Annotated in this window: 107 protein-coding genes, 1 tRNA gene, 3 pseudogenes and 1 riboswitch (2 of these 112 only partly in view); of the genes and pseudogenes, 55 read left to right on the forward strand and 56 right to left on the reverse strand. The window is 70.1% G+C overall.

What is annotated here, in order from left to right:
• The 3 genes from fabG to ABLE88_RS12605 form a co-directional block, all read left to right on the forward strand.
• A protein-coding gene (gene fabG, locus ABLE88_RS12595) for a 3-oxoacyl-ACP reductase FabG (protein WP_348832032.1) crosses the window boundary here: on the forward strand, positions 1 to 470 show its 3' portion. It extends 304 nt beyond the left edge of the window; the window shows 470 of its 774 coding nt (coding positions 305-774); the start codon falls outside the window, past its left edge; it ends in the stop codon at positions 468 to 470.
• A 135-nt stretch (positions 471 to 605) separates the two neighbouring features.
• Positions 606 to 1430 (forward strand): VHL beta domain-containing protein, encoded by an 825-nt coding sequence (locus ABLE88_RS12600; protein WP_348832033.1) that lies wholly within the window; start codon positions 606 to 608, stop codon positions 1428 to 1430.
• A 33-nt stretch (positions 1431 to 1463) separates the two neighbouring features.
• Positions 1464 to 1970 carry a hypothetical protein gene (locus ABLE88_RS12605; protein ID WP_348832034.1) on the forward strand — a complete coding sequence of 169 codons (507 nt, stop codon included), beginning with the start codon at positions 1464 to 1466 and terminating at the stop codon, positions 1968 to 1970.
• A gap of 306 nt (positions 1971 to 2276) precedes the next feature.
• Here the strand turns inward: ABLE88_RS12605 and ABLE88_RS12610 are convergent, their stop codons facing one another.
• Both ABLE88_RS12610 and ABLE88_RS12615 read right to left on the reverse strand, forming a co-directional pair.
• Positions 2277 to 2441 (reverse strand): DUF3309 family protein, encoded by a 165-nt coding sequence (locus ABLE88_RS12610; RefSeq protein ID WP_348832035.1) that lies wholly within the window; start codon positions 2439 to 2441, stop codon positions 2277 to 2279.
• A gap of 106 nt (positions 2442 to 2547) precedes the next feature.
• Positions 2548 to 2694 carry a hypothetical protein gene (locus tag ABLE88_RS12615; protein ID WP_348832036.1) on the reverse strand — a complete coding sequence of 49 codons (147 nt, stop codon included), beginning with the start codon at positions 2692 to 2694 and terminating at the stop codon, positions 2548 to 2550.
• Positions 2695 to 3205: 511 nt separating this feature from the next.
• On the opposite strand from ABLE88_RS12615, the gene ABLE88_RS12620 reads away from it, so the two are divergent.
• Together ABLE88_RS12620 and ABLE88_RS12625 are read left to right on the forward strand one after the other, a co-directional pair.
• Positions 3206 to 4336: an SbmA/BacA-like family transporter gene (locus ABLE88_RS12620; protein ID WP_348832037.1), complete on the forward strand. Its 1131-nt coding sequence runs from the start codon at positions 3206 to 3208 to the stop codon at positions 4334 to 4336.
• A 440-nt stretch (positions 4337 to 4776) separates the two neighbouring features.
• Positions 4777 to 5553, forward strand: coding sequence for a hypothetical protein (locus ABLE88_RS12625; protein ID WP_348832038.1), 777 nt, complete (start codon positions 4777 to 4779; stop codon positions 5551 to 5553).
• 127 nt (positions 5554 to 5680) lie between these two features.
• Here the strand turns inward: ABLE88_RS12625 and hypE are convergent, their stop codons facing one another.
• The 17 genes and pseudogenes from hypE to ABLE88_RS23825 form a co-directional block, all read right to left on the reverse strand.
• Positions 5681 to 6781 carry a hydrogenase expression/formation protein HypE gene (gene hypE / locus ABLE88_RS12630; RefSeq protein WP_348832039.1) on the reverse strand — a complete coding sequence of 367 codons (1101 nt, stop codon included), beginning with the start codon at positions 6779 to 6781 and terminating at the stop codon, positions 5681 to 5683.
• On the reverse strand, positions 6778 to 7902 hold the full coding sequence (hypD, locus tag ABLE88_RS12635) for a hydrogenase formation protein HypD (RefSeq protein ID WP_348832040.1): 1125 nt from the start codon (positions 7900 to 7902) through the stop codon (positions 6778 to 6780). Before hypD ends, hypE begins: the two co-directional genes overlap by 4 nt.
• A 12-nt stretch (positions 7903 to 7914) precedes the next feature.
• Complete coding sequence (locus ABLE88_RS12640) at positions 7915 to 8208, reverse strand: HypC/HybG/HupF family hydrogenase formation chaperone (protein WP_348832041.1); 294 nt, start codon at positions 8206 to 8208, stop codon at positions 7915 to 7917.
• A gap of 80 nt (positions 8209 to 8288) precedes the next feature.
• Complete coding sequence (locus tag ABLE88_RS12645) at positions 8289 to 9773, reverse strand: sigma-54-dependent transcriptional regulator (RefSeq protein WP_348832042.1); 1485 nt, start codon at positions 9771 to 9773, stop codon at positions 8289 to 8291.
• A complete protein-coding gene (gene hypB, locus ABLE88_RS12650; protein WP_348832043.1) occupies positions 9770 to 10807 on the reverse strand; it encodes a hydrogenase nickel incorporation protein HypB in 1038 nt (345 codons plus the stop codon). Before hypB ends, ABLE88_RS12645 begins: the two co-directional genes overlap by 4 nt.
• Complete coding sequence (locus ABLE88_RS12655; protein ID WP_348832044.1) at positions 10807 to 11148, reverse strand: hydrogenase maturation nickel metallochaperone HypA/HybF; 342 nt, start codon at positions 11146 to 11148, stop codon at positions 10807 to 10809. Before ABLE88_RS12655 ends, hypB begins: the two co-directional genes overlap by 1 nt.
• Entirely contained in the window at positions 11141 to 12178 is a 1038-nt protein-coding gene (locus ABLE88_RS12660) for a hypothetical protein (RefSeq protein WP_348832045.1), read from the reverse strand. Before ABLE88_RS12660 ends, ABLE88_RS12655 begins: the two co-directional genes overlap by 8 nt.
• The gene (locus ABLE88_RS12665) at positions 12175 to 13059 is read right to left on the reverse strand and encodes a [NiFe]-hydrogenase assembly chaperone HybE (RefSeq protein ID WP_348832046.1); all 885 of its coding nucleotides are present in this window, start codon (positions 13057 to 13059) and stop codon (positions 12175 to 12177) included. The genes ABLE88_RS12660 and ABLE88_RS12665 overlap by 4 nt, the downstream gene beginning before the upstream one ends.
• An 8-nt stretch (positions 13060 to 13067) precedes the next feature.
• Positions 13068 to 13913, reverse strand: coding sequence for a hydrogenase expression/formation protein (locus tag ABLE88_RS12670; RefSeq protein WP_348832047.1), 846 nt, complete (start codon positions 13911 to 13913; stop codon positions 13068 to 13070).
• A gap of 10 nt (positions 13914 to 13923) precedes the next feature.
• On the reverse strand, positions 13924 to 14358 hold the full coding sequence (locus tag ABLE88_RS12675; RefSeq protein ID WP_348832048.1) for a thioredoxin domain-containing protein: 435 nt from the start codon (positions 14356 to 14358) through the stop codon (positions 13924 to 13926).
• Positions 14358 to 14693 (reverse strand): HypC/HybG/HupF family hydrogenase formation chaperone, encoded by a 336-nt coding sequence (locus ABLE88_RS12680; RefSeq protein WP_348832049.1) that lies wholly within the window; start codon positions 14691 to 14693, stop codon positions 14358 to 14360. The genes ABLE88_RS12675 and ABLE88_RS12680 overlap by 1 nt, the downstream gene beginning before the upstream one ends.
• A gap of 7 nt (positions 14694 to 14700) precedes the next feature.
• Positions 14701 to 15321, reverse strand: a complete 621-nt coding sequence (locus ABLE88_RS12685) for a HyaD/HybD family hydrogenase maturation endopeptidase (protein ID WP_348832050.1) — start codon at positions 15319 to 15321, stop codon at positions 14701 to 14703.
• 393 nt (positions 15322 to 15714) lie between these two features.
• The gene (locus tag ABLE88_RS12690; protein ID WP_348832051.1) at positions 15715 to 17232 is read right to left on the reverse strand and encodes a PepSY-associated TM helix domain-containing protein; all 1518 of its coding nucleotides are present in this window, start codon (positions 17230 to 17232) and stop codon (positions 15715 to 15717) included.
• A complete protein-coding gene (locus ABLE88_RS12695; RefSeq protein ID WP_348832052.1) occupies positions 17232 to 17816 on the reverse strand; it encodes a hypothetical protein in 585 nt (194 codons plus the stop codon). Before ABLE88_RS12695 ends, ABLE88_RS12690 begins: the two co-directional genes overlap by 1 nt.
• A 28-nt stretch (positions 17817 to 17844) precedes the next feature.
• Complete coding sequence (locus ABLE88_RS12700) at positions 17845 to 20211, reverse strand: TonB-dependent siderophore receptor (protein WP_348832053.1); 2367 nt, start codon at positions 20209 to 20211, stop codon at positions 17845 to 17847.
• Positions 20212 to 20588: 377 nt separating this feature from the next.
• Positions 20589 to 21014, reverse strand: coding sequence for a tripartite tricarboxylate transporter substrate-binding protein (locus ABLE88_RS12705; RefSeq protein ID WP_348832054.1), 426 nt, complete (start codon positions 21012 to 21014; stop codon positions 20589 to 20591).
• A gap of 264 nt (positions 21015 to 21278) precedes the next feature.
• A pseudogene (locus ABLE88_RS23825) lies at positions 21279 to 21668 on the reverse strand (DUF1330 domain-containing protein); the annotation flags it as partial.
• A gap of 40 nt (positions 21669 to 21708) precedes the next feature.
• On the opposite strand from ABLE88_RS23825, the pseudogene ABLE88_RS12710 reads away from it, so the two are divergent.
• Together ABLE88_RS12710 and ABLE88_RS12715 are read left to right on the forward strand one after the other, a co-directional pair.
• Positions 21709 to 21960 (forward strand): annotated as a pseudogene (locus ABLE88_RS12710) (iron-containing alcohol dehydrogenase); the annotation flags it as partial.
• Positions 21961 to 22085: 125 nt separating this feature from the next.
• Positions 22086 to 22259, forward strand: coding sequence for a hypothetical protein (locus ABLE88_RS12715; RefSeq protein ID WP_348832194.1), 174 nt, complete (start codon positions 22086 to 22088; stop codon positions 22257 to 22259).
• A 57-nt stretch (positions 22260 to 22316) separates the two neighbouring features.
• Here ABLE88_RS12715 and cybH read toward each other — a convergent pair whose 3' ends face one another.
• Genes cybH through ABLE88_RS12730 form a run of 3 tightly spaced genes read right to left on the reverse strand, consistent with a single transcriptional unit; the run spans position 22317 to position 26017 of the window.
• On the reverse strand, positions 22317 to 23087 hold the full coding sequence (gene cybH / locus ABLE88_RS12720; RefSeq protein ID WP_348832055.1) for a Ni/Fe-hydrogenase, b-type cytochrome subunit: 771 nt from the start codon (positions 23085 to 23087) through the stop codon (positions 22317 to 22319).
• Between the two features lie 12 nt (positions 23088 to 23099).
• Positions 23100 to 24917, reverse strand: a complete 1818-nt coding sequence (locus tag ABLE88_RS12725; protein ID WP_348832056.1) for a nickel-dependent hydrogenase large subunit — start codon at positions 24915 to 24917, stop codon at positions 23100 to 23102.
• Positions 24914 to 26017: a hydrogenase small subunit gene (locus ABLE88_RS12730; protein WP_348832057.1), complete on the reverse strand. Its 1104-nt coding sequence runs from the start codon at positions 26015 to 26017 to the stop codon at positions 24914 to 24916. The genes ABLE88_RS12725 and ABLE88_RS12730 overlap by 4 nt, the downstream gene beginning before the upstream one ends.
• Positions 26018 to 26168: 151 nt before the next feature.
• Between ABLE88_RS12730 and ABLE88_RS12735 the strand changes: the two genes are divergently transcribed.
• Positions 26169 to 26915, forward strand: a complete 747-nt coding sequence (locus ABLE88_RS12735; RefSeq protein WP_348832058.1) for a hypothetical protein — start codon at positions 26169 to 26171, stop codon at positions 26913 to 26915.
• Positions 26916 to 28046: 1131 nt separating this feature from the next.
• On the opposite strand, the gene ABLE88_RS12740 is transcribed toward ABLE88_RS12735, so the two are convergent.
• Positions 28047 to 28343, reverse strand: coding sequence for a GIY-YIG nuclease family protein (locus ABLE88_RS12740; protein WP_348832059.1), 297 nt, complete (start codon positions 28341 to 28343; stop codon positions 28047 to 28049).
• Between the two features lie 131 nt (positions 28344 to 28474).
• Complete coding sequence (gene ligA, locus ABLE88_RS12745; protein ID WP_348832060.1) at positions 28475 to 30619, reverse strand: NAD-dependent DNA ligase LigA; 2145 nt, start codon at positions 30617 to 30619, stop codon at positions 28475 to 28477.
• A 203-nt stretch (positions 30620 to 30822) separates the two neighbouring features.
• Here ligA and ABLE88_RS12750 point away from each other — a divergent pair, with 203 nt between their 5' ends.
• Positions 30823 to 32802, forward strand: a complete 1980-nt coding sequence (locus ABLE88_RS12750) for a c-type cytochrome (RefSeq protein ID WP_348832061.1) — start codon at positions 30823 to 30825, stop codon at positions 32800 to 32802.
• Between the two features lie 356 nt (positions 32803 to 33158).
• On the opposite strand, the gene ku (ABLE88_RS12755) is transcribed toward ABLE88_RS12750, so the two are convergent.
• The 7 genes from ku (ABLE88_RS12755) to gcvT all read right to left on the reverse strand — a co-directional run bounded on the left by ku (ABLE88_RS12755) (position 33159) and on the right by gcvT (position 39350).
• On the reverse strand, positions 33159 to 33992 hold the full coding sequence (gene ku / locus ABLE88_RS12755; RefSeq protein WP_348832062.1) for a non-homologous end joining protein Ku: 834 nt from the start codon (positions 33990 to 33992) through the stop codon (positions 33159 to 33161).
• 75 nt (positions 33993 to 34067) lie between these two features.
• Entirely contained in the window at positions 34068 to 34286 is a 219-nt protein-coding gene (locus tag ABLE88_RS12760) for a Trm112 family protein (protein ID WP_348832063.1), read from the reverse strand.
• Between the two features lie 115 nt (positions 34287 to 34401).
• A complete protein-coding gene (gene gcvPB / locus ABLE88_RS12765) occupies positions 34402 to 35973 on the reverse strand; it encodes an aminomethyl-transferring glycine dehydrogenase subunit GcvPB (RefSeq protein WP_348832064.1) in 1572 nt (523 codons plus the stop codon).
• Positions 35970 to 37313, reverse strand: a complete 1344-nt coding sequence (gene gcvPA / locus ABLE88_RS12770) for an aminomethyl-transferring glycine dehydrogenase subunit GcvPA (RefSeq protein ID WP_348832065.1) — start codon at positions 37311 to 37313, stop codon at positions 35970 to 35972. The genes gcvPB and gcvPA overlap by 4 nt, the downstream gene beginning before the upstream one ends.
• 15 nt (positions 37314 to 37328) lie before the next feature.
• Positions 37329 to 37802 carry an OsmC family protein gene (locus ABLE88_RS12775; RefSeq protein ID WP_348832066.1) on the reverse strand — a complete coding sequence of 158 codons (474 nt, stop codon included), beginning with the start codon at positions 37800 to 37802 and terminating at the stop codon, positions 37329 to 37331.
• Positions 37803 to 37809: 7 nt separating this feature from the next.
• Positions 37810 to 38187, reverse strand: coding sequence for a glycine cleavage system protein GcvH (gene gcvH / locus ABLE88_RS12780; RefSeq protein WP_348832067.1), 378 nt, complete (start codon positions 38185 to 38187; stop codon positions 37810 to 37812).
• A 17-nt stretch (positions 38188 to 38204) separates the two neighbouring features.
• The gene (gcvT, locus tag ABLE88_RS12785) at positions 38205 to 39350 is read right to left on the reverse strand and encodes a glycine cleavage system aminomethyltransferase GcvT (protein ID WP_348832068.1); all 1146 of its coding nucleotides are present in this window, start codon (positions 39348 to 39350) and stop codon (positions 38205 to 38207) included.
• A gap of 173 nt (positions 39351 to 39523) precedes the next feature.
• Positions 39524 to 39645, reverse strand: a riboswitch (glycine riboswitch).
• A gap of 355 nt (positions 39646 to 40000) precedes the next feature.
• Here gcvT and ABLE88_RS12790 point away from each other — a divergent pair.
• The 3 genes from ABLE88_RS12790 to ABLE88_RS12800 all read left to right on the forward strand — a co-directional run bounded on the left by ABLE88_RS12790 (position 40001) and on the right by ABLE88_RS12800 (position 42301).
• The gene (locus ABLE88_RS12790; RefSeq protein WP_348832187.1) at positions 40001 to 40135 is read left to right on the forward strand and encodes a hypothetical protein; all 135 of its coding nucleotides are present in this window, start codon (positions 40001 to 40003) and stop codon (positions 40133 to 40135) included.
• A 376-nt stretch (positions 40136 to 40511) separates the two neighbouring features.
• On the forward strand, positions 40512 to 41210 hold the full coding sequence (locus ABLE88_RS12795; RefSeq protein WP_348832069.1) for an orotate phosphoribosyltransferase: 699 nt from the start codon (positions 40512 to 40514) through the stop codon (positions 41208 to 41210).
• 11 nt (positions 41211 to 41221) lie between these two features.
• Positions 41222 to 42301 carry a quinone-dependent dihydroorotate dehydrogenase gene (locus ABLE88_RS12800; protein WP_348832070.1) on the forward strand — a complete coding sequence of 360 codons (1080 nt, stop codon included), beginning with the start codon at positions 41222 to 41224 and terminating at the stop codon, positions 42299 to 42301.
• Here ABLE88_RS12800 and mscL read toward each other — a convergent pair.
• Complete coding sequence (gene mscL, locus ABLE88_RS12805; protein ID WP_348832188.1) at positions 42266 to 42727, reverse strand: large conductance mechanosensitive channel protein MscL; 462 nt, start codon at positions 42725 to 42727, stop codon at positions 42266 to 42268. The two genes, ABLE88_RS12800 and mscL, sit on opposite strands and share 36 nt — an antisense overlap.
• 265 nt (positions 42728 to 42992) lie before the next feature.
• On the opposite strand from mscL, the gene fabA reads away from it, so the two are divergent.
• From fabA to ABLE88_RS12830, 5 genes are all read left to right on the forward strand, one after another.
• A complete protein-coding gene (gene fabA, locus ABLE88_RS12810) occupies positions 42993 to 43526 on the forward strand; it encodes a 3-hydroxyacyl-[acyl-carrier-protein] dehydratase FabA (protein WP_348832071.1) in 534 nt (177 codons plus the stop codon).
• A gap of 58 nt (positions 43527 to 43584) precedes the next feature.
• Positions 43585 to 44802, forward strand: a complete 1218-nt coding sequence (fabB, locus tag ABLE88_RS12815; protein ID WP_348832072.1) for a beta-ketoacyl-ACP synthase I — start codon at positions 43585 to 43587, stop codon at positions 44800 to 44802.
• Between the two features lie 93 nt (positions 44803 to 44895).
• On the forward strand, positions 44896 to 45744 hold the full coding sequence (gene fabI / locus ABLE88_RS12820) for an enoyl-ACP reductase FabI (protein WP_348832073.1): 849 nt from the start codon (positions 44896 to 44898) through the stop codon (positions 45742 to 45744).
• 20 nt (positions 45745 to 45764) lie between these two features.
• Complete coding sequence (locus ABLE88_RS12825) at positions 45765 to 46415, forward strand: DsbA family protein (protein WP_348832074.1); 651 nt, start codon at positions 45765 to 45767, stop codon at positions 46413 to 46415.
• 76 nt (positions 46416 to 46491) lie between these two features.
• Positions 46492 to 47250, forward strand: coding sequence for a bestrophin-like domain (locus ABLE88_RS12830; RefSeq protein ID WP_348832075.1), 759 nt, complete (start codon positions 46492 to 46494; stop codon positions 47248 to 47250).
• Positions 47251 to 47262: 12 nt separating this feature from the next.
• Here the strand turns inward: ABLE88_RS12830 and ligD are convergent, their stop codons facing one another.
• The 6 genes from ligD to ABLE88_RS12860 all read right to left on the reverse strand — a co-directional run bounded on the left by ligD (position 47263) and on the right by ABLE88_RS12860 (position 54579).
• A complete protein-coding gene (gene ligD, locus ABLE88_RS12835; protein WP_348832076.1) occupies positions 47263 to 49986 on the reverse strand; it encodes a DNA ligase D in 2724 nt (907 codons plus the stop codon).
• A gap of 3 nt (positions 49987 to 49989) precedes the next feature.
• The gene (gene ku / locus ABLE88_RS12840; RefSeq protein WP_348832077.1) at positions 49990 to 50889 is read right to left on the reverse strand and encodes a non-homologous end joining protein Ku; all 900 of its coding nucleotides are present in this window, start codon (positions 50887 to 50889) and stop codon (positions 49990 to 49992) included.
• A 57-nt stretch (positions 50890 to 50946) separates the two neighbouring features.
• Positions 50947 to 52311 (reverse strand): ABC1 kinase family protein, encoded by a 1365-nt coding sequence (locus ABLE88_RS12845; protein WP_348832078.1) that lies wholly within the window; start codon positions 52309 to 52311, stop codon positions 50947 to 50949.
• A 25-nt stretch (positions 52312 to 52336) separates the two neighbouring features.
• On the reverse strand, positions 52337 to 52834 hold the full coding sequence (locus tag ABLE88_RS12850; RefSeq protein WP_348832079.1) for a DUF6790 family protein: 498 nt from the start codon (positions 52832 to 52834) through the stop codon (positions 52337 to 52339).
• Between the two features lie 66 nt (positions 52835 to 52900).
• A complete protein-coding gene (locus ABLE88_RS12855) occupies positions 52901 to 53842 on the reverse strand; it encodes a hypothetical protein (RefSeq protein WP_348832080.1) in 942 nt (313 codons plus the stop codon).
• A 110-nt stretch (positions 53843 to 53952) separates the two neighbouring features.
• Positions 53953 to 54579, reverse strand: a complete 627-nt coding sequence (locus ABLE88_RS12860) for an alpha-ketoglutarate-dependent dioxygenase AlkB family protein (RefSeq protein WP_348832081.1) — start codon at positions 54577 to 54579, stop codon at positions 53953 to 53955.
• Positions 54580 to 54734: 155 nt separating this feature from the next.
• On the opposite strand from ABLE88_RS12860, the gene ABLE88_RS12865 reads away from it, so the two are divergent.
• Positions 54735 to 55115, forward strand: a complete 381-nt coding sequence (locus ABLE88_RS12865) for a VOC family protein (protein WP_348832082.1) — start codon at positions 54735 to 54737, stop codon at positions 55113 to 55115.
• 17 nt (positions 55116 to 55132) lie between these two features.
• Here the strand turns inward: ABLE88_RS12865 and pncA are convergent, their stop codons facing one another.
• Positions 55133 to 55792 carry a bifunctional nicotinamidase/pyrazinamidase gene (gene pncA / locus ABLE88_RS12870; protein ID WP_348832083.1) on the reverse strand — a complete coding sequence of 220 codons (660 nt, stop codon included), beginning with the start codon at positions 55790 to 55792 and terminating at the stop codon, positions 55133 to 55135.
• A 64-nt stretch (positions 55793 to 55856) separates the two neighbouring features.
• Here pncA and dnaK point away from each other — a divergent pair, with 64 nt between their 5' ends.
• Together dnaK and dnaJ are read left to right on the forward strand one after the other, a co-directional pair.
• Positions 55857 to 57902, forward strand: a complete 2046-nt coding sequence (gene dnaK / locus ABLE88_RS12875; RefSeq protein ID WP_348832084.1) for a molecular chaperone DnaK — start codon at positions 55857 to 55859, stop codon at positions 57900 to 57902.
• A gap of 246 nt (positions 57903 to 58148) precedes the next feature.
• Positions 58149 to 59294 (forward strand): molecular chaperone DnaJ, encoded by a 1146-nt coding sequence (dnaJ, locus tag ABLE88_RS12880; RefSeq protein WP_348832085.1) that lies wholly within the window; start codon positions 58149 to 58151, stop codon positions 59292 to 59294.
• A gap of 4 nt (positions 59295 to 59298) precedes the next feature.
• Here the strand turns inward: dnaJ and ABLE88_RS12885 are convergent, their stop codons facing one another.
• Entirely contained in the window at positions 59299 to 60333 is a 1035-nt protein-coding gene (locus ABLE88_RS12885) for an NAD-dependent epimerase/dehydratase family protein (protein ID WP_348832086.1), read from the reverse strand.
• Positions 60334 to 60415: 82 nt separating this feature from the next.
• Between ABLE88_RS12885 and ABLE88_RS12890 the strand changes: the two genes are divergently transcribed.
• From ABLE88_RS12890 to sciP, 8 genes are all read left to right on the forward strand, one after another.
• Positions 60416 to 61039 (forward strand): TetR/AcrR family transcriptional regulator, encoded by a 624-nt coding sequence (locus ABLE88_RS12890; protein WP_348832087.1) that lies wholly within the window; start codon positions 60416 to 60418, stop codon positions 61037 to 61039.
• 59 nt (positions 61040 to 61098) lie between these two features.
• Positions 61099 to 61716 carry a class I SAM-dependent methyltransferase gene (locus ABLE88_RS12895; protein ID WP_348832088.1) on the forward strand — a complete coding sequence of 206 codons (618 nt, stop codon included), beginning with the start codon at positions 61099 to 61101 and terminating at the stop codon, positions 61714 to 61716.
• Between the two features lie 49 nt (positions 61717 to 61765).
• The gene (locus tag ABLE88_RS12900; protein ID WP_348832089.1) at positions 61766 to 62341 is read left to right on the forward strand and encodes a histidine phosphatase family protein; all 576 of its coding nucleotides are present in this window, start codon (positions 61766 to 61768) and stop codon (positions 62339 to 62341) included.
• On the forward strand, positions 62338 to 63042 hold the full coding sequence (gene pyrF / locus ABLE88_RS12905; RefSeq protein ID WP_348832090.1) for an orotidine-5'-phosphate decarboxylase: 705 nt from the start codon (positions 62338 to 62340) through the stop codon (positions 63040 to 63042). Before ABLE88_RS12900 ends, pyrF begins: the two co-directional genes overlap by 4 nt.
• Positions 63043 to 63061: 19 nt before the next feature.
• Positions 63062 to 63706: a DUF1330 domain-containing protein gene (locus tag ABLE88_RS23830; protein WP_510182890.1), complete on the forward strand. Its 645-nt coding sequence runs from the start codon at positions 63062 to 63064 to the stop codon at positions 63704 to 63706.
• A gap of 50 nt (positions 63707 to 63756) precedes the next feature.
• Positions 63757 to 64569, forward strand: a complete 813-nt coding sequence (gene dapB / locus ABLE88_RS12920; RefSeq protein ID WP_348832091.1) for a 4-hydroxy-tetrahydrodipicolinate reductase — start codon at positions 63757 to 63759, stop codon at positions 64567 to 64569.
• A gap of 12 nt (positions 64570 to 64581) precedes the next feature.
• Positions 64582 to 65205 carry a 2,3-bisphosphoglycerate-dependent phosphoglycerate mutase gene (locus ABLE88_RS12925; RefSeq protein ID WP_348832092.1) on the forward strand — a complete coding sequence of 208 codons (624 nt, stop codon included), beginning with the start codon at positions 64582 to 64584 and terminating at the stop codon, positions 65203 to 65205.
• 364 nt (positions 65206 to 65569) lie between these two features.
• Entirely contained in the window at positions 65570 to 65845 is a 276-nt protein-coding gene (gene sciP, locus ABLE88_RS12930; protein WP_138397733.1) for a CtrA inhibitor SciP, read from the forward strand.
• A gap of 44 nt (positions 65846 to 65889) precedes the next feature.
• On the opposite strand, the gene phnN is transcribed toward sciP, so the two are convergent.
• The 8 genes and pseudogenes from phnN to phnG form a co-directional block, all read right to left on the reverse strand.
• Positions 65890 to 66474 (reverse strand): phosphonate metabolism protein/1,5-bisphosphokinase (PRPP-forming) PhnN, encoded by a 585-nt coding sequence (gene phnN, locus ABLE88_RS12935; RefSeq protein ID WP_348832093.1) that lies wholly within the window; start codon positions 66472 to 66474, stop codon positions 65890 to 65892.
• Entirely contained in the window at positions 66471 to 67610 is a 1140-nt protein-coding gene (locus tag ABLE88_RS12940; RefSeq protein WP_348832094.1) for an alpha-D-ribose 1-methylphosphonate 5-triphosphate diphosphatase, read from the reverse strand. Before ABLE88_RS12940 ends, phnN begins: the two co-directional genes overlap by 4 nt.
• Positions 67607 to 68392 (reverse strand): phosphonate C-P lyase system protein PhnL, encoded by a 786-nt coding sequence (gene phnL / locus ABLE88_RS12945; protein ID WP_348832095.1) that lies wholly within the window; start codon positions 68390 to 68392, stop codon positions 67607 to 67609. The genes ABLE88_RS12940 and phnL overlap by 4 nt, the downstream gene beginning before the upstream one ends.
• Positions 68393 to 68403: 11 nt before the next feature.
• Entirely contained in the window at positions 68404 to 69183 is a 780-nt protein-coding gene (gene phnK, locus ABLE88_RS12950; protein WP_348832096.1) for a phosphonate C-P lyase system protein PhnK, read from the reverse strand.
• A 212-nt stretch (positions 69184 to 69395) separates the two neighbouring features.
• A pseudogene (locus ABLE88_RS12955) lies at positions 69396 to 70253 on the reverse strand (alpha-D-ribose 1-methylphosphonate 5-phosphate C-P-lyase PhnJ); the annotation flags it as partial.
• A 2-nt stretch (positions 70254 to 70255) separates the two neighbouring features.
• Entirely contained in the window at positions 70256 to 71491 is a 1236-nt protein-coding gene (locus ABLE88_RS12960) for a carbon-phosphorus lyase complex subunit (RefSeq protein ID WP_348832097.1), read from the reverse strand.
• On the reverse strand, positions 71491 to 72105 hold the full coding sequence (phnH, locus tag ABLE88_RS12965) for a phosphonate C-P lyase system protein PhnH (RefSeq protein WP_348832098.1): 615 nt from the start codon (positions 72103 to 72105) through the stop codon (positions 71491 to 71493). Before phnH ends, ABLE88_RS12960 begins: the two co-directional genes overlap by 1 nt.
• Positions 72105 to 72593 carry a phosphonate C-P lyase system protein PhnG gene (phnG, locus tag ABLE88_RS12970; protein ID WP_348832099.1) on the reverse strand — a complete coding sequence of 163 codons (489 nt, stop codon included), beginning with the start codon at positions 72591 to 72593 and terminating at the stop codon, positions 72105 to 72107. Before phnG ends, phnH begins: the two co-directional genes overlap by 1 nt.
• A gap of 103 nt (positions 72594 to 72696) precedes the next feature.
• Between phnG and phnF the strand changes: the two genes are divergently transcribed.
• The 3 genes from phnF to ABLE88_RS12985 all read left to right on the forward strand — a co-directional run bounded on the left by phnF (position 72697) and on the right by ABLE88_RS12985 (position 76197).
• On the forward strand, positions 72697 to 73479 hold the full coding sequence (gene phnF, locus ABLE88_RS12975) for a phosphonate metabolism transcriptional regulator PhnF (RefSeq protein WP_348832100.1): 783 nt from the start codon (positions 72697 to 72699) through the stop codon (positions 73477 to 73479).
• Between the two features lie 84 nt (positions 73480 to 73563).
• Entirely contained in the window at positions 73564 to 75192 is a 1629-nt protein-coding gene (locus ABLE88_RS12980; protein ID WP_348832101.1) for a gamma-glutamyltransferase family protein, read from the forward strand.
• 108 nt (positions 75193 to 75300) lie between these two features.
• Entirely contained in the window at positions 75301 to 76197 is an 897-nt protein-coding gene (locus tag ABLE88_RS12985) for a glutaminyl-peptide cyclotransferase (protein WP_348832102.1), read from the forward strand.
• 195 nt (positions 76198 to 76392) lie between these two features.
• On the opposite strand, the gene ABLE88_RS12990 is transcribed toward ABLE88_RS12985, so the two are convergent.
• Both ABLE88_RS12990 and ABLE88_RS12995 read right to left on the reverse strand, forming a co-directional pair.
• Complete coding sequence (locus tag ABLE88_RS12990) at positions 76393 to 76584, reverse strand: hypothetical protein (RefSeq protein WP_348832103.1); 192 nt, start codon at positions 76582 to 76584, stop codon at positions 76393 to 76395.
• A 173-nt stretch (positions 76585 to 76757) separates the two neighbouring features.
• Positions 76758 to 77345 (reverse strand): CarD family transcriptional regulator, encoded by a 588-nt coding sequence (locus tag ABLE88_RS12995; RefSeq protein ID WP_348832104.1) that lies wholly within the window; start codon positions 77343 to 77345, stop codon positions 76758 to 76760.
• A gap of 558 nt (positions 77346 to 77903) precedes the next feature.
• Between ABLE88_RS12995 and ahcY the strand changes: the two genes are divergently transcribed.
• The 3 genes from ahcY to ABLE88_RS13010 all read left to right on the forward strand — a co-directional run bounded on the left by ahcY (position 77904) and on the right by ABLE88_RS13010 (position 83065).
• Complete coding sequence (gene ahcY / locus ABLE88_RS13000; protein ID WP_348832105.1) at positions 77904 to 79301, forward strand: adenosylhomocysteinase; 1398 nt, start codon at positions 77904 to 77906, stop codon at positions 79299 to 79301.
• Between the two features lie 550 nt (positions 79302 to 79851).
• The gene (locus ABLE88_RS13005; protein WP_348832106.1) at positions 79852 to 81738 is read left to right on the forward strand and encodes a potassium transporter Kup; all 1887 of its coding nucleotides are present in this window, start codon (positions 79852 to 79854) and stop codon (positions 81736 to 81738) included.
• A gap of 235 nt (positions 81739 to 81973) precedes the next feature.
• Positions 81974 to 83065: a putative bifunctional lysylphosphatidylglycerol flippase/synthetase gene (locus ABLE88_RS13010; protein WP_348832107.1), complete on the forward strand. Its 1092-nt coding sequence runs from the start codon at positions 81974 to 81976 to the stop codon at positions 83063 to 83065.
• Positions 83066 to 83123: 58 nt separating this feature from the next.
• Here ABLE88_RS13010 and ABLE88_RS13015 read toward each other — a convergent pair whose 3' ends face one another.
• A complete protein-coding gene (locus ABLE88_RS13015; protein ID WP_348832108.1) occupies positions 83124 to 83786 on the reverse strand; it encodes a hypothetical protein in 663 nt (220 codons plus the stop codon).
• 388 nt (positions 83787 to 84174) lie between these two features.
• On the opposite strand from ABLE88_RS13015, the gene ABLE88_RS13020 reads away from it, so the two are divergent.
• The 7 genes from ABLE88_RS13020 to phoB all read left to right on the forward strand — a co-directional run bounded on the left by ABLE88_RS13020 (position 84175) and on the right by phoB (position 91136).
• On the forward strand, positions 84175 to 85512 hold the full coding sequence (locus ABLE88_RS13020; protein WP_348832109.1) for an ATP-binding protein: 1338 nt from the start codon (positions 84175 to 84177) through the stop codon (positions 85510 to 85512).
• A gap of 126 nt (positions 85513 to 85638) precedes the next feature.
• Complete coding sequence (gene pstS, locus ABLE88_RS13025; RefSeq protein WP_348832110.1) at positions 85639 to 86676, forward strand: phosphate ABC transporter substrate-binding protein PstS; 1038 nt, start codon at positions 85639 to 85641, stop codon at positions 86674 to 86676.
• 150 nt (positions 86677 to 86826) lie between these two features.
• Complete coding sequence (pstC, locus tag ABLE88_RS13030) at positions 86827 to 87819, forward strand: phosphate ABC transporter permease subunit PstC (RefSeq protein WP_348832111.1); 993 nt, start codon at positions 86827 to 86829, stop codon at positions 87817 to 87819.
• Between the two features lie 13 nt (positions 87820 to 87832).
• The gene (gene pstA / locus ABLE88_RS13035) at positions 87833 to 88666 is read left to right on the forward strand and encodes a phosphate ABC transporter permease PstA (RefSeq protein ID WP_348832112.1); all 834 of its coding nucleotides are present in this window, start codon (positions 87833 to 87835) and stop codon (positions 88664 to 88666) included.
• An 85-nt stretch (positions 88667 to 88751) separates the two neighbouring features.
• Positions 88752 to 89576: a phosphate ABC transporter ATP-binding protein PstB gene (gene pstB / locus ABLE88_RS13040; protein WP_348832113.1), complete on the forward strand. Its 825-nt coding sequence runs from the start codon at positions 88752 to 88754 to the stop codon at positions 89574 to 89576.
• 20 nt (positions 89577 to 89596) lie between these two features.
• A complete protein-coding gene (gene phoU / locus ABLE88_RS13045; RefSeq protein WP_348832114.1) occupies positions 89597 to 90325 on the forward strand; it encodes a phosphate signaling complex protein PhoU in 729 nt (242 codons plus the stop codon).
• Positions 90326 to 90434: 109 nt separating this feature from the next.
• Positions 90435 to 91136, forward strand: a complete 702-nt coding sequence (gene phoB, locus ABLE88_RS13050) for a phosphate regulon transcriptional regulator PhoB (RefSeq protein WP_348832115.1) — start codon at positions 90435 to 90437, stop codon at positions 91134 to 91136.
• A gap of 140 nt (positions 91137 to 91276) precedes the next feature.
• Here phoB and ABLE88_RS13055 read toward each other — a convergent pair whose 3' ends face one another.
• Positions 91277 to 91795 (reverse strand): GcrA family cell cycle regulator, encoded by a 519-nt coding sequence (locus tag ABLE88_RS13055; protein WP_348832116.1) that lies wholly within the window; start codon positions 91793 to 91795, stop codon positions 91277 to 91279.
• A 521-nt stretch (positions 91796 to 92316) separates the two neighbouring features.
• On the opposite strand from ABLE88_RS13055, the gene ABLE88_RS13060 reads away from it, so the two are divergent.
• The 4 genes from ABLE88_RS13060 (at position 92317) to ABLE88_RS13075 (ending at position 98043) form a co-directional block, all read left to right on the forward strand.
• The gene (locus ABLE88_RS13060) at positions 92317 to 93519 is read left to right on the forward strand and encodes an aspartate aminotransferase family protein (protein WP_348832117.1); all 1203 of its coding nucleotides are present in this window, start codon (positions 92317 to 92319) and stop codon (positions 93517 to 93519) included.
• Between the two features lie 47 nt (positions 93520 to 93566).
• On the forward strand, positions 93567 to 94541 hold the full coding sequence (gene argF, locus ABLE88_RS13065; RefSeq protein WP_348832190.1) for an ornithine carbamoyltransferase: 975 nt from the start codon (positions 93567 to 93569) through the stop codon (positions 94539 to 94541).
• 16 nt (positions 94542 to 94557) lie between these two features.
• On the forward strand, positions 94558 to 95550 hold the full coding sequence (locus tag ABLE88_RS13070; protein ID WP_348832118.1) for an Hsp33 family molecular chaperone: 993 nt from the start codon (positions 94558 to 94560) through the stop codon (positions 95548 to 95550).
• A 132-nt stretch (positions 95551 to 95682) separates the two neighbouring features.
• Complete coding sequence (locus ABLE88_RS13075) at positions 95683 to 98043, forward strand: putative bifunctional diguanylate cyclase/phosphodiesterase (RefSeq protein WP_348832119.1); 2361 nt, start codon at positions 95683 to 95685, stop codon at positions 98041 to 98043.
• Between the two features lie 75 nt (positions 98044 to 98118).
• On the opposite strand, the gene ABLE88_RS13080 is transcribed toward ABLE88_RS13075, so the two are convergent.
• Both ABLE88_RS13080 and ABLE88_RS13085 read right to left on the reverse strand, forming a co-directional pair.
• Entirely contained in the window at positions 98119 to 98814 is a 696-nt protein-coding gene (locus tag ABLE88_RS13080) for an alpha/beta hydrolase (protein ID WP_348832120.1), read from the reverse strand.
• Between the two features lie 79 nt (positions 98815 to 98893).
• Positions 98894 to 99277 (reverse strand): MarR family winged helix-turn-helix transcriptional regulator, encoded by a 384-nt coding sequence (locus ABLE88_RS13085; protein WP_348832191.1) that lies wholly within the window; start codon positions 99275 to 99277, stop codon positions 98894 to 98896.
• A gap of 347 nt (positions 99278 to 99624) precedes the next feature.
• Between ABLE88_RS13085 and ABLE88_RS13090 the strand changes: the two genes are divergently transcribed.
• The 9 genes from ABLE88_RS13090 (at position 99625) to ABLE88_RS13130 (ending at position 108447) form a co-directional block, all read left to right on the forward strand.
• Entirely contained in the window at positions 99625 to 100053 is a 429-nt protein-coding gene (locus ABLE88_RS13090; RefSeq protein ID WP_348832121.1) for an organic hydroperoxide resistance protein, read from the forward strand.
• Positions 100054 to 100250: 197 nt separating this feature from the next.
• Positions 100251 to 100898: a GntR family transcriptional regulator gene (locus ABLE88_RS13095; protein WP_348832122.1), complete on the forward strand. Its 648-nt coding sequence runs from the start codon at positions 100251 to 100253 to the stop codon at positions 100896 to 100898.
• Complete coding sequence (locus tag ABLE88_RS13100) at positions 100895 to 102031, forward strand: DSD1 family PLP-dependent enzyme (protein ID WP_348832123.1); 1137 nt, start codon at positions 100895 to 100897, stop codon at positions 102029 to 102031. Before ABLE88_RS13095 ends, ABLE88_RS13100 begins: the two co-directional genes overlap by 4 nt.
• Before the next feature lie 404 nt (positions 102032 to 102435).
• Positions 102436 to 103131, forward strand: a complete 696-nt coding sequence (locus ABLE88_RS13105) for an outer membrane protein (protein WP_348832124.1) — start codon at positions 102436 to 102438, stop codon at positions 103129 to 103131.
• Between the two features lie 183 nt (positions 103132 to 103314).
• Positions 103315 to 103956, forward strand: coding sequence for an outer membrane protein (locus ABLE88_RS13110; protein WP_348832125.1), 642 nt, complete (start codon positions 103315 to 103317; stop codon positions 103954 to 103956).
• A gap of 119 nt (positions 103957 to 104075) precedes the next feature.
• Entirely contained in the window at positions 104076 to 105590 is a 1515-nt protein-coding gene (murJ, locus tag ABLE88_RS13115; RefSeq protein WP_348832126.1) for a murein biosynthesis integral membrane protein MurJ, read from the forward strand.
• Positions 105591 to 105696: 106 nt separating this feature from the next.
• Positions 105697 to 106734, forward strand: a complete 1038-nt coding sequence (gene trpS / locus ABLE88_RS13120; protein WP_348832127.1) for a tryptophan--tRNA ligase — start codon at positions 105697 to 105699, stop codon at positions 106732 to 106734.
• 20 nt (positions 106735 to 106754) lie between these two features.
• Positions 106755 to 107426, forward strand: a complete 672-nt coding sequence (bluB, locus tag ABLE88_RS13125) for a 5,6-dimethylbenzimidazole synthase (RefSeq protein ID WP_348832128.1) — start codon at positions 106755 to 106757, stop codon at positions 107424 to 107426.
• Positions 107427 to 107568: 142 nt separating this feature from the next.
• Complete coding sequence (locus ABLE88_RS13130) at positions 107569 to 108447, forward strand: methylated-DNA--[protein]-cysteine S-methyltransferase (protein ID WP_348832192.1); 879 nt, start codon at positions 107569 to 107571, stop codon at positions 108445 to 108447.
• Between the two features lie 67 nt (positions 108448 to 108514).
• Here the strand turns inward: ABLE88_RS13130 and hemH are convergent, their stop codons facing one another.
• Both hemH and ABLE88_RS13140 read right to left on the reverse strand, forming a co-directional pair.
• Positions 108515 to 109579, reverse strand: coding sequence for a ferrochelatase (hemH, locus tag ABLE88_RS13135; RefSeq protein ID WP_348832129.1), 1065 nt, complete (start codon positions 109577 to 109579; stop codon positions 108515 to 108517).
• 197 nt (positions 109580 to 109776) lie between these two features.
• Positions 109777 to 109851: transfer RNA gene (locus tag ABLE88_RS13140), tRNA-Val, on the reverse strand.
• 140 nt (positions 109852 to 109991) lie between these two features.
• Between ABLE88_RS13140 and ubiG the strand changes: the two genes are divergently transcribed.
• A protein-coding gene (gene ubiG, locus ABLE88_RS13145) for a bifunctional 2-polyprenyl-6-hydroxyphenol methylase/3-demethylubiquinol 3-O-methyltransferase UbiG (protein WP_348832130.1) crosses the window boundary here: on the forward strand, positions 109992 to 110186 show its start. 546 nt of this gene lie beyond the right edge of the window; the window shows 195 of its 741 coding nt (coding positions 1-195); the start codon lies at positions 109992 to 109994; its stop codon lies beyond the right edge, outside the window.

Genomic DNA, 110186 nt, shown 5'->3' on the forward strand with positions numbered 1-110186 from the left:
GCGAAGACTTCGACCGCGTGATCGGCACCAACCTCAAGGGCCTGTTCCATTCGCTCGCGGCGGTGCTGCCGGCGATGAAGGCGGCGAGATGGGGCCGCATCGTCGCCACCTCCTCCATCACCGGGCCGATCACGGGCTATCCCGGCTGGGCCCATTACGGCGCCTCGAAGGCCGGGCAATTGGGCTTCATCCGCACCGCCTGCCTGGAGCTGGCGCCGTTCGGCATCACGGTGAACGCGGTGCTGCCCGGCAACATCAAGACCGAGGGCCTCGACGGGCTCGGCGCGGACTATCTTTCCAAGATGGAAGCCTCGATCCCGTTGAAGCGCCTCGGCAGCGTCGAGGACATCGCCAACGCCGCCTTGTTCTTCGCCAGCGAGGAGGCGGCCTACATCACCGGCCAGACGCTGGTGATCGACGGCGGCCAGGTGCTGCCCGAATCCCTGATGGCGCTGGAGGAGATGGGCTGACGCCCGCCGCCCCGGCCCGGCGTCAGCTTGACAGTATAGCGGGCCGAAAATAACCATTTGCGGCTCCGCTGCCGGGGCAGGGGGCGGAACATGCGGGGGCGGTCACTTTTTCCTACCGGAATACTTCCTGCCGGATTGATCGCGGCGCTCGCCGGGCTCGGCCTCGCGCTCGGCGCCGCCGGCCCGGCCCAGGCCCAGAACGAGGTGGCCTACCAGAAGGCCGGGCGCTGGAACGTGGTGTCGGTGTGGGTCGGCCCGGTGTTCGGCTATTGCGCGGCGGACACCGACAACGGCCAGGTGCAGTTCCGCATCGGCACGGACGGCCGGTCCTGGCAGATCGGCGTGCCCTATTACGGCCGGCGCGGCAAGGTTGAGGGCTATTACGGCTTCGGCGACGCGGCCGAGATGGGCGCCTTCGCCGCCGAGGGCGACGGCTGGGCCTCCATGCCCATCAACCGCGACCAGCTCGACGCCTTCCGCAACGCGCCGGACTTCGCCGTCAATCTCGACCGCGGCCTGCAGGTGTTCAACCTCGACGGCGCGGCCGCGGCCATCGACATCGCGCGCCAGTGCGCCCGCACGCAGGGCCAGCGGCAGGCGGCCGCCGCGCAGCCGAACCGGGCGCCCGCCCCGCCCCCGCCGGCCGCGCCGGCCCCTGGCCCCGTCGCCGGCCGCGGCTGCCCGCCGCCGGGCACGGTGCGCTCGCCCAAGACCAGCGCGCCGGTGAAGGTGCTGTTCTACAACGGCACGCAGATGCCGCTCGACATCATGTGGATCGACTTCGACGGCCAGTGGCAGCGCTATCATCGCCTCAAGCCCGACAGCAACGTGACGCAGAGCACCTATGCCGGCCACGCCTGGATCGCCGTCGACCCCAGGGGCAATTGCCATGGCGGCGTGATGATGGGCGACCCGCGCGCGCGCACCGAAGGCGACAACGAGTTCCAGATCTGGGATTGAGGGGCCCGCGCGGCCCCGTCAGGGAGAGACCCCATGCGACGCATCGTTCTGACCGGCCTCGCGCTCGCCGCCGGCCTCATTGCCCCGCTGCTTGCGCCCGCCTTGGCGCAGGCGCAGACGAAGCCCTTCGGCGCCGGCTTCGACGGCTGGGAGTTCACGGCCACCCGCGAGGCGAACGGTGTCATCAACTGCCGGGCGGTGCGCAGGGCCGGCGGGCGCGAGGACATCCTCGCCATGCGCACCGATCGCCATACCTACATCAGCATGAAAGGGGAGGGCCGCAAGGGCAAGTGGCCGCGGTCCGTGGTTGCGGTTCCGGGCAAGCCGAAGGGCGTGGCGGACTGGTCGGTGACCGCCGAGGCCAACGGCTCGCGCCTGTGGTTCGTGCTGGACTACGGGGCGGTGTCCGACATCGCCAACGCTGGCTTCTTCACCTGGTCGCTGATGGACAGCGAGGACGACGGCAAGGTGAACCTCGGCAAGCGCTCCGCCGATGCCTGGGAGCGCGTGAACCAGTGCGTGAACGCCAACGGCGGGTGAGGGGGGGCGGGGGCGGCCTGCCGCCCGCCGTCATGCTCCGGCTTGAGCGGAGCATCCCCGCGCAGCCGCTTGTCCAGTATTCAGAAGTAGCGCGCTTGGCCGCGTGGGCCGGGGATGGTCGGATTAGGCCCGACCATGACGGGTGGGGGTGACACTCGGGCGTGGTGAGTGGCGGCGGACAGGGGCTTGCGGGACGGCCGGATGGCGCTGGGGGAGATGGGGTGAGGGGGAGCCAAGGCGGAGCAGGACGAAGGAACTCGCCCCGGCCTTCGCCAAGAACCTGCTCCGCGCCCCTCGCCCCTCAGGTCAAAGCCGGCCGGTGAGAAGCATGACGACGAGAATGATCAGGAGAACGCCGATGATGCCGACGCCGCCATGGCCGAAGCCGTAGCCGTATCCACCGAAGCGGCCACTGAAGCCGCCGAGAAGGAAAATGACGAGAACAATGACGAGAATGAGTCCCAGAGACATGGAGTAAGCTCCCTTGTCGGGGTTTAAGTGAGTGCTGACTTAGCCGGCCCTCCTGACGCTCGCATTTAGAGGAGTTTGCCCACCTCGTCACTCGAATGCCGTGGCACTACTTTTCCTTGATGGAAATGCCGCTCTTTCCGATGTTGATTTCGACGCCCGAAGGTTTTTGACGTTCCTTGTAAAGCTGGTAGCCGACAACGGCAGCGCCGACCGCGAGCACGGCGATGACGAGGTAGAGTAAATTCCGGTTCATCACATTCGACCTTCGTGCGGCGCTCAGGGGGAGGTGCGCCGGCAAAACTCAGAGATCACTCGTATCTCACATGCGGCGTGACCCGGAATTCACGCATAGTGGCGGCTGGATTTTGCGGCTACGCCATCCCGGATGATGGCGGCGTCGAGGGAAGCAAACACGGGCGCCTGCCCGATGGTGCTGATGCCTAATGCCGACGTATTTGTCCTGATCGACCGCTTCGGATATTTAGCCGCATCCTTGATGCGATTCCCAAATCGACGACAGATGCAGCTTGTGAATGTTAGCTTGAATCAAGGGGAATTGCCATATCGTAGAATACCGCAATTTCCCCGCTCGGCATTCCAGCTCGGGCGCGGCAAACTCACGTTTGGGGAGGGCGAGTCGAGTCTCTTCCCGGCGCGGCAGGCTTCTTGACCCGCAATGCGACCGCGGGCGAGGCTGCCGTCCAAGCCACGTTCCGCGCGGTGACGTTCCGCGGAGGCGAGCTGGCGATTCCTGGATGGTTCTTATGGCTGGCGATATGTACCATCCCCCAGATCAGCAGCGTCTTCTGTCTCGCTTCCTGGCGAGCGCCTCGGGCTATTGGCGCGGCCGGACTGGCTGGCGCGCCTGGTGCCTGGTGGTGGCGATGGTGGCGATCGTTCTTTTGCAGCTATGGGCTCAATACAGGCTGAACTTCTGGAACCGCGATTTCTTCGACGCGATCGGCCGCAAGGACGGTATTGAGCTCTGGAGACAGGCGATGCTCTTTGTTCCGCTCGCCGCAGCCAGTATCTCGTTTGTCATCGTATCGGTCTGGGTGCGCATGACGATCCAGCGCCAATGGCGCGCATCGCTCAGCAATCATCTTTATGATTACTGGCTGGGGAATAATCGCTATCGACAACTGAGGTTCATGCTGGGGGAGCACCAAACGCCCGAATACCGGATCGCCGAGGATGCCAAGGTCGCGACCGACGTGCCCGTGGACCTCGCTGTCGGGCTCCTTTCCTCGTTCCTGAACGCGATCACCTTCATTGGCGTTCTCTGGACGGTCGGCGGCTCTCTCGTCATCACCGTTCACGGGCACCACGTGTCCATCCCGGGGTATCTCGTGCTCTCGGTCATCGCATATTCCGCCCTGGTCACTGCCGCGATGATGCTGATCGGCCGGCACTTGATGCGCGTGCTGGGTGAAAGCAAACGCGTGGAAGCCGATCTGCGGGCGATCGGGGCTCATTTGCGCGAGAGCGGCGAGGCCCCCGCGCTGGACGGCGGGGAGCGTGGCGGAAGGGCGCTGATCGGCGGCGTCCTGGCGAAGGTTATTTTCCAGTGGCGCCAGCTCTGCTTTCAGCTCATGCGAATGACGCTGGTTTCGCAGACCAATCTCCTCCTCACGCCGGTGATCGGGTTGCTGCTCTGCATGCCGAAGTATCTGGTCGGGCTGATGAGCCTTGGCGAGGTCATCCAGGCCGCCGCTGCCTTCACCATCGTGCAGGCCGCCTTCAATTGGATCACGGACAGCTATGCGCGCATGGCGGAATGGAGATCTTCGGCGAACCGCGTTGCCTCGCTGCTGCTCGCGCTGGATCAGATCGGACCATCGGAGCGGTCCGTGGACCTTGACATGACCGCCGAGAGCAAAGTCGGCAAGGCCTAGGGCCGGAATGGCCGCTTCCCTCTCGCCGGCGGGTCATGATTTCCGGCGTGTCCCCTCAGCAAATCCGCGGCAGCTGATCCCCCACCCGCATGTCCACCACCCGCGCGCCGTCCGGTCCGATCCCCTGTCCGGCGCCGCGCCCGGATGCCCCTTGTCTCACGCCGTCATGCTCCGGCTTGACCGGAGTAGCCAGGCCGTTCCGCTCGCGCAAGGCTGCGGAGCGGCGCGCTTGGCCGCACGCCATGGATGGTCGGGTCAAGCCCGACCATGACGGGTGGGGGGGAATCGCGTCGTCGGCTAAGTGCGATGAGCGACGGCGAGCAGGGTGTGTCTGAATTGCTGGAGAAGACGGGATGAGGGCCGGGGGGGCTTCCGTCTTCCTATTGAATTCCTTGAAATGGATGTAGTACCCTTGAATCTATAGCTGAGCGAGAAGTTGCTTGAATCACCGAGGCCAAACGCAAGGTACCATTCTGGGGCGATTTTCAGACCTTGGCGTTGATGTGAATGGCCTGATTATCCCCGGGCGCCTGGTAGAGGGCGTTCTCGCGCGGCATGCTATAAATCTAGTCGTAAACACCGACGATGAAGAATTTAAGATTTATTTAGCGGGATCGGCGTCAGCGATACGCTACAAGGGGCGTGAAATTCTTCTCGTTACGCAACATCAAATTAAAAAAATAGACGCGTCGCAGGCGGGAATTCTAACAAAATCGGGTAGTCATGTTATTACTTCGGGGGGTCTGCGAGGCTATAATGCCCGCTCTGATACAGATGCCTATGACGTTGCAGCTTTTGATTTTACGGCGCCGTGCAAAGATCGTCCTGAATTGAGCCAGTTGTTTTTCAATTTCACCACGATTCCGCCTGACGTAGGCAATATTGATATCCTAGCAATATTATTAAGTGGATATCCTTCAAGTGAGCAATTGTATGAGATTCACGAAAATAATCACCTTGGCCTCGCTCGCCGCAATGTCGTCTGTCATCCTCATTCGCAACCGACCGACGAATCGCTGTTGGTGGTCCAAGCCGAACGACCCCTTGATAAGCATCCGGATGGTATGAGTGGTGGTCCGGCATTTGTCATACAGCTTGAAGGCGGTCGACCACGGGCATATTTCGCCGGAATGATAGTCCGCGGCGGAAAAGAAACGTTCAGAATTATTAAATCTGGCGTTCTGTTTTCGTTCTTAGAGAGTATATACTCTCGATGATTTTGATTTGTCGAGTTTTTTCAAAATTTTGTGTCAATATAAAATATCATCTGAGAAACTCGATTTTTCTGAAATCGAACTAAGAATTATGTGAGCCTCTCGATCTGAGATAAATGTATAGCCCCCCTCAACAAATCCGCGGCAGCTGGTCGCCCACCAGCATGTCCACCACCCGCGCCCCTCCGAACCGCGTCTCCATGACCACGCGCCCCGGCCGCACGTCGGTGACGCGGCCGATCACCGCCGCCGCCCGCCCCAGGGGATGGGCGCGCAGCGCGGCGAGCGCCGGCTCGGCCTCTTCGGGCGGCACCACGGCGACGAGCTTGCCCTCATTGGCGAGATAGAGCGGGTCGAGGCCCAGGATTTCGCAGAAGCCCGTGACCTCGGGGCGGATCGGCAAATCCAGCTCGCGGATCAAGATGCCCACGCGGCTCGCCTCGGCGAGCTCGTTCAGCACCGAGGCGACGCCGCCGCGCGTCGCGTCGCGCATCATGCGGATGCCGGGGGCGGCGGCGACCAGATCGGCGATGAGGCCGTGGAGCGCCGCGCAGTCGCTTTCGATGGCGGTCTCCAGCGCCAGGTCCCCGCGCGCATTGAGGATGGCGGCGCCGTGGTCGCCGAGCAGGCCGTTGACCAGCACCACGTCGCCCGGCCGCGCCTTGGCGATGCCCACGTCGAGCCCGGCGCGCACCACGCCGATGCCGGTGGTGGTGACGAACAGCTTGTCGCACGCCCCGCGCGGCACCACCTTGGTGTCGCCGGTGGCGATGGAAACCCCCGCCGCCCGCGCCGCCTCGGCCATCGAGCGCGCCACTTGCGCCAGCACCTCGACGGGCAGGCCCTCCTCCACGATCACCGCGCAGGACAGCGCCACCGGCACCGCCCCGCCGACCGCGAGGTCGTTGATGGTGCCGCACACGGCGAGCGTGCCGATGTCGCCGCCGGGGAAGAACAGGGGGTCCACCACGAAGCCGTCGGTGGTGAAGGCGAGCCGGTCGCCCTTGGACGCCAGCGCCGCGAGGTCGAAGCGCGCCTGGTCCTCCGGGGCGGCGCGGCCTTCGTCCGAGAAGGCGGAAAGGAACACCGCGTCGATCAGATCGCGCATGGCGCTGCCGCCGCCGCCATGGGCGAGCGTCACGGTCTTCGCCGCCAGCTTCGGGCGGGCGGGCGCCGCGGGGGCGGGCAGGGGCGCGCGGGGCGCGCGGGGGGCTGCCGTGTCGGTCGTCATGCCGCCGCCCCCCGCAGGCCGCCATATTGGTAATAAGCGGCGCAGGCGCCTTCCGAGGAGACCATGAGCGCGCCGAGCGGCGTCTCCGGCGTGCAGCCGGTGCCGAATTCCGGGCAGGCCCAGGGCTTTTCCGACCCCGTGAGCACCGCGCCGCAGCGGCAGGAGGAGGGGTCCGCCACCTTCACGTCCGGCACCGCGAAGCGCCTCTCGGCGTCGAAGGCGGCATAAGCGGGCCTAAGCTGCACCCCCGAGCCGGCGATGGAGCCGAGCCCGCGCCACTCGAAGGTGGCGCGCGGCTCGTAGACCTCCGCCACCGCTTTCAGCGCCGCCGGGTTGCCGGCGTCCGGCACCACGCGGGCATATTGGTTCTCGATTTGGGCCCGGCCCGCCTCCATCTGCTTGAGCACCATGAGGAGGGATTGCAGAAGGTCGATGGGCTCGAAGCCGGCCACCACGAGGGGCTTCTTGAACTCCTCGGCGATGAAAAGGTAGGGCGCGGTGCCGATCACCATGGACACGTGCCCCGGCCCGATGAAGCCGTCGATGCCGAAGTCCGGCTGCTCCAGGAGCGCGCGCAGCGTGGGAATGATGGTGATGTGGTTGCAGAAGAGCGAGAAGTTGCGGACGTTGCCGCGCGCCGCGCGCAGCACCGTGAGGGCGGTGGAGGGCATGGTGGTCTCGAAGCCGAGGCCGAAGAACACCACCTCCCGGTCCGGATTTTTGCGTGCCAGTTCAAGGGCATCGAGCGGCGAATAGACCATCCGCACGTCCGCCCCCTCGGCTTTCGCCTGGAGCAGGCTCCCGCGCGCCCCCGGCACCCGCATGGCATCGCCGAAAGTGGTAAAGATCACATGGGGTTGCTCGGCGATGGCGACGCAGTCGTCCACCCGCCCCATGGGCAGCACGCACACCGGGCAGCCGGGTCCGTGGACGAATTCCACGAGGTCCGGCAACAGCCCTTCGAGCCCGTAGCGGAAGATCGCATGGGTATGCCCGCCGCACACCTCCATGATCGAAAGCGGCCTGTCGCGCCCGCGCTCCAGCCGCCCGCACACGGCGCCGATCTCTTTGACGAGGGCGGCGGCGAGCGCCGGGTCGCGGAATTCGTCCACGTAGCGCATCGGCGTTCTCCTTCAGGGGGTTGCGGGGTGATCGAGGCCGAGGCGCAGGGCCGCCATCTCGGCCTCCGCCTCGCCGATCTCGGTGAGCACCTTCAAGGTGGCGGCGGCCTCCTCTTCGTCGATGCGGCTCATGGCGAAGCCCACATGCACCAGCACCCAGGCGCCGATCAGCTCTGCGAGCGGCCGGCCGGGCTCGGCCACGCACACCACGTCCACCGCGCGCCGCACGCCCGAGACGTCGACGGTGCACAGCATGGCGTCCGCGTCGGCGACGGCGACGATCTGTCCGGGAATGCCGAGGCACATGTGCGGGTCTCCTAGAAGATCCCCCTCCCCCCTTGCGGGGGAGGGCAGGGGTGGGGGGTGTCGCCGCGCGGGGGCGCGTCTCAGTGCGACTTGCCGAATGCCGCGCCGCGGGCGATCCCGTAGCGGTCGAGCTTGGCCCGCAGGCCGACCCGCGAGAGGCCGAGCTCCTCGGCGGCGCGGCTCTTGTTCCAGCGGCAGCGCACCAGGGTCTCCATGAGGATGGTCGCCTCCATGCGCTCGATGCGGTCCTTCAGCGGCCCGCTGTCGGGCAGGGCGATGGGGGCGGCGTCGCGCGCCGCATCCCGCGCCGCGTGCGTCGCGGCGGCGGCGTCGCGCACCACGTGGGGCGAGAGCAGGTCGGCGGAGAGCGCGTCGTGGGTCGCCAGCACCAGCATGCGCGTCACCTCGTTCTGCAGTTCGCGCACGTTGCCCGGCCAGTCATAGGCCTGCATGCAGGCCAGCGCCTCCTCGGTGAAGCCCTTGGCCTTCTTGCCGTGCTGGGCGGCGAGGGCGTCGAGGATGGCGTGGGCCAAAACGGGGATGTCGTCGCGCCGCTCGCGCAGCGGCGGCACGGTGACCACCATGGCGCACAGGCGGTAATAGAGATCCTCGCGGAAGCGGCCGCGCGCCACTTCGCCGGCGAGATCGCGGTGGGTGGCGGCGAGGACACGCACGTTCACGCGCTTCGCCTCGTTGGCGCCCACCGGGCGGATCTCGCCTTCCTGCAGGAAGCGCAGCAGCTTGACCTGGAAGGCGGGCGACACGTCGCCGATCTCGTCCAGCAGGATCGTGCCGCCATCCGCTTGATCCAAAAGGCCTATTCGGGTCACGTGGGCGCCGGTGAAGGCGCCCTTCTTGTGGCCGAACAGTTCCGATTCCAGCAGCTCGTCCGGGATCGCCCCGCAATTGACGGCGAAGAACGGCCGGTCGGAGCGCAGCGAGGAATAATGGATCGCCCGCGCCAGCAATTCCTTGCCGGTGCCGGTCTCGCCCGCCACCAGCACCGGCACGTCGAAGGTCGCGACCTGCGCCGCCTTCAGGCATGCGGTGCCGAGCGGGCTGCCGGGCGCGCGCACCAGCGCGTCGAAATGGAAGCTGCGCGCCACTTCCGCCCGGCGCGCGGCGATGCGCGCCTCGGCCGCCGGCAGCGACAGCTTCATCTCCAGGCTGAGCCGCTCGTGCTCGCGCTGCAGGCCGAACAGGTGCGCCGCGTTGCGCGCCGCGAGCAGCAGGTGGTCGGGGTGCCAGGGCTTGGTGATGAACTGGTAGATGCCGGCCTCATTGATGGCGCCGATCATGTCCTCCGGCTCGGTGTAGCCGGTGACGATGATGCGCAGGATGTCCGGCCAGCGCTCGCGCACCTCGGTGAGCAGCGCGACGCCGGAGGTCTTTGGCATGCGCTGGTCGCAGAAGATCACCTGGATCCATTCGTGCTCCAGGATCCGCCGCGCGTCCTCCGCGCCGAGCGCGGTGAAGACGTCGAACTCCTCCTCCAGCACGCGCGCGATCACCTCCACCGAGCGCGGCTCGTCGTCCACCACCAGGATGGCCGGCCGGCGCGTCATCGCGCACCCCCCGCCGCCGCTTTGAGGATGCCGGAACCCGTGCCGCCTGCCGCCGCACGCAGCGCGTCGGCCTTGGCCTCGGCCGCCGCGGCGAGCTTGGCGAGGCGCGCCGCGCGCGCCGCCTCCAGCCAGGCGAGCCAAGGGGCGAGCCCGCCGTCCTGGCGCGCCGAGACCTCGAGGATGGCCGCGTGCGGATTGATGCGGGCGATGTTGCGCGCGAGCACCTCCGGGTTGGAATCCACATAGGGCGCGAGGTCGCGCTTGGTGATGAGGACGAGGTCCGCGCTCTCGAAGATGTCGGGATATTTCAGCGGCTTGTCGTCGCCCTCGGTGACCGAGACCAGGGTCACGCGGTGGGTCTCGCCGAGGTCGAAGTCGGCGGGGCAGACGAGGTTGCCCACATTCTCGATGAACAGCACGCCGCCGGCCGGCAGCGGCAGCTTGTCGATGGCGTGGCCCACCATGTGGGCGTCCAGGTGGCAGCCTTTGCCGGTGTTGATCTGCACCGCCGGCGTGCCGGTCTCGCGGATGCGGCGGGCGTCGTTGTCGGTCTGCTGGTCGCCCTCGATGACGGCGCAGGGCAGGCGCCCGGCGAGCGCCTTCAGCGTCTCCACCAGGAGCGTGGTCTTGCCGGCGCCGGGGCCGGACAGGATGTTGAGGGCGAACACGCCGCCCTCCGCGAGACGGGCGCGGTTCTTGGCCGCCAGCGCCTCGTTCTTGGCGAGGATCGAGGTCTCGATCTCCACCATGCGCGCCTGGGAGAGGCCCGGCGCATGGGCGCGGGCGGGGCCGGCGCCATAGTCCAGCGTCGGCGCCGCGTCGCGCGGGTGGCCGTGGTCGTGGTCGTGATGATGATCGTGGTCGTGGTCGTGGTCGTGATCCTGGACCAGACCGTGCCCGTGGCCGTGCGGATGGCTGTGGGTGGTGCCGTCCGCATGGGTGTGGGTGTGGGCGTGGTGTTCGGGGAGCGCCTGGCGGCCCTGCCCGTCGGAAAGGGTGGCGCCGTCGCCGCCACAGCCGCAAACCGTGCACATCAGGTGACCTCCAGATCCTTGATCTTCATCTCCGTGCCGCCGTTCGGCACCAGCCGCTCGCCGCCGCAGCACGGACAGGGGCTGAGCCGGTGCGCCATGGCGACCGTGGCCGAGCAGTCGAAGCACCAGGCGGTGCCGGCTTCCTCGATCACCACCAGCTCGGCGCCCTCGGCGGGCGAGCCGCGCATGACGATGTCGAAGCCGAAGCGCAGCGCCTCCACCTCCACCCCGGCGAAGCGGCCGATGGACAGGCGCACGCGCGAGACGCGGGAGAATCGCTCGCGCACGGCGGCGTCCTCGATGGCCGAGCGCAGGCTCTCGCACAAAGCCATCTCATGCATGGGCCGCCTCCGCCGGAACGATGGCGACGGGAACGCACGGATTGATGGCCGACACCAGCAGCGGGACGAGCCGCGCCCCCGCGGGGCCGGGCGGCAGCGCGGCGAGCGCGCGCTCCAGCAGGCCGCCGGCAGCGAGCGTCCAGGCGCTGGGCGAGAGCACGCGATAGGCGGCGACGCGCCCTTCTTCGACCCGGGCGCCATGGGCGAGCAGCCCGCGCGCGGCGCGCGCGAGGCCGACCCCGGCCGGCGCCGGCAGCGGCGCCTCGGCGGCCATGGCGAGCGCGTCGAGGGCATCGGCGAGCCGCGCCAGGAGCCGCACGAACAAGGTGGGCCCCTCGCGCGCGAGCAGCGCCCGGAAGAGGGGGGTGTCCGAAAGCAGCGCGAGCGCGCCGGTCTCGAACAGGAAAGGACTGTTCCGCCCCGCGTCGCCGACGGACGGGGTCCGTCCCGCGCCTGCCGGGCGCAGGCCGTCGGCCATCAGATCGGCGAGGGCCTGCGGCGCGAGGACAGGCAGGCCGGCACGGCCCCAATCCGGGTCGCTCTCGCGGCGCAGGCATGCGAGGTGGCGGACGGTGGCGGTCTCGCCGGCGGCGAGCCAGGCGTCGAGCGCCGCGGGCGAGAAGGCCGCAAGGTCGCCGATATCGCCCGCCAAAGCGCGCGCCAGCGCCGCCGCGCCGTCCGGCCGGGCGACCAGGCCGAGGCTCGCGCGGTCGGGCGGCGCGCCGAGCGCCGCCGGCCAGTCGATCAGGATGGCGCGGGCATGGTCGCGGGCGCGCTCGCGCGCCGCCTCGCGCGCCAAAGCGGCGGCGTCCTGGCCGTCGCACAGGCCCAGAGCGGCGGCGGCGGCGCGGGCATGGGCCGCGCCGCACAGGTTGAAGATGAGCGGGGCGAGCCGGGCCGCCTCCTGCGACGTGCGGCCGACGAGCACGCGCGCCGGGTCCGCCGCCGTCTCGCGCGTCACGCGCCAGGCGCCGCCCGGAACGGTCGGGGCGAGGGCGATGCGGGCGACGACGGCCGGCGCGTGGATCATGGCGTGCCGGCCTCCGGCGTCGCGGCGCGGGGGCCGAAGATCACGGCGCGGCGCGACATTTCGGACGGCGCGCCGGCGGGCGCCGGCGTCTCTGGCTCGGCCTCCTCGGCCTGTTCGAGCGCCGCCTCGCGCCGGCGGCGGATCTCGCCCGCGCGCGTGCCCTCCACGCGGTTGCCGGCATCGAGCAGCGCCGGGATCACCGCCGCGGCGGTCTCCACCGCCTGCAGCATGGAGGTGAAGTCGAACATGGGCGAGAACAGCGAGCAGGCCTTGTAGGGCCCGGTCTCCTGCCGGTCGGCGGCGAGGAATTCGTAGGTGCCGGAGGGAAGCTCGATCAGGCTCTTCTCGCCGGTCCGCAGGCCCGACCAGTCCTCGTCCGGTCCCGGCAGCAGAATGAGGTTCATGAACCAGGGCGTCACCAGCACGCCGAGCCCGCGCCCCTCGTGGACGCGGAAGCCCACCGCCTTCACCGACAGCGTCTCGTTGACGAACGGCACGCCCTTCATCTTGCCGGCATGGATCTCGCGGAACGCCGCCTCGAAGCGGGCCGGCGCGGCGGCGACCAGGGCGGCGAGGCGCGGGTCGGCCTGGGGACCATCCTGGGGCGCCTCCTGCGGTGCCGCAGGCCCGCCTGCCGCGGCCGCCGGGACCCCGGGGTCGAGCACCATGAACTGGGTCCGGTCGCCGTCGCACACCGGGCAGCGCCAGTGGTCGGGCAAGGCGGCAAAGGGCGTGCCCGGCGGCACGTCCCAGGTGTCGCAGCCCTGCGCCGGGTCATAGACGTGCCAGCAGATCTTGCATTCCAGGCGGGCGGTCGGCGCGAGGCGGGCATTGTCGCCCATGTAGGAGCCTTCGAAGCCGTAGCGCAGGGTCCGGTTCATGGCCCGCCTCACGAAATCGCCGCCAGCACCTCGGCGAGGCGCTCGGCGGAATCGGCGATGTCCTCGGGCGCGGCGAGCGCCACCTCCGGCACGTCGGAGACCTCGATGGTGTCGAGGATCAGCATGTCGGTGGAATTGTAGTAGCGCACGCGCCAGACGTCGCGGGTGGCGGTCGAATCGATGCGGCAATTGCCGTAGCCGCGCGAGAGGATGGTGGTCGCCCCCTGGCCCAGCATCTGTTCGATCAGCGCCAGGTCTTCCGGGGTGTGCGGCAGAAGCGAGAGGTTGATGACGTGGGGCGCCTCGCCCGGCGCGCGGGTGGCCGAGCGGTGGGCGATCTCCACCAGCAGCGGCGGGGCGTTGAAGATGCCGGGCATGGGCGTCTCCAGCGCCGCAAGATCGATCTCCCAGCGGGCCGGGAAGGCGCGCAGCACGGCGCCCTTGGGAAACGCGCCCACCTCCACGCGCTCGGTTCCGTCGGCGGCGCGCAGGCGCCAGACGCCGGCGAAGGTCGCCTCCTGGATCTCCACCGCGCGGCCCTCGCCCGAAACCTTCACGGCGACCTCGCCCTCGCCCAGGGTCTCGTTCACCAGCGCCCGGTTGGCGGGGTCGAGATGGGAGAGCGGGACGGTCACCGTGGTGCCCGCGGTCCAGTCCTTCAGCGCGCCGAGGATGTCGGCGACGGCTTTGAGCGCCGGGGCGAAGCGGGCGGGGTCCTCCACCTCGGGCAAATGGGCGGAAAAGGTGCGCATGCCGGAGGGCAGCGGCAGGTATGCGAGACCGTCCTCGGCGCCGCTCTGGCTTCCGGGTCCGAAGCCGGCGGGCGGCTGGGTGGCGAAGGGGCTGGAGGGCATGGCTCGGTCCTCAATGGGTCGCGGGGGCGGCGCTGGCGATGAGGGCGCCGAGCCGGGCGAGGTATTCGTCCCAGTCGCGCATGCGGGCGACCGCGCCGACGGGCTCGCCCCGCCGCAGCACCACCAAGGCCGGCAGCGCGAGCTGGAGCCGCTCGCGCAGCGCCGCCTCCAGCTTCGGCCCGGCCACCGCGCCACCGATGCGCGCCGGGCCGCCGAGCGCGGCGATCAGCTCGGGCAGCACGGCGGCGATGTCGGGGCTCTCGAGGTGGGTCTTGCCATGCGCCGGCAGGAACAGGAAATGGTCGCGCGGATCGAGCAGCGCCGCCTCGTCCAGGCTGTCGAGATAGGGCAGGCCGCGCTCGGCCATGAGGCGGCGCACCAGCGGATGGAGCGCGGCCGTCTCCGTGTCGCGCCGCGTCGGCTCATGGGCGTTCAGGGCGGTCATCAGGCTTCCTTTCGGCCGGCGGCATAAGCGGCGGCGAGGTGGGGCGGCAGTTCGGGCGCGCGATGGGCGAGGTCGGGGAAGGCGGCGTCGAGGCAAGCGGCGTCGGCCGCGCCCGCCATCAGGGCGGCGACGGCCTTCAGCGCCTCGGCGACGAGGTGGGCCTCCTCGGCGTCCATGAGGCGGCGCGCGGCGCCCTGGAAGGCGAGCAGATGGTCGCCGGGGCGGGCCTGCGGCACCAAGGACAGATCGATGGTCTCGATGCGGCCCGCGGCATCGGCGCAGCGGCCGGCGAGGCCGTCCACGTGCTCCACGCGCATGGGGGTGCCGATGCACATGGCCGGGTCAGGCGCGCTGGCCGGCGAGGACGCGCGGATCGCCGATGCGGCACGCCTCCTCGGGCGAGGGACGGCCGGCCTCGTAGGGCGCACGCGAGACCGCCGCGGTGACGATGGCGTCCCGGCTCTGCGCCGCGCGCGGCGCGGGGTGGACGCCGAAGTCGCGCGCCAGCACGGCGAGCACCTCGGCGGCGGCTTCGGGCACCCGGGCGGCGACGGTGTCGGTGAGGCCGCCGCCATAATCGTCCAGCAGCGCCGGCTGCACACCCACCAGCACCATGCGGCGCGGCGTGTGCCCGCGCAAAGCGAGCAGCGCGAGGATCTCCTGGAAGCCGGTCTGGTGCAGGCTCACCTTGCGGGCCGCGAGCACGGCGGGCACGTCCGCGTCGGCGAGGATGTGGAGCGTGCCGGGGGGCAGGCCGTAATCCACCGCGTCGATGATGACGAGGCCGTCGGCGTCCTCCAGGCGGGGCAGGAGATAAAGGCCCTGGGTGCCGCCATCGAGCAACGTCACGCGGTCGGGGAAATCATGGGAGGCGTGAAGCGCCTCGATCACCCGCACGCCGAAGCCCTCATCCGCCCACAGGATGTTGCCGATGCCGAGCACGAGTATGCGCTCGCCGTCCATGCGCGCTCTCCTCCCTCGCACGTTTCCTCGGCGGTCTGCCGCCGCCTGTCTGGAACAACTCAATTCAAGGAGCGTGCCAGCGCCCGATGCGTGGCCGGCGGCGTCCCCAAGGCGTTGGTCCCGGCTGCGGCGGTTCGGTGGCCGGCCGATGTCAATCGGGCGACAATTGGAAGAAGACTAATCAGATATCGGATTGATTGGAATACCAGCTTCCAAATGTCCGATGGGCTGCGGCGCGCGCGTGTCCCCCCGCCTCCCGGGCCGGAAAGCGAGGGGAGGCGTTCGGGGAAAGGTGAGCGGGGCGGCGCGTCGCCGCCCCGGCATCGGACGCTCGACCGGGAGCCAGGCGCCGCGCGGGGCGCGACAGGCAGGACCGGCCGCTCCGGGTCGCGCTTACCGCCCCCGGGCCTTGGCCGGGACCGCGAGCGGCAGCGCCAAGGCGGCGGCGCAGAGGAGGGCCACATTGACCGCATGCGCCATGGCGTCGACCGCGATGGCCTCGGCGAAGGGCCCGCGCCACACCGCCAGATGCGCGGCGACGATGCCCACCAGGACCGCGGCGCAGGCGAGGCGCAGGGCGCGCGCCGTCTGCCGCCCGTCGCGCGCCATCCAGGCCCAGGCGAAGGCGGCGAGCGTCGTCGCCAGATAGGCCGGCATCACCGCCGGCGCGCCCGCCACAAGTGCCGCGCCGGCGCTGGCGGCGAGCGCCAGCGGCTGGCCCCACCCGAGCGCCGACCACACCTTCTCCCAGCCAGGCGCCGGGCGCCCCTTCGCGCGCCGGCGCACCAGCCAGATGGTGACGCCGTTGAAGGCGACATAGGAGAGCGCAAGGCCGAGCACGCCGTAAGCGAGCTTCACTGCAATGCCGCCGAACCAGCCGAAATGCAGCGGCTGGAGCGCGCCGAGGATCTGCTGGCCGACGCCGCCGGCCTCCAGGCCCCCCTCGCCGAGCGCGGTGCCGGCGCCGTCGAAATAATAGGTGTTGGACAAAGCAAGGTGGCCCGGCGTGCGCATGCCGAGATGCACCACCTGGCCGGCGGTGCCCACATGCTGGACGGTGACGCTCGCGAACACGGCGGAAGGCCGCGTCGCGCCAACCTGCCGGATCATGGCCGCGAGGTCGGGCAGCGGCGCCGGATTGTGATCCTCGCTCGGCATGGGGCCGAGGATCGCCGCGAACGCCTTCTCGGAATCGCCCTCATAGGCGGCGAGGGCGAGGAGGCCGACGATCAGGGTCGCGAGGCCCAGCAGCGCGCCGGAGAGCGAGACCGCCAGATGGAACGGCAGGCCCCAGACCCCCAGCCGATTGTGCAGGTCCGCCTCCTGAAGGTGCCGCGCGCCGCCCCAGCGCAGGGCGAAGGCGTCCCTGAAGATGCGCGGATGGGACAGGAGGCCGGAGATCAGCGAGGAGATCAGGGTGACGCCGACCAACCCCACCAGCAGCCCGCCCCAGCTTCCCGGCAGGTGCAGCGAGGCGTGCAGCTCGGCGAGGAATTCCGTCCAGGGCGCGCGGACGGGCGCCGCGAGGCGGCCCTGCGCGTCGGCGACCCAGGCGCCTTCCGCGCCGGGCTGCGCGCCGCGGGCGAACACGGTCAGGCGCGCGCGTCCCGCGTCGGGGCCCATGAGGAACAGATCGTGCGCCGCGCCGGCGGCGCGCGCCCGCGCATAGCCCTCGGCGAAGGCGGCGGCGACGGTCTCCGGCGCGGGGGCGGCGGCGACGACGGGGGCGTCCGGCTGTTCCCAGCGCCGCAATTCGTTGATGAAGACCGCGAGCGTCCCGGTGAGGCAGACCACATAGATCAGCGCGGCGAAGGCGATGCCGAGCGCCGAATGGCCCTCCAGCATCGCCCGCACGACGTCCGGCGAAAGGAATTGCCGCCGGCGCGCCAGCGGTTCGGGGCGGGTGTCCATCAGGCGAACGCCTTCGGCAGGAAGGCGATGCCGTAGCCGAGGGCGGAGGCGCACAGCAGCACGATGGTGGCGCGCAGGAGCCTGGCGTCACACAGGGTCCAGGCCATTCCGGCGCCCCACAGCACCGGCACCAGCAGGCCGCCGATGACGATCCGGTCGTGCGTGCCGAGCGGCATGGCGACGGCGTAAGCGAGGCCGAGGCCGATGGCGGCGGTGCCCGACAGCACGATCGCCAGGAACGCCTTGGCGATGCCCCGCGCCCATGTGGTGCGCCGCTCCTGCGGCTCGAGCGCCGCCGCGCGCGGGCCGCGCTCCGGCGTGGCCCGCTTCTGCACCCCGGCGGCGATCACGCCGAAAGCGAGGACGGACAGCGCCAGCGGGCCATAGGCCGCGCCGGCCTGCGCGCCGAAGCTGCGGACGAACGCCCACAGGCCGAGGCCGATGAGCGCCCATCCGGCGAGCGTGAAAGCCGGCCGGCCGCCCGGCCTTGCGGCCCATTGCCGGCGCAGGGCGATGAGGCCTGCCGCCAGCAGGAGCAAGGCCGGGGCCGTCGTGAGAAGTTCGCTCGCCGGCATCGGCCCCATTTACGCTCTCCTGCTTCTGTCAGGGCCTCTAGAACTTGTACGTCGCGCTGCCGATGACGGTGCGCGCCTGGCCGACGCCGCAATCGCCGCGATAGGCGCTGCAGGAGGCGACATAGAAGGTGTTGGCAAGGTTCTGCCCGGTGACCTGGAAGCGCCAGTTCTTGGTCTCGTAGGCCACCATGGCGTCGAACAGCGTGACCGCGGGCGTCTCCACATAGATCGTGCCCTGGGTCAGGATATCCCTGCCATAGCTCTGCGCCGCGCCGATGTAGCGCACGCCGCCGCCGAACGAGAGCCCGTTCAGCGGCCCCTCCTTCACCGCATAGACGCCCCAGAGGGAGGCGAGGTTCTGCGGGATGCCGTCCACCGGCTTGCCCTTCATGAAAGCGGGGATGCCGGACGGGAAGGGATAGAGCTCGGGATAGCTCTCGTATTTTGCGTCGGTGTAGGAATAGGAGGCGACGATCTTGATGTTGGGGGTGATCTCGCCGATCGCCTCGATCTCGAAGCCGCGCACGTTGATGGTCGCCCCCTGCACCGCGTTGAACAGGACGTCGGGCTGGACGATCACATTGTCCTGCGTCAGGTCGTAGGCGGCGGCATTGACGACCAGCGGCAAAGTGGGGTGCTTGTACTTGACGCCGATCTCCACCTGGTTGCCTTCGAGGGGCTTGGCCGGGGTGAGCGTGTCGAAGGGCGCGGTCATGGTGCGGCCCACCGGCTGGCCCGGCTGCGGCTGGAAGGCGGTGGAGAAGCTCACATAGGGCGCGAGGCCGAAACCGGTCTCGTACATCAGCGCCGCGCGGGTCGAGGTGGCGGACAGGCTCTCGCTGGCCGCCCCCTCCTGCTCGATGGTCAGCCAATCCTGCCGCACGCCGAGGATGGCGATCCACGGCCCCAGGCGCATCTGGTCCTGGACGTAGAGGCCCACCTGCGACTGCGTCTCGTGGGGGCGCTCATAGAGCGGCGGCTGGCCGAACACGATGCTGCCGTCGAGGCCGACCAGGTAAGTGCGCTGGTTGTAGACCGGACGATACATGTTGAAGCGCGGCTGCGCCGGCAGGATGCCGGGAATGCCCGGGAAGACATTGTCGAGCAGCGTTCCGGTGGTGGCCGAGTCGATGTCGTACCGGGTGTAGTCGATGCCGCCGATGACCTTGTGGCTGATCGCGCCGGTGGTGAAGCTGCCCGTCAGGTTGGTGTCGGTATTGAAGATGCCGGTCTCGGTGTCCTGTTCGAAGACCGCGCGGGCGATCTCGCTCTGTCCGTAATTGAGGAACGGGGCATAGGCCGGGTTGAGCACCGGGCCGCCGAGCAAAGCGTTCAAGGTGGCGATGCGCACCGGCGTCAGCACCGCCGCATAGGTGGAATTGTAGGTGTTGTCGACGTGGGTGTAGCGCGTGCCGTTGTGCAGCTTCAGCCCGTTCTCGAATTCGTGGTCGAACAGGAAGGTGCCCGACTGGGACGAGGTGTCGTATTTGTCGCCGGGCTCGCCGACGAAGGTGCTGAAGTCCGCGCGCTGGCCGAACCGGTTGGGCACCAGCGTGCCGATCTGGGGCAGGAACTGCTGCACCGACCCGGAATGGTCCTCGCGGCAGTTCGCGAGCAGGGTCAGGCTGGTCATGTCGGTGGGACGGTAGGTGATCGAGGGCGCCAGCATCAGCCGGTCGTTGTCCACATAGTCCACCTGGGTGCCGGCGTCCCGGGCGAGGCCGACCATCCGGTACAGCCACTTGCCGTCCGCCGTGAGCGGGCCCGACGTGTCGAACTTGATCTGCTTGAAGTCGAACGAGCCGTATTCGAAGGTGATCTCGTTGCGCGGCGTCGCCAGCGGCAATTTGGAGACACCGTTGATGATGCCGCCGAGCGAGGACTGGCCGTAAAGCATGGAGGCGGGCCCGCGCAGGACCTCGACGCGCTCCAGCGCATAGGGCTCGATGGCGGTCGTGTTGTAGTAATAGCCGAAGCTGCTGCGCAGCCCGTCGATGAAGTAGCTGGCCGGGATGCCGCGGATGATGGCGTAGTCGCCGCGGCTGTCGAGGCCGAAGCCGTCCGCGAACACGCCGGCGGTGTAGCGCACCGCCTCCTGAAGGTTCTGAACCCCCTGGTCGCGCATCTGCTCGTCGCCCACCACGGTGATGGACTGGGGGGTCTCGATCAGCGGGGTGTCGGTCTTGGTGCCGACCCGCGAATCGGCGGCCACGTAGTCAACGACCGGCGACGCGGAGGACGGCGTCGCCCGCCCGGCGCGCGCCTGACCTTCGCTCACCACCTCCACCGTCGGCAGGTCCACGGTCCCGCCCGCCTGCTGCGCGTGGGCCGCCCCCATGGCCCCGCTCATGAGGGCCACCGTCAATGCGACCCTGTCGGTCACCGCACGAAGTCTCGTGGCCATCGCAATGCCCCCCGTCGACGTCCCCGCGGGACGCCCCTCGCTTGATGGGCCGAGTCACCAAGCCATCCGAAGGACACATTTAAGCAACTTGACGTAACGGAGGAAGGCAGTGAATGCCGACGAAGCTTACATTTTAGTTGATTTAAACTGTATATCTGAGGTCTTATTAGAATATTTTGAGATTTTAATTTCTATAAGTCCAGTCCTCATCCAGGCGCGGCCGGGGGGCCGGCGTGTCCCCCGCCCGTTCAGGGAGGCCGCGGCCCCTGCCGCGTCGCCTGCACCCTCCGCGCGCGGCGCCGCGCAGGGCCGGTCGCGCCGGCGCCGAACCAGGCCCGCCGGATGGCGGTCCTTCGCTCGCGCGCCGGGCGGCGGGCCTATTTGGCGAGCCCCATGTCCTTGAGCGCCTCGCCGGCCCCCTTGTCGTCCTTGGCCATGAAGACCTTCAGGTCGGCGGCGTTCATGTAGACCGCGCCGAAGCCGCGGGTCTTCATGAAGGTCTGGAGCTCGGAGCTCTCGAAGATCTTCTTGAAGGCGGCCTCGTACTTGGCGGCGACGTCGGCCGGCAGGCCCTTCGGGCCCACCATGGCGCGCCACAGACCGAGGGTCCATTCGGAGTTCACCGCCGCCTTCAAAGTCGGCACGTCCGGCGCCACCGGCGAGCGCGCGCCGTCCATATAAGCGAGGGTGCGCACGCGCCCGGCCTTGGTGAGCGCGTCCGCCTCGGGCGGCGAGCAGGAGACGAACTCGATGCCGCCGCCCGCAAGATCGGTGAGCGTGGTCGTCGCGCCCGTCGCCGCCACAGGCCACCTTCGCGTCGAACAGCCGCGTCAGCGCGCTGAAGGCCCGCGCCATGCTGGGCTGGGCGCCGAAGGGCCCGAGCCTGGTCGAGGACGTGGAGCACGGCTCCTACCGCGCGCTGCTGGAGGCCGAGGGCAAGCTGCCCGCCTGACAGGCCCCCGTCCGGCGCCCGGTCGGACCCGCCGCGGTCCGACCGGCGGCGCCCGGTGCGCCTTTGGCTTCAGCCGCCGGTGCCGTCGAAGGCGACGAGGCGCAGCCGCGCCGCCCCGGCGCGCACCGCGCGCGGCGCGGTATTCCGCAGATTCGTACCAGGTCCGGGCGAGATCGAGGGACGGGAATTCGAGCAGCGTCAGCTTTTCCGGCGTCCTGTCGCCTTGGAGCGTGAGGGCGCCGGCGCCGCGCGCCGCATAGCGGCCCTGGTGCGCCGCCACCGCCGCGGCGCCCATCGGCCGGTAGCGCCGGAAGGCGTCGGCGTCGAGCGTGCAGTGCGAGGCCGAATGGGACCGCGCGGATCCGGTGGGCGAGACCCGCTGGGTGAGCGCGGTGAGCGCGCGGCACGGCTTTCCGAACGCCATCGTCGCCCATGCCTGGTTCCACACCCCGGTCGCCGCCGCGACCATCGCCGCGCAGGCCGCCTTCCCGCTGGTGCGCGGCATCCGCTCCAAGCCCCTGACCGCGCCCGCGCCCGACGCGGGCGTGCGCGCCGGCGTCGCCGCCTACCGCGCCGGGGGCCGCGACGGCATCATCGCCATCGGCGGCGGCTCGGCCATCGACCTCGGCAAGGGCGTCGCGCTGCTCGCCACCCATGCGGGCAACCTTTTGCCCTATTGCGCCATCGAAGGCGGCATGGCGCGCATCACCGCGGCGGTGGCGCCGCTGATCGCCATCCCCACCACCGCGGGGACCGGCAGCGAGGTGGGGCGCGGCGCCATCATCATCGTCGACGACGGGCGCAAGCTCGGCTTCCTCTCGCCGCACCTGGTGCCCAAGCGCGCCATCTGCGACCCCGAGCTGACGCTCGGTCTGCCGCCCGGGCGATCGGCGTCGCCGACCCGAAGGCGCTGCCGGAGGCGGTGCGCGCCCTCAACCGGCGCATCGTCCTGCCGCAGGGCCTTTCCGCCATCGCCATCGGCGAAGCGATGTTCGGCGACATCATCGCGCGGGCGCGCGCCGACCACACCCACAAGACCAATCCGCGCGAGGCGAGCGCGCAGGACTACGAGGCGATGCTGCGCGCTTCGCTCTGACGCCCCGCGCCAAGAAGGGGGAGGGCGCCCGCTCCGGCCGGGAGCGGGCGCGCCGGCTCATTCCGGATCGTCGTCGCGGAACGCGCGGTGGCCGTTGGTCATGGCCGAGACCATGGACTGGCGGCTCATGATGTCCTCGCGGATCACCGAATAGACGTGGATGATGATGAACAGGATGATCACCCACATGCCGAGGTGATGCAGCGTGTGCACCTGCATGGAGCCGCCGAGCAGCGGGATCACCCAGCCGAACATCCTGTCCTGCCAGGAGCCCGGGCCCGCGCCCTCCGAATAGAGCGCAAAGCCGGTGACGATCATGAAGGCGAGGCCCACCACCATCACCCAGAACATGAAGAACTGGGCCAGCGGGTTGTGGCCCACGAACTTCAGGGGCCGGGGTTTCAGGAACGCGTACCACTGGATCTCGGTGAAGAAGCCGCGCCAGAAGTCCTTGCGCCAGAAGCGGAAGGTGAACAGCTCGCGGGCCCACTGATTGCCCATGAAGGCCCAGGCGATGCGGCCGAGGAAGGCGACCGCGAGGATGTAGCCGGCCGAGAAGTGCACGAAGCGGATCGTGCCCATGAGGAAGTGCGCGCTCGCCTCGCCCGACAGGGTCGGGAAGGGCGAGCCGATGAAGTAGCCGGTGACGCACAAAACGACGATGCACAGCGCGTTCACCCAGTGCCACAGGCGCACCGGCGCCTCGTAGACATAGACCGTGGTCAGCTTCTCGCCGGCTTCGGCCGCACGCTGCACGGCCTCGGAGCCGGGCTTGGGGCGTCCATTGGGCCGGGCGGCGGGCGCGGCGGGCAGGGAGGTGTCGGTCATGGTCGCCTCCCCTCAGCGGACGGTGACGCGGGCGAGTTCCTCGCCCTCGGGGGACATGACGTGGGTGGAGCAGGCGAGGCACGGGTCGAACGAGTGCAGCGTGCGCAGGATCTCCACCGGCTCCTCGGGGCGCTGCATGGGTGTGTTCATGAGCGAGGCCTCGAACGCGCCGATATTGCCCTTGGGATCGCGCGGCCCGCCGTTCCAGGTGGTGGGCACCACGCACTGGTAGTTCTCGATCCGCCCGTCCTTGATCTTGATCCAGTGACCGAGTCCGCCGCGCGGCGCCGCCACCGTGCCGACCCCCTTGGCTTCCTTGGGCCAGGTCGAAGGGTCCCACTTCTCCATGTTGGCGGTGGCGGTGTCGCCGGCCTTGATGTTGGCGATCAGGTGGTCGAAATCGTCCAGCATCATCTTGGCGCAGTAATGCGCCTCCAGCGCCCGCGCCAAGGTGCGGCCGATGGTGGAGGGCAGCGCCTGCTTGGGGGTGAGGTTGGTGCCGGCGAGGGCATTGAAGCGCCCGAGGCTCTCGTCCACCTGCCCCTTCACATAGTCGACGCCGTGGGCGTAAGCGAGGATGTAGCGGGCGAGCGGGCCGACCTCGCAGGCATTGCCCTTCCAGCGCGGCGCCTTGATCCACGAATACTTGGCGTTCTCGTCGATCTGCTGGATGTCGGTGCGGGTGCCCTTGGCGGCGGGGCCGAGCTTGTACTGGGGATCGGTGACGCCGTCGAACGGGTGCAGGCCCTTGTCGTTGTTGCCTTCGCCGTAGGTGTACCAGGAATGGGCGACGAACTCCTGGATCTGCGAAGGGTCGCGGGTGTCGATGGGGTGGATCTCGTTCCAATTGCCGTTGAGGATCACGCCGCCGGGCAGGCGGTCGGTCTTCTTCTGGCCCTGGATCGCTTCATAGTCGCCATAGTCCAGCACGTTCTGGCCGGAGATGCCGCCGCCATAGAGCCAGCTCTTGTAGAAGGAGGCGATGGCGATCACGTCCGGCACATAGACGTTCTGGGAGAATTCGAACGCCTCCTGGAGCTTCAGCTTGACGAAGTTCAGCCGCTCCATGTTGAGCGGGGCGCCGGCGGCCATGTCGCCGTTCATGTTGATGGCGCAGGGCACCCCGCCCACGAGGTAATTGGGGTGCGGGTTCTTGCCGCCGAAGATGGTGTGGACCTTGACGATCTCCTTCTGGAAGTCGAGCGCCTCGAGATAATGCGTCACCGCCATCAAATCGGCTTCGGGCGGCAGCAGATAGGCCGGGTTGTCCCAATAGCCGTTCTTGAAGATGCCGAGCTGGCCCGACTCCACGAACTTCTTCAGCCGGTTCTGCACGTCGCGGAAATAGCCCGGCGACGACATGGGGTGGGCGGGCGAGACCATCTGCTGGAGGTCGGAGGTGGCCTTCGGGTCGGCCTTCAGCGCATTCACCGGGTTCACCCAGTCGAGCGCGTGCAAATGGTAGAAGTGGACCACGTGGTCGTGCCACTGCAGCACCTTGGCCATGATCTCGCGGATCAGGAAGGCGTTGTTGGGGATCTTGATCTGCAGGGCATCCTCGACGGCGCGCACGCTCGTCAAAGCATGGCAGCCGGTGCACACGCCGCAGATGCGCTCCACGAACGCCCAGGCGTCGCGCGGGTCGCGGCCCTTGAGGATCACCTCCAACCCGCGCCACATGGTGCCGGTGGAGACCGCGTTGCGGATCACGTTGTTGGCGTCGACGTTCACCTCGCAGCGCATGTGGCCTTCGATACGGGTGATCGGATCGACGACGATGCGCTTGCCGGCGGTGTCGAGGGTAAAGCCGTTTGGCGTCTGGATGGTCACTTCTCGCCTCCCTTATCGGCGCCGGTGTCGCTGTTCTTGTGCTGGGCGCGCTTGATCGCGGAGACCGCGGCATGCACCGCCACCGCGCCGCCCACGACCCCGGCGGCCGCAAGGCCCACCTGGTCCGCATTGGCTTCGACCCCGAAGCCCGAGCCCTTCAGATCGGCGAGGCGGGCATACCAGGAGCCCTTGTCCCAGAAGCCGTCTTCCGAGCAGCCGATGCAGCCGTGGCCGGCCTGGATCGGGAAGGAGACGCCGTCGTTCCAGCGCACGGTGGAGCAGGCGTTGTAGGTGGTCGGGCCCTTGCAGCCGACCTTGTAGAGGCAATAGCCCTTGCGCGCGCCCTCGTCGTCGAAGTGCTCCACATATTGCCCGCTGTCGAAATGCGGGCGGCGGTAGCACTTGTCGTGGATGCGCTGGGAATAGAACATCAGCGGCCGGCCCTGGCGGTCGAGCGCGGGCAACTGGCCGAAGGTGAGCATGTAGGTGATGACGCCGGTCATCACCTCGGCGATGGGCGGGCAGCCCGGCACCTTGATGATGGGCTTGTCGAAGATCACCTCGTGCACCGGGGTGGCGCGCGTCGGGTTCGGCCGCGCCGCCTGCACGCAGCCATAGGACGCGCACGAGCCCCAGGAGATGATGGCGGCGGCATCCTTGGCCACCTTCTTCAGCTGGTCGACGAACGGCTTGCCGCCGATGATGCAATACATGCCATCCTCGTTCAGCGGCGGGTTGCCTTCCACCGCGAGGATGTAATTGCCTTTGTACTTGGTCATCACCTCATCGAGGATGGCTTCCGCCTGATGGCCGGCGGAGGCCATGAGGGTGTCGTCATAGTCGAGCGAGATCATGGAGAGCACCACATCCTTGGCCAGCGGATGGGCCGAGCGGATGAAGCTCTCCGAGCAGCAGGTGCATTCGAGCCCGTGCAGCCACAGCACCGGGGTGCGCGGCTTGGTCTCCATGGCGTGGGCGATCTGCGGCGCGAATTCCGGGCCGAGGCCGAGGGCCGCGGCGGTGAGCGAGCAGTATTTCAGGAACGAGCGGCGGGTGATGCCCTGCCGCCGCATGACGTCATAGAACGTTTCGAGGGCCATGTCCGGCGTCCCCCCTGTGCTTGGCGCCCCGCCGCGCGTCGAGGCGCGCGGGGATGGGGGGAGCATGGCAAGCGGCGTGCCAGGGGCGGCGCACAGGCTGGAAGCGTTCTAGGGGAAGGGGTTGGGGGGTTGTGCGCTGCGGCGGGGGTGGATGGGGGGTGAGCGGTTTGCGGGGGGAGTGGAAGGGGGGTTGCCGGGGGCGGTTGCGCTTGTGGAGCTGTGGGGTATCAATGATTTGATAGCGGCAGCGGCATCGTATGATACTCGGGGTTTGGGCAGGGCCTTGAATATGCCGAAAGTTAAGATCGAAAACATAGAAATAATATCGAAATACAAAGAGCATTACGAACGTCTGAAGCGCACTACGGAATTTGGAAAATCAGTCTCCCAAGAGTGTGGGGGCCGTGATTGGCCTATGCGATACAGCATGGCCGCATCGCTTATATTTTCCGCATGCATGGCATCAGAGTCTGTTATTGATTTTCTTCCAGAATATCCTTCCGGGAGGATCGATCATTATTCCGCGGCAAATTCATGTAGAATGATCATTGAGCATTGCATGATGTTGCATTATATTACTTCCGATGATGCTTCTAACGATGAAATAGATTTGAGAATTCTTGTATTACATCTGCACGATGCTTGTGCCCGTTACCGATTTTTCAAAGGGTCTTTTGGTGCGTCTAAGGAAGTTGAAGATGGCATACATTTGGCCTTGCTTAAGGGGGTCATTGCTGAGGCAAAATCAAGAATTAGAGAAAATTCCGCATTTCTGCATCTAGGGCAGGATAAAAAATCAACTATACTTGGTGGGCAGATATTATACATAGGCGGGTCCAGGCGGGTGGCGAAAGAAATTGGATATAGTGAAGACGAGTATGATGCGTTGTATAATTAGCTTTCTGCCTACTCGCACGGGGCTCCGATGAGTTTTTATCGAGCGGCCTTGTGGGGAGTGAATGCAGTAGAGCCTGTCGCCGGGCAGATCGCAGTTGCAGCTAACGCGCTTGCTGCGGCCGAGATGCCTCTCGGTAAAGCGATTGTTCGGATGGCGAAGGTTCTAGATCGGAATCCTTCTCGCACCGAATAGAGCGAGGTGTTCGTCCCCCCCTTTGCATCCCTCCCCTCTCCCTGCCCTATAGCGCCTGCGAAGTTGGCGGTGGACGAGCCACGCGCCAACTCAGGTCAGGTCCGGAAGGATTGAGCCCCAACGCGCCCGGTCTCGGGTCTTCGTCCTGCCTTCTGTCCCTATCCCACGCCTATGCGCCTGGCCCCTGCCGATGGATGCTCCGATCAAGTCGGAGCATGACGGTGGCTTGTGGGGGATGCGGCTGGGCTTCTCCGGCCGTCTTCGGCCGCTGCCGTCGCCCCTTTCACCGCCGTCGCCCTCCGGCTTGACCGGAGGGCCCATCTCTCCGCCGGGCGCGACGCCGGGAGGTGGCGTGGATGCTCCGGTCAAGCCGGAGCATGACGGCGGCTTTTGGGGATGGCGTGGGCTCTTCCTTCACGGCCGGGGGCCCTTTCCTCTGCGGCAGCCCCCCACCACCGTCGCCCTCCGGCTTGACCGGAGGGCCCATCTCTCCGCCGGGCGTGATGCTGGAAGGTGGCGTGGATGCTCCGGTCAAGCCGGAGCATGACGGTGGCTTGTGGGGGATGCGGCTGGGCTTCTCCGGCGGCCTTCCGCCGCTGTCGTCGCTCTCTCACCACCATCGCCTCCCCTCACCGCCGTCGCCCTCCGGCTTGACCGGAGGGCCCATCTCTCCGCCGGGCGCGACGCGGGGAGGTGGTGTGGATGCTCCGGTCAAGCCGGAGCATGACGGCGGTTATGGGGGATGCGGCTGGATTTCTCCGGCTGCCTTCCGCCGCTGTCGCCGCTCTCTCACCGCCGCCGCCCCTTTCCCCGCCGTCGCCCTCCGGCTTGACCGGAGGGCCCATCTCTCCGCCGGGCGTGATGCTGGAAGGTGGCGTGGATGCTCCGGTCAAGCCGGAGCATGACGGCAGTTTTTTGCCGATTGCGGACGTGCCCCGCTCAGCCGAGCGCGATCTCGTCGAACAGGTCGCGCCAGTCGGGATTGTCCTTCTCCACCAGATCGATCTTCCACTGCCGCAGCCAGGCCTTTAGCCGCTTCTCGCGCTGGATGGCAGCCATCGCCGTGTCGTGGATCTCGAACCAGACCAGGCGATGGACATGGTGGCGCCTGGTGAAGCCTGCGCCGGTTCCGAGGCGGTGCTCGAACACGCGGCGCGTCAGGTGGTTGGTCACGCCCACATAAAGGGTCCCGCGCGGCTTGCTGGCGAGGAGGTAGACGAAATAGCGCCGCGCCATGCCCCGGCTCCGCTGCGGTTGCGGGTAGAGTGCCCGGGCGGCGATTGGTTTGCCAGGGGGCGCCATGGATGCTCCGGTCAAGCCGGAGCATGACGGTGGTTATGGGGGAATACGGTGAGCTCTAGCCTCCCTCACCCCACCCGCTCAAACCACTCCTCCTCGCTGATCACCTCCACCCCCAGCCCGCGCGCCTTCTCGAGCTTCGAGCCCGCGCCCGGCCCGGCCACCACGAGGTCGGTCTTGGCCGAGACCGAGCCCGCCACCTTCGCCCCCAGGCGCTCGGCCATGGCCTTGGCCTCGTCGCGGGTCATGCGCTCCAGGGCGCCGGTGAAGACCACGGTCTTGCCCGCCACCGGGCTTTCCGCCGCCACCTGCTCCATCGGCTGGGGCTCGACCTCGCCCAGCAGCGCCGCCACCACCTCCTGGTTCCTGGGCTCGGCGAAGAAGTCCACCACCGCCTCGGCCACCACGTCGCCGATGCCGTCGATGCCGGTCAGTTCGGCCCAGCCCTCATTGCCCTTGGGGTGCTCTTCCCCCGGCATCACGGCGCTGAGCGCGCCGTCGCGCAGCGCCTCCACGGTGCTGTAATGGCGCATCAGGCGCTTGGCGTTGGTCTCGCCCACATGGCGGATGCCGAGCGCGAACACGAAGCGGTCCACCGACACCTTGCGCCGGCCCTCGATGGCGGCGAACAGATTGGTGGCCGAGGTCTTGCCCCAGCCCTCCCTATTCTCCAGCCGCTGGAGCGAGGCGGCATTGCGCGCCGCCAGCGTGAAGATGTCGGCGGGCGATTTCACCAGCCCCCATTCATAGAGCGCCGCCACCTGCTTCTCGCCCAGCCCCTCGATGTCGAAGGCGTTGCGGGAGACGAAGTGGCGCAGCCGCTCCACCATCTGCGCCGGGCAGATCAGCCCGCCGGTGCAGCGGCGCACCACGTCCTCCTTGCCGGTCTTCGGGTCCACCTCGCGCACCGCGTGGGAGCCGCAGGCGGGGCAGGTGTGGGGAAAGCGGTAGGGCTCGGCCCCCGCCGGGCGGTGGTCGGTGAGCACCCGCACCACCTGCGGGATCACGTCGCCGGCGCGCTGCACCACCACCGTGTCGCCGACGCGGATGTCCTTGCGGGCGATCTCGTCCTCGTTGTGGAGCGTGGCGGAGGAGACCACCACCCCGCCCACGGTCACGGGCCGCAGCTTCGCCACCGGGGTGAGCGCGCCGGTGCGCCCCACCTGGATCTCGATCTCGTCCAGCACCGTGGTGGCCTGCTGGGCCGGGAACTTGTGCGCCAGCGCCCAGCGCGGCGCGCGCGAGACGAAGCCGAGGCGGCGCTGCAGATCGAGCCGGTCCACCTTGTAGACCACGCCGTCGATGTCGTAGCCGAGCAGCGCCCGCTCCTCTTCGATCTTGCGGTAATGGGCGATGAGCCCGGCCGCATCGGTGGCGCGGATGGTGAGCGGATTGGTGGGAAAGCCCCAGCGCGCGAACGCCTCCACCACGGCGTGCTGGGTGTCCGCCGGCAGGGACGAGGCCTCGCCCCAGGCATAGGCGAAGAATTTCAGCGGCCGGGACGCGGTGATGGCGGGGTCGAGCTGGCGCAGGGAGCCGGCGGCGGCATTGCGCGGGTTGGCGAACACCTTCTCGCCCGCCTGCGCCTGCCGCGCATTGAGCGCCGCGAAGTCGGCGGCGGCCATGTAGACCTCGCCGCGGATGTCGATGACCTCGGGAAAGTCCGCGGCGGCGACGCGCGCGGGGATCTCGGCGATGGTGCGCACGTTCTGCGTCACGTCCTCGCCCACCTGCCCGTCGCCCCGGGTGGCGGCCACCTGAAGCCGGCCCGCCTCGTAGCGCAGCGAGCAGGAGAGCCCGTCGATCTTCGGCTCGCAGGTGAAGGCCACCTCGTCCGTGTCCTTCAGGTTGAGGAACCGGCGCACCCGCGCCACGAACTCCTCCACCTCCGCGTCGGAGAAGGCGTTGGCGAGCGAGAGCATGGGCACGCCATGCACCACCTTGCCGAACTTCTCCACCGGCGCCGCGCCCACCTGCTCGGTCAGGCTGTCTTCGCCCTTCAGCCCGGGAAAGCGCGCCTCGATGTCCTCGTAGCGGCGCCGCAGGGCGTCGTACTCGGCGTCCGAGACGACCGGCGCATCCTCCCGGTAATAGAGCGCGTCATGGCCGCGGATCGCGTCCGCCAGCGCCGCGTGCTCGGCGGCGGCCTCGGCCTCGGTGAGGGCTTCCACCTTGGTGGAGCGCAGCGGTTTCAGGGGGTCAGGCGCGGTCATGGTGTCCCTCTCGCGTCCCCTATGTGGCAAAGCCTGCCGCCCCCGGCAACTCGGCGCGCCACGGCCCATCCGTGAAACACCGGGCTGCAATGGCGTCGCTATTTTGTAAGATGTCCAAGCTAGGGCTAAGAAACGAGTCCCGCGCGCGGCCGGTCCGGAAGGCCCGCGGCGCGGCGCCAGGGCCGACACCACAGGGGGCAGAAATGGGCAGGTCTTCCAATATCTTCGGCGCGCTCGCCGCGTGCGGCTTTCTTGCCGCCGCGCCGGCCCTGGCCCAGCCGGCCCCCGCCGCCGCCCCCGCCGCCGATGACGCCGCCCTGATCGCGCGCGGCGAATACCTCGCCAAGGCGGGCGACTGCATGCCCTGCCACTCGGCCGATCCCAAGGGCAAGCCGTTCGCCGGCGGGCTCGGGCTGAACACGCCGTTCGGCGTCATCTTCTCGCCCAACATCACCTCCGACCGCGCCACCGGCATCGGCGACTGGACCTACGAGCAGTTCGTGAACGCGGTGCGCAACGGCATCCGCGCCGACGGCGCCTATCTCTACCCGGCCATGCCGTTCGATGCCTATACCGGCATCTCGGACGACGACATGAAGGCCCTGTGGGCCTATGTGCGGCAGATTCCGCCGATCCCCAACACGCCGCCGGAGAACGGGCTCGCCTTTCCCTTCAATGTCCGCCTCGGCATGCTGGCCTGGCGCGAACTGTTCTTCGAGCAGAATCGCTTCACCCCCACGGCGGGCAAGAGCGAGGCGTGGAACCGCGGCGCCTATCTCGCCACCGCGCTCGGCCACTGCTCGGACTGCCACACCCCGCGCAACTTGATGGGCGCCACCAAGGCCAAGCACCTGTTCCAGGGCGCCGAGATCGACGGCTTCTGGGCGCCCGACATCGACGCCGCCTCGCTGAAGAAGAACGGCTGGACCGACGACAGCCTCTCGGCCTTCTTCAAGAGCGGCTCGGCCACCGGCAAGACCTCGGTGTTCGGGCCGATGGCGGAGGTGGTGCACGATTCGCTCACCTTCCTCACCGACGCCGACCGCACCGCGCTCGTCACCTACCTTCTGGACGCGCCTGCGCCGCCGGACCGGCCGGCGCCCCAGGCCGCCTCGCCTTTGTCGCCCGCAGCCTATGCGCGCGGCTCGACGCTTTATGTGGACAATTGCATCGCCTGCCACCTGGACAAGGGCACCGGCCGCGCCGACACCATCCCGCCGCTCGCGGGCAACCCGGCCGTGGTGGCGGCCGAGCCCTACAACGTGATCATGGCGGTGCTCGGCGGCCTGCCGCCGGGCGGCACCTATGGCGCCATGCCCTCCTTCGCCGGGCGGCTCGATGACCAGCAGGTCGCCGACCTCGCCAATTATGTGCGCACCTCCTGGGGCAATGCGGCGCCGGCCAACGTGACCGCCGCCATGGTCGCCGCCTGGCGCGCCACCGCCCATGTGCCGGACTACGGCACCCAGGCCGCCTCGGCCTTCTCCTGCCCGGACGTGGGCGGCGCGCCCGGCGCCGACGGTCCGGACCCCAAGGCGGTGGCCGCGCTCTCGGCCATGATGGCGGGCGGCCAGCGCTCCATCCCCATGATGGTGGACACCTACAAGGCCAGCAATTCAGACGCCGGCAACGGCACCGTCGTCGATGCCCTCACCGCCGCTTATTGCCCCGTGGTGGCCAAGAGCAAGGCGCCGGACTGGCAGAAATATTCCGAGCTGCGCCGCTTCACGCTCCAGGCGGCCATGGAGGTGTCGCGCCGCACGGTCTCGGGCCCGGTGGACAGCCAGCCCATCATCTGGGCGCTGCCGGTTGGTCACTCGCTGGTGGTGAAGGAGCCGGCCTCGCTCGCCGCCAAGCTCGCTTGCCCGGCGGACGACGGCAAGGCGGTGCCGGCGGACCTGTCGGCCGCCGCCGCCAAGGCGCTGGGCAAGCCCAAGCCGCCGGTGTCGGGGACCAGCGCCGCCGCGCTCGCCACCACGCTTGCGGCGCAGAACCCCAAGGCGAAGCTGGCGGACGTGGCGAACGCGCTCATCGTCTCCTATTGCCGGGTGGTGGCGGGGATGGCGAGCACCTCGGTGGCGGAGCAGAACGCGCTGCTCAACGGCTTCGGCCAGCAGGTGGTGCAGGCGCTGCAGCTTTTGCCGCCGCCCAAGGTGGCGAGCGCCGGCACCGGCAAGAAGTAAGCGGCGGGGCGGGACGGCGGGGTATGGGCCCTCCGGTCAAGCCGGAGGGCGGCGGCCGCGAAGGCAACGGCACGCGGTTGCGCCTGACCGTTGTCATGCCCCGGCTTGTCTGAGGCGTCCACGCGGCGGCTTGCCCCGCGCGGCGCCGGCAGACGCTTGCGCTGCGGCGCGGAGGATCCTCCGGGCAAGCCGGGGCATGACGGCACGATCGACGGCGCGCGGTTGGGCGGGACGGCGGGCCATGGGCCCTCCGGTCAAGCCGGAGGGCGACGGCAGCGAAGGGGGCCGACGGCGCGCGGCGAAGGAAGCCAAGAGCGCGCGGCAGGGGAAGCCCAAGCGCGCGGCGGCCGGACGGCTCATTTGCCCGGGCGGGGCGCCTTCTCGGCGGCGAGGGAGCGGCGCAGGGCCTCGGTGATGTCCACCACGTTGCCGGCCGCGGGCGCCGCCCCGGCCCCGTCTTTGCCGGACGTCCCCTTGCCCTTGCCGGGGCGCCGCGCCTTGCTCTTGCCGGCGGCGATCAATTCCAGCAGGCGCGCCTGCACCGGGTCCTCCACCAGATCGTCGGACCAATCCAGAATCTTGCCCGAAATGAGCTTGCCGATCAGCGCAGCGGTGTCGCGGGAGGGCTTGGGGGCGTCGGCGAGGCCGGCGAAATAGGCGTCCTCGGGCCGCACCTCGCCGCCGAAATGCAGCGTCCACAGCACCATGCCCCTGCCTTCGGGCTTCACCAGGACGGCGCGCTCGCGGCCATAGAGCACGAGTCGCGAGACCGCGGCGGTCGCGGTCGCGACCATGGCGTCGCGGATCACCCCGAACGCCTCCTCGCCCACCTTGTCGGCGGGCGCCAGGAAATGCGGCTTGTCGTACCAGATCCAGCCGACGCTGCCGGCCTCCACGAAGCGCTCGATGTCGATGGTGCGGGTGCTCTCGAGGCGGACCGCATCGAGGTCGGCGTCCTCGAGCATCACGTGGGCGTCCTCGCCGACCGGATAGCCCTTGACCTCGTCGTCCTCCTCCACCGGGTCGCCGGTGACGGCGTCCACGTAGCGCGCGACGACCCGCGCGCCGGTCTTCCGGTTGAGGGTGTGGAAGCGCACCTTGCCGCTGGCGCTGGTGGCCGGCGTCATGGTCACCGGGCAGGTGACGAGGGAGAGCTTGAGATAGCCGGTCCAGAAGGCGCGCGGCGCCATGGCGGGTGCCTCCGCTGCGGCGGCCGGGCGGCGGCCTGCCCGCTCAACGCGCCGGCGGGCCGGGCGGTTCCAGCCTCAGCGGCGCGCGTCCAGCTCCGCCTCGTCGAGCGGGCGCGCCTCGTCCGCGAGCATGATCGGGATGCCGTCGCGGATCGGGAAGGCGAGGCGCGCGGGGCGCGAGATCAGCTCCTGGCGCGCGCGGTCATATTCCAGCGGCGCCTTGGTGAGCGGGCAGACCAGGATTTCCAGGAGCTTGGGGTCCACGTCCTGGCCGGCGCGCTGGGGATTGGCCATGTCTCTCACCCTTGATCCTCGGCCCTTGAAGCGGGGGCCCGGCACCATAGACGCCGCCGGGCCCGGCTTCACGCGGTTTTTTCCGCCCGCGGGCGGGGTGGAATGGTGGGCGCCGCTATTCCGCCGCCGCGTCGAGCGGGGCGGGACGCACCCAGCGCAGCACCGGGGCGCGGGCGGCGCGGGTCTCGTCGAGGCGCCGGCGCGGGGCGTAAAAAGGCGCGCCGAGGAAGCGGTCGGTGTCGCCCGCCTTCGCCGCCAGCGCGAGGTCGCGCAGGGTGGCGATGAACAGATCGAGCGAGGCTTTCGATTCGCTCTCGGTGGGCTCCACCAGCATCGCCCCGTGCACCACCAGCGGGAAATACACCGTCATGGGGTGGTAGCCCTCGTCGATCAGTGCCTTCGCCACGTCGAGGGTGGAGATGCCGGTGCCGGCGAGCCAGGCGTCGTCGAACAGCGCCTCGTGCATGGCCGGGCGGTCCGGGAACGGCACGCTCATCACGTCCTTGAGGCTGGCGCGGATGTAGTTGGCCGAGAGCACCGCGTCCTCGGACGCCTGGCGCATGCCGTCCGCGCCGTGGGAGAGCATCCAGGCGAGCGCGCGCACGAACATGCCCATCTGGCCGTGGAACGCGCTCATGCGGCCGAGCGCGGCCTCGGCGCCTGCTGCGCCCTCGTCCTCCACCAGGGTCAGCACGCCGTCGCGCGCCACCACGCACGGCACCGGCGCGAACGGGGCGAGGGCGCCAGAGAGCACCACCGGCCCGGCGCCCGGCCCGCCGCCGCCGTGCGGCGTCGAGAAGGTCTTGTGCAGATTGATGTGCATGGCGTCGACGCCGAGATCGCCGATCCGCACCTTGCCGAGGATGGCGTTGAAATTGGCGCCGTCGGCATAGAAATAGGCGCCGGCCGCGTGCACCGCCGCGGCGATCTTCACCACGTCCGGCTCGAACAGGCCGCAGGTGTTGGGATTGGTGAGCATCAGCGCCGCCACCTCGGGCGCCAGCGCCGCCTTCACCGCCGCCACGTCCACCGTGCCGTCGGCGCGGGCGGGGATGGCGCGCACCTCGTAGCCGATCAGCGCCGCGGTGGCGGGATTGGTGCCGTGGGCGCTCTCGGGCACCAGCACCACGTGCCGGTGGCCCTCGCCGCGCGCCAAATGCGCGGCCTTGATGGCCATCATGCCGCACAATTCGCCATGGGCGCCGGCCTTGGGCTGCAGCGCCACCGCGCTCATGCCGGTGAGCTCCAGCAGATAGCGCGACAGCTCCGCCATCAGCGCCAGCGCGCCCTGGACCGTGGACACCGGCTGCAGCGGGTGGAGATCGGCGAAGCCGGCAAGGCGCGCCATCTTCTCGTTGAGGCGCGGATTGTGCTTCATGGTGCACGAGCCGAGCGGGAACAGGCCGCTGTCGATGCCGTAATTCATGCGCGAGAGGCGTACGTAATGGCGCATGGCCTCGGGCTCGGAGAGGCCCGGCAGATCGGGCGCCACCTGGCGCTCCAGCCCGCCGAGGCGGGGCCGGAAGGCGGCGGGCTCGGGGATGTCGACGCCCGACACTTCGGCGCGGCCGACCTCGAAGATCAGCCCCTCCTCCAGGTCCAGGCCCCGGTTTCCGGTGAAGGTCTTGGGCCCCTGGGCGGAGCTCCCGGCGGTGAGGGCGGTGGCGCCCCGGCCTTCGCGGTTCATGCCAGCACCTCCTTCAGCGCGGCCGCATAAGCGGCGCGGTCGTCCTCGGTCGTGGTCTCGGTGGCGGCGACCAGGATCAAATCGCCGAGGCCGGCCTTGGGCGCGAGGCGCGCATAGGACACGCCGCCGAGCACCCCCTTTGCCGCCAGCGCCTCGATCACGGCCGCCGCGTCGCCCGGCACCCGGATGGTGAACTCGTTGAAGAAGCTCGCGTTCAGCACCTCCACCCCGGGCACCGCCGCGAGCCGGTCGGAAAGATCGCAGGCGGCCGCGTGGTTGAGGCGCGCGAGCCGCGTCAGCCCCTCGCGCCCGAGCAGCGAGAGGTGGATGGTGAAGGCCAGCGTGCACAGGCCGGAATTGGTGCAGATGTTGGAGGTCGCCTTCTCGCGCCGGATGTGCTGCTCGCGCGTCGACAGCGTCAGCACGAAGCCGCGCCGGCCCTCGGCATCCACGGTCTCGCCGACGAGGCGGCCGGGCATCTGGCGGATGAACTTCGTGCGCGTGGCGAACAGGCCCACATAGGGTCCGCCGAAATTCAGCGCATTGCCGATGGACTGGCCCTCGCCGACGACGATGTCGGCGCCCTGGGTGCCGGGCGGCTCGACGAGCCCGAGCGCGAGCGCCTCGGTGCACACGGCGATCAGCAGGGCGCCCATCTCGTGCGCCTTGGCGGCGATGGGCTTGAGGTCCACCAGATTGCCGAACACGTCCGGCGACTGCACGACGATGCAGGAGACCGTGTCGTCGATGGCGGCGACAAGGTCCTCGCCGCCCGCCGGCGCCGGGGGCAGCGCCACCACCGCGTCATTGGCGTAGCGCGAGACGGTCTCGACGGTGGCGCGGTAGTGGGGGTGCAGATTGCCCGCCAGCACCGCCTTGCGCCGCCGGGTGACGCGGTGCGCCATCAGCACCGCCTCGGCGGTGCCGGTGGAGCCGTCATACATGGAGGCGTTGGCCACCTCCATCTGCGTCAGCTCGGCCACCTGGGTCTGGAACTCGAACAGATATTGCAGCGTGCCCTGGGCGATCTCGGGCTGGTAGGGGGTGTAGGAGGTGAGGAATTCCGAGCGCTGGATCAGGTGGTCGACGCTCGCCGGCACATGGTGGCGATAGGCGCCGGCGCCGACGAAGAACGGCACCGATCCCGCCGGCACGTTCTTCGCCGCGAGCTTGGCGAGCTGGCGCTCCACCTCCAATTCCCCCTTGGCCAGAGGCAGGTCCGGCAGCTCGTCTTCGCGCTTGTCCTTCGGGATGTCGACGAACAGCGCGTCCACGTCGACGATGCCGATGCGCGCCATCATCTCGGCGCGGTCGTCGGGGGTGAGGGGCAGATAGCGCATGATGCGGGTCCGCTTTCAGGCCGTCGTGAAGGTGGGGTTGATGATGACTTCGGCGCGCAGCGAGTTGGCCACGAAGCATTCCTCGTGGGCCTTGTGGTGCAGCGCCTCCACGTCCGTCTGGGTGGGCCGCGTCTCGCCCGAGAACACCATGGCCGGGTTCAGGGTGACGCTGGCGATCAGGGTCTTGCCGCGCTCGTTCTTGCCCATGGCGGCCGCCACGCGGTCCTCGTAGCGATCCACGCGGAATCCGGCCTTGCGGGCGAAGTCCAGCACGAACAGCATGTGGCAGGAGGAGAGCGCGGCCGCCACCGCCTCTTCGGGGTCGACGGCGTCCGCCTGCGAGAGCGGCACGCGCACCACCGCGGGCGAGGAGGAGGCAGCCACCTCGACGCCGTCGAAGACCCACCGATGGGCGCGCGAATAGCGCCCGTCGGTGAACACCTGATCGCCGCGCTCCCAGCGCACGAGTGCGGTCTGCGGTTGGCTCATGGCGGCCTCAGCCCAGGGTTTCGAGGAACGCCTTATAGGCGTCGGCGTCCATGAGGTCGTCGAGCTCGGCGGCGCTGGCGAGCTTCAGCTTCAGGAACCAGCCCTTGCCCTCGGCGTCCTCGTTGACGAGGCCGGGATTGCCCTCCAGCTCCTCGTTCACCTCCACCACCTCGCCGGACAGCGGGGCATAGACCTCGCTCGCCGCCTTCACGCTCTCCACCACCGCGGCTTCCTTGCCCTTCTCCACCGTCTTGCCCACGTCGGGCAGCTCGACGAACACCACGTCGCCCAGCTGGCTCTGGGCGAATTCGGAGATGCCCACGACCGCCACGTCGCCGTCGAGGCGGACATATTCGTGGTCCTTGGTGTAGCGCACGCTGGTCATGACTTGAGGCCCCCGGTTCAGGATTTGCGGTGGTAGCGCGTCGGCACGAAGGGCAGCGCCGAGACCGTCGCGGGCAGCGCCCGGCCGCGCACCCGCACCTCCAGCGCCGTGCCGGGCGCGGCATAGGCCGGCGGCACGTAGCCCATGGCGACGGGCGCGCCGAGCGTCGGCGCGTAGCCGCCCGAGGTGAGGGTGCCGATCACGGTGCCGGCGGCGGCGATCTCCGCCCCCTCGCGGGCCGGCTGGCGCCCCTCGATGCGAAGCCCCACGCGGATGCGGGATGTGCCCTCGGTCAGCTCGCGCTGGATGCGCGCGGCGCCGGGAAAGCCGCCGTCGAGCCGCCGGCGCTTCTGGATCGACCAGGCGAGCGCGGCCTCGATGGGCGAGGTGGTCAAATCGATGTCGTGGCCGTAGAGGCACAGGCCCGCTTCGAGCCGCAGGCTGTCGCGGGCGCCGAGGCCGATGGCCCTGACCTCCGGCTCCTCCATGAGGCGCGCCCACAGAACCGGCGCCTGCAGCGCCGGGACGGAGATCTCGAAGCCGTCCTCGCCGGTGTAGCCGGAGCGGGCCACCTGCATGGGGAAGTCGTCCACCAAAAGGACGCCGGCCTCCATGAAGCCGAGGCCGAGCGCGTCGGGGCAGTGGCGCTCCATCACCATGGCGGCCTCGGGGCCCTGGAGCGCGATCAAGGCGCGGTCGTCGACCACGTCGAGCCGCACCGAGGCCGGCAGGCGGGCGGCGATGTGGGCGAAGTCCACCTCCTTGCGGGCGGCGTTCACCACCAGCAGCAGGCGCCCGTCATTGCCGTGGCCGGCGGGGCGGGTGACCATGAGGTCGTCGATGATGCCGCCGTCTTCGGCGAGCAGCTGGGAATAGCGCTGGCGGCCCTCGGCGAGGGTGAGGATGTCGGCCGGGATCAGCGCCTCGAGCGCGCGGGCGGTGGCCGCGTGGTCGCGGCCCTGGAGGATCGCCTGGCCCATGTGGGAGACGTCGAACAGGCCCGCATGGGCGCGGGTCCAATTGTGCTCGGCGAGGATGCCGTCGGCATATTGCACCGGCATCTCGTAGCCGGCGAACGGCACCATGCGGGCGCCGAGGGCAAGATGTTCGGCATGGAGCGGGGTCTTCCGGAGGGGACCCGCGTTTTCGTCCGGCTGCGCCATGGAAGGCTCCCGACAGGATGCGCCAAGCTGGCGGCCCCGTGTCCGGGTCCGCGCGGCGCCCCCTCTGTCCGGGAAACCTGAGAGATTTCACCGCGCCTCGTGGAAGGGCGCGGCTTACTCCTTCGGTGAGCGCATGCCTCCCTTCGCAGGAGGTGCGCTGCTTTCCAGAGTCTCGTCCCCCTGCGGCCCTTTGTGCCTGAGCGGTTCCGGGGCGGTTGCGCCTTCGGCGCCGGCCCCATGCGGCAGGCCCTGTCAAAGGCGCCACCACACGGCCGGTCTCTCCCGCAGGGATCGTCCGATCGGCCCCGCGCCACTCCTGATAGGGCGAGTCGCGATGCCGTGGCGCAGCATAGGGGATGGGGCGACGGCGTCAATGCGGGAGGCGTTTCCGCCTCCGCGGCTCCTCAGGCTGGTCGCTGGCGGAAATGGCGATCATGACCGCGATCCCGAACCGGGCGGCGAAGCCAAGGTCGCGCATCGGCGCCCACAAATAGTATCTGATTTTCGGAGTGCTTTAAATCGGCGATGGCGCGGGACGGAGATGGGCAAGCTTCACCAGATCGGCAAGGTCATCATCCGGGTCTACGCCAACGACGACCCGCCCCCCGTACTTCCATGCCGTACATCCGGACTTCGAGGCCCTCGTCGAGATCGAGACCCTCTCCCTCCTGCGCGGCGCGCTCTCGGCGCAGGCATCCAAGGCCATCATGGCCTGGGCTCGCGACAACCGCGAGGCAATCGCCGCCGAGCGGAACCGGATCAACCCTCGTTTCCCTATCGCCTGAAAGGAGGCGGCCATGGACAGGAACACGCCGCGGATCGAGGCCGTCGCCGCGAACGGCAAACACGAACTCCTCGTCCTCTGGAAGGACGGGCGCCATGAGCGGATCGATCTGCAGGGCTGGATTGCCACCGGCGGTGACATCCTCTCGCCCTTGGCCGCGCTCAGCGTGTTCCGGTGCCCCAAGGTCGGGGATTACGGCGCCTCTACCGGCCCCGGAAGGCCGGAAGGCCGAGGAGGGTTTCCGGATAGCGCCGGAGGAAGCTCTTCGTGCCGGCGCGAGAGGAAGCCAAGCGAACGCGCGCCGCATCCAGGATGCCCATCGCCCGCGCCTCTGTTATATGCCGCTGCGACCGAACACAGACGAAGGGGCGCAACCCATGGCGAACGTCACCGCTTTTCCCGACAAGGCCACCATCGCCAGGGAAACCGCCCGCATGCTGATCGAGGTGGAGGCGGTGCGCTTCTCCTCCGGCGAGCCCTTCATCTTCACCTCGGGCTGGGCGAGCCCGGTCTATGTGGACTGCCGCCGGCTCATCTCCTTCCCCCGGGTGCGCCAGACGCTGGTGGACTTCGGCATCTCGACGCTCTTCCGTGAGGTGGGCTACGAGACGTTCGACGCGGTGGCGGGCGGCGAGACCGCCGGCATCCCGTTCGCCGCCTGGGTCGCCGACCGGCTGATGCTGCCGATGCAATATGTGCGCAAGAAGCCCAAGGGCTTCGGCCGCAACGCCCAGATCGAGGGCCACCTCGCGGAGGGCCAGCGGGTGCTGCTGGTGGAGGACCTCACCACCGACGGCAAGAGCAAGGTGCTGTTCGTGAACGCGCTGCGCGATGCCGGAGCGGAATGCGCCCACTGCTTCGTGTTCTTCTATTACGACATCTTCGCCGAATCGGCCGGCATCCTCAAAGACGCCGGCCTCACCTTGCACCGCCTCGCCACCTGGTGGGACGTGCTGGCGCAGGTGAAGGAGATGAACACCTTCCCGCCGGAGCAGGTGGGCCAGATCGAGGCGTTCCTCAACGATCCCCACGCCTGGTCGAAGGCCCATGGCGGCACCGCCACCACCGGCGAGTGAAGGCGCCGGCGATGGACCTCTACGCTCTGCTGCGCCCGGCGCTCGGCCTCCTCTCCCCCGAGCGCGCCCACGAGCTGGCGCTCGCGGCGCTGAGGCGCGGCCTGGTGCCGCCGGCGGCCAAGGGCGGCGGGGACGACGACCCGGTGCTCGCCACCACGGTGTGGGGCCTGTCCTTTCCCAACCCGGTGGGCCTTGCCGCCGGCTTCGACAAGAATGCCGAGGCGCTGGACGCTCTGCTCGGGCTCGGCTTCGGCTTCGTCGAAGCGGGCACGGTGACGCCCCGCCCCCAGCCCGGCAACCCGAAGCCGCGCCTGTTCCGCCTGGAGGAGGACGAGGCGGTGATCAACCGCTTCGGCTTCAATTCGCAGGGGCTCGCCCCGTTCGTCTACCGCCTCGGCCGGCGCCGGGCGGCGGGCGGCGCGGGTATCGTCGGGGCGAATGTCGGGAAGAACAAGGATACGCAGGACGCAAGCGAGGATTATGCGGCGGGAATAGCCGCAACATGCCGCCTCGCGGACTACCTCGTGTGCAACATCTCCTCGCCCAACACGCCGGGCCTGCGCGCGCTCCAGGCCAGGGTGGAGATGGAGACCCTGATCGCCCGCGCCATCGCGGTGCGCGACGCCGCCATCCCCGACCCCGCCCGCCGCCCGCCGCTCCTGGTGAAGGTGGCGCCGGACCTTGACGACAAAGGACTTTCCGACGTCGCGGCGGTGGCGCTGGAGACCAAGGTGGACGGCCTCATCATGGGCAACACCACGCTCTCGCGGCCGGCATCGCTGAAGAGTGCGTTCAAGGGCGAGGCTGGCGGTCTTTCCGGGAAGCCGCTGTTTTCCCTGTCCACGGAACGGCTTGCGGCCCTCTACCAAATTACGGGCGGGCGCATTCCTTTGGTGGGCGTCGGCGGCATCGCCTCCGGCGCCGACGCCTACGCCAAGATCCGCGCCGGCGCGAGCCTGGTGCAGATCTACTCGGCGATGGTGTTCGGCGGCCCCCATCTCGTGGGGCGGATCAAGGCGGACCTCGCCAAGTGCCTGAAGGCGGACGGGTTTTCCTCAGTCTCCGCGGCGGTTGGCGCCGGCCTCCGGTGAGGCGGCGCCCTGCTTGAGCAGGTCGCGGATCTCGCCCAGCAGCGCCTCGGTGGTGGTCGGCGCCGGCGGCGGCGCCTTAGCCGCGCTCTCCGCCTGCTGGCGCCGCAAGGTGTTGATTCCGCGCACCAAAAGGAACAGGACCGCGGCGACGATGAGGAAGTTGATGGCGATGGTGATGAACGAGCCGTAGGCCACGACCGCCCCCTGCTTCTTCGCGTCGGCCAGGTTGTCGGCCGTCACCGCTGAGGACAAGGGCAGGAAATAGTTGGAGAAATCGAGCCCGCCCGCGACCGCGCCGATGACCGGCATGAAGATGTCCGCCACCAGCGAGGAGACGATGTTGCCGAAGGCGGCGCCGATGATCACGCCGACCGCGAGGTCCACCACGTTGCCCTTGACTGCGAAGTCCCTGAATTCCTTCAGCATGCTGGTGAGCATGACGTCGTCTCCCTGGCTGTCGGGCTGGCTGTCGGGCGCTGCCGCGCCCCTAGCCTAACGCGAATCCGCACGCGCGGTGCCCCAAGACGCGACTTATCGCGCGCGTGACGCTTTCATGACTTTGAGCGCGCCCTTGCCTATGTTAGGGAGTGCCGCCCTCGTCCGCGGGGGCGGGCCCTCGGGCTCGGTGGAAACGACCCTTCCGGGGCCCTCATGGCGAACCTGACGGGCAGCATGGCGAAACCGGCGAGAAATGGCGGAACGGCAGACCAGCTTCGAGTATGAAGATCTCCTCGCGTGCGGACGTGGCGAGCTGTTCGGGCAAGGAAACGCGCAATTGCCGCTGCCGCCCATGCTCATGTTCGATCGCATCTCCGAGATTTCCGAGACCGGCGGCGAGTTCGGCAAGGGTTTCGTGCGGGCCGAGCTCGACGTGAATCCGGACCTTTGGTTCTTCGCCTGCCACTTCAAGGGTGATCCCGTGATGCCGGGCTGCCTGGGCCTCGACGCGCTGTGGCAGATGGTGGGCTTCTTCCTCGGCTGGCTCGGCTCGCCGGGCCGCGGCCGCGCCTTGGGGGTGGGGGAGCTCAAATTCTCCGGCACCGTGCTGCCCACCGTGAAGAAGGTGGTCTACGGCGTCGACTTCAGGCGCGTCATGCGCTCCAGGCTCGTGCTCGGCATCGCCGATGGCTGGCTCGCGGCCGACGACACCGTGGTCTACCGCGCCAAGGACCTGCGGGTCGGCTTGTTCAAGACGGACATGGCGCCGGAGACCGCGGGCGCCTGACAAGCCGGTGCCACGATCTTAGGGCCATACTGTCAACGTGATGAATGGGGGACGTGCCATGCGCCGCGTCGTCGTAACCGGGATGGGCATCGTCTCGTCCATCGGCAATTCCACGCAGGAGGTGCTCGCGAGCCTGCGCGAGGCCAAGAGCGGCATCTCGTTCGCCGACGACTACGCCAAGCTCGGCTTCCGCTCCCAGGTGCACGGCGCGCCGACCCTCAATGCGGAGGAGGTGGTGGACCGCCGGGCCATGCGCTTCCACGGCGGCGGCACCGCCTGGAACCACGTGGCCATGGAGCAGGCCATCCGCGACGCCGGGCTCGAGCCGGCCGAGATCTCCAACCCGCGCACCGGCCTCGTCATGGGCTCGGGCGGCTCCTCCACCAAGGCCATCGTCGACGCGGCGGACATCACCCGCGAGAAGGGCCCCAAGCGCGTCGGCCCGTTCGCGGTGCCCAAGGCCATGGCCTCCACCGCCTCGGCGACGCTCTCCACCTGGTTCAAGATCAAGGGGCTGAGCTATTCCATCTCGGCCGCCTGCGCCACCACCAACATCTGCATCGGCAACGCCTACGAGCTGATCCAGTACGGCAAGCAGGACATGATCTTCGCCGGCGGCTGCGAGGACCTGCACTGGACCTTGTCGGTCCTGTTCGACGGCATGGGCGCCATGTCCTCGGGCTACAACGACCGCCCGCAGGTGGCCTCGCGCGCCTACGACAAGAACCGCGACGGCTTCGTCATCTCCGGCGGCGCCGGGGTGGTGGTGCTGGAGGAGCTGGAGCACGCCAAGGCGCGCGGCGCCCGCATCTATGCGGAGATCGCCGGCTACGGCGCCACCTCCGACGGCGCCGACATGGTGGCCCCCTCCGGCGAGGGCGCGGCGCGCGCCATGACGCTCGCCATGAGCTCCGTCAAGGCGCCCATCGACTACATCAACCCGCACGCCACCTCGACCCCCATCGGCGACCTGAAGGAGATCGAGGCGATCCGCGAGGTGTTCGGCGCCAAGTGCCCGCCGATCTCGGCCACCAAGTCGCTGACGGGCCATTCCCAGGGCGCCACCGGCGTGCACGAGGCCATCTACTCCATCTTGATGATGCAGAACGGCTTCATCGCCGAGAGCGCCAACATCGAGGAGATCGACCCCGCCTTCGCCGACATGCCCATCGTCCGCGAGCGGGTCGACAATGCGAGCCTCGGCCACGTGCTCTCCAACGGCTTCGGCTTCGGCGGCACCAATGCCTGCCTGGTGCTGAAGCACCTCGACGCGTGAGCGAGGGTCCGGTTCGGGACGCATGAAAGCGGTGGTGGCGCCGCCCGGCGAGGTTTGCGAAGGGCGCCAACGAAGCTGCTCTAAGGGTGGGCGATGCAGGATCTGATGAAGGGCAAGCGCGGCTTGGTGATGGGCGTCGCCAACGACCATTCCATCGCCTGGGGCATCGCCAAGGCGCTCGCCACCCAGGGCGCCGAAATTGCCTTCACCTACCAAGGCGAGGGCATGGCCAAGCGCGTGCGTCCGCTCGCCCAGAGCCTCGGCTCCGATTTCCTCATGCCCTGCGACGTGGAGGACCTGGCGAGCGTCGACCAGGTGTTCGCGACGCTCAAGGAGCGCTGGGGCAGCCTCGACTTCCTGGTGCATGCGGTGGCGTTCTCCGACAAGTCGGAGCTGAAGGGCCGCTATGCCGACACCAGCCGAGAGAACTTCTCCCGCACCATGGTGATCTCCTGCTTCTCGTTCACCGAGGTGGCCAAGCGCGCCGCCGCGCTGATGCCCAACGGCGGCGCGCTGGTGACGCTCACTTATGGCGGCTCGACCCGCGTGATGCCCAACTACAACGTGATGGGCGTCGCCAAGGCGGCGCTTGAGGCCTCGGTGCGCTACCTCGCCGCCGATTACGGCGCGGCGGGGATCCGCGTGAACGCCATCTCGGCCGGGCCGGTGCGCACGCTCGCGGGCGCCGGCATCGCCGACGCCCGGCTCATGTTCAACTACCAGAAGCGCCACGCGCCCTTGCGCCGCACGGTCAGCATCGAAGAGGTGGGCGGCTCGGCGCTCTACCTGCTGTCGGATCTGTCCACCGGCGTTACCGGCGAGGTCCATTTCGTGGATTCCGGCTACAACATCATCTCCATGCCGCATCCCGACGTGCTCAAGACCCAGGAGGACGCGGAGGCCAAGCTGGCGGCGGAAGCCCCGGTCGAAGCCGCCGAATAGCCGCAACGGGAGCGCGGGCGATGGCGGGCCACATGCGACGAGCCGGGCCGACGCGCCGCCTTCTGCTGCGGGCCGCCGCGGGGGCCCTCGGGGCCACCTGCCTGCCATGCGCCGCGCGATCGGCCGCCACCGGCGCGCCGCTGACCGGCGAGGCCGCAGCCAAGCTCGGGGCGCTGCCGGGCAAGGCGGTGCTCGGGGCGGCGCGCACGGCGCCGCGCATCACCGAACTCGTGGACTTCAACGCCGCCGACTGGCGCCGCTCGGCGCTCGACATGCGTGAGCTGCTGGCCTCGGATGCGCAGCTCGCTTATGGCCTGGTCCAGGCGCCGCTGTTCGACGTGCGCTCGCTGGAGGCGGCACGGGTGGCGCTCGCCGTGCTCGCCAAGGGAATCGAGCGGTTCGAGACCTTCTATCTCGCCCTAGCGGAAAGCGAAGGGCCGGTGGACGGCGTCGCCGCCCTCGCCGCGGCGCAGCGCGCGGGGCTCGACCGGTTCCAGGTCTTCAACGCCTCGATCCAGCCGGAATACACCGAGGCGCTGGCCAAGGCGGCGGCGCTCGCCTCGGCGCTCGGCGTCCTCGACACCCCCGCTTACGTGATCGGCGGCGAGGTGTTCACCGGCTATCTCGATCTCGCCCGCAAGCGCGCGCTGCTTGCCGTAGCGAGACCTTGAAGATTACTCCGCCGTTGCCTATGGAACCAGACTTCCCGCCCCGGTAGCGCCGGTCCCCCGCACGGCAAGATCCCCCATGTCATCCGTCCTGATCGCGGTCATCGTCCTCCTGTCGCTGAGCGGCGGCGCCCTGCTCGGCATGAGGATGGCGCGCGGGCTCGCCGACCACCACCTCGCCAAGGAGACGCAGGACGCCGTGAAGCTGGGGGTCGGCATGGTTGTGGCGGTCGCGTCATTGATCCTCGGCCTCATGACCGCCTCGGTGAAGGGAAACTTCGACGCCACCGCGCGAGACGTGCAGCATTTCTCCGCTTACATGCTCACTCTTGACGAAGCGCTGCGCGAGTATGGCGCCGGCGCGGCGCCGGCGCGCGCGGCGCTCGAAACCTTCTCCCGGCAGCTTCTCGCCGTGACCTGGGGCGCGTCAGATGCCGGCGTTCGCGATCCCTGGGCACAGGTGCAGTTCCTGGACGTGATCCGCGCGGTGCGCGCCCTCGCCCCGGCGAACCATTTGCAGCAGGAGCTTCAGGCGGAGGCGCTCGACCGCTGCCGCAACCTCTCGCTCCTGCGCGGCACCGTGATCGAGGAGAGCGTGACCACGGTGCCGCCCCTCTTCATCGGCGTGCTGATCGTCTGGCTCACCCTCATCTTCATGAGCTTCGGCCTGTTCGCGCCGGTGAACCGGGTCTCCATAGGCGCCCTGCTGCTGTGCGCGGTTTGCCTCGGCGGTGCGATCTTCCTGATCCTGGAGATGAGTTCGCCATTCGACGGACTGATCTATGTCTCGCCCGCCGCCATGGAGCATGCGCTCGCCCAGATGATGAGCCCGCATTAGAAGGCGATCGGCTCAGACCCCCGCGCGGCGCTTCGCGCGCGTGGCGCCGGCCGGCAGCGGCGCGGCCGCGGCGGCGAACGCCGCCCAGGGGTCGGCGGCGAGGGCGGCGAGGCGCACCGGCGTGTTGCCCACGGTGAAATAGGCCGGGCCGATCTCGGGACCGAGTTCGTCCCAGGCGAGCGGCATGGAGACCGGCGCGCCGGCGCGGGCGCGCGGCGAATAGGGCGCCACCGCGGTGGCGCCGCGCTGGTTGCGCAGATAGTCGATCAGGATGCGCCCGCGCCGCTTCGCCTTGGCGATGGTGGCGACGAAGAGGTCCGGGCTGTCGGCGGCCATGGCGTCGGCCATGGCCTTGGCGAACGCCTTGACCTCGGGCCACCGCGCCTTCGGCACCAGCGGCGCCACCACGTGGAGCCCCTTGCCGCCGGTGGTCTTCACGAACGGCACCAGGCCGGCGTCCTTGAGGCGCTGGGCGATCTCGCGGGCGGCGGCGATGGTGGTCTCCCACGGCACGCTCGCGTCGGGATCGAGATCCATGACGATGCGGTCGGGCGCCTCCCAGTCGGCCAGCGTCGAGCCCCAGGGGTGGATCTCGAGCGCCGCCGCCTGCACCAGGCCGAGCAGCCCGTCGAGGCTGTCGATGCTCACCAGCGCCGCGCCGGCCTTGTCCTTGGGGTCGTGCACCGCAACGATGTGGCGGTTCGCGCCCTGCCACAGATGCTTCTGGAAGAAGCGCTCCCCTTCGATGCCCTCGGGGCAGCGCAGCAGCGCCAGCGGCCGTCCGACCATATGGGGCGCGGCGAGCCGGAAGGCCTCGATCCAGTAATCGGCAAGACCTTCCTTGGTGATGCCCGCTTCGGGCCAATAGAGCCGGTCCGGATGGGTGAGGGGCACCGTGCGGCGCGGCGGCTTGTCGCTCTTTTGGGTCGGCATCTCGCGCACCACGTCCTTTGCGGGCTTGTCCTCGCGCAGCCCGCGGAACGAGGCGTGGCGCAGGCGGCCATCGGCGGTGAAGCCGCGGAACTCCACCTCCGCCACCTTGTCCGGCCGCACGAAGCGCGCGTGCCGCGCCGCGTCGGCCGGCAGCGGGGCGGCGAAGGGGCTCTTGGGCGTCGCCAAGGCGGAGAGGGTCTTGAACAAATCGCGGGCGACGGCGGCGGAAAAGCCGGTGCCGACCCGGCCCGCGGGCACCAGCCGGCCCTCCTCATAGACGCCGAGCACCAGCGCGCCGATGGCGTCGTCTGACACCGAGGAGGGGGTGAAGCCGGCGACGACGAATTCCTGGCAGGCCGAGCACTTGGCCTTGATCCAGTCGCGGCTGCGGCCGGAGCGGTAGCGGCCGTCCGCGCGCTTCGAGACGATCCCCTCCAGCGACAGGCGGCAGGCATGGGCGAGCACCAGCGCGCCGTCGTCGGAAAAAGGGGCGCTGAAGCGCAGCGGCGCCGGCGCGCCCGCCAGAAGCCGTTGAAGCCGCGCCTTGCGCGCCACCAGCGGCACCGCGCGCAGGTCCGCGCCGTCGAGGTGGAGGAGGTCGAAGGCGTAGAACACGAACCGGTCGGCGCGCCCTTCGGACAGATCCTGCTGGAGCGCGGAGAAGTCCGACGCGCCGGAGGCGGTCTCCACCACCACCTCGCCGTCGATCAGCGCCGCGTGCGCGGGCAGGCCGGCGAGCGCCGCCGGCAAGGCGGTGCCGAACTTGCCGGTCCAGTCGAGGCCGCCGCGGGTCAAAAGGCGCACCGTGCCATCGGCGATGCGCGCGAGGATGCGGTAGCCGTCGAACTTGATCTCGTGGACATAGCCGGCGCCCTTGGGCGCGGCGGCGGCGAGGCTCGCCAGCATGGGGGGGACGAAGTCGGGCAGCGCCGCCTTGCGTGCGCCGGGCAAATCTTGGGGATCGCCGTCGGCGGCGGGCGGCCGGGAGGCGGTGCTTTTCTTCGCGGCGGAGGACGCGCGCCGCGCCTGCGCCGCCTTCCGGGGGAGCTCCCCGCTTGTGGCCGGTGCCTTAGCCGGTGTCTTAGCCCGGGTCTTGGCCTGGGACTTTACCTCTGCCTTGGCCTGAGCCTTGTTTTTGCTCCGTCCCTGCCGCGGCGCCTCGGCCGCCTTTGCGCCGGGCAGAGGGCCGCCGGCCTGCGACGACCAGCCGGGCGCCTCGCCCGCCACCTCCTCGATGGCGCGGCCGGTCTTCACCGAGAGCGGCTGCGCCTCCACCACGGCCGCCGCCTCGCCCGGGCGGGCGGCTTCGTCGTCGCCCTTGATGAGCAGCCAGTTGACGCGCTTTTCCCGCGCGCGCGGCGCCATGCGCACGAGATGCCAGCGCCCTTGCAGCTTCTCGCCGTGAAGCGCGAATTCCAGGTGGCCCTTGGCGAGGCCCTTATGGGGATCGCCGAGCGGGCGCCAGGTGCCGCGGTCCCACACGATGACCGTGCCGCCGCCATATTCCCCCTTGGGGATGGTGCCCTCGAAGGCGCCATAGTCGAGCGGATGATCCTCCACCTCCACCGCGAGGCGCTTGTCGGCGGGATCGAGGCTCGGGCCCCGCGTCACCGCCCAGCTCTTCAGCACCCCGTCGAGTTCGAGGCGCAGATCGTAATGGAGCCGGCGTGCCGCGTGCTTCTGGATCACGAAGGCGGCGTCGTCCGCCGCCGCCTTGGCGCCCGCCTTTGCGGTGCCGCCGGCGCCGCGCGGCTCCGGCGTGCGGGAGAAGTCGCGCTTGCGGCGGTAGGGCGCGAGCGACATGGCTCAGCCCGCCTTGCGCCGGGTCTTGGCGGCCGCGCCGGCCTTTGCCGCCGATCTCGACGACGGCTTCGCCGCCTTGGCGCCCGCCTTGCCGGTGGATCGCGCGCCCTTCGCGCCGCTCCCGCCGGCGTCCGGCGCGGCGCTGCGGCGCAGCGCCTCCATGAGGTCGATCACCTTTCCGCCCGCCGCCGCGCGCGGGCGCTTCGGCGTCTTGCCCGCCTGCTTCGCCTTCACCAGCTCGGCGAGCGCGGCCTCGTAGCGGTCCTCGAAGGCGGCGGGATCGAAGCTGCCGCGCTTGGTGTCGATGATGTGCCGGGCGAGGTCGAGCATCTCGCCCTTGGCCTTGGCCTGCGGCACGCCCGAGAAGGCATCGGCGGCGGAGCGCACCTCGTAGTCGAAGTTCAGCAGCGTCGCCACCAGGCCCTCGTCCTGCGGACGCACCAGGACGGTGCGGAAGCGGCGGAACAGGACCGCATGGGCGAGCGCCGCCACCTTGGCCTTCCTGAGGCCGTCGCGCAGCGCCACGAAGGCCGCCTCCGCGCCGGCCTCGGCGGGCACCAGGTAATAAGAGCGGTCGAGATAGATCTCGTCCACCTCATCGCAGGGCAGGAAGCCGGCGATGTCCAGCGTCTTGTCGCTCTCCGGGACGGCCGCCGCCACCTGCTCGGGTTCGAGCGTCACGTAGCGGCCGTCCTCGACCTCGAAACCCTTCACCTGGTCCTCGGGCGGCACCAGCGTGCCGGTCGAGGCATCCACGAATTCGCGCCGCACCCGGTTGCCGGTCGGCCGGTTCAGGGTGTGAAAGGCGATGCGCTCGGAGGTGGACACGGCGGTGTGGAGCGCCACCGGGCAGGTCAATGCCCCGGCCTTGAGGACGCCCTTCCATTGCGCGCGCGGTGCCATCGGCTCTTCGCTCCCTTCAGGCGCGGGAAACGCCGCCCGTCCCGGTTTCGTTCCGCCTTACAAGAGCCTAGCCTGCGCCAGCGCCGCATGCTGCCGGGCGGCAACGGCGGCGGCGTCGAATTCGCCGATGGCGGCCTCGAACAGCCGGTGGAAGTTCAGTTCCGCCTTCAGGTGCAGGAACACGGCGCCGAGGCCGATGGCGGCGCGGTCCATGAACACGAACTCGCGCGGCACCGTCACCGGTCCCAGCTCCTTCAGCGCCTTGTGGACCTGGAACGCCTCGCGCCGCCCGTACTGGCCGGGGGCGACGCCGTCGGCGATGGTGCGCACCCGGTCGTCCATCAGCGGGCCATAGATGAAGCCGGCCCAGATGTTGAGGATGTCGATGACCTCCCGCTTCAGGCCCTTGAAGCCCCAGGTCTCGTAGGCGCCGACGATGCGCGCCTTATCGCCCGCCATCAGCCCGCGATAGAGCTCCACCACGCCGGCGACGAAGCGCGGCGGGAAGATGCGGACGCAGCCATAATCCAGCAGGTTGATGCCGGTCGGCGCCCCATCGGGGGCGCGGAACACGGTGTAGTTGCCGAGGTGCGGGTCGCCGTGGATCACGCCGAAGCGGCTGAACGGCATCCACCAGGCGGCGAACATGGCCTCGGCGAGGTGGTTGCGCTCGGCCAAGGGGTGGTCGACGAAGCCGAGGATCCGCTCGCCCTCGAGCCATTGGAGGGTGAGGAGCCGGCCGGTGGACAGCTCGGCGCGCACCCGCGGCACCCTGACCCGGGGCTCGTCCTGGAGCATCGCCGCGTAGAGCGCGGCGTGCTTGGCCTCGCGGCGGTAGTCGAGCTCCTCGCGCACCCGTTCGCCGATCTCCGCCGCGATCTCGCGCGTGTCGATCACCGCGCTCATGCGGCGATGGAGCGAGAACAGGAGATCGAGCTGGGCGAGGTCCGCCTCCACCGCCGCCTGCATGTCGGGATATTGGAGCTTGCAGGCCACCTCTTCGCCGTCGAGGGTGGTTGCCCGGTGCACCTGGCCGAGCGAGGCGGCGGCGGCCGGCTTGTGCTCGAAGGCGGCGAAGCGCGCCTCCCAGTCGCGGCCGAGTTCCGCCATCATGCGGCGCCTCACGAACGCCCACCCCATGGGCGGGGCGTCGGCCTGGAGCTTCTGGAGCTCGGCGGCATATTCCGGCGGCAGCAGGTCCGGCACGGTGGCCATCAGCTGCGCCACCTTCATGAGCGGCCCCTTCAGGCCCCCGAGCGCGGCGGCGAGGGCGGCGGCGTTGGCGCCGCCCTCGCCGCCGATCAGCCGGCTCGATGCCATGCGGGCGGCGACGCCGCCCATGCCGGCGCCCACGCGCGCATAGCGCAGAGCGCGGGCGGAGAAACGGTTCCTCTCCTCGTCGCGCCTCTCCCCGTCACTCATGGTGCCTCCGGGCCAATGCTCCCCATCACATGGGGTCGCGGCGGTCCGCGCGCCAGGTGAGCGCCAGCAGCACGATGAGCGCCAGCGGGGTCAGCATGTCGGTGTAGAGGATGGGCCCGGCATTGCCCGCGGCCAGGTTTGCGGTCCGCGCGATCTGCACCAGATGGCCGACCGCCGCGCCGCCGAGGAAGCCGGCGGCGACCACCGCGACGGCGGCCCGGAAGCCCCAGTTGCGAAAGAAAGCGGCGATCACGCCGGAAAGGCCGATGCCGAGATTGGCGACCCCCACCTCGAACTGGAACGGGCTCGTGGCCCAGCCGATGGCCTGCGCCGCCTGCGCCGGGAAGGCGATGTGGCCGAGCGCCGCCCACAGGCCCATGAGCCCCACCGGAAACAGGCAGATGCCCGCCACCAGCCGCTCCGCCCACAAGGACGCCGGCCGCGGCGCGGGCGCCTTGAGCGCAGTGAGCAGGGCGAACAGGAGCGCCGCGCCCCAGCTCAGGATGGGAACCCAGAAAACCATGCGCCTCTCCCGACGGACGGGGGCACGGTGCCAGAACCCGCTCGCGTGCGGAAGGCCCGGCACCCCTCAGCGCGGCTCGACACCGTCGCGGATGGCGCGCAGGCGCGGATAGAGCTCCGGGAAGCTCTCGAGCGGGGTGACGCCCACCATGCGCATGTAGCCGGAGGTGCCGAAGCGCATCCACTGCACCACCTTCACCGGAACGCCGGTGCGCACGTCCACGCCCTTCGCCATCACCTCGTAGCCCATGTGGTTGGCGAGGCGCAGCGGTTCGGCGCGCTCGACCTGGATGTCCTTCACGCCGGGCAGGCCGGCGAGCGCGCGCACCGCGAACCGCCCCCGTTCCTCCTCGCGCGGCGCGCCGCCGGAGACCGCCACCACGAAATAGGGCTGCTCGGCGCCGTCCACCACGTTCTTCGGACCGTCGGTGAGGATCACCGTGGAGCCGCCGAGCGTGCGCACCACCCGGAAGCCGGCGAGGTCGTTGAGCGTGTAAGGCAGCGCCTCCACCTGGTCGCGGGCGGAGCGGAAGGCGAGCGTCGCCAGCGCCGCGCGCACCTTGGCGTCGGGATAGGCGCCAGCCTCGCTCTCGGGCACCTGGAAGGTCACCAGAGCGGTGAGCACGTCGTTGCCCGCCAGCAGCACCCATTTGCGCAAAGTGAGCGCGCCGGCGGCCTGGGTGCCGGTGACCAGGATCGCCTTGGCGCCGGTCACTGGAAACGCCTCGCGCGCCTCAACCTTGATGCCCTTCCCGGCGAGCGCCGCATCGGTGAAGCTCGCCTCGAGCTGGGGGAAGGCCTCGGCCGGCATGTCCACCATGAGCAAGGCGGCGTTCTTGTCGCGGTCCTCGAAGCCGGAGAAGGTCCGCCCTTCGCTCATCCCTTCCGGCGGCACGAGGCCGACGATGGAGCCGCGCGGGAACGCCACTTCGGCCGCCTCGGCGACGGAGAAGGCGGCGGACAGCGCCAGGGTGGCGGACAGGAGCACGGCGGCGAGGAAAAGGCGCATCAGGCGGGCTCCGCTGGGGACCGGGTCCGGCTGCCGCCGCGGGGCGGAGCGCCGGATCGGGTTCGGGTCGTTCGGGTTTTGTGGTCCAAAGCGGGCCATAGCGTGACGAATCAAGCGGAAACCGTCACCCGGCGCAAGGTGAGGTTGATGCGCCCGCCGCCGTCGATCAGGCTGGAGGAGCCGGCGATCACCCGGTCGACGCCGTGGAAGGCGAGGCGGCTCGGCCCCCCCAGCACCAGCACGTCGCCCGAGGCGAGGCGCACCGAGCGCGTGGGATCGGCGCGCGCCGTGCCGCCGATGCGGAACACGCAGGTATCGCCCAGCGAGAGCGAAAGGACCGGCGCGGTGAGGTCGTCCTCGTCCCGGTCCTGGTGCAGACCCATGCGGGCGGCGGCGGCGTAGACATTGACGAGGCACGCCTCAGGCGGCGGCGCGCCGCCCGCATAAGCGGTCCACAAGGCGAGCAAGGCTTGCGGCATGGCCGGCCAGGGCCGGCGCGTGTCGGGGTGGAACGGCTGGTAGCGGTAGCCCGCCGCATCCGACACCCAGCCGAGCGGGCCGCAATTGGTCATGCGCACGGAGAATGGCTTGCCGGTGCGCGGCATGCGGGGGGTGAACAGCGGCGCGGCGGCGATCACGGACCGGATGGCGGCGAGGAGCGCCTCCTGCGCCGGCCGGTCCAAGGCCTCGCGGAGCCAGAGCGCGCCGGGGGCGATCTCGAGGCCTTGATGGTCCATGCGTCCTCCATCGGCCCCAAGGGGGCGCATTTGCTCCGGGCATGATAATGAGCGCCGGCGGCTTCTGTCCGGCCGCCGTCGGAGCCGGATCCGATCCGGTTCAACGCCGCTTCCGGGCGCGGGCTCCGCAATCTTCGGCATACCGGGAGAAGCCAATGGCGCCGCACGGCAAATTCTACTGGAACGAACTCCTGACCGACGACGTGGAGAAAGCCAAGGCGTTCTACGGCCGGACGCTGGGCTGGACCTTCGAACAGATGCCCATGGAGGGCGGCGGCACCTATTTCATCGCCATGCTGGGCGGGGAGGCGGTGGCCGGCATGATGGACAAGGCCGACATCGTGCCGCCGACCGTGCCGCCGCACTGGTTCTGCTACATCAACGTGGACGACCTGCCGGAACGCCTGAAGCTGCTCGAACAGGAGGGCGGGCGCATCCTGCGGTCGCCGTTCGAGGTGCCGGGCGTCGGCGCGTTCGCCATCGTCATGGACGCCACCGGCGCCCCGCTCGGCTGGATGAGCGCGGTCGAGGAGTAGCCGCGCCCGGTGCCGCCTCAGGCGAGCAGGTCGTCGAGGCGCACCATCTGCACGCCCGCCGCGGCCATGTCGGCCCGCGCCTTGGCGAGCGAGCCGGCGACGTCGATGGCGCGGCAGGCGTCCTCCACCACGAAGGTGTCGAAGCCGTGCCGCGCCGCGTCCACGGCCGACCACGACACGCAGAAGTCGGTGGCGAGCCCGGCGAGATAGACCGTGTCGATGCCCCGGTCCCTGAGATAGCCGCTGAGGCCGGTGGGGGTGGTGCGGTCCGCCTCGTAGAAGGTGGAATAGCTGTCGATGCCCTGGTGCACGCCCTTGCGGATCACGAGCTGGGCGTGGGGAATGTCCACATGGGCGGAGACGCGCGCGCCCGGCGTGCCCTGGACGCAGTGATCCGGCCACAGCACTTGGGGGCCGTAGGGCAGGGGGATGGTCTCGTAGGGCGCCCGGCCCGGATGGGTGGAGGCGAAGGAGACGTGGCCGGCCGGGTGCCAGTCCTGGGTCAGGACCACGTTGCGGAACGCGGCGGCGGCGCGGTTGGCGAGCGGCGGCACCTCGTTGCCCCCCGGCACGGCGAGCGCGCCGCCGGGCAGGAAGTCCACCTGCAGGTCCACAACCACCAGGACTGCGCGCGGGTCGGCCCCCCTGCGGTGACCCCTGGCGTGACGGGCGGTCATGGCTTTGTCCTCGCGGCAATGTGAAAAAGGCTGGAGCGGCGCAATGGACGCCTTGCGGCGCCAAATGGCCCCTCCTATATGCGGCTTCGATCGTCGTTTTCGCGACGAACCCCAATTTCGTAAAGGGGGCCGGCGGATCGCCGCGGGAGAGGCCCGTGGGAATCCCCTGCGGGCGCCGAAAGGGCCCGGCCGGTCTGCCGGCAAGGAGAAACATATGGCCAAGATCATCGGCATCGACCTCGGCACCACCAATTCCTGCGTCGCGGTGATGGAGGGGTCCACCCCGAAAGTCATCGAGAACGCCGAGGGCGCGCGCACCACGCCCTCCATCGTCGCCTTCACGGAGGACGGCGAGCGTCTCGTCGGCCAGCCCGCCAAGCGCCAGTCCGTCACCAATCCCGAGCGCACCTTCTTCGCGGTGAAGCGCCTGATCGGCCGCCGCTACGACGACCCGACCGTCGAGAAGGACAAGAAGCTCGTCCCCTACCAGATCGTGCGCGCCGACAATGGCGACGCCTGGGTCGAGGCGGACGGCAAGAAGTATTCCCCCTCCCAGATCTCCGCCTTCATCCTGCAGAAGATGAAGGAGACGGCCGAGTCGTTCCTGGGCGAGAAGGTGGAGCAGGCCGTCATCACGGTGCCGGCTTACTTCAACGACGCCCAGCGCCAGGCCACCAAGGACGCCGGCCGGATCGCCGGCCTCGACGTGCTGCGCATCATCAACGAGCCCACCGCGGCCGCGCTCGCTTACGGCCTCGACAAGAAGTCGGCCGGCACCATCGCGGTCTATGACCTCGGCGGCGGCACGTTCGACGTGTCGGTGCTGGAGATCGGCGACGGCGTGTTCGAGGTGAAGTCCACCAACGGCGACACCTTCCTCGGCGGCGAGGATTTCGACATGCGGCTCGTCAGCTACCTGGCGGACGAGTTCAAGAAGGAGCAGGGCATCGACCTGCGCAACGACAAGCTTGCTCTTCAGCGCCTCAAGGAGGCCGCCGAGAAGGCGAAGATCGAACTGTCGTCCGCGACCCAGACCGAGATCAACCTGCCCTTCATCACCGCCGACGCCACCGGCCCGAAACACCTGACCATGAAGCTCACCCGCGCCAAGTTCGAGGCGCTGGTGGACGATCTGATCCAGAAGACCGTCGAGCCCTGCCGGCTCGCGCTGAAGGATGCCGGCCTCACCGCCGGGCAGATCGACGAGGTGGTGCTGGTCGGCGGCATGACCCGCATGCCCAAGGTCCAGGAAGTGGTGAAGCAGTTCTTCGGCAAGGAGCCCCACAAGGGCGTCAACCCGGACGAGGTGGTCGCCATCGGCGCCGCCATCCAGGCGGGCGTGCTCCAGGGCGACGTGAAGGACGTGCTGCTGCTCGACGTGACCCCGCTGTCGCTCGGCATCGAGACGCTCGGCGGCGTGTTCACCCGCCTCATCGACCGCAACACCACCATCCCCACCAAGAAGAGCCAGGTGTTCTCGACGGCGGAAGATGGCCAGACCGCGGTGACGATCCGCGTGTTCCAGGGTGAGCGCGAGATGGCGGCGGACAACAAGCTGCTGGCCCAGTTCGACCTCATGGGCCTGCCGCCGGCGCCGCGCGGCGTGCCGCAGGTGGAGGTGACGTTCGACATCGACGCCAACGGCATCGTCAACGTCTCCGCCAAGGACAAGGGCACCGGCAAGGAGCAGCAGATCCGCATCCAGGCGTCGGGCGGCCTCTCCGAGGGCGACATCGACAAGATGGTGAAGGACGCCGAGGCCCACGCGGCCGAGGACAAGAAGCGCCGCGCTTTGGCGGAAGCCAAGAACCACGCGGAAGCTCTGGTCCACTCCACCGAGAAGGCGCTCGCCGAGCACGGCGAGAAGGTCGGCGCGCCGGAGAAGGCCGCCATCGAGGCGGCGCTGGCCGATCTCAAGTCGGCGCTCGCGGGCGACGACGCCGAGGCCATCGCGGCGAAGACCAACACCCTCGCCCAGGCCTCCCTCAAGCTCGGCGAGGCCATGTATGCGGCCCAGCAGAGCGGCGAGCCGGGGGCCGCGAAGCCTGCCGACGACGTGGTGGACGCCGAGTTCACCGAGGTGGACGACGACAAGAAGAAGTCGGCCTGAGCTGATGCGGTGCGCGCCGCCTTTCCCTCGCGGGGGAGGGGCGGCGCGTTTGCGGCCGTTTTGATGCGGCGGGTTCGCCGTGATTGTAGGCTCCGGCGCTGCCCAATTCACGCCGTCGCCCTCCGGCTTGACCGGAGGGCCCATGTCCAAGGTTTGCGGATGGATGCTCCGGTCAAGCCGGAGCATGACGGCGAGAGCCTGAAAGGATGGTCCCTCCAAAGGGCCGGCGGCGGGTGATGACGGACGATGTCGAAGCGCGACTATTACGAAACCCTCGGCTGTGACCGCGGCGCCGACGAGACGGTGCTGAAGGCCTCCTACCGCAAGCTCGCCATGAAGTGGCACCCCGACCGCAACCAGGGGGATGCCGAGGCCGAGATCCGCTTCAAGGAGGTCAGCGAGGCCTACGAGGTCCTCAAGGACCCGCAGAAGCGGGCCGCCTATGACCGCTTCGGCCACGCCGCGTTCGAGAACGGCGGCGGCGGGGGCGGCCCCGGCTTCGGCAACGATTTCGCCTCCACCTTCGCCGACATCTTCGACGATCTGTTCGGCGGCGGCATGGGCCGCGGACGCGCCGGCGCGGGCGGCGGCCGCGGGCGCGGCGCGGACCTGCGCTACAACATGGAGATCACGCTCGAGGAGGCGTTCGCCGGCAAGACCGCGCAGATCAAGATCCCCACCTCCGTCACCTGCGAGGCCTGCAACGGCTCGGGCGCCAAGCCCGGCACCCAGCCCAAGGCCTGCCGCACCTGCGGCGGGGCGGGCAAGATCCGCCATGCCCAGGGCTTCTTCACCCTGGAGCGCACCTGCCCCACCTGCCAGGGCCGCGGCTCGGTGATCGAGGACCCCTGCGGCGCCTGCGGCGGCGCCGGGCGCGTCACCCGCGAGCGCACGCTCTCGGTGCAGATCCCCGCCGGCGTCGAGGACGGCACGCGCATCCGCCTCGGCGGCGAGGGCGAGGCCGGCGTGCGCGGCGGGGCGGCGGGCGATCTCTACATCTTCCTGTCCATCGAGCCGCACCCCTTCTTCCAGCGCGAGGGCGCGGACCTCTATTGCCGCGTGCCCATCTCCATGGTCACCGCCGCGCTCGGCGGCCAGGTGGAGGTGCCCACCATCGACGGCGAGAAGAGCAAGGTGAAGATCCCCGAGGGCACCCAGTCGCAGAAGCGCTTCCGCCTCTCCGGCAAGGGCATGCCCATCCTGCGCACGCGCTCCTACGGCGACATGTATGTCCAGGTGGTGGTGGAGACGCCGCAGAAGCTCACCAAGCGCCAGAAGGAGCTGCTCGCCGAGTTCGAGAAGGAGAGCTCCGGCGAGACCCACCCGGAATCCGCCGGCTTCTTCTCCAAGGTGAAGGAGTTCTTCCAGGGCGCGGCCGGCGAGGGGGCGTGAGCCCTCAGGCCGCCGCCCGCCCTTGGGCGACCTGCGCCGCGGCCATGCACCGGGCGATACCCTGCGCATACGGCGTCTTCGAGATCGGGCCGACGAGCCCTTCAAGCGCCGTATCGTCGAACACCACCGGCTCGCGCATCAGATAGTGCATCTCCACCAGTTCGCGCATCACCGGATCGAACAGGCCGGCGAGGCGCAGCAGGGTCCGGCCGGCCACCATCAGCTTCGGCTTCCGTCCCGCCAATGCGAACGCCTGCCGCGCCACCTCGCGCACCGTGATGGTGCCGGCGCCGCCGAGATTGAAGGTGCGGCCGAACGCCTCGTCCCGCGCCAGGAGCGCGCGCACCACCGGCCCCACGTCCGGCACGAAGACGAATTCGTGCGGCGTGTCCACAGGACCCACCACGTTCGCCCGCCGCCCCCGCGCCGCCGCCGCGAAGATGTCGGCGAGGAAGCTGCGCTCTACGCCTGGCCCGTAGAAATCCGGCAGGCGCAGGATCGCCGCCTCCAGACCGCCGGCCGCGTGCGCCGCCATGAGCACGTCTTCCTGCTCCATGCGCATGCGGCCCTTGAAGGTGTGCGGTGCGCGCGGGTGGCGTTCGTCCACCCGCGCCGCCCGGGCCCGGCCGAAGGGATAGGCGGTGCCGATGAGCAGCAGCCGGCGCACCCCCTCCGCCTGCGCCGCCGCGATGGTGCGCCGCATGAGCTCGGGGTGCAGGTGGAAGGCGTCGTAGGGCACGCCCACCATGTAGACCAGGGTGTCGAGCCCGCGCAGGGCGGCGCGGATGGCAGCGCCGTCCTGCGGGTCCCAGCGGCGCAAGCGGGCCAGCGGCGCGGCGGCGAAGGCGGCGTTCAGCCCCGCCTCGGACCGGCCGATCACCGCGAACGGCGCTTCGGCCCCTGCGAGGGCCGCGGCGACGCTGGCGCCCACCGCCCCGGTGGCGCCCACGAGGCCGATGCGCGGCGCCGGGGCGGCTTCGGGCTCCTGCGCCGGGGCGCGCGGTGGGGTCGGCGCTTGCGGATTGGGAAAGGCGGGCATAGGACAATCCCCTGAACATCGTTCACTGAACTATGTTCATAAACTAAACATCGTTCATGTCAATCGCTCCGGAGCTTCGTCGGTGCCTGCCACCCAAAGTCCGCGCGCCCGCCGCAAGGAGGACGCGCGTGCCCGCATCCTCGCCGAAGCGCGGCGCATCGTGCTGGAGCAGGGCTTCGGCGCGCTCACCATGCGCCGCATCGCCGAGGCGGCGGGCTATTCGCCGGCGGCGCTCTATCTGCATTTCGCCAGCCGCGAGGAGATCGCCCGCGCCCTCGGCAGCGCCGGCATGCGCGCGCTGCTGGAGGCGCTGGAAGAGGCCGGCAAGGTCGCCGACCCGCTGGCGCGGCTGAAGGCGCTGGCGCTCGCTTATGCGGGCTTCGCGCGCGCCGAGCCCGATACCTACCGCCTGATCTTCATGGAGCCGGCCTTCGCCGCCGCTGCCTTGGGCGGCAAGGACGAGGCCGGGGCCGCCGCGTTCGCGCTCATTGCCGGCGTGTTCGAGGAACTCGCCGCCGCCGGCCGGCTGCGCGCGGGAGCGGAGCCTTCGGCGCTGGCGCTGACGTTCTGGATCCTGGTCCACGGCACGGTGAGCCTGAAGCTCACCTGCTCCGCCTTTCTCGCGCCGCCCGAGGAGGTCCTTTTCGCCTCGGCGCTCGACAGCTTCCTTTATGGCATGCTCAGGACCGAGCCCGGGCAAGCTTGACCCCCGGTGGTTTCCCGTCTAATCGCCTGCCATCCCCTTGGGGGCGCCGAGGTGTCTTGATGCTTCATTCACACGACCAGCGCAGGCCGAGCGGAAAGCCTCCGCACGGCAAGCCGGCGATCAAGGACGAAGTCCGCTTCCTCCAGTCGTGGTTCCAGAACCCGCTCAAGACCGGCGCAGTTTCCCCTTCCGGCCCCGCGCTCGCCAGGATGATGGCGCGCTACCTCGATCCCGCCTTCGACGGCCCGGTGATCGAGCTCGGCCCCGGCACCGGGCCGGTGACCAAGGCGTTGCTGGAGCGCGGCTTCGCCCCCGAGCGGCTCTATCTCATCGAGTACAATCCGGATTTCTGCGCCCTGCTGCGCCTGCGCTATCCCGGCGTCACGGTGATCCAGGGCGATGCCTATGCGCTCGAAAAGACGCTGGCGGGCCGGCTGCCGGGCCCGGCGGTGGGCACCATCTCCTCGCTGCCGCTCTTCACCATGCCGCAGCCCGAGCGCCATCGCATGGTGAACGAGGCCTTCGACCTCAGCCGCTCCGGCGCGCCGTTCGTCCAGTTCACCTATGCGGTGGTCTCGCCGGTGCCGCTGGTGCCGGGCAAGATCGAGGGCGAGGTCTCCCCGCGCGTGTGGCGCAATCTGCCGCCCGCCCGGGTGTGGGCCTATCACCGCCCGTGACGGCGCGCGCGGCGGCGCCTCATCCCTTCCGCAGGGCGGGGCGCAGGCCGTGACGCGCTTCCTCTACCTCACCCATCCGCAGGTGCGCGTGGACCCGGCGGTGCCGGTGCCCGAATGGGGCCTCTCGGACCTCGGCGCCGCCCGCACCCGCGCCTTCGCGGCCGCCCCGGGGCTCGCCGCCTTCCGGCGCGTCGTCGCCTCCACCGAGGTGAAGGCCAAGGAGGCGGCGCAGATCCTCGCCGACGCGCTCGGCCTTCAGGTCGCCGTGCGCGCGGGCCTGCACGAGAATGACCGCTCCGCCACCGGCTATCTGCCCGAGCCCGAATTCCAGGCCGTGGCGGACGCCTTCTTCGCCCGTCCGCACGAAAGCGTGCGCGGCTGGGAAAAGGCGGCGGACGCGCAGGCGCGCATCGTCTCGGCCGTCACGGCGGCGCTCGCCGAAGCGCCCGGCACGCCCACGCTATTCGTCGGCCATGGCGGGGTCGGGACCTTGCTTCTGTGCCACTTGGCGGGCTACCCCATTGCCCGGGTCCACGACCAGCCGCCGGTGGGCGGCGGCTGCTGGTTTGCGGCCGGCGCCGGCGCCGCGCCCACCGCCTGGCGCACCATGGAGGAGGGGCTGTGAGCAACGCCGAGGTCTCCCCCCGCGACCGCCTGATCGTGGCGCTGGACTTTCCCGGCGTCGCCGCGGCCGAGGCGCTGGTCTGGCAGCTCGGCGACGACGTCGGCTTCTACAAGATCGGCCTCGAGCTCACCATCGCCGGCGGGCTCGACTTCGCCGGCGAGCTCATCAAGTCCGGCAAGAGGGTGTTCCTCGACCTCAAGCTGCACGACATCGGCACCACCGTGGAGAAGGCCACCGCCGCCGCCGCCGAGCGCGGCGTGAGCCTGCTCACCGTGCACGCTTATCCGCAGACGCTCGAGGCCGCCGCCAGGGGCGCGCAGGGCAGCCCGCTGAAGGTGCTGGGCGTTACCGTGCTCACCTCCTACGACGATGCCGACCTCGCCGCCGCGGGCTATGCGGCCGGGGTGGAGGAGACGGTGCGCCGGCGCGCCGCGAGCGCGCGGGAGGCCGGCGTCGCCGGCGTCATCTGCGCCCCCACGGACGCCGCCATGGTGCGCGCCATCCTCGGGCCGTCCGGGCTCGTGGTGACGCCGGGGGTGCGGCCCGCGGGCGCCGAGGTGGGCGACCAGAAGCGCATCGCCACGCCGTCCGACGCGCGGCGCGCGGGGGCGGACATGATCGTGGTGGGCCGGCCGATAACGGCCGCGCCCGAGCCGCTCGCGGCGGCGCGGGCGATCATTGCGGAGCTTGCGGGAGCGTGATCCTCGAGGGGGCAGGGCGATGGCGCAGGGCTACTGGTTCTTGAATCTCGATGTGGTCAATGCGGTTGACTACATCACTTACCGCGAGGCGAACCTTGCCTTCGCGCAGCGGCACCAGATCGACTTCGTCATCCGCGGCGGCGACTTCGAGCAGATGGAAGGCATCAAGCGCCACCGCAACGTCTTGGCGCGGATGTCCTCGTTCGACGAGGCGGTGCGCCTCCACGCCTCGCCCGAATACGCACCCGTCGCCCGGCTGCGCGGCGCGACTGCCATCGCCGACCTCGCCGCCGTGGAGGGCTATGACGGGCCGCAGCCCTCGCCGGCCCCGCCGCCGGAGGGCACGCCGGACGCCCCGCGCGGCTACTGGATGGCGCGCGTCGACGTCACCAACCCCGAACGCTACAAGGACTATGCGGCGGCGATCGCCGCCCCGTTCGCCGAGTACGGCGCCTGGTTCCTGGTGCGCGGCGGGCAGAGCAGGATCCTCGAGGGCAAGGGCCGCCAGCGTTATGTCGTGGTCGCCTTCAAGGACGTCGCGACCGCGCGCGCGTGCTACCACTCGCCCGGCTACCAGAAGGCGCTCGCCATCCGCCAGGAGGCGGCGGTGGCGGACCTGCTGATCATCGCCGGCCACACCGGCCGCGAATCCTTCATCGCCTGAACGGCGGCGCGGACGGCCTTGCCGCCCGCGGAATTTCGGAGCTGCGATCCGTGTCCGATCTGCGCATCGTCATCTCGGGAGCGGGCGGCCGCATGGGCCGCGCTTTGATCTCGGCCATCCTCGACACGCCCGGCCTCGCATTGGCCGGGGCGCTGGAATATGCCGGCAGCAGTCATCTGGGCGAGGATGCCGGCCTCATGTGTGCCGCGCGCGCCACGGGGGTGCGGGTGACCAGCGTCGAGGCGGCGCTGCCGGCCGCCGACGTGGCGATCGACTTCTCCACGCCCGCGGCCGCGGCGGGCCTTGCCACGCGCCTCGCCGCGGCGGGCGTGCCCATGGTGATCGGCACCACCGGTTTCTCGGCGGCGGACACCGCGGTCCTTGCCGCGGCCGCGGCCCGCATCGCCATCGTCAAGTCGGGCAATATGAGTCTGGGCGTGAACCTGCTCGCCGCGCTCACCCGGCGGGTGGCGGCGACGCTCGACGAGAGCTTCGACATCGAGATCGTCGAGATGCACCACAACAAGAAGGTGGACGCCCCTTCCGGCACGGCGCTGCTTCTGGGCGAGGCCGCCGCCGAGGGCCGCGGCCGCCGGCTCGACGAGTGCGCCGACCGCGGCCGCGACGGCCAGACCGGGGCGCGCAAGCCCGGCGACATCGGCTTCGCCAGCCTGCGCGGCGGCTCGGTGGTGGGCGAGCACGTGGTGATCTTCGCCGGCCCGTACGAGCGCATCGAGCTCGCCCACAAGGCGGAGGACCGCCAGATCTTCGCCCGGGGCGCCCTCGCCGCCGCCCGCTGGGTCAAGGGCCGCCCGGCCGGCCTCTATTCCATGGCCGACGTGCTCGGCCTCGCCGATTACTGAGGAGCCCGATCCATGTCCGACCGCGTCCTCGTCCTCGTCCGTCACGGACAGAGCGAGTGGAACCTGAAGAACCTGTTCACCGGCTGGCGCGACCCAGGCCTGACCGAGCAGGGCGTCGCCGAGGCCAAGCGCGCCGGTGCGCTGCTGAAGGCCGAGGGGCTCGCCTTCAACGTGGCCTTCACCTCCGTTCTGTCCCGCGCCGAGACCACCTGCCAATTGGTGCTGGCCGAGATGGGGCAGCCGGACCTGAAGGTCATCCGCGACCAGGCGCTCAACGAGCGCGACTATGGCAACCTCTCCGGCCTGAACAAGGACGACGCCCGCGCCAAATGGGGCGACGAGCAGGTGCACCTCTGGCGCCGCTCCTACGACGTGCCGCCGCCCGGCGGCGAGAGCCTGCGCGACACCGTGGCCCGCACGCTGCCGTTCTACATCCAGGAGATCCTGCCCTGCGTGCTGCGCGGCGAGGCGACGCTGGTGGCGGCCCACGGCAATTCCCTGCGCGCGCTGGTGATGGTCCTGGAGCGCCTGTCGCCCGAAGGCATCGTGAAGCGCGAGCTCGCCACCGGCGCGCCGATCCTCTACCGCCTGGCCGCCGATTCCACCGTGATCGAGCACCGCGACCTGATCGTCTGAGGCGGCCGGCGGAGCGTCGGGTCCCTCTCAACATCCCGCGTTCCGCCGGTCTCGCGTCCTGGCGCGCTGGAGACCCCTTTCCCTGAGGCGGGGGAGCCTCGGCGCCCGCCCGGCTTCAAGCCGAGCGGCCGGCTGCCGCGCCGATCCGGAAGCCTTCGCTCCTGTGATCTGCGGGGAGATCTTGGATGCCACAGGTCTTCATCTTGCGGCGCGCCGGTTCAGCCTTTCGTTTACGCTTCGACAACCAAATGTTCATCGCCCATTAAGAGAAGTAAAAACTCTTTTCCGTCCGTCCTTTAGGAAATTTTCATGCGCTACTGCCATGCTCAACCCACGTTGGGAACGAGTAACAGGTGGCGTACCGATGACCGATGCCTATCGGCCCAGGGTGAAATACGTGATCGGACCGGACGGCGGGCCGCTGACCATTGCGGATCTGCCGCCGCCGGACACCCGGCGCTGGGTCATCCGCCGCAAGGCGGAGGTGGTGGCGGCCGTGCGCGGCGGGCTGCTTTCCCTTGAGGAAGCCTGCAGGCGCTACACGCTCACCGTGGACGAATTCCTCTCCTGGCAGGCCTCCATCGACCGCCACGGCCTTCCCGGCCTGCGCACCACGCGCATCCAGCATTACCGCCAGTAGGCGGGTGCCGCCCGCGGGCGGCTCGGGCCGGCCCGGAGCGCGCCCTAATCCTGCGCCCTGGCCGGCGCATGCGCCAGCTCCGCGGCGATGAAAGCGCGCAGCGCCTCGCCGCCGACCTGGGGCGATCCCACGTTTTCGATCACGAGGTCCGGCGCCACCTCCGCCTGCGGCGCGTGCGACAGGCGCTCGGCGATCTCGGGCGCGCTCTCGCGCCCGCGCTGGGCGAGCCGCGCCGCGCGCAGTTCGAGCGGCGCCGTCACCAGCACGACCTTCATCCGCGCGAAGCGCGCCCGCGCCTGCGGCAGACTGGCGCGGGAGCCGTTGGCCACCACCAGCCCGCCGTCGCCGAGATGCGTCGCCACCTCCGGCCCGAGCGCGTAGCCAAGCCCGTGGGCGCGCCAGGAGAGCGGGAAGCGCCCGGCCGCGCACTCGGCCTCGAACGCCGCCTCGCTGAGCGTGCCGTGCGCTTCGCCCGCCCCCGGCGCGCGGGTGACGAGGCGGCGCGCGAACAGCACCCGCTTCTCCCCGGACAGGCGCGCGCGCGCCAGGCCGATGAGGGTGTCCTTGCCGGCGCCCGAAGGGCCGACCACGAGCACCAGCGTGCCGGGACCGATCCGCGCCCCGCTCATGCCACCCGGCGCCCGTCGCGATGGACCTCGCGCACCACCGGCAGATCGCCCAGCAAGGCGACACGCACCAGGTCCGCGCGCTGGCCGACGGCGATCGCGCCCCGGTCGTCGAGGCCGGACGCCCGCGCCGGATTGAGGCTCACCAGACGCACCGCCTCCGGCAAGGTGATCGAGGGCACCCGGCGCGGCAGTTCGAAGGCGGCCCAAAGCAGGCTGGAGGGGACATAGTCGGAGGAGAGGATGTCGAGCATGCCTTCCCGCGCCAGCGTCTCGGCGGCGACGTTGCCGGTGTGGGAGCCGCCGCGCACCAGGTTCGGCGCGCCCATGAGCACACGGATGCCCGCCGCGTGGGAGAGCCGCGCCGCCTCGTGGGTGGTGGGGAACTCGGCCAGCGCCACGCCCTCGGCGATCGCCTGCGCCACGTGGGCGGCGGTGGCGTCGTCGTGGCTCGCCAGCACGCAGCCATGGGCATGGGCGAGCGCCACCAGCGCCTGCCGGTTGGCCGCGGCATAGCGCTCCTGGAAGGCGAGGCGGTGGGCGACGATCGCGTCCATCTCCTGCGGGGTGATCCCGCCCTTCTCCATGTAATAGCTGGCGAACTGCGCCACCGAGGCGAACTGCCGCTGGCCCGGCGTGTGGTCCATGAGCGAGATCAGGTGGACGGGCGACAGCCGCAGGACCGCGGCGGCATCGTCCACCACGCTCTGGGTCGGCACCTCGCAGCGCAGGTGGATGCGGTGGTCGGCGCGCAGCATGCCCGCCGCCCCCGCCTCGGCGAGTGCGGCGACGACATGCGGCAGCTCGCCGTCGAGGCTGGAGACGCCCCGGTCCGGCCAGATGCGCAGGCTGTCAAACACCGTGGTGATGCCGGACGCTGCGATCTGCGCGTCGTGGGCGAGCACTGCGGCGCGCGGGTTCCAGCGCACCTTGGGGCGCGGCGAGAGGTGGCCCTCCACATGGTCGGTGTGCAGCTCCACGAGGCCGGGCAGCAGGAAATCGCCCTCGAGGTCCTGCGCCCCCGCGGGGACCGCGCCGGTGCCCACCTCGGCGATGCGCCCGTCGATCACATGGACATGGCCGTGGACCACCGCATCCGCGAGCACGAGGCGGGCGTTGGCGAGCACCTGGTGTGTCATGTGGTCTCCGTCTGGTCCCGGGGGCGACCGGTCACGTTTACCGTGCGGTCGGCGACCGCCGCGCGCGTCTCGGCGTCGTGGAAGATGCCGAGGATGGCGCAGCCCTGCCGGCGGCGTTCGCGGATGAGATCCACCACCACCGCGCGGTTGACGGCGTCGAGCGAGGCGGTGGGCTCGTCCAGCAGCAGCAGCGCCTTGGCGGCGAGGAAGCCGCGCGCCACGTTCACCCGCTGCTGCTCGCCGCCGGAGAAGGTGGCGGGCGGCAGACCCCACAGCCGCTCCGGCAGATTGAGCCGCGCCAGCAGCGCGCCGGCGCGCGCGCGCGCCTCGGCCGTGTCCGCGCCCTGCTGGCGCAGCGGCGCCGCCACCACCTCGAGCGCGGGAACACGCGGGATCACGCGCAGGAACTGGCTCACATGGGCCATGCGCTCGCGCCGCAGGCGCAGCACCAGGCGCGGGTCGGCGCCCGCTAGCTCGGCCGCGTCGTCGCCGTCGGCGAGGCGCACCGAGCCCTGGTCGATGCGGTAGCTGCCGTAGATCATCTTCAGCACCGAGCTCTTGCCGGCGCCCGAGGGGCCGTCCAGCGCCACGCACTCGCCGGCGCCGACCGCGAAGGAGAGGGGGGCGAGCGCGGGCAGGCGCGTGCCGCCCTTCAGATGCAGGGTGAAGCTCTTGGCGAGGCCCTCGACCACCAGCACCGGGGCGCGGCCGGCGGCCTCGCCCGCCCGTCGGGCCGCGGGCCGGCCGCGATCGGCGTGCGGGCGCGGGGCTTGGGAGGGCATCGCGTGAGAAATCATGGCGTCAGCACCGAGGCGACGAGGAGCTGGGTATACGGCGCCTGCGGATCGTCGAGCACCTGGTCGCAAAGACCCGCTTCGATCACCCGGCCGGCGCGCATCACCAGGATGCGGTCGGCGAGCAGCCGCGCCACCGCGAGGTCGTGGGTGACGATCACCACCGCGAGGCCCAGCTCCTCCACCAGCGCGCGGATCAAGTCGAGCAGCTTGGCCTGCACCGACACGTCGAGGCCGGAGGTGGGCTCGTCCATGAAGACCAGGCGCGGGCGGCTGACCAGATTGCGCGCGATCTGGAGGCGCTGGCGCATGCCGCCGGAGAAGGCACGGGGGTCCTCGTCCATGCGGGCGGGATCGATCTCCACCCGGGCGAGGAAGTCCGCCGCCTCGGCGCGGATGGCGCCGTAGTGGCGCCGGCCGGCGGCCATCAGGCGCTCGCCCACATTGCCTCCGGCCGAGACCGCCATGCGCAGGCCGTCCTCGGCGCGCTGGTGCACGAAACCGAAATCGGTGCGCATGAGCAGGCGCCGCTCCGCCTCGGGCATGAGCGCGAGGTCGGCGAGGACGCCGTCGCCGCGGCGGTAGCTGACCCGCCCCGCGCTCGGCGCCTGCGCGCCGGACAGAAGCGAGAGCAAGGTGGACTTGCCCGATCCGGACTCGCCGACGACGGCCAGCACCTCGCCTTCGTGGAGCGAAAGGTCCACGGCGCGGCAGCCGATGCGGGCGCCGTAGTCCTTGCCGAGGCCCTCGGCGAGCAGCAGCGGGGCATCGCCGGTCATGGGGCATTCCTGCCGGCGGGGGCGCGCAGGCCCGCCTCCGCGTGACGCGCGACGCCCGCCTTGGGCCCTCCCTCCCCCCTTGCGGGGGAGGGCAGGGTGGGGGGTGGCGCGATCTCCGCGGTCGGGGCGGCGAGGGGATCGGCGGCGGTGGGACCCCCCACCCCGTCGCTCCTCCGCAAGGGGGGAGGGGGCGCGTCGCGCGGGGCAAGCGGGGGCGATCCCATTTCGCCCACATGGCCCGCCTCGCGGCGGGTGGCGCAATGGTCGGTGTCGGAGCACACGAACATGCGCCCGCCGGCATCGTCGAGGATCACCTCGTCGAGATAGGCGTCGGCCGCACCGCACAGCGCGCACGGCGCGACGAAGCGCTGCACGCGGAAGGGATGGTCCTCGAAGTCCAGCGAGCGCACCCGGCTGTGCGGCGGGACGGCGTAGATGCGCTGCTCGCGCCCCGCGCCGAACAGCTGCAAGGCGGGCGACCGGTCGAGCTTGGGATTGTCGAACTTGGGGATCGGCGAGGGGTCCATCACGTAGCGGCCCTCGACCTCCACCGGATAGGCGTAGGTGGTGGCGATCTCGCCGTGGCGGGCGATGTCCTCGTAGAGCTTGACGTGCATCAGCCCGTAGTCTTCGAGCGCGTGCAGGCGCCGGGTCTCGCTCTCGCGCGGCTCGAGGAAGCGCAGCGGCTCGGGGATCGGCACCTGGTAGACCACCACCTGGCCGTCCCGCAGCGGCGTCTCCGGCAGGCGGTGGCGGGTCTGGATGATGCTCGCTTCCCGCGTGCGGGTGGTGGTGGCGATGCCGGCGGTGGCCTGGAAGAAGGCGCGGATGGAGACCGCATTGGTGGTGTCGTCGGCGCCCTGGTCGATCACCTTGAGCACGTCGTCGGCGCCGAGGATGGCGGCGGTCACCTGCACCCCGCCGGTGCCCCAGCCGTAGGGCATGGGCATCTCGCGGCTGGCGAACGGCACCTGGTAGCCGGGGATCGCGATCGCCTTCAGGATCGCCCGGCGGATCATCCTTTTGGTCTGCTCGTCGAGATAGGCGAAATTGTAGGTGAGGGCGGGCATGCTCATGCCTCGTCCTCCGCGGCGGGTGCCGTGGCCGGCGGTGGGGCGGCGCGGTCGGCGCGCAAGCGGCGGACCAGCTCCAGCTCGGCCTGGAAATCCACGTAGTGGGGCAGCTTCAGGTGCTCCAGGAAGCCGGTGGCCTGCACGTTGTCGGCGTGGGAGAGCACGAATTCGGCGTCCTGCGCCGGGGCGGTGCGCTCCTCGCCCAGCTCGCCGGCGCGCAAAGCGCGGTCCATCAGCGCCATGGCGATCGCCTTGCGCTCGCTCTGGCCGAAGGCGAGGCCGTAGCCGCGGGTGAATTGCGGTGGGGCTTCGGCCGAGCCGGTGAACTGGTTCACGCTCTGGCATTCGGTGAGGGCGATGTCGCCCAGCGGCACCTCGAAGCCCAGCTCCTCGGCGAACATGGACACCTCCACCGCGCCGAAGCGGATCTCGCCCACGAACGGGTGGGTGCGTCCGTAGCCGCGCTGGGTGGAATAAGCGAGCGACAGCAGGAAGCCCTCGTCGCCCCGCGCCAGCGCCTGCAGGCGCAGCGCCCGGTCGGCGGGGAAGGCGAGCGGCGCGCGGGTGAGGTCGCCGGGCGGCGCGCCGTCGTCGGCGGGCGAGGCCTCGATCAGCCCTTCGGCGCCGATCAGGTCGGTGACGCGCGGCATGGGGGCGACCCCGACGCCACCCTCCCCCCGTGTGGGGGAGGGCAGGGTGGGGGGTGTCACGACCTCGGCGGTCGGGGCGGGAAGGGGACCAGCTGCGGCGCCACCCCCCACCCCATCCCTCCCCCACACGGGGGGAGGGGGTGCGTCGTCCGGGATCGGCGAGGTCGGCCACCTTGCCTGGGTGGCGAGGCGGGCATCCAGCAGGCGGTGGGTGTAGTCGAAGGTGGGGCCGAGCACCTGGCCGCCCGGCACGTCCTTGAAGGTGGCGGAGACGCGCCGCTCCACCCGCATGGCGCCGGTGTCGACCGGCGCGCTGGCGCCGAAGCGCGGGAGGGTCGCGCGCAAGGCGCGGGCCAGGAACGCCGCCTCGATCAGGTCGCCGCGCGCCTGCTTCAGGGCGAGCGCCGCCAGCTCTCGGTCATAGAGCGAGCCTTCGGCCATCACCCGGTCCACCGCGAGCGCGAGCTGCCCGGCGATCTGGTCGAGGCCGATCTCGGGGATCGCCGGATCGCCGCGCCGCACCGCGTCCAGCAGCGCGTGCGCCGCGCGGATCGCCGCCTCCCCGCCTTTGGCCGCCACATACATCAGGCGCCCTCCGCCAGCCGCACCGAGCGCGGCAGCGCCGCGACGCGCCCCGGCGCCACCAGCACCAGGTCGACGCCCAGCGGGAAGCCCCGGCGGTTGGCCGCAAGGCGCGCGGCGAAGTCGGCCGGCAAAGGCGCGGCGCCGAATGCCCGGCGGCCGGCAATGCCCGGCCCTTCGAGGGCGAGCGGGCCGGCGGCGATCTCGTCCACGGCGACGATCACGGTGGCCGCGCGGTCGGGATAATCCGGCTCGCCCTGGGCGAAGGCGGTAAGCTCGCCCATGGCTGCCCCGTCGCGCAGCAACGCGAAGGGTGCGGCGGCGGGCTCCGCGGTGAGCGGCGCCCCGGTATGGAAGGCGAGGAAGCCGCGCACCGGCGCGCTCGCGGCGAGCTGAGCGTCGAGGAACAGCGGGGTCTCGAAATCCGCCAGCGTCAGCGCCAGCGCCGCCAGTTCCGGGGTGAGCGGCGCCGGCGGGGCGAGCGGCGCCGGCAGGGCGAAGACCCGGCCCGGCTCGGCCATGGCGGACATGAGCGCGCGGAAGACGCGCTGGCTCTGGTGCACCGGATCGGCAAAACCGGGCGCAAGGGCGGGGGCGAACGGCGCGGCTGGGGCCATCAGTCCTCCCCCCGGACCAAGGTGAAGAAGTCCACCCGGGTGGCGTCGGTGCGCGCGCGTCCGGCGGCGGCTTCCGCCTCGAGCCGGGCGGCCAGCGGCGCCAGCGCCGCCTCCACCGCGCCGCGGCGCGCGGCGTCGAGCCACAATGCATCAAGGATGGCGGCGGCGCGGGTCTCCTGCGGCGCCCGGCCGAGCCGGTAGCCGAAGCCGGTGGCGCCGCCCTCCAGGCGCACCGCCGCGCGGGTCGCCGTCGCCTCGCCGAGATTGAACGGCCCACCGTCGCCGCCGATTCGCCCGCGCACCATCACCAGGCCCACCTCCGGCGCGCGCAAATCGGCGGCCGGCGGCACCGGCTCAAGCCGCGCCAGCGCCGCCTCCAGCTCGTCGCGCCGGGCTCTGGCCAGAAGGCCCATCACCCACTGGCGGCGCGCGACCAGGGCGCTGGCGTACGGCGCGGGGGTCGAGGCGAGGTCCGGTGCCGGGTCCATGGGAAGGCCGCCCCCGAGGCGGTGGAAGGGGTGTCGCAAAAGCTGTACATAATTTGTATAGTTTTCTATACAAATTAACAAGCACCCGGTTCGGGAGCCCTTGATGTCGGGAACGCCGCGCAGCCTGCACGCCGATGGTCACACCCCTGTGACGGAGGACGCACCGAACGTGGAGCGCGGCAGCGGCGTGACGCTGTGGCGGCAGATCGCCGAGCGCATTTCGCAGGACATCGCGGCCGGTACCCTGGCGCCGGGCCAGCGCCTGCCGGTGGAGATCGAGCTCGCCGCCAGCTTCGGCGTGAACCGCCACACGCTGCGGCGCGCGCTGGCGCACCTGTCCGAGAACGGCCTGATCGAGGCCACCGCCGGGCGCGGCACCTTCGTGAAGGAGCCGCCGCTGCGTTATCCCATCGGTCCGCGCACGCGCTTCTCGGAGATCGTCGCGGCGGGCGGGCGCGAGCCGTTTGGCCGCTTTCTGGGCTCGCGGGTCGAGCCGGCGGATGCGGAGACGGCGCGCGAGCTGGCGCTCGCCGAGGGAACGGCGGTGCTGCGCATCGAGAGCGCCCACGAGGCGGACGGCGTGCCGATGTCGGTGGGCAGCTCCTGGTTCCCGCACGCGCGCTGCCGCGACCTGGACCTCGTCTATGCCGCCACCGGCTCGCTCACGCGGGCGCTCGCGACGCTCGGCATCGCCGATTACCGCCGGCGCGAGACCCGCGTCACCGCCCGCCCGGCGACGGCGCAGGAGGCCGAGCTTCTCAGCCTCTGCCCCGGCCGCGCGGTTCTGGTCCTGGAGCGGCTCGACACCGAGCTGAACGGCACGCCGCTCCAGTTCGGCCGCTCCTCGTTCGCGGCCGACCGGGTGCAGCTTATTCTCAAGCCCTGATAGCGGGGCTTTGCCGCGCCGCGCCCGCGGGATACATCCCTTGGGCCGCCGCCGCTCCGGGCGCCGGCTGCGCGGGAGGGCATCATGGCGACGACGGCGAACGAGCGGACTTTTGACGGCGTGAACGAGAGCCTGCACGCCGCGTCCGGCATCGTCGCCGCGCCCCACCATCTGGCGGCGGAGGCCGGGCGCGAGGTCCTGGCGGAGGGCGGCAACGCCGTCGAGGCGGCGCTCGCCGCCGCCGCCGCCATCGCCGTGGTCTATCCCCACATGAACCATCTGGGCGGCGACGGCTTCTGGCTGGTGCGCGAGCCCTCCGGAAAGGTGCGCTACATCGAGGCCTGCGGCTTCGCCGCCGCCGGCGCCACCATCCCCCATTACCGCGACCTCGGCTATGACGCGCTGCCGACCCGCGGCCCGCTCGCCGCGCTCACGGTGCCGGGCGCGGTCTCCGGCTGGGGCGCCGCCGGCGCGATCGCCCGCGCCCATGGCGGGCGCATGAGCCTGCCGCGCCTGCTGGAGCGGGCGGTCCACCATGCCCGCGAGGGCGTTGCGGTCTCGGCGTCCCAGGCGCGCCTTTCGGCCGAGAAGAAGGCGGAACTCGAGAACGTGCCGGGCTTCGCCGCGGCCTTCCTTCCGGACGGCAAAGTGCCGGAGGCGGGCACGCTGCAGCGGCAGACGCGGCTCGCCGACACGCTGGACCATCTCGGCCGCGCCGGGCTGCGCGACTTCTACGAGGGCGACGTCTCGCGCGAACTGGCGGCGGACCTCGAACATATCGGCAGCCCGCTCCGGCGCTCCGACCTTGCCGCCTATGCGGCGGTGGAACGCGCCCCGCTCCGGGTGAAGGTGGGCGACGCCGTGGTCTACAACGCGCCGCCGCCCACCCAGGGCCTCGCCTCGCTGCTGATCCTGGCGCTGTTCGCGCGGCTCGGGGCGCCGCGCGCGGAGAGTTTCGAGCACCTGCATGGGCTGATCGAATCCACCAAGCGCGCCTTCATGATCCGCGACCGGGTGGTGTGCGACTTCGACCACGTGCCGGAGGACCTCGCCGGCATCCTCGCCGACGCGCGCCTCGACCGGGAGGCGGGCGCCATCGACGGGCGCCAGGCGCTGCCCTGGCCGCGTTTGGCGCAGAAGGGCGATACCATCTGGCTCGGCGCCGCCGACAAGAGCGGGCTCGCCGTGTCCTACATCCAGTCGATCTTCTTCGAGTTCGGCTCCGGCTGCGTGCTGCCGGCGACCGGGGTGCTGATGCAGAACCGCGGCGCCAGCTTCTCGCTCGATCCCCACGCGCTCAATGCATTGAAGCCGGGGCGCCGGCCGTTCCACACGCTCAATCCGGCGCTGGCGGTGCTCGGCGATGGGCGGGTGATGGCCTATGGCACCATGGGCGGGGAGGGCCAGCCCCAGACCCAGGCGGCGGTGTTCTCGCGCCACGCTCTGTTCGGCGTGCCCTTGGGCGAGGCCATCGCCCGGCCGCGCTGGCTGCTGGGGCGCACCTGGGGCAGCACGGTCACCAACCTGCGGCTGGAGAACCGGTTCGACCCGGACCTGGTGGACCGGCTGCGCCGCGCCGGCCACGACCTCGAGGTGCTGGCCGAGCCGTTCTCCGACACCATGGGCCATGCGGGCGCGGTGGTGATCCACCCCGACGGACATCTGGAAGGCGCCCACGACCCGCGCGCCGACGGCGGCGCTGCGGGCGCCTGAGACTTCTCGAATCAAAGGGAGATGGATCCGCGCTCCGGACGCCTTGACGGGGCCGGCGCACCGGGCCCCACTGGCGCGGACGACCACGATGGCGAGGGAGCGGGGGTCTTGATCGGACGTCGAAGCGTGCTGAAGAATGCCGGGGCACTCCTGGCGCTCGGCGTGACGGGCCTGCCGGCGCAAGCCGATCCCGCGCCCGCCCCGCCCGCCCCGGGTCCCGCACTGCCGGCCCCCGCCTTCTCCAGGCCCGGGCCTCCGGCGGGCGGGGCGGTGCAGCTCACGCCGGCGCGGGTGCTCAATCAGAGCGCGATCCCGGTGCTCGGCTACAAGGTGGTCAAGACCCATCCCCACGATCCCTCTTCCTACACCGAGGGCTTGGTGAAGGTGGGCGGGACGATCTATGAGGGCACCGGCCTCTACGGTCGCTCGCGGCTGCTGGAATGGGATCTTGAGAGCGGGCGCGTGCTGCGCCGCCTCGACCTCGATCAGAACTATTTCGGCGAGGGCGTCACCGTCATGGACGGGCGCATCTACCAGCTCACCTATCTGGACAACCGCGCCTTCGTTTACGACCAGGCGACGTTCGGGAAGATCGGCGAGCTCACTTATTCCAACCAGGGCTGGGGCCTGACCCACGACGGTACGCACCTGATCATGAGCGACGGCTCGTCCGTCATCGAATACCGCGATCCCAAGACCTTCAAGAAGGTCCGCGAGTTCTTCGTGGCCGACGCCGTGGCCCCGGTGGGCTTCCTCAACGAGCTCGAGTTCGCCCAGGGCAAGCTCTACGCCAATGTCTGGCAGACGCCTTACATCGCCGTCATCGACCCCGCCGCCGGCCGGCTTTCGGCGTGGATCGACCTCACCGGCCTCAATCCCGAGCCCAAGGTGCTGGTCTATCCCTACGTGCTGAACGGCATCGCCTTCGAGGAGGCCTCCGGAAACCTGCTGGTGACGGGCAAGTGCTGGCCGCACGTCTGGGAGATCGCGCTGGTTCCGCGCTGACGCGAGCTTCTGAAACCAGGCGGGGCTTGCTGACACCGATGCACCGCCCGGCGCCCGGGAGAAGCGACCGGGCCGGGGCCGGCAAGGGAAGGGCGCCCCCGCGGCAAGCGGGGAACGCCCTGGGATCGGATCAGCCGACCCGTTCGAAGGCCGGCGGGCGCAGGCGATGAGGCGGCGACGCCGCGCCGGCGTGGATCAGCGCTGCCGCTCGTCGCGACGCTCGCCGGGCTGCCCGCCGTGCTGGCCGGGCTGATGCTGTCCGCCCTGCTGGCCGCCCTTCGGGTTCTGGCCCGGCGCCTGCGACTGCTGCTGGTTCTTGCCCGGAGGGTTCTGCGGCTTCTGGCCGGGCGTCTGCTGGGTGCGGTGATCCTGATCGCGATTGGTCATGATCGATTTCCTCCAACCGGCCCCGCCCAATAACGTTCTGGCGCGACGCCAGTTCCCGGCCTGGGGCCGGGATCGCGGTTGACGCAGGGGAGGGTTGTCGGGGCGCCAAAAAAAGCGAAGGCCCGGCGCTGGGCCGGGCCTCGACAAGGGGGTAGATTCGGTCGGTGGAGCCCTCAGGCCGCCTCCTCCGCCTCCAGGTCGCCTTCGAGATCGGCCTCCTCGGCCGCCTTGGCCGGACCGCGGCGCGGGCCCTTGAGCAGGTTCTGCTCGATCAGCTTCACCGCCTCGGTCTCGGTGATGTTCTGCACCGCCGAGAGCTCGCGCGCCATGCGGTCGAGCGCGGCCTCATAAAGCTGACGCTCGGAATAGGACTGCTCGGGCTGGGCGTCGGAGCGGTAGAGGTCGCGCACCACCTCGGAGATGGAGACGAGGTCGCCGGAATTGATCTTGGCCTCGTATTCCTGTGCCCGCCGCGACCACATGGTCCGCTTGACGCGGGCGCGGCCCTGCAAGGTCTCCAGCGACTTCTCGACGATATTGGTCTCGGAAAGCTTGCGCATACCGACGCTGGCGATCTTGGGAACGGGAACCCGCAGCGTCATCTTGTCCTTTTCAAACGAGATCACGAAAAGCTCGAGCTTGAAACCGGCGACTTCCTGCTCCTCGATGGCCGTGATGCGGCCCACGCCGTGCGACGGGTAAACGATATGCTCGCCCGTCTTGAAACCGAGACGGACCTGCGCGCTCTTCTTCGTCGACATGCTTTGTGCACTCCTGATCCGGCCCAAGATGTGAAACCCGGGCCGAACCTGTTGGCGCGGCGTTCGCCCGGTCCGGTCACCGGGGCGATGCGCGCCTTGCGCTGCGGACTAGGATCGCGGCCGGAACGCCCGCCAATCCCATGATCCAGTCGATGGCGACGAAAAGGCCGCCGTGCCGTGCCGGGCATTGCCGGCTGACACGCAAATTCTCGCCCCTTTGTTCCCGAGAATGCGCCCCTGGCGGGCACGATGCGGCTGAGGTGGAAGCAATCGACTGTAATGGTTCATATATCACAATTTTCGTCAGAATCAAAGCACGCCGCCAGTCAACCTTACTGGACGACAACTTCCGTTGCGGTGGCAGGCCTCCCACCGCCCCGACGGTGACCACCCCGGCGCGACGCTTCCGCGCAGGCGCGCAGATGGATATAAGGATGTCCTTATATCGAGATTGCCGTCGGCCGCCGCCCGTGCTAGAGCCTGCCCCGCGCGGGACGCATGGCGGCCCGGCGTGCGCCCGGCCCTGGTGCCCGTGCGCCGTCCCAGCGGAGAGGATCCATGAGCAACGATTACGTGGTCAAAGACATCAACCTCGCCGATTGGGGCCGCAAGGAACTGGACATCGCCGAGATCGAGATGCCCGGCCTCATGGCCACCCGCGCGGAATACGGCGCCTCGCAGCCGCTCAAGGGCGCCCGCATCGCCGGCTCGCTGCACATGACGATCCAGACCGGCGTGCTGATCGAGACGCTCAAGGCGCTCGGCGCCGACGTCCGGTGGGCCTCGTGCAACATCTACTCCACCCAGGACCATGCCGCCGCCGCCATCGCCGCCGCCGGCACCCCGGTGTTCGCCATCAAGGGCGAGACGCTGGAGGAATACTGGGAATACACCCACCGCATCTTCGAATGGGCGGATGGCGGCACCCCCAACATGATCCTCGACGACGGCGGCGATGCCACGCTGCTGGTCCATCTCGGCAAGCGCGCGGAGGAGGGCGACGTGGCCTTCCTGGAGGGCGCCACCAACGAGGAGGAGGAAGTCCTCTTCGCCGCCATCAAGCGCCGCCTGAAGCACAAGCCCGGCTGGTACACCCAGCTCGCCAAGAACATCCGTGGCGTGACCGAGGAGACCACCACGGGCGTGCACCGGCTCTACGAGATGCAGAAGAAGGGCACGCTGCTGTGGCCCGCCATCAACGTCAACGACAGCGTCACGAAGTCGAAGTTCGACAACCTTTACGGCTGCCGCGAGTCGCTGGTTGACGGCATCCGCCGCGGCACCGACGTGATGATGGCCGGCAAGGTGGCCATGGTCGCCGGCTTCGGCGACGTGGGCAAGGGCTCGGCCGCCTCGCTGCGCAACGCCGGCTGCCGCGTGATGGTGTCGGAGATCGACCCGATCTGCGCGCTGCAGGCGGCGATGGAAGGCTATGAGGTCACGACCATGGAGGACGCGGCCCCGCGCGCCGACATCTTCGTCACCGCCACCGGCAACCTGGACGTGATCACGGTCGACCACATGCGGGCCATGAAGGACCGCGCCATCGTCTGCAACATCGGCCACTTCGACAGCGAGATCCAGGTCGCCGCGCTGAAGAACTACAAGTGGCATAACGTGAAGCCGCAGGTGGACGAGGTCGAGTTCACCGACGGCAAGCGCATCATCCTGCTCTCCGAGGGCCGGCTCGTGAATCTCGGCAACGCCACCGGCCATCCCAGCTTCGTGATGAGCGCCTCCTTCACCAACCAGACGCTGGCGCAGATCGAGCTGTTCACCAAGCCGGGCCAGTACGACAAGAAGGTCTACACCCTTCCCAAGACCCTGGACGAGAAGGTGGCGGCGCTGCACCTCGACAAGATCGGCGTGAAGCTCACCAAGCTCTCCGACCAGCAGTCGGCCTATATCGGCGTGGCGCAGACCGGCCCCTTCAAGCCCGAGCACTACCGCTACTGAGCCGCCCCCGGGGCGGGCGAACGGGAGGAGGCCGGCCGCAAGGCCGGCCTTTTCGTTTGGCCCGGCCCTCCGGCGCGCGCGAGTGTCCTTTCCTGCGGCGTGAAAGCCCCAGCCCTCGGCATGCCGTGCGGGCGTGATCCTCCGGCCCGCTGTCGTCCCCGGCATGTGCGGGGGATCCACCGGCGAAAGGTCCGGCTCCGGTTTCGCCGGCGCCGCAGGCGGGTCCGCGGATGCCCCGGGGGCACGGCGGCCCCCGGCCGAAGCGCCGGCGCACCCGGGATGCGGGCAGCCCTCTCACGCAAGACCGCCATCGGCCGGCCGCCGCATTGTCTTCCCCCGCGATCGGAGCTAGGTGTTAGCTGAACCCGGCGCCCTGACGCTGGGGAATGTGTTGCGGGGGCTGCCTTGGCAAGTTCGGAGCGAAGGTCCCGGGACGCCTGGCGCGCGGCCCACGGCCGGAAGGGGCGCGGCTGTTGCGAGGCGATGCGCGGCGCCCGCCGCGCCGCCCGGTTCCGCCGCCTCCCGGCACGCTGAAGGGCCGCCCCGCGCCATGTTCGCCAGCCTGCTTCGCGATCGCACGCGTGCCTTGCCCTTCGCCGCCGAGATCGGCGCCCTCGGCGTCGTCTTCGGCGACATCGGCACGAGCCCGCTCTACGCCCTCAAACAGGGCGTGCTGGCGGTCGGCGGCACCAACTTCCTTGCCACCGACGTGCTGGGCCTGCTCTCGCTCATCACCTGGAGCATCATCCTCTCGGTCACGGTGAAGTACGTGATGCTGGTGCTGCGGGCCGACAATGACGGGGAAGGCGGCATCCTCGCGCTCGTCACCTTGCTCGATCTGCACCGCTCCGCCATCGGTCTGCGCTGGTACCTGCTCGCCGCGGGCCTGCTCGGCGCCGCCATGCTGATCGGCGACGGCGTTTTGACCCCCGCCATCTCCGTGCTCTCGGCGATCGAGGGCCTGCAGGTGATCGCGCCGGAGCTGGAGCACTGGGTGGTGGCGCTGACCGTGCTGGTGCTCGCCGCCGTGTTCCTCTCCCAGCGGCTCGGCACCGAGCGCATCGCCTCCTTCTTCGGGCCGATCATGCTGGTCTGGTTCGGCGCGCTCGCCGCGCTCGGCCTCCACGGCATCGTCCAGGCGCCGCAGGTGCTGGCCGGGCTCGACCCGCGCCACGGCATCCAGCTGATGCTCGACCATCCGGGCCTCGCCGGCGTGATCCTCGGCGCCTGCTTCCTCGCCATCACCGGCGGCGAGGCGCTTTATGCCGACCTCGGCCATTTCGGCCGCAAGGTCATCGCCCGCGCCTGGCTCGCCATCGCCATGCCGGCGCTGCTGCTCAATTATTACGGCCAGGGCGCGATCCTGCTGGTGGATCCCAATTCCGCCCGCAACCCGTTCTACGACCTGTCGCCCGACTGGTTCGACGTGCCGCTGCTGTTCCTCGCCACCGCCGCCACGGTGATCGCCTCGCAGGCCATCATCACCGGCGTGTTCTCGCTCGCCAAGCAGGCCATCGAGCTCGGCTACCTGCCGCCCATGCGCATCCGCTACACCTCCGAGCACAACGAGCAGCACATCTATGTGGGGCGGCTCAACTGGCTTTTGATGATCTCCTGCATCGCCGTGGTGCTGGGCTTCGAGGCCTCCGAGAAGCTCGCCTCGGCCTACGGCATCGCGGTGGCCTTCGCCATGGTGACCACCACCATCCTGTTCATCGCTCAGGTGCACCGCGCCTGGGGTTGGCCGGAGCCGGCGGTGTGGGCCATGGCGGTCGCCATGCTCGCGGTGGACCTCTCCTTCGCCGCCGCCAACATGACCAAGATCCACGACGGCGGCTGGCTGCCGCTCTCCATCGCCGGGGTGATCATCTTCGTCATGGTGAGCTGGCGGCGCGGCCTCGAGGGCGTGGTGGCGCAGCAGGTGCGCTTCACCGAGCCGCTGGACAGCTTCGTCGGCCGCAAGGACCGCTCCGGCGACGTGGAGAGCCCGCGCACCGCGATCTTCCTCTCGCGCGCCGGCGCCATGACGCCGGTGGCGCTCTCGCGCCTGTCGGAGCTGCTCAAGATCCGCTTCGACACCGCGGTGATCGTCTCGGTGTGGATCGCCTCGCGCCCGCGCGTCTCGGTGGAGGACCGGGTGAAGGTCACCGCCATGGACGCCGGCTTCGTGCGCGTCGACCTGCGCTTCGGCTACATGCAGCAGATCGACGTGCCGGCGGTGCTCGGCCCGGCGCTCAGCGCGCGCGGCGTCGATCCGGAGGCGGCGGTCTACGTGATCGGTCACGAGCGCATCATACCGCCTGACGAGGTGACGCGTCCGAAGGACGTGCTGGCGCACGCCTTCGCCTTCCTCGCGCGCAATGCCGAGCGCTCGGTCGACCGCTTCGGCCTGCCCCGCGCGCGCACGGTCGAGATCGGCTATCCCGTTAAATTGTGACGATTTCCCACCGGCGGCACGGGGATGTCCCGTGCCTGCCGGCATTGGAACAAGGAAAAGCTTTCACCTGGTGCGAAAAGCGTGCTGAGGTGAGCGGGCCCGGGGGCGGACATGGACGGCACCCTCAGCCGAGGGGGCCATTCCAAACATGTGGGGTTCGAGGGCGATCGCCGATCCGACGCGCCAAGGGCACGCGTCGGGCGGGTTCGCGCTCTGCGGGGGAAACGGTGGCGGCATGGGACTGCGAGAGGGAGTTTCGAAGGCGTGGGCGTTCCTGCGGGATCGCGTCGGCCTGCATGGCCTCGGATTCGTGGCGAGCCTCGCCGTCATCGCCTTCGCGGCGGTCGTGCTCTACAACATGCTGCACGACCTCAAGCTGTCGGACGTGCTCGACGCGCTGAGGGAGAAGAACCCGGCGCACGTGGCTGCGGCGTTCTTCCTGGTGGCCGGCGCCTATGTGACGCTCACCTTCTACGACTGGTTCGCCCTGCGCACCATCGGCAAGGACCACGTGCCCTATCGCGTCGCCGCGCTGTCGGGCTTCTGCTCCTATTCCATCGGCCACAATGTGGGCTTCACGGTGTTCACCGGCGGCTCGGTGCGCTACCGCATCTATTCCGCCTGGGGGCTCGGCGCCATCGACGTGGCGAAGATCTGCTTCGTCGCCGGCCTCACCTTCTGGCTCGGCAACATCGCCGTGCTCGGCCTCGGCATCACCCTCCACCCCGAGGCGGCGACCGCCGTCGACCACCTGCCGCCGGCGGTCAACCGGATGATCGGCATTGCCGCCTTGTGCGTGCTGGCGGCCTACGTGGCCTGGGTGTCCGCGAAGCCGCGCACCATCGGCCGCTCCTCCTGGTTCGTGACGCTGCCAAAGGGCCGCTCCACTCTGGTGCAGATCGGCATCGGCATCCTCGATCTGTCGCTGTGCGCCGCGGCCATGTACATGCTGATGCCGGCCGAACCCTATATCGACCCGGTCTCGCTCTCGGTGATCTTCATCACCGCCACGCTGCTCGGCTTCGCGAGCCATGCGCCGGGCGGGCTCGGCGTGTTCGATGCGGCGCTGCTGGTCGCTCTGCCTCAGTTCGACAAGGGCGACATGGTGGGCGCGCTGCTCATCTTCCGGCTGTTCTACTACATCGTGCCGTTCGCGCTCTCGCTGACCCTGCTCGGCCTGCGCGAGCTGAGCCTGCGCGGCGTCGGCGCGCCCGCGGCGGCCGATGCGGACGGCGGCAAGGCGGCGGCCGAGCCGCGTCCCGCCCGCGAGCCGCGTTCCGCCGGGGCCGGGTCCGAGCCGGCCAAGGCCCGCACCATCGCCAAGTGAGGGGCCGGCTGGATGGCTTGCCGGACGGTCCGCGGGAGCGGGACGGAGCGTCCGGGCCTCAGCGTGGCAGCGGCAGGGCTGGCGCTCCGCCGAGGCCGGGCAGGCCGATGGCGGCACCGAGCTTGCCCTTGGGCACCTTGACCACCTGGACCCCCGCGGGCAGTTCGAACAGCTCGGGGTTCTGCGGCGCGCGGCTGAGCTGGGTGACCTCGTAGACCGTGCGCTTCGTGCCCTCCACCTCCACCTCGGTGCGCAGGGCGATGCCGTCCGGGGTGATGCAGGCGAAGGTGGCGGCGCTCGTGAGATGGGCCTGGGAGTCCACCTTCCACACGTCGCAGGCCTCGCCGGCTACCGCCGATTCCCCCACCCGCGTGCCGTTGCCGCTGAGCGCGCCCATGGAATATTCCTTGGGGATGTCGATCTCCATGGCCATGTTCGGCACGTTGGGCAGCATCATCACCATCTTGCGGGCGTTGAGGTCGATCAGCCCGAGGATCGGCGTCGGCACGTTCGGGTTGGTCATCTCCACCCGCATGCGCGACCGGCTGTGGGCGAGCGAGAGCGTGCCCCCGCGCTTAAGATCGGCGGTCAGCGCGAAGTCGACGCTGGGCATGGGCAGGGGATCAGCGAGCGCGGCTCCGCACAGGGCCGCGGCCGACAAGGCGGCGCCGGCGAACGCCGCGAGACCGCGCATGGGCAGAACGGCAACGGAAACGGCCATGGGTCCTCGTCCTTCGTTCCCTCGTTCATAGCAGAAGCCGCCGCCAGATCATCCCTTTGCGCGCGCCTCGGGGATCACTTCGCGTTTCCCTCGTGCGCCCGAAGGCGGCGCTCCGACCGCCCCGTCGGCACGGGGCGATCGGGCGGACCGCCGCCGGACCGGCGTTTGGCCGCGGGCCGGCTTTGTCGTAATGGCTTCGTTAAGGCCGACCAGCATGGCCGATCAAGGCCGAGGCGGGTGATTCGCGCCGCCGGCCCGTCGGGCGAGGGGTTAGGGGGCGCAGGTTAGAGGCGCAGGTGCGGGGCGCGACGGTCGCGCCGCAGGGGGCGGCACCCGCGTGTGGCGCAACCGGGCCCGGCGCAACCTGGCCGCAGGAGCAAGCGTGGCGATGAGGCGGCTGTTGTCTCTTCTGGGTGCGGACGCCGCCGAGCGGCCCGCCGGCGCGCGCGCGCTCGCCTGGGGACTGTTCGCCCTGGCGCTGCTGTGCGCGCTCGGGATCGGCTTCCAGCTCATGCATCCCGTGCTCGCGCTCGCCATGGGGGCGGTGCTGGCCGTGCTGGCGGTGCTCGCGCCGCCCCTGCCGGCCGCCCGCGAGCATGCCGCCGCCTTGGAGCCGCTGCTGGCGCCCGAGCCGGCGGCGATCCGCGACCGGCGCGTCGAGGCGCTGGTCTCCGCCCTGCCGGAGCCGGCGCTGCTGCTCACCCCCGAGGGCGAGATCGTCACCGCCAACGCGCGGGTGGCGCTCGCCATCGGCCCGGCGCGGGTGGGCGATCCCCTGTCGTTCCTGGTGCGGGTTCCGGAGGTGCTGGACGCGGTGCGGGCCGCCGCCAAGGACAGCCTGCCGCGGCGCGTCGAGTTCGCCGAGCGCGTGCCGCTCGACCGCTGGCTGGAGGCCCATGTGGTGCCGCTGCACCTCGCGCCGGAGCCGGAAGGGCGCGGCGGGCCCGATGCGGTCCTGCTCACCTTCCGCGACCTCACCCAGCAGCGGCGGGTGGAGCAGATGCGCGCCGACTTCGTCGCCAATGCCAGCCACGAGCTGCGCACCCCCCTCGCCTCGCTGTCGGGCTTCATCGAGACCCTCCAGGGGCCGGCGCGCAACGACCCGGCCGCGCGCGAGCGCTTCCTGTCCATCATGGCGGCGCAGGCGCGGCGCATGTCGCGCCTGATCGACGACCTGCTCTCGCTCTCGCGCATCGAGCTCAACGCCCACGTGCGGCCCGAGACGCCGGTGGAGCTCGGCGCCATCGTCGCCCATGTGTGCGACACCCTCTCGCCGCTGGCAAAGGACCGCGGGGTCGCCATCGAGCTGGTGAAGGAGGCCGACAGGGCGGTGGTGCGCGGCGACCGCGACGAGCTCATCCGCCTGTTCGAGAACCTGGTGGAGAACGCGCTGAAATATGCCGCCGAGGGCCGGAAGGTGACGGTCAGCGTCGCCTGCGAGGGGCCGGCGGCGGCGCCGGCCGCGGTGGTGGCGGTGCGCGACTACGGCCCGGGCATCCCGCCGGAGGACCTGCCGCGCCTCACCGAGCGCTTCTATCGGGTGGACGTGGCGGCGAGTCGGGAGCAGGGCGGTACCGGCCTCGGCCTCGCCATCGTCAAGCACATCGTGGTGCGCCACCGGGGCCGGCTAAGCATCGACAGCGTGCCCGGCGAGGGGTCAGTCTTCGCGGTGCGCCTGGATGCTTTGCCGGAGAAAGAAAAAAGCATAGATTCGTCAGTTAGTTGAGCTGTCATCTCGGTGTCATCCGTGCGTCATAGAACCTTGGCGCACGAGGACTAAGAGTCCCGAGCCCAATGTTGCGTCACGGCCACGGGCTGTTTGGGCGCTACGAAATTGGCAAGGAGAGATATCGTGAAGCTCACCACCGCTCTCGGCGTGATCGCCGTGGCCACCCTCATGGCCGGCAGCGCGACCGCCGGCGACATCACCGGCGCCGGCGCCACCTTCCCGGCTCCCGTGTATCAGGCCTGGGCTGTGGCCTATAAGGAGAAGACCGGCACCGGTCTCAATTACCAGTCCATCGGCTCGGGCGCCGGCCAGACCCAGATCTTCAACCGCACCGTTGATTTCGGCGCCTCCGACGCCCCGGTCCAGACCGAGAAGCTCGCCCAGCAGAATCTGCTGCAGTTCCCGGCGGTGATCGGCTCCGTGGTTCCGATCGTCAACCTGGACGGTATCGCGGCCAACCAGCTCAAGCTGACCGGCCCGGTGCTTGCCGACATCTATCTCGGCAAGATCACCAAGTGGAACGACAAGGTCATCGCCGACCTCAATCCCGGCGTGACCCTGCCGAACCTCGGCATCGTGCCGACCTATCGTTCGGACGGATCGGGCACCACCTACGTGTTCGTGTCCTACCTCGCCGACGTGAGCCCCGAGTGGAAGTCCAAGGTGGGCGTGGCGACCTCGGTCTCCTGGCCGGCCGGCGCGGGCGGCAAGGGCAATGAGGGCGTGGCCGGAACGGTGAAGAACACCAAGGGCGCCATCGGCTACGTGGAATACATCTACGCCTCGGCCAACAGCCTTGTGACGGCCCAGCTGCAGAACAAGGCCGGCAAGTTCGTGTCGCCGACCGTTCCCTCGTTCCAGGCCGCCGCCGCCAATGCGGACTGGGCCGGCGCGAAGGACTTCGCGGCGTCCATGATCAACACCCCCGGCGACACCACTTGGCCGATCACCTCCGCGACCTTCATCCTGCTCCCGAAGGAGCCGAAGTCCGCCGAGCAGGCCGCCGAGGTCATCAAGTTCTTCGACTGGGCCTTCAAGAGCGGCGCGCCGATCGCCGAGAAGCTCCACTACATCCCGCTTCCCGAAGACGTCGCCAACCGCGTGCGCGCGGCGTGGAAGACCGACGTGAAGGTGGACGGCAAGCCGGTGTGGTCGAACTGATCCGACCGACGCGCAGGTCCCTAGCGTGACAGCGGATGGCGGCCGGCCTTTTGGCCGCCATCCGCGCCAGGGCAATTCATTCTCCACGACAATTGTGCCGAGCGCCGCGCCAGTTGCGGCTTTCCGTTCGGGATGCGGGGGATTTGGGCGATGGATGCGACGATGAGCGGTGCGGGCAACCCGGCGATGGGCCGCGCCATCGGGCCGATCGGATCGGAAAAGGCGGTGGGGCGCCTGTCGGACCGCGTCTTTGTGGCCTCGCTTTGGGGCAGCGGCATCTTCGTGCTGGTGCTGCTCGGTCTCATCATCGCCATGCTGTTCGAAGGCGGCCTTCCGGCGTTCCAAGCCTTCGGGCTCGACTTTCTTTGGACTGCCGCCTGGAACCCCGTGACCGAGAATTTCGGCGCGCTGGTGATGATCTACGGCACGATCTTCAGCGCCGTCATCGCCGTTGTCATCGCGCTGCCGCTGTCCTTCGGCATTGCCTTCTTCCTGAGCGAGATCGCGCCGCAGGCGCTCCGCAAGCCCATCGGCGTGGCGATCCAGCTGCTCGCCGCGGTGCCCTCCATCATCTATGGCATGTGGGGCTTCTTCATCATCTCGCCGCTGATGGCGGCCTATGTGCAGCCGCCGCTGATCGACCTGCTGGGCCCGCTGCCCGTGATCGGCTTCCTGTTCCAGGGGCCGGCGCTCGGCGGCGGCATGCTCACCGCCGGGCTCATCATGGCGGTGATGATCCTGCCCTTCATCACGGCCATGTTCGTGGAGACCCTGGAATCGGTCCCGCCCATGCTGAAGGAATCGGCCTATGGCGTCGGCGGCACCACCTACGAGGTCTATAAGAACGTCTCGATCCCCTACGGCCGCACCGCCATGGTTGGCGCGGTGATGCTCGGCCTTGGCCGGGCCCTGGGCGAGACCATGGCGGTCACCTTCGTGATCGGCAACGCGACGCGCCTGTCCGCCTCGCTGTTCGCCCCCGGCGCGACCATCGCCTCCACCATCGCCAACGAATTCCCCGAGGCGGCGCAGGGCACCTTGAAGCTCGACTCGCTGCTTGCGCTCGGCTTCATCCTGTTCGTCATCTCCTTCATCGTGCTGGCGCTCTCGCGCTTCCTCGTCCGCTCGAACCTGAAGAACTGAGGGCCAGAACGCCATGGCTTCGCTCGCCGTCCGCCGTGCCAAGGATTCCACGATCAAGGCGATCAGCACCGCCTTCGCGGTCTTCGCGCTGTTCCTCCTCGCCTGGATCTTGTTCACCCTGATCCAGAAGGGCCTGCCGGCCCTCGGCCTCAACGTCTTCACGCGGATCACGCTGCCGCCGGGACAGAACGGCGGCCTGCTGAACGCCATCGTGGGCTCGCTGATCCAGATCGCCATCGCCATGCTGATCGGCACGCCCATCGGCCTGATGGCCGGCACCTTCCTCGCCGAGAACGGCAAGACCACGAAGGTCGGCCATGTGGCGCGCTTCGTGAATGACATTCTCCTGTCGGCGCCCTCCATCCTGGTCGGCCTGTTCGTCTACACCTTCCTGGTGGCGCCGCTCGGCGGCTTCTCCGGCTGGGCCGGCGCGATCGCGCTCGCAATCCTGGTGATCCCGGTGGTGGTGCGCACCACCGAGGACATGCTGAACCTCGTTCCCGTGGGCCTGCGCGAGGCCGCCTTCGCCCTCGGCGCGCCGCAGTGGAAGGTGGTGATGCTGGTGACCTGGCGCGCGGCGCAGGCCGGCATCGTCACCGGCATCCTGCTCGCCATCGCCCGCGCGGCGGGCGAGACCGCGCCGCTGCTGTTCACCTCGCTCGGCAACAATTCGTGGTCTCTGGATCTCTCCAGGCCTATGGCCAGCCTGCCGATCGCCATCTATCAGTATGCCGGCAGCCCGTTCGACGACTGGGTGTCGCTCGCCTGGGCCGGTGCGCTGCTGATCACTGTGGGCGTGCTGGTGCTGAACATTCTCGCCCGCCTGTTCCTGGCGCGTACCAAGTAGATGCGGCCGCTGCGGACAGGAAAGACCACGGAATTGTTCGCGTCCGGCGTGCTGCGGGCGCATCAGGATCCCAAGTGAGGCTCAGATGAACTCTGCCGTCGATCCCACCTTCAATATCGCCTCGTCCGTCTCCGCCAAGCCCGACGCGCCGCAGGCTCCGGCCAAGATCAAGGTCGATAATCTCCAATTCTATTACGGGCAGAACCATGCCCTGAAGAACATCAACTTCCACATCCCGGAGAAGCGGGTCACCGCCATGATCGGGCCGTCGGGCTGCGGCAAGTCCACGCTGCTGCGCGTGTTCAACCGCATGTACGACCTCTATCCCGGCCAGCGCGCCGAGGGCGCGGTGCTGTTTGACGGCGTGAACATCGTCGGCAAGGAGCTGGACGCCACCATCGTGCGCACCCGCATCGGCATGGTGTTCCAGAAACCCACGCCGTTCCCCATGTCGATCTACGACAACATCGCCTTCGGCGTGAAGCTGCACGAGCGGCTCAAGAAGTCGCAGATGGATGAGCGCGTGGAATGGTGCCTGCGCAAGGCGGCGATCTGGGACGAGACCAAGGACCGCCTGCACACGTCGGCGCTCGGCATGTCCGGCGGCCAGCAGCAGCGCCTGTGCATCGCCCGCACCATCGCGGTGAAGCCCGAGGTGATCTTGCTCGACGAGCCGACCTCCGCGCTCGACCCGATCTCTACCTCGAAGATCGAGGACCTGATCGACGAGCTGAAGCGCGAGTTCACGATCGTCATCGTGACCCACAACATGCAGCAGGCGGCCCGCTGCGCCGATATTACCGCCTTCTTCTATCTCGGCGAGCTGATCGAGGTGGCGCCTTCGGACGTGATCTTCACCAATCCGAAGGAGATCAAGACCCGCGACTACATCACCGGCCGCTTCGGCTGACCCGCGCAAGGAACACCGAGATGCCCGAGCATACCGTTTCGTCCTTTGACGTGGAACTCAAGGAGCTTGGCCGCAAGGTGGTCGAGATGGGCGGCCAGGCCGAGCGCCTGGTGGCCGATGGCGTCACCTCGCTGATCCGCCGCGACACCGCTCTGGCGCAGCGCGTGGTGCTGCTGGACGCCGCCTGCGACCAGATGCAGCGCGAGATCGAGGAGAAGGCGGTCCTGGTGATCGCCAAGCGCCAGCCGGTGGCCGGCGACCTGCGCGAGGTGGTGGCGACGATCCGCATCGCCAACGACCTGGAGCGCATCGGCGACCTCGCCAAGAACGTCGCCAAGCGGGTCATCGCCATCGAGGGCGAGTACCACCCGGCGAAGCTGGTGCGCGGCGTGGAGCACATCTCCGATCTGGTGCTCGAGCAGCTGAAGGAGGTGCTCGACGCCTATGCCGGCCAGAACGAGACCAAGGCGCTCGAAGTGTGGGGCCGGGACGGCGCCATCGACACCATGTACACCTCGCTGTTCCGCGAACTCCTCACCTACATGATGGAGGATCCGCGCAACATCTCGGTGTGCACGCACCTTCTGTTCTGCGCCAAGAACATCGAGCGCATCGGCGACCACGCCACCAACATCGCCGAGATCGTCTATTACATGGTCACCGGTCAGAATCTGCCGGAGAGCCGTCCGAAGGCGGACGCCTCCAGCGAGACCACGGTGGCGTTCCCCGGGCGCACGCTCCAGGGCTGAGGCGCGGCACCGGTGGCGCGCCAGCGCCGCGGACCGTGCGTGCTGATCAAGATCCGCCGCCGGACTGTCCCGGCGGTGGCAGGTGTGATGACAGTCGGATGAGAGACCCGTGCCGGCGCGTATCCTGATCGTCGAGGACGAGGAACCGTTGACCCTCCTGCTCCGCTACAACCTGGAGTCGGAGGGCTATGGCGTCGAGAGCGTGGCCCGCGGCGATGAGGCGGAGACCCGCCTGCGCGAGAGCGTGCCGGACCTTGTCATCCTCGACTGGATGCTGCCGGGCCTCTCCGGCATCGAGCTGTGCCGGCGGCTGCGCACCCGGCCGGAGACCGAGCGCCTGCCCGTGATCATGCTCACCGCCCGCGGCGAGGAGACCGAGCGCGTGCGCGGGCTCGCCACCGGTGCCGACGACTATGTGGTCAAGCCCTTCTCGGTGCCGGAACTGCTTGCCCGGGTGCGGGCGCTGCTGCGCCGGGCCAAGCCCGAGCACGTGGCGACCCTGCTGCGCGCCGGCGACATCGAGCTCGACCGCGAGACCCACCGCGTGCACCGCGCCGGCCGCGAGGTGCATCTCGGCCCGACCGAGTTCCGGCTGCTGGAATTCCTGATGCAGAGCCCCGGCCGCGTGTTCTCGCGCGAGCAGCTGCTGGACGGGGTGTGGGGCCAGGACGTCTATATCGACGAGCGCACCGTGGACGTGCATGTGGGCCGGCTGCGCAAGGCCATCAATCGCGGCCGCCAGTCGGACCCCATCCGCACCGTGCGGGGCGCCGGCTATTCCTTCAACGAGATGTTCGCCCGGGCGCACTGACGGCGCCGAGCGGGTCCGGCTCGTGGTCGCCCGCCGGCGCGGCGCGGCCGCCGCAAGCTTCTGCGGAAGAAGGCGCCACGCCCCCGCAAAGCGCCCCCAAACCCTCCCCCGGCGGGGCGAGGGGGCGCCGGACGCCCGGCTCAGAGATAAGCGAGCCGGCGGTCGCGCCGGCGGTCCTGCACCGGCTGGTAGGCGATGCGCGCGTGGTGGGCGCAATAGGGCAGGCCCTGCTTGGTCTTGCCGCCGCAGAAATAGAAGCTGTCCGTGCCCGGCTCGCCGGTGGGCCAGCGGCAGGTGCTCTCGGTGAGGTTCATGATGGTGCAGCGCTGGCCCATGGGCACCACATTGTCGGCGCCCTGCGGCGCCGGGGCGGGAGCCTCCCGCGCCATCGGCTCGAGCTCCTGGGCCAGCGCGGTCGCGCCGTGGGTCAGCGGCCGCTGCGGCCGCGCGTCGCGCCGGGTCTCGGCCTCCCGCGCCGGCTTGCGCGGGCGCGTCGAGGAGGACGCGCTCTTCGCCCGGCCCGACAGGCCGAGGCGGTGCACCTTGCCGATCACCGCGTTGCGGGTCACCTCGCCCAGCTCCCCGGCGATCTGGCTCGCGGAAAGTCCGTCGCTCCAAAGCTTCTTCAGCAGCTCGACGCGCTCGTCGGTCCAGCTCATGGCTCGTCTCCCATCTGCCGCATCTCGAGTGGCGCCGGAACCTGGCGCCCGACCCTGTGCCGCGGCGCCGCCACGCCGCCCGGACCTGCCGGACTCCTCCCGCGAGCCCCCGCGCGGCATCGCGCGGGAGTCGGCCACTTTTACCGTCCCGAGGAAGAGTGGCGCACGATATGTCGTGGCCAACTGAAAATTAACCTACAATATGCACGCGCAAGGCGACAGAGTCCCGATTCGGTACCCGGATCGTTTTCCCCAGGTCGTTGCGCGCAGGACTCACCTTATCTGTGGATCGTGGGCGCCGCCGGGGTCCGCGGCGCCCGCGCCCGGCGCGCGCCGGTTGTGGCGGCGATGTTGACCTCGCGCGCGTGATCATTAGTATTGCCAAAAATGTCGGGCCGCCCCCGCTTGGGCGGCCCGTTTTAGTTTCCGGCCACCCGCGAGCCGGCTCAAGGGAATCCCCGCACCCCGCACGGGTCTCGAAGGCGCAGGCGGGCGGGTCCATTCCCGCACTGGAGGAAGCCGTGATCCCCGCCGTTCTGCCGACCTATGCGCGCATCGACCTCGAATTCGAACGGGGTGAGGGCTCGTGGCTCGTCACGACGGACGGGCGACGCTTCCTCGACTTCACCGCCGGCATCGCGGTGAACATCCTCGGCCATGCCAATCCCGGCCTCGCCGCCGCGCTCACCGAGCAGGCCGGCAAGCTCTGGCACACCTCGAACCTGTTCCGCATCCCCGGCGGCGAGCGCCTCGCCGAGCGGCTGCGGGCGGCGACCTTCGCCGACACGGTGTTCTTCACCAATTCGGGCGCGGAGGCGCTGGAGTGCGCCATCAAGATGGCGCGCAAATTCCATTATGCCTCGGGCCATCCCGAGAAGAACCGCATCATCACCTTCGAGGGCGCCTTCCACGGCCGAACCCTGGCGACGCTCGCCGCGGGCGGCAGCGCCAAGTATCTGGAAGGCTTCGGCCCGGACCTGCCGGGCTTCGACCAGGTGCCGTTCGGCGACCTCGACGCGGCGCGTGCCGCGGTGACCGACGAGACCGCCGCCATCCTGGTGGAGCCGGTGCAGGGCGAGGGCGGCGTGCGCGTGCCGCCGCCGAGCTTCCTCAAGGGCCTGCGCGCGCTCTGCGACGAGAAGGGCCTGCTGCTCGTGCTCGACGAGGTGCAGTCGGGCGTCGGCCGCACCGGGCGCCTGTTCGCCCATGAATGGGCCGGCATCACGCCCGACATCATGGCGGTGGCCAAGGGCATCGGCGGCGGCTTCCCGCTCGGCGCGTGCCTCGCCACCGAGGAGGCCGCCAAGGGCATGACGCTCGGCACCCACGGCTCCACCTATGGCGGCAACCCGCTCGCCATGGCGGTGGGCAATGCGGTGCTCGACCAGGTGCTGGCCGAAGGCTTCCTCGACCATGTGAACAAGGTCGCCGGCCGCTTCGCCCAACGCCTCGCCGAGGTCAAGGACCGGCACCCCGCCATCATCGCCGAGGTGCGCGGCCAGGGCCTGCTGATGGGCCTGAAGGCCAACGTGCCGGCCGGCGACCTGGTGGTGGCCATGCGCGAGGAGGGCCTGCTCGCCCCCGGCGCGGGCGACAATGTGGTCCGCCTTTTGCCTCCGCTCAACGTGAGCGAGGAAGAGGCGATGCTGGCCGCCGACAGGATCGAGGCCGCCTGCGTCAGGCTCGAGAAGAACTTCGCTCCGGCGAGGGGAGCGGCGGAATGAAGGCTGGCGGGAAGGCCAAGGCGGCGGCGGCCGCGGTTGCGCGCAGCATGGGCGGCAAGGCCAACGGCCACGCCGGGCATGGCGGCTTCAGTGTGGCGAACGGCGTGCGCCATTTCCTCGATCTGTCGGACATCCCGGCCGGCGAGCTGAGGCGCGTGCTGGAGCTGTCCAAGGACCTGAAGGCACGCCGCCGCGCCGGCGACGAGGCGCGCCCGCTCGCCGGCAAGTCGCTCGCCATGGTGTTCGACAAGCCCTCCACCCGCACCCGCGTGTCGTTCGACCTCGCCATGCGTCAGCTCGGCGGCGAGACCATCATGCTCACCGGCCAGGAGATGCAGCTCGGGCGCGGCGAATCCATCGCCGACACCGCCCGCGTTCTCTCGCGCTTCGTCGATGCCATCATGATCCGCATCCTGGAGCATGACGACCTCATGGAGCTGGCGGAATACGCCACCGTACCGGTCATCAACGGCCTCACGCGCCTGTCGCATCCCTGCCAGGTGATGGCGGATGTGATGACCTTCGAGGAGCACCGCGGCCCCATCACCGGCCGCAAGGTGGCCTGGACGGGCGATTTCAACAACGTGCTCGCCTCCTGGATCCACGCCGCCGAACGGTTCGACTTCGCCATGGCAGTGGCGACCCCCAAGGAGCTGCCGCCGAGCCCGGCGATCCGGGACTTCGTCAAGCGCAACAAGGCCAAGGTGACGTTCATGCGCGACCCCGAGGAGGCGGTCGAAGGCGCGGACTGCGTCCTCACCGACACTTGGGTCTCCATGGGCGACGAGGAGGCCGAGCGGCTGCGCCACAATCTGCTCAAGCCCTACCAGGTGAACGCCGCCCTGATGGCGCGCGCCGACAAGGACGCGATCTTCATGCACTGCCTGCCCGCCCACCGCGGCGAGGAGGTCACCGACGAAGTGATGGACGGGCCGCAGTCGGTGGTGTTCGATGAGGCCGAGAATCGGCTGCACGCGCAGAAGGGCATCCTGGCCTGGTGCTTCCATGCGGCCGGCGGCTAGGGCTTGAGGTCTCGTCATGGGTGCTGAGCGGTCTCGGGGCGCCTCCAGCGTGGCGAAGGACGACATCATCACCCCGTTCCAGGTGGACGCGCTCGATCTGCGCGGGCGCGCGGTCCGGCTCGGGCCGACGCTGGACGCGGTGCTGGCGCATCACGATTACCCCCCGTCGGTGAAGCGCGTGGTGGGCGAGGCGGTGACGCTGGCGGTGCTGCTCGGCTCGTCCCTGAAGTTCGAGGGCCGCTTCATCCTCCAGACCCAGACCGACGGGCCAGTGGACATGGTGGTGGCGGATTTCGTGAGCCCGGACAAGATCCGCGCCTATGCCCGCTTCGACAAGGACGCCCTCGCCGAGGCCGAGACGCGCAACGCCGCCACGCCGGCGGCGCTGCTCGGCAAGGGCCACCTCGCCATGACCATCGACCAGGGCATCTCGTCCAACCGCTATCAGGGCGTGGTGGCGCTCGACGGGTCGGGGCTGGAAGCGGCGGCGCACGAATATTTCATGCAGTCCGAGCAGATCCCCACGCGGGTGCGCCTCGCCGTGGGCGAGGAGGTGCGCGCCGGCGGCGCCTCCTCCTGGCGCGCCGGCGGCCTGCTCGCCCAGTTCCTGCCGCAGGATGCGAGCCGCGCCCGCATGGCCGACCTGCCCGGCGGCGACGCGCCCGAGGGCGCCGAGTCCCACGCTTTGGCCGAGGACGACGCCTGGGTCGAGGCCCGTTCGCTGGTGGGCACGCTCGAGGACGTGGAGCTGATCGACCGCGAGCTGTCCAGCGAGCGCCTGCTCTACCGCCTGTTTCACGAGCGCGGCGTGCGCGTGTTCGACACCCTCGCCATCGCCGCCCATTGCTCCTGCTCACGCGAGCGGGTGTCGGGCGTGCTCGCCTCCTTCTCCCGCGACGAGCGGCGCGACATGGTCCAGGACGACGGCAAGGTGACGGTCACCTGCGAGTTCTGCGGCCGGGTCTACGGCTTCTCCGCCGACGAGGTGCTGGGCGGCGCCGATTCCTGATCCGGGCGCCCGTTCGGGCGCCGCCGGCATCGCCGAAGCGTCGGATCTCGCCCATGGAATTCGTGCTGGCTCCGGCGGCGGCCAGCATGCACCATCCGCCCGCTGCTGCGTCGTGGCGAGGTAGAAGAGTCGATGTCTCGGGGCCTGGAAGAGGATGGAGAGGAGCGTGCCTCGGCGGCGAGCGAGCTTGCGCTGACGCCGCTCGGCGGCGAGTTCGCGGACCCTGCGCTCGAGCGCCGCTTCAGGACCGACCGGTTCGCCGACTACCGCCGCAACGCGCGGCTCCTGTTCGTGCTGTCGGCAATGCTCAACAGCGCCTTCCTTGTGAGCGACTGGCGCTTCGCGGGGACGGACCATTTCTACGTCGCCGTGTCGGCGCGCCTGGCGGTGGTGGCGGTCTCGCTGTTCTGCCTTGCCTTGGCGCAGACCGCGACGGGGGTGCGGGCGATCTACGCGATCTCCCTCTTGTGGCAAGCGGTGACGGCGGTGGGCGTGGCGGTGCTGGTCACCTCGCGCAGCGACATCGCGCTGTTCGTGGTGCTGCTCTTGCCCACGGTGTTCTATCTCACGGTGCCGCTGCCGTTCGTGTGGACCGTGATCGGCGGCGTGGGCGCGAGCATCCTGCTGCTGGTCGGCTACATCGATCCGGCCGAGGGCTGGCGCGCCGCCACCGGGCTGGCGCTCGCGGCGGCGGTGCTCAACTGGGCGCTCGTGCTCATGGTGACGCGCGCCAACCGGCTCGACCGGCGCCAGTGGGCGGCGATCCAGGCCGAACGCCGCGCCAATGCGCGCCTGTCGGAGAGCGAGAACATCCTCGAGAAGACCTTCCAGGCGGTGCCGGTGCCGCTGGTGGTCACCAGCCTGAAGGACGGGCGCGTGCTGCGCTACAACGAGGTGGCCGCCCGCTTCTACGGCGCCCCCGAGAGCGAGCATATCGGCACCAGCATCCTCAAGGCCTATGCCGATCCCTCCGTGCGCGAGCGCCTGGTGCGCCAGCTCGAGACGGACGGCTTCGTGACCGGCTACGAAACCCGGGTCCGGCTCGCGGACGGCAGCGTGCGCGACGTGCTGCTGGCGGCGCGCCGCACCGAGATGGAGGGCGCGCCCTGCGTCGTCGCGGCGGTGATCGACCTGTCGGAGCGGCTCGCCGCCGAGCAGAAGGCGCGCCATGCGGCGACCCACGATGCGCTCACCGGCCTGCCCAACCGGGCGGCATTCCAGGAGCACCTTGAGCGCGCCTTCCGCGAGCGGCGGCTGGAGCAGGGCATCTGCCTGCTGATGGTGGATCTCGACGGGCTCAAGGACGTGAACGACACGCTGGGCCACGACGCGGGCGACGTGCTGATCACGGAGACCGCGCACCGCCTCGCTCTGGTGGTGGGCGAACGGGCCACGCTGGCGCGCTTCGGCGGCGACGAATTCGTGGCGCTGCTGCGCTGCCGCGATGCGCTCACCGCCGGCGTGCGTCTCGCCCAGGCCATCACCTCGGACCTGCGCCGGCCGGTGCAGCACGACGGACGCCATCTGTCGACCCGCGCCAGCGTCGGCATCGCCGCCTGCCCGGAGCATGACAGCACGCCGGCCGAGCTGATGAAGGACGCCGACCTCGCCCTCTATACCGCCAAGCAGCAGGGCCGCAATCGCGCGGTGGTCTATGCGCCGGCCATGCGCCAGGCGGTGTCCGAACGCGTCGCGCTCTCGCGCGACATCGCTGCCGCCCTCGCCGACGACCAGATCGTGCCCTACTACCAGCCGAAGATCTGCCTCTCCACGGGCCGGCTTACCGGGTTCGAGGCGCTGGTGCGCTGGCAGCGCGACCGCCAGACGGTGCTCGCGCCGGCCGCCTTCAGCCTCGCCATGGAGGATGCCGAGCTGGCACTCCTGATCGGCGAACGCATGGCGCGGCGCGTGGCCGCGGACGTGCGCGGCTGGCTTGAGGCGGGTCACGGCATCGGCCGGATGGCGCTCAATGTCTCTCCGGCCCAATTCACCCACCGCGAGCTCGCCACCTCGATGCTGCGCCACTTCCACGCCGCGGGCGTGGAGGCGCACCATTTCGACGTCGAGATCACCGAGACCGTGTTCCTCGGGCGCAATTCCGACTTCGTGGCGCCGATCCTGGACGAGCTCTACCGGGCCGGGGTGCGCATCGCCCTCGACGATTTCGGCACCGGCTACGCCGGCTTTACCCACCTGAAGCAGCTGCCCATCGATACCATCAAGATCGACCAGAGCTTCGTGAAGGACATCGAGCAGGACGCGTTCGACACCGCCATCGTATGCGCGGTGATCGAGCTCGGCCGCAATCTCGGCATGCAGGTGGTGGCCGAGGGCGTCGAGACCCCGGGCCAGGCGCGCTTCCTGAAGGCGCGCGGCTGTGCATTCGCGCAGGGCTACCTGTTCGCGCGGCCCATGCCCGCCTCCGACGTGGCGGTGTTCCTGCGGGCCGAAGGACGCCAGGCGGCCGAAGCGCGCCTGCGCCTCGCCACTTAGGGGCCGCTCCCGGCAACCTGCTTGGGGCCGCGGCGCCGGATCGCTGCGTCTCGGGAGAGGAGGGCCGATCGCGCCCTAGCGATCGAGGAAGAAGCCCACGGACAGCGCCACCACCGGCGGCTGCCAGGCGTGGGGGCCGTGATACTCCATGTACGTCACGTCGTAGCCCGCCGCCTTGAGCAGGCGGGCATGGGCGCGGCCGCTGCGGTCGATGGGGATCTGCGTGTCCTCGATGCCGTGGGAGATGAAGACGCGGGGCGCCCCCTCCTGCAGGTGCACCGACATGAAGCCCGCCGACGAGACGATGACGTGGGTGACGAACCGCCCATTGGTGAGGCCGAGCGACAAGGCGTAGCTGCCGCCGTCCGAATGGCCGGCGAAGGCGATGTGCGTGGGATCGAGCGTGAAGCGGGCGGCGACCTCGGCCAGCGCTTGATCGAGCCGCTCGCGGTCCGGGCCGTTGCCGGCGATGACGATGTCCCAGGTGGGGAACAGCGATTGCGGCACCAGCAGCAGGAAGCCGCGGGCGAGGGCGTGCTGCTCCATCATGGGCAGGATCTTCTGCGCGCTGCCGCCGCCGCCGTGGAACAGCACCATGAGGGGAGTCGGCACCTCGGGATCAATCCCCTCGGGCACCACCAGCAGCGTGTCGCGCTCGGCGAACAGGCCCAGGTCGTTCCGGCCGGCGGGCAGCGCCGGCTTTGCGCGCGGCACGTCGGGCGTGAAGGAGAGGCGGCCGGCCAGGCCGGGATCGATGGCGCCGTCGAGCATCGCATTCCTCTGGTCGACCGGATACGGAACACCCGATCCATGGCCCGACGCCACGCGCGGCGTCAAGCACCCGGTACAGTCAGCCGGCGCTGCTCCCGTCGTGCTCCAGCGCACGGCGCAGCTCCGCCAGATCCTTCCGCAGCCGGTCCAGCTTCTCCCGGGAAAGGCCGGAGGCGGCGAACAGGCAGCCCGGCACCGAGGCGGCGTTCTCCCGCAGCGCCCGGCCCTGGTCGGTGAGGCGCACCCGCACCACCCGCTCGTCCTGCCCGTCGCGCGCGCGGCGCACATGGCCCATGGCCTCCAGGCGCTTCAGCAGCGGCGTCAGGGTGCTCGATTCAAGGCCGAGCGCATCGCCGAGGGCCCCCACGGTGCGGTCGTCCTTCTCCCAAAGCGCCACCATGGCGAGATATTGCGGATAGGTCAGGCCGAGCGGGTCGAGCAGCGGCTTGTAGAAGCGCGTCATGGCATGCCCGGCGGCGTAGATCGCAAAGCACAGGAACTCGTCGAGCGGGGGGAAAGGCGGCGTGCTGCGCGCGCCCTCGGTCGGGGTCTTCAGCGCGGTTCCGGCGGAGCCGGATCGCGGCGGGGATGGCGGCGAGGATGGCGGCATGTCGAACGTCCTGTCCCGCCGGTTCCGGAGGACAGGCGGGCGCGAGAGGGGCGGAGGGTTCCGCGGGCCTCTCAAAAATAATTAGCGCGCGATATAATCGCAAGCGTTGACATCCGGAGGCGGCCTCCGTAGATAAGTCGTGTTCGATTAAATCGCTTTCGATTTATAGCGCGAGGGCGCCGCAAGCCAGGAGACCTCCCATGTCCGTCAACGTCCTGTACGCCACCTCCGCCCGCGCCAATGGCGGCCGCGAAGGCCGCACCGCCACCCTCGACGGCGCGCTCGACCTCAAGCTGGCGCGGCCCAAGGAGCTGGGCGGCGCCGGCGCGCAGGGCGTCAATCCCGAGCAGCTGTTCGCCGCCGGCTATTCGGCCTGCTTCCTGAGCGCCATGCAGTTCGTCGCCTCCCAGGGCGGCACCGCCAAGGTGCCGGCGGACGCCACCGTCACCGCCACCGTGGGCATCGGCCCGCGCTCGGAAGGCGGCTTCGGCCTGGAGATCGCGCTCGCCGTGAGCCTGCCCGGCGTCGAGCCTTCCGCTGCCGAGGCGCTGGTGGAGAAGGCGCACCAGGTGTGCCCCTATTCCAACGCCACCCGCGGCAACATCGACGTCAAGCTCTCGGTGGTCTGATCGCCCGCTCCCCGCCCGGCCCGGGCGGGGAGCGCCTGCGGGCGACGTCCGCGCGCGCCAATCCTTTCGAGGATTGAACAGCACCGGCTCTTGCATTCATAATTCGCCCATTGGCGGCGGCGCCGGCGCATCGGTGCCGGCCGGCCCAGAGGGAGCGCGCGACGGTGTCCGAAGCGGGATTGATCTCACGGCGCAGCATGCACGACGAATTGGTGGATCTGCTCCACGCCATGCTGCTGCGCGGCGAGCTGCGCGCCGGCGACAAGATCAACGAGCAGGCGCTGTGCGCGCGCTTCGGCGTCTCGCGCACGCCGCTGCGGGAGGCGCTGAAGGTGCTCGCCTCCACCGGGCTGATCGTGCTCTCGCCCAATCGTGGCGCCAGCGTCGCGCGCATCACGCCGCAGGAGATCGATCAGCTTTTCCCCATCATGGGCGCGCTGGAGGCGCTCGCCGGCGAACTCGCCTGCGCCCGCATTTCCGACGCGGGCATCGCCGAGATCCGCCGCATGCACGACGAGATGGTCGCGCACTTCCGGCAGGGCGACCCCGCCGCTTACATGAAGCTCAACCGCGCCATCCACGACGCCTTCTTCGCCGCCGCCGGCAATGCCGAGCTGACCCAGCTCTACCACAACCTTTTAGTGCGCATCCATGCGGTGCGCTTCACCGCCAAGAAGTCGCCCGAGCGCTGGGCCGAGGCGGTGCGCGACCACGAGCAGATGATGGCGGCGCTGGAGCAGCGCGACGGCCCGCGCCTCGCCGCGGTGCTGAAGGAGCATCTGATGCACAAGTCCGGCATGGTGCACGAATCGCTCGGCGAAGGCGCCGCCGCGGCCGCCGAGTGAGCCGTCCGCCCCCGGCCCGGCCCGGCGATCCGCTCGACCGGGTCGACACGCCGGCGCTCCTGGTGGACCTCGACGCGATCGAGGCCAACATCGCCGCCATGGCCGCGTTCGCCCAAGCGGCGGGGTGCGCGCTGCGCCCCCACGCCAAGACCCACAAATGCGTGGAGATCGCCCGGCTCCAGCTCGCCGCCGGCGCCGCCGGCCTGTGCTGCCAGACGGTGGCCGAGGCCGAGGCCATGCTGGCGAGCGGGGTGCGCGATCTGCTGGTGACGAACCATGTGGTCGGGCCGGCCAAGCTCGCGCGCCTCGCCGCGCTGGCGCGCCGCGTGCGGGTCTCCACCCTCACCGCCGATCGGCGCCACGTGGCCATGCTGTCGGCCGCCGCGGTGGCCGAAGGCGTGAGCTTGGAGGTGCTGGTGGAGATCGACGCCGGCGACGCGCGCATGGGGCTCGGCGAGAGCGACCTGCTGCCGGTGGCGCGGGCGGTGGCCCAATCGCCCGGCCTCGTGCTGCGCGGGCTCCAGGCCTATAGCGGCCCGTTCCAGCACGTGCGCGAGGCCGGCGCCCGGACGCAGGCGGCGGCCGAGACGGCGCGCCGGGCGGCGCGCGCCCGCGACCTGCTTCGGGCGGAGGGCCTTGCCTGCCCGCTGATAACCGGCGGCGGCACCGGCAGCTTCCAGGACGATGCCGCGCTCGGCGTGCTCACCGAGATCCAGCCCGGCTCCTACGTGTTCATGGACCGCGACTATGCCCGCAACCGCGACCGCGGCGGCGGCCCCTACAGGCCCTTCGCCCAGAGCCTGTTCGTGCGCGCCGGCGTGCTGCGCGCCCGCGCCGACGGGGTGTGCTACGTGGATGCGGGCGCCAAGGCGCTGAACCTCGATTGCGGCATGCCGGAGGTGGCCGGGCGCGGTGACCTTTCATTCACCAAAGCCAGCGATGAGCAGGGCCGCATCGAGCCCGCCGACCCCGCGCGGGCGCCGGAGCTCGGCGCGGCGCTGATGCTCGTCCCCTCCCATTGCGACCCCACGGTGGCGCTCTACGATACCCTGGTCGCGGTGCGCGGCGGACGGGTCGAGGCCCTGTGGGCGGTGGCGCCGGACCCCGCCCGATCGCCGCCCCCGGACCGGTGAGCCGGCCTCCCACTTGCCCCGCAAGCCATTGATGTTCGACGGTTTCAGAGCCCGGCGCCAGCCTTGGCGCGCGGCCGGTCCGAGCGGCGTGCCCATGGCCCGCGCGGCAAGCGGCGGCGCGGAGGCTGCGGTCTGCGCGCCCTCAAGTTGTGATTCTGCCGTGCTGCTCCAGAAACAATAAAGTTCCCGGCGCTAAGACAAATTTTAGAGGCTTGACCGTATTGTGGTCTGAATGGGGCAAGCATGGTTACCCGGCGTTAGATATTCGCCACATGGGCGCCGTGTTTGATTTTCGTGGTGTGGCGATCCGGCTACAGACGCGCGGGGCAGATCTCGTTAGTTATTGCGCCATCGTCGGAGTCGCCTTCGCGGGGCGGGCCGACACCAACAAGAAGGTAACTGTCATGTTCAAGCGTACCCTTCTCGGAGTTTCTGCCCTCGCGCTGATGGCGGCCTCGGCTTCCGCCGCGGATCTCGGCACCCGCTATCCGGTGAAGGCGGCGGTGGTCCCGGTGCAGATGTTCTCGTGGACCGGCTTCTACATCGGCGGCAACGTCGGCTATGCGTGGGGCAACAGCTCCTTCGACTACACCCCGTTCCTCGGCCCGACCTATTCCTATGACCTCGGCAATGCCGACGGCTTCACCGGTGGTCTGCAGGCCGGCTTCAACTACCAGTTCGCCAACAACGTGGTGCTCGGCCTCGAGGCCGATCTCCAGTTCGCCGACATCGGCTCCAACAACCTGCTGATCGGCGGCCCGGTGGCCGGCGCGCTGGCTTCCCAGAGCCTCGACACCTACGGCACCATCCGCGCCCGCCTCGGCTATGCCGTGGACCGCTTCCTGCCCTACATCACGGGCGGCGCGGCCTGGGCCAACACCTCCTATACCGGCCCGTTCGGCTGGACCTCGGACAGCACCCACTGGGGCTGGACCATCGGTGGCGGTCTCGAATACGCCATCACCAACAACTGGACCGTCAAGGGCGAGTATCAGTACCTCTCGTTCGACGGCGACGGCTACACCTATCTGAACGGCGATCAGGTGAAGACCAATTTCGACATGAGCGTGCTCAAGGCCGGCGTGAACTACAAGTTCTGATCGACCACCACATCCTCGACCTCAGGGCTCCCGGCGTCGCCGGGAGCCCTTTTTGCTTTCCGCAGCGTCCGCACACGCGCTCGTGAGCGGCGTCACCACCCTGCCACGGCTTCGCCCTTGGCCGGCCATCGCATGGCCGGCTCGGCCTGCCAGCGTGCCCGCCGATCGAGGAAGAGGTGGGTCATGAAGGGTGTCGTGCTTGCGGGGGCGGTGCTTTCGGTGATGGTGGCGGGACCGGCCCTGGCGGCTGATCTCGGCCGCGCGCCGGCGCCGGTCGCCAAGGCGCCGACCGTGGTGCCCGCGCCGGTCTTCTCCTGGACCGGCTTTTATATCGGCGGCAATGCCGGCTACGGCTGGGGCAGCGGCACCGATGCCCTGAACCTTGCCGACGTCAACCCGTCCGGCTGGTTCGCCGGTGGCCAGGTGGGATTCAACTATCAGTTCGCGAACAATGTGGTGGCCGGCATCGAGGCCGATTTGCAGGGCGGCGACATCTCCGCCTCCACCGGCGGCCTGTCCAGCAGCCTCGACATGCTCGGCACGGTGCGCGGCCGTCTCGGCTATGCGTTCGACCGCGTTTTGCCTTACGTGACGGGCGGTCTCGCCTACGGCAACAATTCCGTCGACACGCTCGGCTGGAGCCAGTCGCAGACCCATGTGGGCTGGACCGCGGGCGCGGGCATCGAATATGCCCTCACCGACCATTGGACCGCCAAGGCCGAGTATCTCTACACCGACCTCGGCTCGAAATATTACGACAATATCGGCGCCGACGCGGGCGTCACCGCTCACACCGCGAAGATCGGCATCAACTACAAGTTCTGATCTTCCCGTCCGGGTGCGGGGGAGAGGGCCGGTTCCCGCAAGGGGCCGGCCCTTTTTCTGGCCGGGCGGCGTCGCTTCCCCCATCGACATGGCGGCACAGGCGCGGCATAGCGGGCGCGATGTCGCTCCTCGTCCGCACCTCGCTCGTCTCGGCCGCGACCCTCGGCTCGCGCCTGCTCGGCTTCGCGCGGGATGCCGCCACCGCCGCCGTGCTCGGTGTCGGGCCGGTGGCGGACGGCCTCGTCGCCGCTCTGGCGCTGCCGCTGCTGGCGCGCCGCCTGCTGGCGGAGGGCGCCTTCAACCTCGCTTTCCTTCCCGCACTCGCCGAGGCGGAGGCGGGCGGGGCCGCCGGCGCGCGCGGCCTCGCCAAGGCGGCCTTCGTGCTGCTCGCCGGCGCCCTGCTGGCGGCGGCGGTGCTGGCCGCCGTCTTCATGCGCGAGGTGATCGGACTGCTCGCGCCGGGTTTCGAGGCGGGCGGGGCGCGCGCCGAGGTGGCGGTGCTGTGCGGGCGCGTCGCCGTGCTCTATCTGCCGCTCTCTGGCATGGCCGCGATCTTCGGCGGCATCGCCAACCGCGCGCACCGCGTGCTCCTGCCCGCGCTCGCCCCCATGGCGGCGAACCTCACCGTGCTGGCGGTGATCGCGGCGCTGCTCGCCGAGGGGCTGATGGAGAGCGACGCCGCCGCCTTCGCCATCGCCGCGGCGAGCGTGGCGGCCGGCCTTGCCCAATTGGCGCTGATGCTGGCGGCGGCGCGCTTCTGCCCGCCGGCGCGCTTCCTTGGTGCCGTAGCCGACTGGCGCGGCGGCCTTGCGGTGCTGCGCGCCGCCTCTCCGGCGCTGCTGTTCGCCGGCATGAGCCAGTTCCGCCTCATCATCGTCATCGCCCTGGTCTCCGCCGTGCCCGGCGCGGTGGCGGCGCTGAACTACGCCCAGCGCCTGATGGACCTGCCGCTCGGCCTCGTGGGCGCCAGCGCCGGCGCGGTGCTGCTGCCGGCCCTGGTGCGCGAGAAGGGGGAGGGGGATTCCGCCGCGCGCGCGCTGGTGGCCGCGCTCGCCTTCGCCTTGCCGGCGGCGGCGGGTCTTTGGGTGCTCGCCGAGCCGATCGTCGTCACCTTGTTCCAGCGCGGCAGCTTCGATGCACAGGATGCGCGGGCGACTGCGCTGTTCCTCGCCGTGCTGGCGCTCTCGCTGCCGCTCCAGGGGCTGGAGCGCATCCTCGCCGCCGCCGCCTCGGCGGCGGGCCTCGTGCGCGCGGCCGAGAAGGTGGCGCTGCTCTCGCTGGCTTTGTGCCTTGCTTCCGGCGCCGGGCTCGGCGCGGCCTTCGGACCGGCGGGGGCGGCGGGCGGCGCCGCCGCCTCGGCTGCCGGCGCGATCCTGGCGCTCGGCGCGCTGCTGGCCCGGCGCGGCGCGCTGCGGCTGGAGCGCGGGCTCCTCTTCGCCGGGGCCGGCATCTGCGGCGCGACGCTCGCCATGGCGGCGGCGGTCGCGGCGCTCGCCGCCTCCTGGCCCGCCCCGGAGGGCGCGGGCCTTGCCGCCGCCTTGCGTCTCGGCGCGCTCATCGGCGCCGGCGCCCTCGTCTATGGCGCCCTGCTGCTGCCGCTGCGCGCCCTCCTGCGGGGCCGCCAGGCCGGCTGAGGCGGGAGCGGCCTTGCGCCCGGCCGCGCCGGCGTTCTATGACGCCCCACGCCCGCGCAGGGCGATCCGGGTTTTGAGGCGGTGTGCCGCCATCGAGGAGGTCGCCATGGCGGCGGTCGTTGAACGCGTCTTCTCCGGCGTGCAGCCCACGGGCAATCTGCACCTCGGCAATTATCTGGGCGCCATCAAGCGCTTCGTGGAGCTGCAAAAGACCCACGCCTGCATCTATTGCGTGGTGGACCTGCACGCCATCACGGTCTGGCAGGACCCGCAGGAGCTGCGCCGCCACATCCGTGAGGTGACGGCGGCGTTCATCGCCTGCGGCATCGATCCCAAGGCCCACATCGTCTTCAACCAGAGCCAGGTCTCCGGCCACGCGGAGCTCGCCTGGATCTTCAACTGCGTCGCCCGCATGGGCTGGCTCAACCGCATGACGCAGTTCAAGGAGAAGGCCGGCAAGGACCGCGAGAACGCTTCGGTCGGCCTGTTCGCCTATCCGACCCTGATGGCCGCGGACATCCTGCTCTACCGCGCCACCCATGTGCCGGTGGGCGAGGACCAGAAGCAGCATCTGGAGCTGACGCGCGACATCGCCATGAAGTTCAACAACGACTTCGCCGCTTCGATCGCCGCCAACGGCCATCCGGACGGCTACTTCCCCCTGACCGAGCCGCTGATCGCGGGTCCCGCCACCCGCGTCATGAGCTTGCGGGACGGGGCGAAGAAGATGTCGAAGTCGGACGCCTCCGACTTCTCCCGCATCAACCTCACCGACGACGCCGACGCCATCGCCTCCAAGGTGCGCCGCGCCAAGACCGACCCCGAGCCGCTGCCCTCCGAGGAGGAGGGCCTGAAGGGTCGGCCGGAGGCGGACAATCTGGTCGGCATCTTCGCCGCGCTCGCCGACACCTCGAAGGCGCAGGTGCTCACCGAGTACGGCAATGCCCAGTTCTCCACCTTCAAGGGCGCTTTGGTCGACCTCGCGGTGGAAAAGCTCGGCCCGATCGGCGCCGAGATGCAGCGCCTGATGGGCGACCCCAGCGCGATCGACGCTATTCTCGCGGATGGTGCGCGCCGAGCGCGGGTGATAGCCGACGAGACGATGCGCGACGTGAAGGACATTGTCGGGCTCGTGCGTTCCTGAGCATTCCGCGGGAGGCGGGCATGGCCGACGACGCGTTCACGGACGAGGAACGCGCCGCGGTCTACCGCTGCATCGACAGCCGCCGCGACGTGCGCCGGGAGTTCCTGCCGGACGAGGTCCCCGACGCCGTCGTGGACCGCCTGCTCGCCGCCGGCCACGCCGCCCCCTCGGTTGGGTTCCTTCAGCCGTGGAATTTCATTGTGGTTCAGGATGTTGCCACCAAGGCGGCGCTGCACGCCGCCTTCACCCGCGCCAATGCCGAGGCGGCGGCCATGTTCGACGGCAAGCGGGCGGGCCTCTACCGCTCGCTGAAGCTGGAAGGGCTGTGCGAGGCGCCGCTGCTGCTGTGCGTCACCTGCGAGCGCGACCGCGCCGGCCCGGTGGTGCTCGGGCGCACGCACCAGAGCGAAATGGACCTATTCTCAACGGTTTGCGCGGTGCAGAACATCTGGCTCGCGGCGCGGGCGGAAAATCTCGGGCTCGGCTGGGTCTCGATCCTCTCGCTTTCGGACCTCAGGACGATCCTCGGCATTCCCGAGCACGTCCTGCCCATCGCCTTGCTATGCATCGGCTACGTCTCGCATTTTGCCGCCACGCCCGACCTCGAGCGGGCCGGCTGGCGCCGGCGCCTCGCGCTCGCGGATCTGGTGTTCTCGGAGCGCTTCGGCGCCCGGCGGCGGGAGACCCCATGAGCCGGTCCGCGCCTGTCACTTCCAAAGCCGGCGAAATCGGGTGGCCACGCTTTCAAGCCTCTGCTGGAATGCGCATCGTTCATGTCCAGGGAGATGCCCCGTGCTGGCGCTCGATGCCCCGCTCCTTCCCGCGCGCCGCCCCATGACCGCGACGCCCGCCACGCCGCTGGAGATCGCCGCCAGCGACTACAACGTGGTGCGCCGCGCGGTGGAATACGTGTCTCTCCACGTGCGCCGCCAGCCGGAGGTGGAGGAGATCGCCTCCGCCGCCGGCGTATCCGCGCGCGCCCTCACGGAGCTTTTCCGCCGCTGGTGCGGGCTCACCCCGAAGGCGTTCCTTCAGGCGGTGACGCTGGATCGTGCCCGCCGCATCGTCGCCGAGAGCGCCAACGTGCTCGATGCGGCGCTGGAACTGGGCCTGTCCGGCCCGGGCCGGCTGCACGATCTGTTCGTGGTGCACGAGGCCATGTCGCCGGGCGAATGGAAGACCGGCGGGGCCGGCCTCCTCATCCGCTACGGCTTCCATCCCTCGCCGTTCGGCATGGCGCTCGCCATGGCGACGCCGCGCGGCCTGTGCGGCCTCGCCTTCGCCGATGCGGGAGAGGAGGCGGCGGCGCTCGCCGACATGCGCGCGCGCTGGCCCAATGCCGCCTTCGTCGAGGAGCCGGCCGCCACCGCCCCGCTGGTGGCGCGCATCTTCTCCCCCGGAGCCTGCCGGGACCACCAGCCGCTGCGCATTGTCTTCATCGGCACGGACTTCGAGATCCGTGTCTGGGAGACGCTGCTGCGCATCCCGCTCGGCCGGGCGACCACCTATTCCACCATCGCCGAGCACGTGGGCAGCCCCAAGGCGGCGCGGGCGGTGGGCGCGGCGGTGGGCAAGAACCCCATCTCGTTCGTGGTGCCCTGCCACCGCGTGCTCGGCAAGAGCGGCGATCTCACCGGCTATCACTGGGGCCTGACCCGCAAGCGCGCCATATTGGGCTGGGAAGCGGGCAAGGTGGAGCCGAAGGCGGGGTGAGGCAGCGGCCGGGCGAGGATCGGCGCCTTTCAGCGCGGAGCCCGCCGGCGGACGAAGATGGCGCGGCCTACCCCACCCACCCCCTCAGTTCCCGCTCCACCACCGCCTCCAGCACCCGCATGCCCTCCGGCGTGGCGTTGAGGCAGGGGATGGCGGCGAAGTGCGCGCCGCCATGGTGCAGGAAGATCTCCTTGTTCTCGCTGCCGATCTCCTCCAGCGTCTCCAGGCAGTCGGCGACGAAGCCGGGATTGAACACCGCGAGCCGCTTCACGCCGCTCTCCGCCAGCGCCTTCACCGTCATGTCGGTATAAGGCTGGAGCCATTCCTCGGTGCCGAAGCGGGACTGGAAGGTGAGGCGCAGCTTGTCCTCGCCCATGCGAAGGCGCGCGCGCAGGAGGCGGGCGGTCTTGGCGCACTGGCAGTGATAGGGATCGCCCTTCAGGAGGTAGGATTTCGGCACGCCGTGGAACGAGGCGAGGATCACCTCCGGCTCGAAATCCAGGGCGGAAAGGTGCTGTTCCAGCGAGGTCGCCACCTGGTCGATATAGACCGGGTCGTCGTGCCAGGGCGGGGCGACGCGGATGATGGGCTGCCAGCGCATGGCTTTCAGCGCGTCGAACGCCTTGTCGCAGACGGTGGCGGTGGTGGCGGCGGAATATTGCGGATAGAGCGGCACGATCAGGATGCGCTCGCAGCCCTGCGCCTGGAGCGCCGCGATGCGCTCGGCGATGGGCGGCTTGCCGTAGCGCATGGCCCAGTCCACCACGATGCGCGGGTCGCGCGCGGCAAGGTGCGCGGCGAGCTTCTCGGCCTGGTCGCGGGTGATGGTCTTCAGCGGGCCTTCGTTACGCTCATTGTTCCAGATGCTCGCATAGTCCTTGCCCTTGGGGCCGGGGCGCTTGGTGAGCACGATGGCGTTGAGCACGAACCACCACACGATGCGGTTCACCTCGATCACCCGCCGGTCGGAGAGGAACTCCTTCAGATAGGCGCGCATGGACCAGTAGTCCGTGCCCTCCGGGGTACCCAGATTGACGATCAGCACGCCGATCCGGCCAAAGGCCACCTGCGGGTGGTCCTTCGGGAAAGGGGAGGTGTCGGGCGTGAAGGCGGGGGCGACGCTCTCGTTCATTCTCTCAACCTCTGGCGGCCGGGCGCGCTGCCATTGGGGCACGGGCGCGGCGCCGGTCAATGCGCCGGCGACCTCCATGTCTTTTACGCGGCGCCGGCGCCCACGGATGCGCGCGCCCTTGCCGCAGGCCCGCGCGACCGAGCGGAGGCCGCCCGGAAGGGCGGGCATCTGCCGGACAGGACGGGAAGAAGGAGGGATGGTGGGCGCGACAGGGATCGAACCTGTGACCCCTACGATGTCAACGTAGTGCTCTCCCGCTGAGCTACGCGCCCCTCCGCAGGAGCGGCCTCTATATCGGCTCCTCTCGCCGGAGGCAAGGCGGGGCGCGCAGGCAATGGTGGACGGCGCGGCGGCCCGTCGGTTTGCTCCGGAAGGTGGGGCGGCGTATGGATTTTGCCGACAGGAGGTCGCCATGTCCCAAACCCAGCCGACAGTCGATCCCGCCGAGGTCGCCCGCTTCGACGCGCTCGGGGCGCAGTGGTGGGACGAGAAGGGCAAGATGGCGCCGCTGCACGCCATGAACCCGGCGCGCCTCGCCTTCCTGCGCGATGCGCTGGTGCGCCGCTTCGGCCGCGATTCGCGCGCGCTGCGCCCGCTCAAGCGCCTC

The organism is Xanthobacter luteus, from assembly GCF_040049235.1.
In the GTDB taxonomy this organism is placed as follows: Bacteria; Pseudomonadota; Alphaproteobacteria; order Rhizobiales; family Xanthobacteraceae; genus Xanthobacter.

Excerpts from the sequence above, each read along its gene's own strand:
- ABLE88_RS12695 (WP_348832052.1), bottom strand. The coding sequence starts at position 17,816 with ATGGGGCCGATGCCGGCGAGCGAACTTCTCACGACGGCCCCGGCCTTG.
- hypE (WP_348832039.1), bottom strand. The coding sequence starts at position 6,781 with ATGACGACCGACACGGCAGCCCCCCGCGCGCCCCGCGCGCCCCTGCCC.
- dnaK (WP_348832084.1), top strand. The coding sequence starts at position 55,857 with ATGGCCCCTCCTATATGCGGCTTCGATCGTCGTTTTCGCGACGAACCC.
- gcvH (WP_348832067.1), bottom strand. The coding sequence starts at position 38,187 with ATGACCAGCGTGCGCTACACCAAGGACCACGAATATGTCCGCCTCGAC.
- phnG (WP_348832099.1), bottom strand. The coding sequence starts at position 72,593 with ATGGACCCGGCACCGGACCTCGCCTCGACCCCCGCGCCGTACGCCAGC.
- ku (WP_348832077.1), bottom strand. The coding sequence starts at position 50,889 with ATGGCACCGCGCGCGCAATGGAAGGGCGTCCTCAAGGCCGGGGCATTG.
- pncA (WP_348832083.1), bottom strand. The coding sequence starts at position 55,792 with ATGACCGCCCGTCACGCCAGGGGTCACCGCAGGGGGGCCGACCCGCGC.
- ABLE88_RS13110 (WP_348832125.1), top strand. The coding sequence starts at position 103,315 with ATGAAGGGTGTCGTGCTTGCGGGGGCGGTGCTTTCGGTGATGGTGGCG.
- ABLE88_RS12940 (WP_348832094.1), bottom strand. The coding sequence starts at position 67,610 with ATGACACACCAGGTGCTCGCCAACGCCCGCCTCGTGCTCGCGGATGCG.
- ABLE88_RS13090 (WP_348832121.1), top strand. The coding sequence starts at position 99,625 with ATGTCCGTCAACGTCCTGTACGCCACCTCCGCCCGCGCCAATGGCGGC.
- ABLE88_RS12865 (WP_348832082.1), top strand. The coding sequence starts at position 54,735 with ATGGCGCCGCACGGCAAATTCTACTGGAACGAACTCCTGACCGACGAC.
- ku (WP_348832062.1), bottom strand. The coding sequence starts at position 33,992 with ATGGCGCCGCGCGCCTTCTGGACCGGCTATCTCAAGCTCTCCCTCGTC.
- ABLE88_RS13015 (WP_348832108.1), bottom strand. The coding sequence starts at position 83,786 with ATGGCCGTTTCCGTTGCCGTTCTGCCCATGCGCGGTCTCGCGGCGTTC.
- ABLE88_RS13095 (WP_348832122.1), top strand. The coding sequence starts at position 100,251 with ATGCACGACGAATTGGTGGATCTGCTCCACGCCATGCTGCTGCGCGGC.
- ABLE88_RS12610 (WP_348832035.1), bottom strand. The coding sequence starts at position 2,441 with ATGTCTCTGGGACTCATTCTCGTCATTGTTCTCGTCATTTTCCTTCTC.
- bluB (WP_348832128.1), top strand. The coding sequence starts at position 106,755 with ATGGCCGACGACGCGTTCACGGACGAGGAACGCGCCGCGGTCTACCGC.
- phnH (WP_348832098.1), bottom strand. The coding sequence starts at position 72,105 with ATGGCCCCAGCCGCGCCGTTCGCCCCCGCCCTTGCGCCCGGTTTTGCC.
- ABLE88_RS13085 (WP_348832191.1), bottom strand. The coding sequence starts at position 99,277 with ATGACGCGCTTCTACAAGCCGCTGCTCGACCCGCTCGGCCTGACCTAT.
- sciP (WP_138397733.1), top strand. The coding sequence starts at position 65,570 with ATGACCGATGCCTATCGGCCCAGGGTGAAATACGTGATCGGACCGGAC.
- cybH (WP_348832055.1), bottom strand. The coding sequence starts at position 23,087 with ATGACCGACACCTCCCTGCCCGCCGCGCCCGCCGCCCGGCCCAATGGA.
- ABLE88_RS12680 (WP_348832049.1), bottom strand. The coding sequence starts at position 14,693 with ATGTGCATCGGCACCCCCATGCGCGTGGAGCACGTGGACGGCCTCGCC.
- hypB (WP_348832043.1), bottom strand. The coding sequence starts at position 10,807 with ATGTGCACGGTTTGCGGCTGTGGCGGCGACGGCGCCACCCTTTCCGAC.
- ligD (WP_348832076.1), bottom strand. The coding sequence starts at position 49,986 with ATGTCGCTCGCGCCCTACCGCCGCAAGCGCGACTTCTCCCGCACGCCG.
- mscL (WP_348832188.1), bottom strand. The coding sequence starts at position 42,727 with ATGCTGAAGGAATTCAGGGACTTCGCAGTCAAGGGCAACGTGGTGGAC.
- fabI (WP_348832073.1), top strand. The coding sequence starts at position 44,896 with ATGCAGGATCTGATGAAGGGCAAGCGCGGCTTGGTGATGGGCGTCGCC.
- ABLE88_RS12885 (WP_348832086.1), bottom strand. The coding sequence starts at position 60,333 with ATGCCCGCCTTTCCCAATCCGCAAGCGCCGACCCCACCGCGCGCCCCG.
- ABLE88_RS12830 (WP_348832075.1), top strand. The coding sequence starts at position 46,492 with ATGTCATCCGTCCTGATCGCGGTCATCGTCCTCCTGTCGCTGAGCGGC.
- gcvPB (WP_348832064.1), bottom strand. The coding sequence starts at position 35,973 with ATGAACCGCGAAGGCCGGGGCGCCACCGCCCTCACCGCCGGGAGCTCC.
- fabB (WP_348832072.1), top strand. The coding sequence starts at position 43,585 with ATGCGCCGCGTCGTCGTAACCGGGATGGGCATCGTCTCGTCCATCGGC.
- hypD (WP_348832040.1), bottom strand. The coding sequence starts at position 7,902 with ATGCGCTACGTGGACGAATTCCGCGACCCGGCGCTCGCCGCCGCCCTC.
- ABLE88_RS12660 (WP_348832045.1), bottom strand. The coding sequence starts at position 12,178 with ATGATCCACGCGCCGGCCGTCGTCGCCCGCATCGCCCTCGCCCCGACC.
- ABLE88_RS12825 (WP_348832074.1), top strand. The coding sequence starts at position 45,765 with ATGGCGGGCCACATGCGACGAGCCGGGCCGACGCGCCGCCTTCTGCTG.
- ABLE88_RS12800 (WP_348832070.1), top strand. The coding sequence starts at position 41,222 with ATGGACCTCTACGCTCTGCTGCGCCCGGCGCTCGGCCTCCTCTCCCCC.
- ABLE88_RS13010 (WP_348832107.1), top strand. The coding sequence starts at position 81,974 with ATGGGACTGCGAGAGGGAGTTTCGAAGGCGTGGGCGTTCCTGCGGGAT.
- ABLE88_RS12795 (WP_348832069.1), top strand. The coding sequence starts at position 40,512 with ATGGCGAACGTCACCGCTTTTCCCGACAAGGCCACCATCGCCAGGGAA.
- ABLE88_RS12730 (WP_348832057.1), bottom strand. The coding sequence starts at position 26,017 with ATGGCCCTCGAAACGTTCTATGACGTCATGCGGCGGCAGGGCATCACC.
- ABLE88_RS12685 (WP_348832050.1), bottom strand. The coding sequence starts at position 15,321 with ATGGACGGCGAGCGCATACTCGTGCTCGGCATCGGCAACATCCTGTGG.
- ABLE88_RS12655 (WP_348832044.1), bottom strand. The coding sequence starts at position 11,148 with ATGCATGAGATGGCTTTGTGCGAGAGCCTGCGCTCGGCCATCGAGGAC.
- ABLE88_RS13080 (WP_348832120.1), bottom strand. The coding sequence starts at position 98,814 with ATGCTCGACGGCGCCATCGATCCCGGCCTGGCCGGCCGCCTCTCCTTC.
- ABLE88_RS12850 (WP_348832079.1), bottom strand. The coding sequence starts at position 52,834 with ATGGTTTTCTGGGTTCCCATCCTGAGCTGGGGCGCGGCGCTCCTGTTC.
- dnaJ (WP_348832085.1), top strand. The coding sequence starts at position 58,149 with ATGTCGAAGCGCGACTATTACGAAACCCTCGGCTGTGACCGCGGCGCC.
- phnK (WP_348832096.1), bottom strand. The coding sequence starts at position 69,183 with ATGACCGGCGATGCCCCGCTGCTGCTCGCCGAGGGCCTCGGCAAGGAC.
- ABLE88_RS12960 (WP_348832097.1), bottom strand. The coding sequence starts at position 71,491 with ATGTATGTGGCGGCCAAAGGCGGGGAGGCGGCGATCCGCGCGGCGCAC.
- ABLE88_RS12855 (WP_348832080.1), bottom strand. The coding sequence starts at position 53,842 with ATGCGCCTTTTCCTCGCCGCCGTGCTCCTGTCCGCCACCCTGGCGCTG.
- ABLE88_RS12735 (WP_348832058.1), top strand. The coding sequence starts at position 26,169 with ATGGGGGGTGAGCGGTTTGCGGGGGGAGTGGAAGGGGGGTTGCCGGGG.
- ABLE88_RS12690 (WP_348832051.1), bottom strand. The coding sequence starts at position 17,232 with ATGGACACCCGCCCCGAACCGCTGGCGCGCCGGCGGCAATTCCTTTCG.
- ABLE88_RS12750 (WP_348832061.1), top strand. The coding sequence starts at position 30,823 with ATGGGCAGGTCTTCCAATATCTTCGGCGCGCTCGCCGCGTGCGGCTTT.
- ABLE88_RS12645 (WP_348832042.1), bottom strand. The coding sequence starts at position 9,773 with ATGACGCGCCGGCCGGCCATCCTGGTGGTGGACGACGAGCCGCGCTCG.
- ligA (WP_348832060.1), bottom strand. The coding sequence starts at position 30,619 with ATGACCGCGCCTGACCCCCTGAAACCGCTGCGCTCCACCAAGGTGGAA.
- ABLE88_RS12860 (WP_348832081.1), bottom strand. The coding sequence starts at position 54,579 with ATGGACCATCAAGGCCTCGAGATCGCCCCCGGCGCGCTCTGGCTCCGC.
- gcvT (WP_348832068.1), bottom strand. The coding sequence starts at position 39,350 with ATGGCGCAGCCGGACGAAAACGCGGGTCCCCTCCGGAAGACCCCGCTC.
- murJ (WP_348832126.1), top strand. The coding sequence starts at position 104,076 with ATGTCGCTCCTCGTCCGCACCTCGCTCGTCTCGGCCGCGACCCTCGGC.
- ABLE88_RS12925 (WP_348832092.1), top strand. The coding sequence starts at position 64,582 with ATGTCCGACCGCGTCCTCGTCCTCGTCCGTCACGGACAGAGCGAGTGG.
- ABLE88_RS12980 (WP_348832101.1), top strand. The coding sequence starts at position 73,564 with ATGGCGACGACGGCGAACGAGCGGACTTTTGACGGCGTGAACGAGAGC.
- phnF (WP_348832100.1), top strand. The coding sequence starts at position 72,697 with ATGTCGGGAACGCCGCGCAGCCTGCACGCCGATGGTCACACCCCTGTG.
- pstC (WP_348832111.1), top strand. The coding sequence starts at position 86,827 with ATGGATGCGACGATGAGCGGTGCGGGCAACCCGGCGATGGGCCGCGCC.
- fabA (WP_348832071.1), top strand. The coding sequence starts at position 42,993 with ATGGCGGAACGGCAGACCAGCTTCGAGTATGAAGATCTCCTCGCGTGC.
- ABLE88_RS13130 (WP_348832192.1), top strand. The coding sequence starts at position 107,569 with ATGACCGCGACGCCCGCCACGCCGCTGGAGATCGCCGCCAGCGACTAC.
- ABLE88_RS12845 (WP_348832078.1), bottom strand. The coding sequence starts at position 52,311 with ATGAGTGACGGGGAGAGGCGCGACGAGGAGAGGAACCGTTTCTCCGCC.
- ABLE88_RS12895 (WP_348832088.1), top strand. The coding sequence starts at position 61,099 with ATGCTTCATTCACACGACCAGCGCAGGCCGAGCGGAAAGCCTCCGCAC.
- ABLE88_RS13020 (WP_348832109.1), top strand. The coding sequence starts at position 84,175 with ATGAGGCGGCTGTTGTCTCTTCTGGGTGCGGACGCCGCCGAGCGGCCC.
- ABLE88_RS13105 (WP_348832124.1), top strand. The coding sequence starts at position 102,436 with ATGTTCAAGCGTACCCTTCTCGGAGTTTCTGCCCTCGCGCTGATGGCG.
- phnL (WP_348832095.1), bottom strand. The coding sequence starts at position 68,392 with ATGCCCTCCCAAGCCCCGCGCCCGCACGCCGATCGCGGCCGGCCCGCG.
- ABLE88_RS12675 (WP_348832048.1), bottom strand. The coding sequence starts at position 14,358 with ATGACCGCCCTGAACGCCCATGAGCCGACGCGGCGCGACACGGAGACG.
- gcvPA (WP_348832065.1), bottom strand. The coding sequence starts at position 37,313 with ATGCGCTATCTGCCCCTCACCCCCGACGACCGCGCCGAGATGATGGCG.
- argF (WP_348832190.1), top strand. The coding sequence starts at position 93,567 with ATGGGCGGCAAGGCCAACGGCCACGCCGGGCATGGCGGCTTCAGTGTG.
- ABLE88_RS12605 (WP_348832034.1), top strand. The coding sequence starts at position 1,464 with ATGCGACGCATCGTTCTGACCGGCCTCGCGCTCGCCGCCGGCCTCATT.
- pstA (WP_348832112.1), top strand. The coding sequence starts at position 87,833 with ATGGCTTCGCTCGCCGTCCGCCGTGCCAAGGATTCCACGATCAAGGCG.
- ABLE88_RS12670 (WP_348832047.1), bottom strand. The coding sequence starts at position 13,913 with ATGCCCTCCAGCCCCTTCGCCACCCAGCCGCCCGCCGGCTTCGGACCC.
- ABLE88_RS12995 (WP_348832104.1), bottom strand. The coding sequence starts at position 77,345 with ATGTCGACGAAGAAGAGCGCGCAGGTCCGTCTCGGTTTCAAGACGGGC.
- ABLE88_RS13075 (WP_348832119.1), top strand. The coding sequence starts at position 95,683 with ATGTCTCGGGGCCTGGAAGAGGATGGAGAGGAGCGTGCCTCGGCGGCG.
- ABLE88_RS23830 (WP_510182890.1), top strand. The coding sequence starts at position 63,062 with ATGGCGCAGGGCTACTGGTTCTTGAATCTCGATGTGGTCAATGCGGTT.
- ABLE88_RS12615 (WP_348832036.1), bottom strand. The coding sequence starts at position 2,694 with ATGAACCGGAATTTACTCTACCTCGTCATCGCCGTGCTCGCGGTCGGC.
- ABLE88_RS12640 (WP_348832041.1), bottom strand. The coding sequence starts at position 8,208 with ATGTGCCTCGGCATTCCCGGACAGATCGTCGCCGTCGCCGACGCGGAC.
- pstB (WP_348832113.1), top strand. The coding sequence starts at position 88,752 with ATGAACTCTGCCGTCGATCCCACCTTCAATATCGCCTCGTCCGTCTCC.
- ABLE88_RS12700 (WP_348832053.1), bottom strand. The coding sequence starts at position 20,211 with ATGGCCACGAGACTTCGTGCGGTGACCGACAGGGTCGCATTGACGGTG.
- ABLE88_RS12620 (WP_348832037.1), top strand. The coding sequence starts at position 3,206 with ATGGCTGGCGATATGTACCATCCCCCAGATCAGCAGCGTCTTCTGTCT.
- ABLE88_RS12740 (WP_348832059.1), bottom strand. The coding sequence starts at position 28,343 with ATGGCGCGGCGCTATTTCGTCTACCTCCTCGCCAGCAAGCCGCGCGGG.
- ABLE88_RS13070 (WP_348832118.1), top strand. The coding sequence starts at position 94,558 with ATGGGTGCTGAGCGGTCTCGGGGCGCCTCCAGCGTGGCGAAGGACGAC.
- ABLE88_RS13055 (WP_348832116.1), bottom strand. The coding sequence starts at position 91,795 with ATGAGCTGGACCGACGAGCGCGTCGAGCTGCTGAAGAAGCTTTGGAGC.
- ABLE88_RS12990 (WP_348832103.1), bottom strand. The coding sequence starts at position 76,584 with ATGACCAATCGCGATCAGGATCACCGCACCCAGCAGACGCCCGGCCAG.
- hemH (WP_348832129.1), bottom strand. The coding sequence starts at position 109,579 with ATGAACGAGAGCGTCGCCCCCGCCTTCACGCCCGACACCTCCCCTTTC.
- ABLE88_RS12665 (WP_348832046.1), bottom strand. The coding sequence starts at position 13,059 with ATGAACCGGACCCTGCGCTACGGCTTCGAAGGCTCCTACATGGGCGAC.
- phoU (WP_348832114.1), top strand. The coding sequence starts at position 89,597 with ATGCCCGAGCATACCGTTTCGTCCTTTGACGTGGAACTCAAGGAGCTT.
- phnN (WP_348832093.1), bottom strand. The coding sequence starts at position 66,474 with ATGAGCGGGGCGCGGATCGGTCCCGGCACGCTGGTGCTCGTGGTCGGC.
- ahcY (WP_348832105.1), top strand. The coding sequence starts at position 77,904 with ATGAGCAACGATTACGTGGTCAAAGACATCAACCTCGCCGATTGGGGC.
- trpS (WP_348832127.1), top strand. The coding sequence starts at position 105,697 with ATGGCGGCGGTCGTTGAACGCGTCTTCTCCGGCGTGCAGCCCACGGGC.
- ABLE88_RS13005 (WP_348832106.1), top strand. The coding sequence starts at position 79,852 with ATGTTCGCCAGCCTGCTTCGCGATCGCACGCGTGCCTTGCCCTTCGCC.
- ABLE88_RS12775 (WP_348832066.1), bottom strand. The coding sequence starts at position 37,802 with ATGAGCCAACCGCAGACCGCACTCGTGCGCTGGGAGCGCGGCGATCAG.
- ABLE88_RS12760 (WP_348832063.1), bottom strand. The coding sequence starts at position 34,286 with ATGGCCAATCCCCAGCGCGCCGGCCAGGACGTGGACCCCAAGCTCCTG.